Genomic DNA, 106,588 nt, shown 5'->3' with positions numbered 1-106,588 from the left:
AGTGCGGGTGGACACCTCTTACCATATCGAACAGAGCCGTTAAGCCCCGTAACGCCGATGGTACTGCCTTCACCGGTGGGAGAGTAGGTAGCTGCCACCTCAACTATCAAGCCAGACAAAGCCGACCCACAAGATCGGCTTTTGGCGTTTTTAGCCGCTTTGTGTTTGGAATTAATTTTAGGCGCTATTTTAGTACAAGATTCCTAAACGTTGAAAATTCCTTACCTCTATGGCTACTTCCCGCAGGCAGTTTTTACAGCAAACAACTCAATTAGCGACTGGAGCCGGTTTATCTACAGCTTTACCGGCTACCGTTTTATTTGCTACCGCACCTTCAATTCAATCTGCTGCCGATACAGTTTCCGTGGCCTTAATCGGCTGTAACAATATGGGTTGGCATAACCTCAATTCCATGCTCAGGCATTCGAATGTCCAGTGTTTGGCCTTGTGTGATATAGATAGCAATGTACTCAATAAGCGGGCTGCTGAGTTGGAGAAATCAACCGGTACTAAGCCGGTTCTCTATAGTGACTTCCGGAAGTTGCTGGAGAACAAAGATATAGATGCCGTTATAATTGGAACGCCGGATCATTGGCACTGTCTCATGACGGTTTATGCCTGTGAAGCGGGGAAAGATATTTATGTGGAAAAGCCCTTAGCCAACAAGATTGAGGAATGTAATCTGATGGTGGCGGCCGCCCAGAAACATAAACGAATTGTGCAGGTAGGGCAATGGCAACGCAGTGGTCCGCACTGGAAAGCAGCGCTGGATTATGTAAGGGAGGGTTATATTGGGAAGGTTCGGTCAACAAAAACCTGGGCTTTTATGCCGTACGGAAAGACGTTTCCGGTTCGTCCGGATGAGCCTGTGCCAGCGGGCGTTGATTATGATATGTGGCTGGGTCCGGCACCAAAGCGGCCATTTAACCGAAATCGTTTTCACGGAAGCTTTCGGTACTTCTGGGATTATGCTGGTGGCCTGATGACCGACTGGGGGGCCCACATGATCGATATGGTCCTGGCTGGTATGAATGTTTCTACGCCAAAATCAGTGATGGCAATGGGTGGAAAGCTCGGCTTTCCGGACCATGCCAGCGAAACGCCTGATACGATGCAGGCGGTCTATGACTTTGGTGACTTTACTATGCTGTGGGAGCAATCGTTAGGAACGGGCCGGGGACCCTACGATCGGGAACACGGCGTGGCGTTCATCGGTAATTTAGGCACGGTGGTAATAGACCGGAGTAAATGGGAAGTGCTACCGGAAACAGAAGGCGGCAAGTACCTGACCCAGGCAATACCGGTCCAGCGGAGTAATGGTCAGGACCTGGATAATCATACTCTGAACTTCCTGGAATGTGTTCGCTCCCGGCAGCGGCCAAACTGTCCGGTTGAGATTGGGCGGGATGTGGCCATCAACGCCCATTTGAGTAATATTTCCTACCGAACCGGACGTAAAGTTTTTTGGGATAAGGCAAAAGGGGCTATTGTTGATGACACGAAAGCAAATGAACTGGTACAGGCTAATTACTATGGCTCCTGGAAGCTGCCTAAGATTTAATATGAATACTTTGTAAAAAGCCCACCTCTGGTCTATAAAGAGGTGGGCTTTTGCTTTTATGAATGTCTGTTTACGTTGTTGATGCGTCGACAGGCTCCTCTGCCTCTACAGGCACTTTCCGTAGTTGCCGATACCGGGTTAAGTTCGTCAGCATCAGCGGCCGTATAAGCGGATAGGCGTGCTTAGTAAGCCAGGATAGTGCGTGGCTATAGAATGGCAGCAGGATCAATTCTTTATTCGCTGCTACCCCTTTCAGTAACATTTGTACGGCATCCTCTACCGCTACCAGCTTAAATGGATTTAGCTTCATTGCCTCATCTATGGTACTACCCGACATCAGCGAGGATTCGTAAATGTTGGTAGCGATAAAACCGGGGCAGAAAGCCGATACCTTTACACCTAATGCCTTGCCTTCGAGCCGGAGGCTGCGGGAGAAGGCTACCACCGCGTGCTTCGTAGTAACGTACGGAATCAGGGTCGGTTGGTAGACCAACCCCGCCAGTGAGGCTGTAGTGACTACATGGCCAAAGCCCTGCTTTACCATCACTTTGTAGGCTTCTGTTGCCGTATGAATAACGCCGTTCAGGTTTACCGCCAGCACTTTATGCCAGTCGGGCATAGGCACGTCACGCACTTCGCCCCCGACGCTGATACCTGCATTGCAGAAAGCATAATCCAACTGTCCGTAGCGGCTGATTATATAGCGAATCAGCGTCTTGACAGCCTGGTAATCGGTAACGTCGAGTTGGTATGAGACAACATTACCGCCTTGCTTTTGAATCTCATCGGCCACGGCCTCAACCGCTGCTCCGTTGATGTCCGTTGCCACCACAACCGCTCCCTTTTCCGCTAATTGACAGGCCAGTTCACGACCTATTCCCGATGCTGCCCCTGTAATGAAAATAATTTTTTCGGTATACGTCTCCATAGGCATACAGCATTTTAGTGAGTTATACACAAATTTAAACAAAACTAAGATTCGATAGACTCTTTTTGTGATTCTGTTATCATCCGGGCCAATTCTTTTTTATACGATCATAGGTGGTACCTGCGTTGCGGATACGACTTTGCGGTGGTTGCTCAATTACCTCTCTGAAATTAGTACTTTTGCAGTCCGCTACCACTTCATCTCATTGACACGCTGACTATTGTTTCAATTTTGCACAGAATCAGACAGTGATTATACCCCTTGCCCATCGCGCCGGACAGACGCAGGAGTACTATTTTTCGGTAAAGCTGGCCGAAGTGCGCAAACTCCAGGCCGCCGGTCATGACATTATCAATATCGGCATCGGTAACCCTGATATGATGCCCTCGGAGAATACCATTCAGGGGCTTATCGCATCGGCGCAGCAGCCCGGCTCGCATGGCTATCAGTCATATAAGGGTATTCCGGCGCTGCGGGCGGCTATTGCCCGCTTTTATGCCCATACCTACGGTGTACAGCTCAATCCGGAAGCAGAAATATTGCCTTTAATAGGCTCCAAAGAGGGGATAACGCATATCTCCCTAACGTTCCTGAATGAGGGCGACGGCGTGCTGGTGCCGGAACTGGGTTACCCGGCCTACCGGGCGGTGAGCCGCATGGTAGGTGCCAACGTGCAGGAATATACCTTGCTGGAACATCAGGGCTGGCAACCCGATTGGCAAATGATAGCCGATCAGGTAAACGACCGCACGAGAATCATCTGGCTGAATTATCCGCATATGCCGACGGGTGCCCCCGCAACGCGCAGCCTCTTTGAGCAGGCCGTTCGGTTTGCCCATGAACATAATGTGCTGCTTTGCCACGATAACCCGTACAGTCTGATACTGAACCAGCGGCCGCCAATCAGTTTGCTGTCTATTGATGGGGCTAAGGAGGTAGCTATTGAGATGAACTCCCTGAGCAAGTCGCACAATATGGCAGGCTGGCGCATTGGCTGGATGATGGCGGCAAAACCATATATCGATGCGGTACTGAGTATTAAGAGTAACGTCGATTCCGGTATGTTTTTGCCCCTGCAGCAGGCGGCTGCCGAGGCTCTGGGTAATCCGGACGAGTGGCACCGGCAGCGGAATGCGGTGTACCACGAGCGGCTGGATGCTGTGCATGCATTTCTGGATGCGTTAGGCTGCACGTACTCAACCGATCAGGAAGGTATGTTTATCTGGGCCAAACTGCCGGACTATATCGAATCAGCCGAAGCCCTGGTAGACGATCTGCTCTACAATAAGCACATCTTTATTGCCCCCGGCTTTATTTTTGGTCCCAAAGGAAACCGCTACATCCGTGTATCGCTCTGCATGCCTAAGGAGCGGATAGAAGCTGCTGTAGGACGTCTGACGTAAAAACCTTGGTTATGACAATCTCAATTATCGGTGTTGGTCTGCTGGGTGGCTCGTTTGCCCTGGCCGTGCGCGAAAAATACCCGAAAGTTACGTTTATTGGCGTTGATGCCTCCCGTGTTCATGGAGAGCTGGCATTGGCAAAAGGACTGGTTGATGAAATGCTGCCGCTGGAGGAGGCCGTTCCGGTTAGTACGCTGGTGGTGCTGGCCACGCCCGTTAACACAATCATAGATCTGCTGCCCAGGGTGCTTGAACTGCTGCCGGCCGGCGCAACGGTGATCGATCTGGGGTCGACCAAGGGGTTAATCTGCGAGGTAGCGGATCAACACCCCAAACGGGCGCAATTTGTGCCCGTGCATCCTATGGCCGGTACAGAAAACTCCGGTCCGGGAGCGGCCTTTAAAGAACTGCTGCCTGGCAAAAATCTGATTATCTGCGACCGGGAAAAGAGCAATCCCGATAGCCTGAAGCTGGTAGAAGCTCTGTTCCGCGACATTGGCATGAAGGTCTTTTATATGACACCCAAGGAACACGATCTGCATTTGGCGTATGTGTCGCACCTCAGCCACATTAGCGCGTTTGCGCTGGGCCTGACCGTTCTGGAAAAGGAAAAAGACGAAAAAGCTATTTTCGATATGGCCAGTACCGGCTTCAGTTCAACGGTACGGTTGGCGAAAAGCTCCCCGCAGATGTGGGCTCCTATTTTCAATCAGAACCGCACGAATGTTTCGCAGGCGCTGGCCGATTATATCGAGTTCTTACAGCGCTTTAAAGAAGTGATAGACCAGCAGGATATTACGACTTCGCTTGACTTTATGAACCGGGCCAATATCATCCGACGGGTGCTGGATGGGATCGAGAAAAAGTAGTTGATAGCCTTTAGGTAGTCAACACTAAAAATTTCATCGAAGTGCTGCGCTGATACGGAAGCTGGTACAGCCCGCATGGTCGCAAAGACCAGTGGCTTGAGCCAGCCCGGCAGGTTTACAGCCCGGCCAATGTTTCGTGAGGTGAGCACCACTTTGTCTGCTTTGACTTTGCAAAGGGCTTCGTAGCCCGGTATCGGTAACGCTGCTCAGGCGTTTATTCGTATGAATTTGCTCAGAAGGCAGGGTGTCCGGCAGTAGGTTCTGTAGTTTACCCCGATGAACAGAAACCATACCAAAGCCATAGGTTTTATGAAAAGCTGTTTCACCAACCCTACGGTTCGTAAACAACACCAGGAATTGATGCAGCGTCGACGGGAAATATTCCGGCAGCTATTGAAGCAGTTAAGAAAACAGGATGTGCTGCGACCTGAGTTATACCCTGGGCAGGATGGTCACTTTATTGAGCAGCTGCTGATTGTCGGTGATTTCTGGTTATCCAGTGCAGATGTCCTTTAGGAAGGACCTGATGAGGAGATACTAAGCGTATTATTCTGGGAATCTTTGAGGCCCTGCTGGTACCGATGCTAACCGAGCAGGGCCTGCTGCGCTGGCAGATGGATGGTAAATCCAATGGTTACACTAAAACCTGAACGACCGATTGGCAGTAGCCTCGGAATACGGCTCTGGTATTCGATACGGGCGTTTGTTTCTGGCCGCTTATTTACCGCAATCTATATAAGCCGAATGTTCTTTTGCCGCTTTTACAGTAAAGGTTCTGACGAAATCTCGTTTACAATCATTGTCGTAGTAAGGGACAATAACGCTTTCTGCTTCGATGTCGCCGTCTCGCCACGTATAGATATAAAAGTTTTCTCTACTCCTGTTGCCGCCGTTTGAGCACTCAATCTCCCGTTCTTCTTTTTTGCTTTCAGGCGTTCCATACCGGTTAGGCATAGCCTCCAGAATGTCGGCAGGAATCTTACATTCTATTGCCACCAGTACCTTTTTGTAAAAGGTAAGGTAAGCATCTTTAAGTTCTACACCTGAGAATGTGTAATCACCCAGCCGGTAAACCTCTGATTGAGTGCATTTACTGGCACGATTTGGCTTTTTTTCCTCATTCGGATCGTATAAAACTTTGTAAATTTTACCTTTCTCAAAATCTGATTCTTTGAGGTACTTTTTTTGTTCTACCACCTGAACATTTAACTCTCTGGCGAGGTCGTCGATAACGCCGACAGTAGTAATGCCGGGTCTAAACTTGCCTAAACCATCAACTTTGGGTGGGCGCTGGGCACTGAAGCAAAACGATGATAACAGAAGTACGTAAAGTAAAGCTTTCATAGGGTTAGCGGGATTTAGTTCTACATTAAAGGTTTTACATGTCTCAGTAGCAAGCGTTATATGTCCTATTTGCGATTATATGGTAACAATTAGTTGCAAACAAACGGAAATTATTCTAAAAAACTAATGGTTGAACCTATATATTTTATTGAATGGCGTTGAACAAAAAGAAGACGGGATCAAGCTAAACGAAAAAAGCTGAATTCATCATGAATTCAGCTAGGAAATGAGCCTCCTACGGGACTCGAACCTGCGACCTACGCATTACGAATGCGTCGCTCTACCAACTGAGCTAAGGAGGCTTGGTTAGTCGGCAGTGAGCAACTATACAGTAAGCATCATTTAAGCGTGCCAACTGGAGAGTGCCAACTGCTAACCGAGTAGCGGTTGCAAATATAAACTCTCAGCCCTAAAATGTGCAAGGATACAGACAGGATTTGGTAAATTTGTGGTATGATTTCCATTAATAACCTGTCGTATTACCTCGGCAGCCGGGCATTGTACGAAAATGCCTCCCTGCACATCAAACCGAATCAGAAAATTGGCCTTATCGGATTAAACGGTACCGGTAAGTCAACGCTGCTCCGACTCATCATTGGTGAATACCAGCCCGATGGCGGAAATATATCTAAAGCCGGGGATTGCTCCATCGGTTTCCTCAACCAGGACTTACTCTCGTACCAGACCGACGATTCTATTCTGTCGGTAGCCATGCAGGCCTTTGAGCGGCAGAATGTGCTGCAAAAGCGTATCGATGAGCTGCTGCACGAGATGGAAGTGAACTACCGCGACGAACTGGTCGACAAGCTGGGAAAGGTGCAGGACGAATTTGCGGCCCTCGACGGCTACAGCATTCAGTCCAGGGCGGAAGAGATACTGGAAGGTCTGGGCTTCTCGACCGACGACCTGCACAAACCCCTGCGGCAGTTCTCCGGGGGCTGGCGGATGCGCGTGATCCTGGCCAAACTGCTCCTGCAACGCCCGTCTCTCCTGATGCTCGATGAGCCGACCAACCACCTCGACTTACCGTCGATCCAGTGGGTGGAAAAATACATCCAGAACTACGAAGGAGCCGTGATTGTGGTTTCTCACGACCGAGAGTTCATCGATAACGTGGTGGATACCATTGTGGAGGTGTCCGGTGCAAAGCTGAACTACTATGCCGGTAACTACTCCTATTACGTCGAAGAAAAAGCCCTGCGTAACGAAATCCAGCAGGGGGCGTACGAAAACCAGCAGGCCAAAATCCGGCAAACCGAGCGTTTTATCGAACGATTTAAGGCCAAGGCTACGAAAGCCAAGCAGGCGCAGAGTCGGGTAAAAATGCTGGAGAAAATGGAACTGGTTGATGCCGTTATCGACGAAAATGCCCGCGTCAACTTCCGCTTCAACTTCTCCCAGCAGCCGGGCCGGCATATTCTGCACCTCGACCATATATCCAAGGCATATGGCGAGAAGGTAATTTTGAAGAATACCACCGCCCGGCTGGAGCGCGGTGATAAGGTAGCCCTGATTGGAGCCAACGGTCGTGGTAAGTCTACGCTGCTGCGCATCATTGCCGGTAACGAGCCAATTCAGGGCGAACGGCGGCTTGGGCATAATGTGCTGTTTAGCTTCTACGCGCAGCATCAGCTGGAGTCGCTGAACGTCGATGACACTATGCTCGAAGAACTTAAACACGCCAACCCAACCAAAACAGAAGGGGAGTTGCGGGGCGTGTTGGGTTGTTTCCTGTTCTCGGGCGATGACGTGTTCAAGAAAATTAAAGTGCTGTCGGGAGGGGAAAAGTCCCGCGTGGCCCTGGCGAAGGTACTGCTCTCACAGGCCAACTTCCTGCTGCTGGATGAACCCACCAACCACCTCGATATGCAGTCGGTCAACATCCTGATTCAGGCACTTGACCAGTATGAGGGTACCTACGTGGTGGTATCGCACGACCGGTATTTTGTGTCGCAGATTGCCAACAAGATCTGGTACATCGAAGACCATGAGATCAAGGAATACCCCGGTACCTATGATGAGTACGAATGGTGGATGCAGGAGCGTGCCGCAGAGATCAAGGGGGAGGGGCGGTCCGGCGAACCGGCAGAAGCTAAAGCTAAAAAAGCGGATAGTCCAAAGCCCCCAGTCTCGACTGTCACAGACAGCGAGCGCCGGGAGTGGCAGAAGGCCTTGAAAAAAGCCAACCAGCAGGCCGAAGAAGCTGAGCAGCAGATTACCAGTCTGGAGCGGCAGAAGAAGCAGCTTGAAGCCGAGCTGTCGAAGACGGATGTTATTGCCGATTCAAAGAAACTCCAGACCAAAAGCGACGAGTACAGCCGCGTGACCAAACAGTTGACCCAGCTTCAGGAAACCTGGGAAAATGCCATGCTGGAAGTGGAGGAGTGGGAGAAAAAACTGGCGTAAGCGTTTTGTCAGTCTTTCTCCCTGCTTATCACCAGCACTACGGAGGCTACAATGATACCCGATGCCAGCAGCGTCTGCCACGAGAGCCGCTCATCGGCAAACGCCCAGCCTAGTAGCACGGCAACCACGGGGTTAACATAGGCGTGCGTAGCCGCCAGCGAAGGTGATACCGACCGCAACAGCCAGTTGTAGGCCGTGTAAGCGACCAGTGTCCCGAAGAAAACCAGAAAGAGGTACGACAAAAACGATTTGGCCGATACCTGCTGGACATCAACGGCCGCCCAGTCGCCGGCCAGCGTTCCCATCATCAGGAGCATAACACCCCCCGCCAGCATTTGCAGGGCCAGATTCATGGCGGGGGTGTTGCGGCCGGGCGTATTGGCGACCAGCAGCGACCCCACCGCCCAGGCAACCGAGCTGAGCAGGATGACCAGCACCGCCGGCAAATTTGTCTCTCCCTGTACGGAAGCACCCCTCGCATAGATCAGGTAAATCATGCCCAGAAAACCGATAATCATACCGGCCAATACCATTGCGTTCGGTTTGTGGGCCTTGCCGTACCAAACCCAGGCCAGCAGCACCACCCAGAGGGGTTCGGTGGCAATCAGAATGGCCGTCAGCCCCGATGGTACATATTGCAGCGCCCAGGTAACCCCTCCATTGCCGATTAAAATCAATAGAAAACCCGTTGGAATTGCCGCCAGGATATCGTGCCGGGTGATGGGCCGGGCACCTTGCCGGATGGCGTAAACAAAGATCAGCGAGCCGGCAATCAGGTATCGGGTGCTTGCCAGCAGAAAAGGCGGCAGCGTTTCGGTAGCAAACCGCACAAACAGGTATGTTGAACCCCAGATGAGGTACACAGCGGCAAACGCCAGAAACAGCGACAGGGTAGAGGGGCCAACTGCCGGTTTCGGTATAGTTTTGGTAATAGACACGGACAAAACAGGTTAAGCGAAGCAAATAATGCTTCTGGTACCCTAAAATAAGCAATTTGCCGCTTAAGCTATAAGCGGAAGTTAGCCAGTCTTGACATTGACCGTCTGGATAGCCTGGCCAAATACCTGATACACGGTGTTGCGGATCACCACTGCTAGCTGATCGGTGGGCAGGTCGTTGGCGTCGGTGCCGAAGGGATCTTCAATTTCCTCTGCAATTACTTCCAGACTGGCTAGCACATAAAAGACAAACACCACAAAAGGTACTACCAGATAGTGCAGGTTAAAAACGTAGCCCAGCGGCAGGGTAAGGCAGTAGAGGGTAACAAATTTCTTCAAAAACGAGCTGTAAGAAAAAGGAATAGGCGTATTCCGAATGCGCTCGCAGGCTCCGCAGATGTCCATCAGCGACTGAATTTCCGGATTTACGACCAGCAGGTGTTCCGGCCGCAAAATCCCTTCGCGCTCCAGGGCGTAAGCTTTGCCGAATAGCGCCGACGCGATCTGCTGGGGCACATGTTCTTTCTGGTTAAGATGGGCAAGCTGGAATGTGGCGCATTCGATGAAGTCTTTCTCGATAAACTGGTTGCGAAGGTGGTTTTTGAGCGATGCGGAGAAATTAGGAATCATGATCTGAAAGAAATCGCGGGCTTCAGTATGATGACTGTCCAGCATCTGATGCATTTTCAAGGCCAGATTCCGGCTGTTGTTGACCAGTGACCCCCATTGTTTGCGGCCTTCGTACCAGCGGTCGTAAGCGGTATTGGTGCGGAAGACCAGCAATGTCGAAATCACAAAACCCAGTAGCGAGTGCATGATCGAAATGTTTCGCAGGTCGGAGCTGTCGTGCAGTTGCCAGACGTCAATAATAAAAACGGCAATTGCCAGCGAGTACACCGTCATGGCAACCAGCAGCGGAAATAATTTGCGAATGGTATCGGCCCGATGGAAATTGAAAATAAAATGGACCCAGTCTTTGGGGTTGTAGCGAACCATGGTAAACGAATGTTGAGAATGGTAATCTATGTTTTAACCATAAACCAAGTATATATAGACCAGGGTGCCTGAAAAACCTATCCAAAAGGCTAAAGCCAGAAGCGTAACAAAGCTGGTTTTGAGAAGGAAAAGGGGTCGGCGCGGACCCATAAACTGGAAGTAGCCAATGGCGATGTAGATAAACTGAAGCAGTAACTGCGCGGACGAGTGCCAGCGCCCCGGCGGCAGAAAAGCCGTGAGAGGAGTAATAACCAGAGCTGTGATCAGGAAGCAGAACCCCAGAAAAAACACGCTGGCTACCAGATGTTCGGCATAGGCGATGCCGGACCGGATAAAGCACAGCCAGAAAATAAAGGCAAATAGGGGTATTGCTACAAATGCGATAATATTGGCCCGCTTTTCTACAAAGCTCTGAAACATGCGCCGGCGTTGGCTCACGGCGTTTCGTTTTTGTTCCTGTGGAGACAGCGTTTGTTGTGTCGTGTTTGTCCTGGTTGGTTGAGTTGTTCGGGAGTAGGGGTGAAACAGAGAATTCATGATTATGCTCAATCCCAGGACCAGCACCAGGAACGTAAACGGATTAAAATACTGCTTCCGCTTGCCTTCAAGGATGTATTCACGGGCTACCAAACCCGGCCGGAGGGATAGTTCCTTAATCAGGTAGAGAACTCCTTTATCGGCATGCGTGAGGGCGTGAAACACCTCATGAAAGATGTGCGGCAGCGTAAAACGGTGGACGTGGGCGTTTTGTCCGCAGGTTGGGCAGTAGTGAAACGAGGGATCAAGTGATGCGGTACAATTTGAGCAAGTTTGCATGGCTGGTACAGGAAACTGCACCAATTTTACTAATTTTCATAACTCCCGATGAGTATCGTCGTTAAATAACTATGAAAATAAACCGCCGTATCCGGTGCAACTTCTAATGATTCTGTATCGAGCCCTTCCTCTTTTCGTCACGTTGTTGCTGTGCCAGTCGGTATCGGCCCAGGAAATCCGAACTATTGACTACATATATGACCCGCAGATCCGAACGGTGCTGTTGTATCCGGTGGTGGGGGGTAATCCGGATAATCCGGCCCAGATGCTGAACCCCTCGGTGATTCCGCAGGACGAAGGGGTGCCGCTGCTGCTGGAATTTGACGACCTGACGGCCAACTACCGTACGTTTCGCGCCAAATTCCTGCACTGTAACACCGATTGGCAGCGGTCGGCACTGAACGATATTGAGTTTACCTATGAGTACAATGACTATCCCATTACGGAATACCAGGTGTCGATCAATACCAAAGTGCCGTATTACCACTACCGGTTTCAGGTACCCAAAGTAAAGCTGCCGGGTAATTATCTGCTGGTAGTATACGATGAGCGTAACCCGCGTAACATCATCTTCACCCGGCGGTTCAGAACGTACGTCAGCCGGGTGGCTATCGCGGCCAACATCCGGTTTTCGACGGAGGTGGAGCGGCAGTTCAGCGATCAGCAGATTGAGTTTACCATTGATTACAAAGGCTATCAGGTCATCTCTCCCCAGGATGATTTCCGGGTGGTAATCCGGCAGAACTACCGCGACGACCGGGTGGTCCGGGGCCTGAAGCCGACTAACGTCCGCGTTTTCGACAACATCCTCGAGTACCGGCTGGTTGATTTGAGTAATACCTTTCCGGGTGGCAACGAGTACCGCTTCTTTGACATCCGTACAGTTTTGTCGCTGGCCAACTTTGTCGCCCACATTGAGCGCCGGCCCGATCACAACATTGCCTATATCATGGTCGACCAGCCGCGTAGCCGGGGCGTGTACCTCCAGAGCGATGATTTTAACGGGCAATACGTCATAGATCAGCGGGAAACGCGCAGTGGGGCTACGACAGCGGATTACATCGAAACTATTTTTACCCTGAAAATGGATGAGATACCTAATGCCGAGGTGTATGTCAACGGGGCCTTTAACCTCTGGCTGCTGAACGACCGCAACCGCATGACCTACAATGCTGCCCAGCGGGCCTATCAGGCGTCTGTTCTGCTGAAACAGGGGGTGTACAACTACAACTATTCGGTCACCGGTATTAAACCGCCCATTGCTCATACCGGTATGGCTCAGGCCGAGGGCAACGAAACCCTAATCGAAGGCAACTACTCCGCCACCGAAAACGACTACGAAATCTTTGTGTATAACCGGCCGCCCGGTGCCCGCGCCGACCAGTTGATAGGGTACCGCAAGATTGGCTACAACAAGCGGAAATAGTAGAATGCAGGTTCATGGGTGCTTTTGAGTACAGACTTTATGAAACCTTACCTTCTACTAACCTTAAGCCTTTCTTTCGGCACCGTGGCATATGCCCAGAATCGACAGTGGGAGACTGTTGAGCCGAAAACCTTACCCGAAAAACGGCACGAAAACGCCTTTGTCCGCGTGGGTGACCAGTTTTACCTCGTCGGTGGCCGGGGTGTCAAGCCCGTCGACGCCTACAACCCCAAAACGAATCAGTGGGAGAAGCGGGCCATGGGGCCGCTGGAGATGCACCATTTTCAGGCGGTGGAACACAACGGCGAAATCTACGTAGCCGGCGCGTTCACCGGCGGATATCCCCATGAAAAGCCCATCCCGACCATTTACATCTACAACCCCAAAAAAGACGAGTGGCGGCAGGGAGCCGAGATTCCGGCCGACCGGCGTCGCGGTTCGGCGGGAGTAGCCACATATAAGAATAAAATTTACCTGTTCTGCGGCATCATCGATGGGCATTTTGATGGTCATGTAAGCTGGGTAGACGAATACGATCCGGCCAAAAATACCTGGACCAACCTGCCCGACGCTCCGCACCCGCGCGATCACTTTCAGGCGGCTATTCAGGGCGACAAAGCGTACATTGCCGGTGGGCGGCTATCGTCTGCCAAAATCGGGCAGGTGCTGAACCTGACGGTCAGCGCCGTAGACGTGTATGATTTTAAAACCCGGAAGTGGATGACCCTGCCGGAAGACGAGAACATACCTACGCAGCGGGCGGGCAGCACGTCTATTCCCTACGAAAACAAGATTCTGGTGATCGGTGGCGAAAGCCCGCAGAAGAAGGCGCATAACCAGGTGGAAGCGCTGGATACCAAAACGCTGAAGTGGGAAAAGTGGGCGCCGTTGCAGATGGGCCGTCATGGCACGCAGGCCATCGTTTACAAAAACAACGTCTTTATCGCTGCCGGCTCCGAGAACCAGGGCGGTGGTCCCGAACTAAACACAATGGAGGTCTTGAAATAATGCCATCAATAAAACCAGTTACGCTGATTGCGGTATCAATCATTGCCGGGCATATTGTAGTGGCCCAGAATACCCCCGGTAACGGTAAACAATGGGAGGTAGTGCAGGCGCAGAATGAACCCCAGAAGCGCACCGAAAATGCCTTTGCCCGCGTGGGCGATCTGTTCTACCTGGTCGGTGGCCGCACCATCAAACCGGTGGAAGCCTACGACCCAAAAAAGAACCTGTGGGAGAAGCGGGCGGTGGTACCCGTAGAGATGCACCACTTTCAGGCGGTGGAACACAACGGCGAAATCTACGTAGCCGGTGCCTTCATGGGCAATTATCCCCACGAAATACCCATTCCGGCCCTTTACATCTATAATCCGAAAAAAGACGAATGGCGTAAGGGAGCGGATATTCCGGAAGACCGTCGCCGGGGCTCGGCGGGGGTGGCTGCGTACCGGAACAAAATTTACCTGTTCTGCGGCATCATCGACGGGCATTTTGATGGTCATGTAAGCTGGGTGGACGAGTACGACCCGGCCAAAAACTCCTGGACAAAGCTGCCCGATGCACCCCACGCCCGCGATCATTTTCAGGCGGCTGTGCACGGCGACAAAGCCTATATTGCCGGCGGTCGCCTGACTTCGGCCAAAACCGGCAAGGTAATCAACCAGACGGTGAGCGCGGTGGATGTGTACGACTTCAAGAACCAGACATGGATGACGCTTCCCGAAGCGGATACCATTCCTACCCGACGCGCCGGCAGTACCTCTATCCCTTACGGCAATAAAATTCTGGTAATCGGCGGAGAGAGCGACCGGCAAAAAAAGGCCCACAACCAGACCGAAGTGTTAGACACCAAAACGCTGAAGTGGGAGACCTGGGCACCGATGCAAATCGGCCGGCATGCCACGCAGGCAATCATTTACAAGAATAACGTCTATATCGTGGCTGGAACAGGCAACCAGGGCGGCAGTCCGGAGCTGAACTCCATGGAAGTGATGAAGTAGTGGCTTCATCACTTCCCAAGCCACTCCTTAAAATCCGTCACCTTATCCATACTTACAAAAACCTCCTCCGACGAAACCGGCTGGAGGTCTAGCTTGAGCTTGCCTTTGGAATAGGTATGAATGTTTTTGATGGCCGGCAGGCGAACCAGAAACTGGCGGTTCACCCGGAAGAAATCATCCGGGTTCATCATCGTCGTTAGCTTGTCGAGGCTGAAATCGATGGGCAGGCGCTGGTTGTCTTTGGTGACCAGAAACGTGATTTTTTCCTCCGAAAAGAAGTAGGCAATATCGGCTGCATCGACGGTGCGGATGCGGGTACCGACGGTGATCATAAACCGCGTTTTGTACTCCTGCTCCTTCTTGCCCAGCAGCGTCAGCAGCGTATCCATATCCACCTGGTTGTACTGGCTCTTCAGCGACTTGAACTTGTTGATGGCTGCCGAGAGTTCGTCGAAGTTGACTGGCTTTAGCAGATAATCGATGCTGTTGACCTTGAAGGCCTTAATCATATATTCGTCAAACGCCGTGGTGAAAATCACCGGGGTGGTCAGCGATACCTGCTCAAAAATCCGGAAAGCCAGGTCGTCTTCCAGGTGAATATCCATGAAGATCAGGTCGGGGGCGGTATGGGTTTTCAGCCACTGCACAGCCTCGCTCACCGACGAAATCTGCTCCAGCACCTGAATACTGGCGTCATAGCGTTTGATGAGGCTTTCGAGACGTTTGGCGGTGAGGTTTTCGTCTTCAATAATCAGTACGTTCATGGATGCCGTGTGTGTTTAGGTTAGGCTTCAATGGGTTTAAGGGCGGTTTCGGCCAGCAGCGGAATACGGACGACGTACTCATCGCCTTCAGTACCGGCGCTGATAGGCAGGCTGGTCAGGTAGCTGTAGCGGCTCCGGATATTCGGCAAACCGATACCCGTTGATTTCTCATCCAGTGTACGGGCGCGAATGGTATTGCTGACCACCAGATACTGGTCCGGCTGGGTATGTATGTCGATAATCAACGGCTTATCCACCGACATCTGGTTGTGCTTCACCGCATTCTCCACCAGCAGTTGCAGCGTCAGCGGAGGCAGATACGTATTCATCAGGTCGGCCGGGACGTTGAAGCGCACGTCGAACTTGTTCTCGAACCGGATCTTCAGCAGGAAAATATAGGATTTCACAAAATCCAGCTCCGTCCGAAGGGTAACCACTTCCTTGTCCTTCTGCTCCAGAATATAGCGGTACGCTTTGGATAGCTGCTCAATAAACTGCTCCGACAAATCGGCATCAATATGCACCAGCGACGACAGCACGCTCAGACTGTTAAACAGAAAATGGGGATTCACCTGATTTTTCAGCGCCTGCAGCCGCGTCTGGGCAAATTCCTTCTGAATACGTATGGCTTCATTTTGTGTCTCCTGCATCTGCTCGGTAAAGTTGACCGTCGCCAGAAAGGTGTAGACCAGGATACCGGCCAGCGTACTCATTATCTGGTATTGGCGGTAATGAAGGCTCTCAAAAAAAGGATTCGGGTTCGCCTGAAACGTGTAAATGCCAAACAGCCAGTTGTACTGGATGTAAAAGTTGCCAAGGATGATGACAGCCACAATAATGGTTTCCAATACGTACCGGTACCACCTATGTTTGTATCGGCCCATTAGGCGGTTCATGATGTGAATAAGGCTGTAGATGAGGAGCCCGGCAATAAAGATGTTCAGCATGGCTACCCCAATGTCTTTCAGCAGGCAGTCCGGACAGTTGAACGAGCCGTAGCTGGCATTCATGTAATACAGCAGTGTCGGAAACAGTAAGCCGAGCACCAGCGCCATATAGGCAAACAGCCGAAGATTCAGCCCCAGCGATTGTTTCAGATACTTCATGCCGATTGCAGTAATGGAAGTTGGGCCACGTACATATCGTTTACCAGGCCGATAAAAGGCGTGCGGTCGGTTAGGTACTGGTAGCGCTCCGACAGACTTTGCAGCGCTATATCCGACACCGGCATTTCGTTGGGCCGCGGCTGCCAGGGGTGTTCGATATGCAGCGTATGGTCTCCGTTTGTAAATAGCCGGATTTTCAGCGGCTTCTGGGCCGACATAACACTGTGCGTAATGGCGTGTTCGATGAGCAGAAAGGTAGCTAGCGGAGGAATGGTATCATTCGCCGTAATAGCTGGCTGCTCGATGTCGATAATCAGCTTTTTGGGGAAGCGGACCGTAAACAGAAATGCAATCGTTTCGGCAAAATCCAGTTCGGTCTGGAGCGGTACGGTTTCTTTTTCGCGCTGCTCCAGAAAATACCGGTAGGCCTTTGATAACTTCTCAATAAACTGCTCCGACAGGTCCGGGTCGATATGGACCAGCGATGACAGTACACTCAGGCTGTTGAACAGAAAATGCGGGTTAAGCTGATTTTTGAGCGTTTCGAATTGCACCTGCACAAACTCTTTTTGCAGCCGGATGGCCTTCTGCCTCGCCCGCTGCATCAGCCGGAAACTATTCAGTCCGCTCAGAAACGCGTAGGTAATCAGCAGGGTAGTCAAAATAATAACTTTCGATTGCCGAAGCTTCAACTGAAGGTAAGCCACATCCGCTTCGGGCACGACAATAAACGTTTCAAAAGCCCAATGCACGAAGTTGACCAGCGCCAAACCAGTTACCAGCAATACGGCAATTTCCTGAGCGTACCGTTTCCAGTGGTTGGGGTGTGGCGCAAAGCGCTTGTTGAAATAGGGGATTAGCGTATCAATGCCGACCAGAATGATATAGGACTCCAGCAGAAACATCCACACCTCTTCCCACAAGCGCCGGTTAACCACCAGCCCGAACCGCCAGTAACCGGTGTTCATGTAGATGGTCACGTACAACACCGCCATAAATAGGGGTGGTGTAATGAAGAGATAGCGGATGTAGTTGGGGAATTTCAGCGTCCTCATGTCAACATGACACGTCGTATCCTGTCCAGGCGGCACAACGGCATCTTAAAATTCGCCTTATTTCGCCAAGGCATCAAAAAAAGCTCACCGAATGACGGATTTCGGCCGATGAACGTGCTTTTGCGCTAATAACTGGTCTCATCCAGCTTCACCTTACCCTTACCCCGGAACGTCCAGAAGCGGAATATGGTGTAAAGAGCCTCCAGCGGTATGCCGATAAACGCGAACAGCAGCATAATACTGCCGTGATTTGGGCGTTGAGGCTGCCTCGTAAATGCTGATAGGCCCTTCCGGCCTAAGGTTGGAGAAAACCAGATCTGAATATAAGCCCAGCACCACTCGTACCGGTGCTGGTCCGCGCGTCGCGACTGTGACCAACCATCCAGACGGTAATTTCCTCATGGCGCTATAATCCGGTTAATCTGTCACTCAGTCGGCAACAGCACCCTGAAACAGGCACCTTCCTCTTCCTTGCCTTCCGCCCAGATCGTTCCTCCGTGATTCAGCACCACTTTTTTGGCCAGTGCCAGGCCGATGCCCGTGCCTGTATACGCTTTGCGGGTATGCAGCCGCTGGAAAAGCACAAAGATTTTTTCGGCATTCTCCTGGGAGAAGCCAATGCCGTTATCGGCTACCGTAATCTGCCAATACCGTCGGCGGCTATCCAGTCCATCCCGCTGATCTATCTGCTCCCAGGAAAGAAGCTGACTGGTCATGGTTACCACCGGTGGCAGTTGGGGTTTGGCAAATTTGAGCGCATTGTTGAGCAGGTTGTAAAATAACTGGTGCATCTGATGGGGGACAGCCTGAATCGTGGGCAACCAGCCGATGGATAGCGTAGCCTGCTTTTCGGCTATTACCAGCTCCAGATCCTGCTCGACGGCTTTCAGGACATCGTTGAGGTCTACCGGGGTAAACGATTCGGCTTTGGCCAGGCTGGCATAGTCCAGAATATCCTTCAGGGCTGTACTCATCCGCTGAGCCGCATCAATGACCCGGTCCAGTCGGTGCCGGGAGGCTTCTGTCAGGTACTGATAGCTATCGGCCTTTATCAGCTCACTAAACAGCATAATCTTGCGGATAGGCTCCTTCAGGTCATGGTGCGATACATAGGCAAACTGTTCGAGCTCTTTGTTTTTTTGTTCCAACTCCCGGGTGCGCTCACCTACTTTTTGCTCCAGCATGAGCAGGACCTGCTTTTCCTTGCTTCGCAACGCTTCTGCAATGCGTTTTTCTTCAGTTGTGTCCCTAACTTCAATCACGGTGCCAATGGGTACGCCATTTTCCACAATGGGGCTTGCGGTGAAGGCTACAGGATAGAAGTGGCCATCTTTATGAATGAAAACCTCCTCCCCTTTGGTTTGAGCTTTTGTGGGTAGGGCCCGGTCTATCAGGCAGTCTTCGATCGGAAAGTGACGTCCGTCCGGATGGGTGTGATGAATGTAATAGTGGAGCGGCTTTTCCCGCACTTCTTCCATCCTGAAACCGGTCATCTGTTCGGCCGCCGGGTTCATGTAGGTGCAAACCTGCTGGTCATTCATCAGAAATAAAGCCTGCTGGGCATTATTGGTGATGGTATTGATCAGCGTATTCTGGCTGGCCAGCTTTTGTTCGGCTGCTTTTCGTTCAGTGGTATCGGAAATGGAACCAACATAGCCCCCAAAGCTCCCATCCTGGTTATAGTAGGGACTGCCATGAGATAAACACCAGCGGATCTCCCCATTCTTGCGCCGGATGCGGAACTCGATTGCCAACAGCCTGCGGCTATGAAAGCCCTGGTCAAACGTCTTCCGCGTCCGGTCTCGGTCTTCAGGCAGAACAGCCGTCAACCACCCCTCTCCCAGATGTACTGTCAGGCTGCCCCCTACCCAGTCTAACCAGGTCTGATTGATGTAGATGATTTGCCCCTGGCGGTCCGTCATCCACAGCGTAACCGGCGACACACTGGTGATGATGTGGGCCAGCGATTCTTCGGTTTGCGTGGCTGCTTTGGTTCGTTCTTGTCGTGATGCTTCTCTGGAAACGGAAAGTACATGAGGCTTGTCTTTATAAATAAACCGTATGCCTTTAAACTCCACCCAGATCAGACGTCCATCCTGCCTTATCCGCTCATGTACCCCGTCGTATTCTCTGCCCGATAAAGCGATCTCCTTTAAAGCCAGGAAATCTTCCGGGGTTTTAAAAAACAGGCTGGCATTTAGCCCGATTAAGTCCTCGTGTTTGTAGCCGTAAAGCTGACTGGCCGTTGGGTTAGCCTCCACAATGGTGCCGTCTTCATCATAGATAATGGCCGAATCGGTGATGGCATTGAAGATGCTCTTGTACTGCTCCCGCTGTTCTTTCAGTCTTGCTTCACTATATCGTTTTTCCTCGAACAATCGGGCATTGGTAATCGCAATGGCCGCCTGCAGGGCAATGCCCTCCGCTAACTTCTCTGATTCTTCCGTAAACAGGCCGGGTTCGGGATGCCCAAAGAACAGGCCGCCAATGGCTTCTTTGGTAAAGGGCGAGACGACCGGCACGGCCAGATAGCTCCTTACAGGCAAATGTCCCCTGGGCATCCCCTGGTGCGGATGGTTCTGTCCGTAGTGGGGCTGTTGGGTAACATCATCGTACCGCACCGTGCCGGTGGCGCTAAACGTAGGCTCAAAAATCTTGGTGTTGCGGGGCATGGGAAACTTGGAAAAAGCTTCCTTGGCTACCCCCGAAATGGTGTAAAGTACGAAGGACTCCCCGTCCTGGTTGGTAACATTGTAGAAGAAGGCACCAAATTGGGCACCAGTCAGTTCGGTAGCAATATCGGTAACTTTTTGAACAACGCTTTGAAGCTCAATTTCAGAAGTAATTACTTTACTGGCTTCGTAAAGTAGTTCAAATACGGTTTTGGTGCGCAAAGCAAACTAATTTTCGTAGAGAGTATTATGCTCAAATCTACAATAACTATAGCACATCCAAATCAGCGCAGTTCGCATTTTAGGCTTCTTTTATCCAACGGACCGTGTGACGTTGCCGTGCGGTTCCCCAGTCCGACGTCGTGACCAGGACACCCTCCCATTAATGCATTTCGCTGGGCGACCGCGCATCACCGCGGAGTCTCCCGGCTAATCAACGCTTTGGGTAGTTGAACCAGATGTTGAGAAGTCATTGGCGTAATCAGTACGGAGGCAGCCGGCTCCGATCCGTACTAGTAGGTGGTTTCTGATTGGAGTTGTTAACCATACAGGGACTCGATGTAACCTGCCTGCGTACAAGTCGACGGTAGAAATATTCAGCGAAATCAGCAAAGGGTAATTGGCTAATCATCAGACATTTTGTAGCTTTAATTGAACTTAACCGTGCTCAACCCTTTTCGCCGTATGAACAACCGTATGCTTGGAACGCTAGGTATAGTCGGCGCTCCGTTTCTGCTGATTGACATCTACCTCCACAACCCCGACGGCAACCCCGAAAACTATGTACATTCGTCGTCGGGAGGTTTCTTCGGTCTAGTGTATATCTCCGCCTGGCTGTGCAGTGCCTATGGCTTGTACCGGCTCCGGGCGACTGGTACCTCTCGCTTCGGTAAAGCAATTTTGCTGGTGTTAATGAGCACCCTGGTGTTGGCTAACGGCTGGAATATATACGAAATTATTCAACCACATGCCCGTACTCCGCTCTACAATTTTCTGGATATGTTCTGGCCCGGTAGCAACCTGATGATGTTCTTTGTGGGCATGGCCACCTTAGCGGCCGGCCGTCTGTCCGGCTGGCGTCGCTATGTACCGTTACTGGTAGGTTTATGGTTGCCGTTTTCTGCGCTGGCCCTGTTCTACATCATCGGTAAGTCCATGCTGGTTATGTACGCGGTCGGTCTGTACTCCGCCATCATGTGGACTCTAATGGGGTATATGATACGCACCAGCCAACCGGCCCCGCGCGTAGCCGAGCAGAAAGTGCCGTTTGAAGTTTAAGGTTTGTAGTTCGTAGTTTGTAGTTTAAACTGGCGGAGCCAACTTCAAACTTTAAACTACAAACCTCAAACTACATATGCGCCCCTACATTCTTGCCGAAACCAACTGGAAACACATTCAGCAGTCCCCCATCGACCTGGTTATTCTGCCCTGGGGGGCCACCGAAGCCCATAATTACCACATGCCTTACGCCACCGACGTGATTGAGGCCGACCACATCGCGGCCGAAGCGGCCCGGCTGGCGTGGGAGCAGGGAGCTAAAGTGATGGTGCTGCCCACCATTCCGTTTGGGGTCAATACCGGCCAGACGGATATTCTGCTCGATATAAACCTGTACCCCAGTACCCAGCGAGCCATCCTGAACGATATTATTGAAGTTCTCGACCGGCAGGGCATTCGCAAACTGGTGATCCTCAACAGCCACGGTGGCAATGACTTCAAAACCATGATCCGGGAATTGGGCGTAAAGTATCCGAACATGCTGCTCAGTACCTGCTCCTGGTTCCAGACCCTGAACAAGGCCGAGTACTTCGACGAGTTCAAAGGCGACCATGCCGACGAAATGGAAACCAGCCTGCTCCTCCACCTCCGCCCCGATCTGGTGCTGCCTCTCGACGAAGCCGGTGACGGCAGCGCCAAAAAATGGAAAGTCACCGCTTTCCGCGAGGGCTGGGCCTGGGCCGAGCGTAAATGGTCGCAGGTAACGGCTGACACCGGTATCGGCAACCCCAAACAGGCCACCGCCGAAAAAGGCCGCCGGTACTTTAACGCCGTTACGCAGAAAATAGCCGGCTTTTTTGTGGAACTGGCAAAGGTGGATACCGGAGATTTGTATGAGTAGACCGGAATTATATTCTGGTCTACATGTCCGCCACAGGACAGACTTTATGTCCACTTGTCCGATTCTGGACATTAACCAAAAATAACCTGCTGATAATCAACGTATATTTGTTTTGGCATTGTCTGTGCGTTAGAATAGGCAGCCTGCTGTAGGGCACTATCCACATCATAGAACGAAGTATAGGTTAAGAAAACAATAGGAGAAGCCACCCCCATTTTGAGGAGTGGCTTTTTAGTTTTTACCGGCCAATGCGCAAAATCTGCTACCAGTTACTAAAAAGTTGTGAAAAGGGCTAGAGAGAAATCGTAAATTTCTACTAGTCAAGGTCTTGTTCAACCCTAAACCCCAAAGGCTATGCCCGTTCCTAATCAGGTTTTATCTCTGCATTTTTCGTTGTATGAAATGCTTGATAGCGAAACCGCTACCCGGTTTGGATTTGATGAACAATTTGAGCCTCCCATGGCGGTCATTGAAAACCTCAGGCAACTTTGCGTATTTGTACTGGAGCCACTTCGAATGACACTGGGGGTTCCTATACGGATTAACAGTGGGTATCGTTGTGAACGATTAAACAAGGAAATAAAAGGATCAAAGACCAGTCAGCATATGGTTGGGCAGGCCGCTGACATCCGGCTGCTACACGCCAATATGGCCGAGTCACTTAAGGATAGTACAGATAAGCTGTTCTTCCGGATTCGGGCGACTCAGTTGCCGTATGATCAGGTGATTCAGGAGTTTGATCGATGGGTACATGTTTCCTGGAGTCCCAGTCCACGCCATGAAGCGCTCTTAGCCAGAAGGCTGGGCAATGGACAGGTAAAATACACTCCGGCGGGCATGATGCCGGTTGTTATTTAAGAAGTTTTTTATGATCGCGCTCCATCCGGCGCTTCCTGCCAGATAGAGGGTTTTTACGTAACAGGTATAATCCTGGCCCTTTACCGCTTTGCCGTGTACATGACCCGGTATACCGTGCCTTTTACCGAATCAGTAATGTAAAGCGAGCCGTCCGGCCCCTGCGCCAAGCCCATGGGGCGGTGTTTGGCGTCGCCGGGGCCAGCCAGGTCGAGTTTGCCGGCGTTGGGGCCGCTTTGACCGGGTGCGGCCATCTCGGGCACACCGGCAAAGCCTTCGGCAAACACTTCGTACTTACCGGATGGGCGGCCGTCGTTGCCGAACGGAACAAAAGCCACAAAGTACCCACCCTGCTTCAGCGGGGCGCGGTTCCAGGAGCCGTGGAAGCAGATAAAGGCACCATTTTTGTACCGGGCCGGAAAGCCGTTCGCGGCCCCGGTGCTACCGGTGTAGAACAGCACATCGTTGGGTGCCCAGTGGCCGGGGAATGCCATAATGGGCTTTTCTTTGCCTTCGCAGCGGCCCTGGCTGGTGCCGTTGCCACCGTACTCCGGAGCCAGCACTTTTTTGCTCTGAAAATGATCGTAGTAGCAGTACGGCCAGCCAAAGTCAGCGCCTTCTTTCACCATCAGAAACTCCTCCGAAGGTAATTCTGCACTCTGCTCGGCAGTATACATCTCTCCCCAGTTCTGGAAGAGGTTATCCCGACCGTGCTGTAGGGCATACAGCGTATTATTGGTTGTGTTCCACCTCAGCGCTACGGCGTTGCGTATACCCGTAGCGTACCGTTTGCCGTCGGCCTTCCGTTGGTTCAGTTTGTTGGCGTCGAACTGCCAGATACCGGCGTATTCTTCCAGCAGCGGGCAGGGATCCTGCCCTTTGGAGCCGGGCGCACGGTCTTTTTCCTGACAGGCGTTGGACGGTGCGCCAAAGTTGACAAACAGCCGGCCATCGGGCGAGATGGCCAGGGATTTGGCCGAGTGACCACGCTGGAGGGCCAGACCCACCACAATAGGTTCGGGTTGCGTGCCTTCGGCTATCATCCCATTCGTTAACCGGTAGCGATACACTGATGTGTCGGACGATGCGTAAAGATAGCCGTTGTAAATGCCGATGCCCGTACCCGGAAAGTTGCCGAAGCCTTTAATATCGTCGGCTTTGCCGTCGTTATTGGTATCCCGGAGCTGCATAATGCCAATATTCTGGCTCCGGACCCGGCCGCCATCCTGTTTAACGAAAATGGTTCCGGTGTTATCGACCACAATATGACGGGCGCGGGCACCAAGCGAATCAACTACGGTTAAGGCTCCAAAACCGGCGGGGAGCTTAATACCCCCGTTGTTAGGGTCTGGTTTAGGAGCCGCGAGACTTATCGGGTGGTTGCCCGTTGGGCGGGGCTTGTTCGACAGCAGTGTGCCGGTTAGCACCAGGGTGGTTGCCGACAGCAAAAGTAGGGTTCTCATGGGGTAAATTGACGGGTTAGCGGACTTTACCCTAAAAGTATCTGTTACAGATGAAAGTTGAAAATCTCGCTGGTGAAGACAGAAATGCGTAATTTTGACAATTACTCCAGCGCGTGCAATTAAAGCATACGATTGCTGATGACCCTTTGTTAAATCCTGATACTATTTATGTCTAAATTCCCACGATTGCTTCGCTATAGCCTGGCGTTAGCCGGAGCCGGATGGATGATGAGTCCGGTGGCCTTAGCGCAGACGTCCGGCGAAGCGCTGCCCAAGATTGCGCTTGGCCAGATTGCGAATATACCCGGTAACTGGCAGCGGGCCGGTTCGCTCACTACCGGCCCCGATCAACCCAACCTGAAGATCCAGAGCGGTAGCAACCTGCTGGTTGGCACACCGGGGCAGCCGCTGATGCTGGTAAGCCCGGCCGGTGATTTTGCCATACAGATGGAGGTGCTGATGACCGCCGGGGCCGATGCCCAACTGACCTTATCCGATGGCTATTCTGTTAGCCTCAATGACTCGAAAACCAGCAAAGCGCCCGGCCTGTGGCAGACCGTGGAGCTGCGCTACCGGGCGCCGGTGGGCAACCGCCCAGCCATGCTCGAGAAACTGGCCCTGAACGGCGTGACCCTGCAGGAAGGGCTGGTGCTGCCCCGCAACAGCCGGGCGGTTGGCCCCGTGGCGCTGGCCGTGCAGAGCGGGTCGGCGGCTATCCGCAACCTGGGCTATCGGGCCTTGACCAATAAAGAAGTGGCTCGCTGGGTGGGTCCGATCAAGTACACCATTTACGAAGGAGAAATTTTTAGCCGCGATGAGCTGGCCCGCCGTAAAGTTCTGAAAGAAGATACGACCGCCATGCTGAGCTACGAAGTGGCATATGGCCTCCCCGGCAATCGCTACGTGGTTTTGTATACCGGTAAACTGAACGTTGCTGAGAATGAAACGTACCAGTTGGATCTGCAAGCCGGAGGAGTGGCTGGTCTGTGGATTGACGGTAAGCCGCTGATCCCGACCAGCGACGAGCGGCAGTACCTCGGCAGCAGCAAAACCGTACGAGTGCCGCTGACGGCCGGTACGCACGATGTGCAGGTGATGTTTACCCGCTCGTGGCCCCGGCCGGGTCTGGGTTTGTTTGTCTCTAAAGCCGACACGCGCCCGCAGCCGCTGCATACCCTCACGTCATTACCGGAGCCTGACCCCGTCGGAGCCATTACGGTGCAGGCGGCCGCTAAGCCGGAACTGATTCGCTCGTTTGTCCAACTGCCCGGCGAGAAGATGAAGCGGACGCATAGCCTGTCGGTGGGTACGCCCGCAGGTGTACATTATACCGTAGATCTCAACCAGATGGCTCTCATTCAGGCCTGGAAGGGCGACTTTGCCGATGTGACCGAAATGTGGTACGAACGCGGTGAGCCGCAACTGCTGGAGCCGATAGGCACCACGGTATACCTGCCTGGCCAATTGCCCCTGATGGTGCTGAACAACGAGCAGGCTGCCTGGCCCGACAGCCTCGGCGACAACGTGCTAAAATACCAGGGGCTAACTATTGACAAACAGGGTATGCCCACGATGGAATACTCGCTGGCAGGCCTAACCGTGACCGATGCCATTCGTCCCGAGGGTGGTGCGTTGACGCGGACGCTGAACCTGACGGGTAGTGCTACCGCACCGGTCTACTGCCGCATTGCGGCCGGATCTTCTGTTGAAGATCTTGGCAAAGGGGTGTACGCAATTAATGACCGCACCTATTATGTGCGTCTGGACCCGAAAGCGAAACCACGCGTTCGGCAAAGCGGAGGTAAGCAGGAACTGCTGCTGCCGGTGGCGATGAAGAATGGAGCCGGTTCGGTACAATACTCCATCCTGTTTTAACAATGAACGATCAGCCGATTGAGTGGGCAGACTTCGAGAGGGTTGAGATCCTGACGGGTACAATCCTGCAGGCGGAGGAATTTCCTCAGGCCCGGAAACCTGCTTATAAACTCACCATTGATTTTGGACCGAAAGGCATCCGGCGGTCATCGGCGCAACTAACCAGACTGTATCAACCTGAACAACTGATTGGCATGCAGATCGTAGCGGTGGTGAACTTCCCGCCCAAGCGCATCGCCGGGTTTCAAAGCGAATGCCTGGTACTGGGAGCGGTCGCCGAGGATGGCACCGTCACCTTGCTGCAAACCGAACGGCCTGCCGCCAACGGAATACGAATTGCCTAATTTGTAACGACAAATGAGCATGAAAAAATTATTTGGCATTTCTTTAACCTCCTTATTAGTAACCTCGCTGGCGCTGGCACAGACCAAACCGCTGACGGAAGAGGACTATTACCGGATCATTACCTTACCCGTGCCGGAGGGCGTTAGCCTCGAAGTTGGCGGTCTGGCCCCGCTGCCTGATGGCAGACTGGCTGCCTCTACACGTCGGGGCGAAGTCTGGCTGATCAGCAACCCGTATATGCTGGGCAGCCGGGTTCCGACATTCAAGCGCTTTGCCTATGGCCTGCACGAGCCACTGGGCCTGCTTTACCGAGCCAACAAAAATGCTACTCCCGGCAGCAAAGAGCCGGGGTGGTATTTCCTCTGCACGCAACGGGGCGAAGTAACTAAGCTGGTCGATACCGACGGGGATGATGAGGCCAATGAGTATCGGTCGTTCTATAAATGGCCGCTATCGGGTAACTACCACGAGTACTCCTACGGCCCGGTGCTGCTGCCGGATGGTGATATGGTGATTACGCTGAACCTCGGCTGGATAGGCCGCGGAGCCAGTCTGGCGAAATGGCGCGGCTGGATGCTGAAATTAAATGATAAAGGCGAAATGACACCCTGGGCGACCGGTTTACGGTCACCGGCGGGCTTCAATGTACTTCGTGATGGTACCATTTTCTATACCGAAAACCAGGGCGACTGGGTTGGCTCTGGCCGGATGACGCACCTGACTAAAGGTGCCTTTGCCGGTAACGTTGCTGGACTACGGTGGACTAGCGAGCCAAACTCGCCCCTGAAGCTGAAAGTAGACGATGTACCGAGTACCGGTAAGCCTATGCATGAGGTCGCCAAATCGATACCGGACCTGAAAGTGCCGTCCATCTGGTTTCCGCATACGCTGATGGGCATCTCTACGTCCGACATTCAGGAGGATACCACGAGCGGAAGGTTCGGCCCGTTTACCGGTCAACTTTTTGTGGGTGATCAGGGGCACAGCAAGATTATGCGGGTGGCGCTGGAGAAAGTAAATGGCGAGTATCAGGGGGCCTGCTTCCCTTTCCGCGAGGGTTTCCAGTCGGGTATCCTGCGGATGGTGTGGGGGATTGATGGCTCCATGTTTGTGGGCATGACCAGCCGCGGCTGGGCCTCTACCGGCAAAGCACCGTTTGGTATTCAGCGACTGGTGTGGACCGGCAAAACACCGTTTGAGATGAAGACGATCCGCTCCATGCCCGACGGCTTTGAAGTAGAGTTTACGATGCCCGTCGACCGCAAAACTGCCGAAAATCCCGGTTCGTACTCGCTGAACAGCTTCACCTACAAGTATCACCGCACCTACGGTAGTCCCATCGAAGACGCCAAGGTGGTACCTATCCGGGGCGTTGTTGTCTCGGCCGATGGCCTGAAAGCCCGTATTGTGGCGGATACTGTTTTGCGGGAAGGTTATATCCACGAAGTGAAAGCTGAAGGTGTGCGTTCGGCGGCTGGTTTGCCCGTGTTGCACCCGACCGGCTACTACACCCTCAATGCCATCGCCCCCGGCGAAAAGCTGACCATTGCCTCTGCCCGCCAGCACGACCACAGCGCTATGAACGCTATGGCTTCTGCCACTGCGAGTCCTGCCACCGGTAAAGGTAAAGCAACGGCATCTGGCCGGTCAACCGCAGCCGCAACCGGTAAGCCCCAGGCGGCAAAGCGAGTCACCGAGCAGCCTGCCGACTGGACGAACGGACCCGATCAGACAATAACACTGACCACAAAGCCGGGGCTGAAGTTTGACACCGAGAAGGTAGAGGTAAAAGCCGGCAGCCGGGTGAAGTGGGTGTTCAGCAACAATGATGACATGCTGCATAACTGCGTGATCGTAAAACCCGCAACAGCCAACAAAGTCGGCAACGACGCTATGAAGCTGAACCTGAATGGTCCTAAGATGCAGTATGTACCCAACGTATCGGAGGTATTGTACCATACCAACCTGCTCCAGCCCGAAACGGCCGAAGCGATCTATTTCGTAGCACCTACGGAGCCGGGCGAGTACCAGTACGTCTGCACCTTCCCCGGCCACCACACCCTGATGCAGGGTATTCTGAAAGTCGTAAAGTAGTATAGCGGATTTGCATCGCACCGGCGCCCCGGTCCGCCAGCCGCGCCGGCGACTAACCCGTACCACGGAATTGTATTCCGTGTAATTATATCAGGAACGGAATGGAATTCCGTTGTACATATAGGCCGGCTACCGAACCCCTGCGTCCGGTAGCCGGCTTTTTTGTTATTTGCATGAAAAAGCGAAATGATGCGTTATTAAGCCAATTATCCTTTAAACCAAAAGCCAAATCAAAGTGACAGACCGGCTTACTTATCCACTCCTGTTGATCTTATTCTCGTTGCTTCCTTTCGGCCGTGCTTACGCCCAGCGCGATACCTCCCATTACCGAACCGTACCCGTTCCGGCGCATTTGCGGCCAATCGAGCGGGCCGTCGGTTCATCGGCGCTGGGTAGCGTCTATTACTACGGCGGTAAGCGCCTGACCTCGCCCCATTCGCTGGAGGTGCCATTCTATGAACTGGATGATCCGATGGTTAACCGCCACTACCGCAATTACCGGACCTGGACAACTGTTAGCCGCCTAACAGCGGTGGTACCGCTGCTGTATGTTTTTACCCGCAATACCACGGCCCGGCTCAATAGCCGCGAGTATTGGGCAATCTACTTTGGATCATTGGGAGCGTCTCTCGGGTTTACCATTATCGGTAATACGCAGGTTAATAAGGCCGTGATGCGGTACAACCAGATGCTGCGCCAGTCAAGGCTGGGTGTCTCGGCTGTGCCCATACCGATGGGAGGGCAGGCGGTCGGGCTTGGCTATTCAAGAAGTTTTTAAGCGATTAGCCAGTTTAATTTGTAAGTTTATAGAGTGAAAAAGCAAAGCCACGCTGTTCTGGAAAGCTTATGTTCGAGGAGGGACCAAAACTGTTCAACGATGAGTTCGTCTACCGTGAATTATTTTCGGAAGACGAAGCCCGCTCGTTTGCCCGTCCCGAGCGCCAGGTACCTACTACGTTTGTGGCGTACGCGTCTGTCGTAACTTCTTTTATATTTGCCCTTGTTTTGTTTTTTTTTCACCGGCAGGAACGTGAAAAGAAAACCTCCTCCCCGGTCAGGCCGTCAGATTCGCTGATGCGCCTGCAGGAAAAGCCAGTCAAACCTAACCAACCCAGCGTATCCTTATATCAATGAAACATGTTTTTGCTTTGTTGCTGGCGGGCGGCCTCACGGCGACGGCTTCCGCCCAGACTACCGTTGTGCGTGACCCCCAGATCGAGCAGATGCTCCGTGAAGTATCGGCCGACAGCCTCCGGGCACATATCAATGCCCTGGTCAGTTTCGGCACCCGCCATACCCTTAGCACTACCACAGACCCGAAGCGGGGCATTGGCGCTTCCCGGCGCTGGGTGCTCAGCAAATTCCAGCAGTACGCCCGGCAGTCGGGTGGCCGGATGACCGCCATGATCGATAGCTGGACGCTCCAGCCCGATAACCGGCGGATTGATAAGGCTGCCGACATGGGCAATGTGATGGCAACCCTGAAAGGCACCGACCCTACCGACAACCGCATTTTCCTGGTTAGCGGCCATATCGACAGCCGCGTCACGAATGTCATGAACCGCGAAGCCGACGCCCCCGGTGCCAACGACGACGGCTCCGGTACGGCCGCCGTGATCGAACTGGCGCGGGTGATGAGCAAATACCAATTCCCGGCCACCATCATCTTTGTAGCCGTCAGCGGAGAAGAGCAGGGCCTGCTTGGGGCCGAATACCTGGCCGAAAAAGCCAAAACGGAGAACTGGAACCTGGAGGCCCTGCTGAACAACGACATTATGGGCTCCAACCACAGCAACGAAACCAACATCATTGAGAATACGAAGCTACGAATCTTCAGCGAAGGATTGCCGGCGCTTCAGACGGCCGAGCGGGCGGCTAATATCCGGCAGTACGGCAACGAAAACGACGGAAAATCGCGCCAACTGGCCCGGTACGTGAAAGAGGTGGGCGAGCGCTACGTCGATAATCTGGACATTGTGCTGATATACCGCAATGACCGCTACCTGCGCGGGGGCGACCATACGCCGTTTGTGACGCGGGGCTTCCCGGCCGTACGGATTACGGAGATGAACGAAAACTACAACAACCAGCACCAGGACCTGCGCGTAGAGAACGGCGTTGAATACGGCGATTACGCGAAGCATATGGATTTCGAGTATCTCCGCAAGAATACCTGTGTTAACCTGGCGTCGCTGGCCAATCTGGCAAAGGCCCCGGCGGTTCCGCAGACGGTGACGATCGATGTACGGAACCTGACCAACTCGACGGCGCTGTACTGGCAGGCTCCTAAAACGGGTAAAGTAAGGGGGTATTACGTTTTGATGCGGGAGACGCACTGGCCGTTCTGGCAGAAGAAGTTTTTCACGACCAAACTCGGTATGACGCTGCCCTATTCTAAGGACAATTACTTCTTTGCGGTGCAGGCCGTCAGCGAAGACGGCAACGAAAGTTTGCCGGTACTGCCACAACCGAACCTGCGATAGCGTATAGTAGCTTATTCGGTCAGAGTAGATTTACCATATCAAATTTTTTGTACCTTACGTTCGTTCACACATTATTCACTGCTGAAACAGCCTTTTGCTTATGAAACGTTTATTGCTATTATTGAGTCTGGTGGTTGTTGCCTTATTTGTACTGGACTCCTGTACCAAGAGTAATGATCCGGAACCGATGCCGGTGGTGGGGGCCTGGAAGTTAGATAGAATTCGGACCAGTGGGTTTACAGGTGGCTTTGCTTCGTTCAACGGAGACAATGATCCGGCTATTTTCGATTACCAGGATAGCTTTAATGTGAAAGCTGACAAAACCTTTACGGGTACTATTCGCACGAGCGGCCGGGTCATTGATTATAAAGGCAATTGGGAGTTTACCAACAATGAACTGTCGCTGAAAGACGAGAAGGGAAACGAAGATAAATACACGCTCGACAATACGGCAACGCCCGCTCAACTTCTCTCGAAGGCAGTAGCCCAGCGGGATTCGCTACGCAACCCCACTACCGGCCGGGTTGAACTTGTTAATTATAGTCTCCGACTGGTTTATACCAAGCAGTAGCAAGTACCCCGGAATTGTATTCCGGGAATTACAGACCGGAATACAATTCCGGGGTACTTGCTACTCCATCGTCTTCACATTATCATCTGATACCCGGTCAATGAGCTTGTTGTACGGGTCGATACCGGCTTTGGCGGGCTTACCGGCCACAACAAACTCCAGCGTGTGCTCGCCCGGTGCCAGCCAGTGTTTCTTCAGGTAAAGCGGCACCTTGCGGGTCATGCCTTTGTCGTTCTTTACGTCCGGGCCGAAGATGCCGATCTCGATCAGGTCCTTGTCCTTGCTTGCTCCTGTCTCCTTGCCGGCTTTATCGTAATACAGTTTCCTGGTCTGCACCGTCAGGGTTACCTTATACTGGTCGTTTTTCAGCGGCTGCGATTCGGCTTTGGTAACGCGGTTTTCGTACAGCGTGATCTTCTCGAAGCTGTCCTTCAGATAATACCGTAGTGAGTCGGGCGTGGCCGCCTGCATAAAGCTGTACCATTCGCGGGAGGTTGTAAACGGCGGCTGCCGGCGGAAAGCGGCTTTCTGGACGTAATCCCGGAACGCTTTGTTGAGCCGGTCTTCACCGATCAGGTCCTGCAAGCCGTACAGCACCAGCGAGCCTTTATCGTACCAGATATACGCACGGCTATCGTTGTCCAGCAGCGTCTCCTCAAACTTGTCTTCGTTGGAACGGCCGCGCAGGTAGCGGTCCAGCGAATACTTCAGCCGGTTTTGCATTACGTCTTCGCCGTAGGTCTTCTTGAGCACCATCAGCGACGAATACTCCGCCATCGACTCCGAGATCTGATTGGCACCCCGCGTATAGCTTGGCATGACCTGGTGGCCCCACCACTGGTGGGCAACCTCGTGCGCCGTTATGTAATACGCGTAGTCTGTCTTGTCGGGGTTGCTGAAATCAGCCATCCATCCAAAGCTTTCGGTATAAGGGACCGTGTTCGGAAACGACTGGGCAAAGCCGGCGTAGCGCGGAAACTCCAGAATCCGCATCTGCCGGTACTGGTACGGGCTGAAATGCTGGTTAAAATAGTCCATCGAAGCCTTTACCGACGCGATATACCGATCGAGGTTACGGTTGTGCGTCGGATGGTGGAAAATCTCAATGTTGACCGTCTGGCCATCCGGCCCTTTCCACTGATCGCGCTTCACCGCATACCGCGCCGAACTCACGTTCATGAACAGATCCATCGGCCCTTCCATTTTGTAGGCGTAGTATTTGCGGCCGTTCTCCGACCATTCGCGCTGCAGGTAGCCCGGCAGAACGGCAATTTGGTCGGGCGCGGTACTGACCGTGCCCTCAAACATAATCCAGTCGGCATCCTGCGTAAACAGGAAATTGTTTAGTCCCCAGGGGTCGGTTTGGGCAGGCGCTTGATACTGCTTTACCGGCAGGCCGTACTTCTTGCGGTATTTATCGCTGGTAAGTTCACCTCCGGTGTTGTAGCCGAAGTTGGGAAATACACCTGCATCGAAAAAGGTGCCGTTGTGAACGATCTCCCGGTTCAGGCCGCTGTTGGTAAAACCCTGCGGCTGGGCCGAGATGGTCATGACCATGTTCAGGCTATCGCCCGGCATCAGCGTTTTTGGGAGCTTGTAAATATAGTAACGGTGTTTATCATCACCCATCAGCAGTTTAGGGCTTTGCCCGTCGATGGTAAACTGCTCCGTTTGGGCATGCAGGTACTGCGGAGAACCGTAGTTCAGGTGCAGCGAATCGAGCGGCCGGCCGGTTTTGTTCACCATTGTAAAAAGCCCCTGCATTCGCATCCGGCGCTCTTCGGGCACCAGATCAATGGCTACTTTCAGGTCGGTGACCTTCGGCCGGGCTACCCGCTCATACTGGCTGTACTTCTTTTCGTAATCGGCCTGCTGCGCCCGCGACTCATCCACCGTCAGGTACGTGTTCAGGACACTGACGTTGTAGTAGATGTACGCGCCGGCCCCGATCCATACCAGCAGGCAAACCGCCAGCGCCGTTGTGGTGATACCGTTCAGTCGCGACTTGGCCAGTGTCCAGCGGGTTTTGGCGCTGCTCTCCGACCCCCGGTTCCAGAACAGATTGCCTAGCACCAGCAGCACCGCCCCGAACGCCAGCCAGTACAGGTTGAACCAGAACAAGGGTTGCCCGAAATGACCGAAACCGTTCATGTCGGAGATGCGGTAACCAGGCGAATAGCTGTAGAAAAACAGGTTGTAATCCAGTTCGGCAAAACTCCGCAGCCCGAATAGCAGTATCCAGATGCCGATGGTGATGATGTGCCCGGTAAACTTGCTGTTGACCAGAATATGCACAAAAAACGCCAGCATCAGCAGTTGCAGGTACTCCGGAAATTCGATCAGGTAGAGGTCGGTGAAATACGTTCCGAACTCGTAGTTGAAGTATCCTTTCAGCGTCTGGTTCAGCACCCCGCTTACAATCACCAGGTTCACCAGCAGAAAGCACACTCCCGCCAATGCCAGGAACTTGGAGCCATAACTGAGCCAGTTCGGTACCGGCAGCGCATCGGCAATGTTATCAAAGCGTACCGCTTTGTCGCGGTGGACCGATTCGCCGGTGTAGAAGATGATCAGAATAAAGACAAAAAGAATATAATTGAAATCTTTAGCCTCAATCATATAGTAAGTCAGGGGCAGCGACGGCGTTCCAAAGTTCTGGTCGGCAAACCAGCCGTCGAGGAAGAGAAACAGGCCTCCGCCCAGCATAATGGCCCAGAAATACACATCGCGGATAATGTTGGTAAACTCCAGCCGGGCCAGCCGCAGCATGTGGCCAATATATGCACCATTGCTGTAGATCTTTTCCACAACCGGTAGTGAAACCAGCGACTTGGGAGCCGGCAGTGTACCAGCCGTGTCGCCTTTGGACTTGCCCAGCCGTACGGCCAGAAAATCCTGAAAATTGAACCGGTACAGCGTAAACAGAAACACCAGCAGACCCAGCCCGCTCCAGATCAGCCGGTTTTTCAGGAGTTCGCCCGCCAGCGGCACCGTTAGGGTATTCTGCTCCACCGGCGTCCAGTACTTGGTGGCGTTCACAAAGGTGGTGAGCGCAAAAGGATCGAGCAGGCCAACCAGCTCTTTGTTATCCAGGTCCTGGGTCAGCGTATTAGCCACCAGATAGCTGATAAACAGTAGCAGACTACCCGCGTAGGTAACAAAGATGTTGCGGGTCAGCGCCACCAACCCGAAGAAAAGGCTGCCGGTAAAAAACATCGTTGGCACAACAAACACCAGCAGCGGCTGGACGTATTCCCAGAAATTGATGGGACCGAATCGTTCTACATTATCGGCCAGGTTAAACACCGGCCCCATCACCGAGCCGGCGGCAATGCCCAGGCAGGCAAAGGCCATAATAAAGACCAGCACCAGAAATGAGCCCAGATACCGGCCCAGCAGATAGCCCCGCTCCGAGATCGGATAGGTAAAGAAGTACGCGCGGGTATTATGCTCGATGTCGCGGTAGACCGGCACGCCCATCACCGCTGAACTGATCATGGTGGCAAAGATGCTGATGACCGCCAGCATGTAGGCGATGCCGTAGGGCGAGTTGACGTTGGTTTTTTCGGAAGCCGGGCCACTGCCGTAAATGATGTTGATGAACGTAAAAAGAAACAGAATGGCCCCGTAGAGGTAGGTAGCCGGGCGTTTCAAGCGGTATACAAGCTCGAAACGGAAGATTTCAGCAAACATAGAACAGCGTTTGGGTTAGGTGGGGTTAGCGCGTCAGGCGACAACGGCCGTTTTCTTAGTGGCCGTTATTTTAGAGAAGTACACATCTTCCAGATCAGCCTCGACCGGCTCAAAGTCCAGCGGCTGGGTTTCGCTATAGATGTGGATCTGCGTTTTGCCGGCTTTTAATTGGGTAGAAATCACCTGATAGTCATTGCGGAAGGCGTCAAGTTCTACTTTTTCGATGGTCTTTCGCCAGATTTTTCCCTGAATGTCGGCCACAAGGCCGGCGGGGTGGCCTTCGGCAATGACCTCTCCCAGGTTAATAATTGCCATCGCCGAGCAGAGGTTCGTAACGTCTTCCACAATATGGGTCGACAGGATCACGATGGTGTTCTCGCCGATTTCGCTGAGTAGGTTATGGAAACGGTTGCGCTCGGCAGGGTCGAGGCCGGCGGTTGGTTCATCCACAATAATCAGGCTGGGGTTGCCTATCAGCGCCTGGGCAATACCGAAACGCTGTTTCATACCGCCCGAGAAGGTGCCGAGGTTCTTTTTCCGGACGTGCGCCAGGTTCACTTTTTCGAGCAGGGCCTCCACCACCGTTTTCCGCTCTGCCCGGTTGGCAATGCCTTTCAGACTCGCAATATGGTCGAGCATAGTCTCGGCCGTCACTTTCGGATAAACCCCAAACTCCTGGGGCAGGTACCCTAACAGTTTACGGACGTCGTGTTTCTGTCGGAGCACGTCGATGGTACCGGCGGGGGTTTCTTCCAGTACAATCTGGCCGTGGTCGGCTTCCTGGAGGGTGGCAATGGTACGCATCAGCGATGACTTGCCCGCGCCGTTGGGGCCGAGCAGACCAAACATCCCTTGCGGAATGGTTAGGGATACATCATGCAGCGCCCGAACGCCGTTTGAATACGTCTTGCTTAAGTTGGTGATGGTTAGTTTCATGCAGGTAAGTAATTGGGAGGTATAGTGTTATGGCTTAAAGAACGAAAATTTTAGAGTAATACCAGCAGCGTTCCTATGTGAACGGCTCAAACAGGCAGACAAACGGCCAAGCAGAGGCAACCCGGAATGGTTACAGACGGAGGATCATATAATGTACAGGCAATTGTCTCTTGCCTTTTACTAAAAACATGTCTGGTTTAATATAGAACCTACTTTTTCGATTACTAGACGTGATTTCTCAATTTTAGTTCTTTTTCGAACTAAAATTTTGAATTTTTTAAGATTACTCAAAGAAACGCGTATGATTTGAATAGTGTTTTTTGAAAAATACTTATTTTCGGAGCTATTGAGTGTTGTCGATAGAGTAGTGGGAAATATTAAAAACCCATCGTAATATAGTACAATAATTAACCAAGACATGAACCACTCTATCAATCGTCGGGACTGGCTGCGCAACAGTGCACTCCTGGCTACGGGCTTAAGCGCCGGGCTTAGTCAATGGAACCCGTCACTTTCGGCGGCCGCTCGCCAGGAGCAGGCTTTTGTGAACGAGTTTGCCCGGCTTGGTGAAGACTTGCCGGTACTACGGGCGCGGCTGTTCGCCAATGAGAACCCGCATGGTATTTCGCCGAAAGCCCGCGAAGCCCTCATTAAGGCTATCGACGTGGGCAATCGGTATGCGTTCCGGGAAGGCGCTATGCTCCGGGAGATGATTGCGGGAAAAGAGGGTATCAAGCCGGAGAACATCCTGCTTTGTGCGGGATCGTCGGAGTTGCTAATGACGGCTGCGCTGTTCTTTACCGGCCGGGGGGGCAAAATTCTGACCAGCCGACCCACCTACGACGACCTGCTCGACTGCGCCAGTGCGTTTAAAGCTGAAATTGTATCGGTACCGCAGACCAAAGAGCACCGCTATGATCTGAACGCCATGAAAGCCAAACTGGCCTCAACGGAGGGCATAAAGCTGGTTTATATCTGTAATCCCAATAATCCTACCGGTACCATTCTGCCGCCCGATGAGCTGACAGCCTTCTGCAAAGAAGTATCTCAAACAGTGCCCGTGTTCGTAGACGAAGCCTATATCGACTTCCTGGCTCCCGCCGACCGCCCGAACCTGGCTAAACTGGTTACCGAAGGGTACAACGTCATACTGGCCCGTACCTTCTCCAAAATTCATGGCTTTGCCGGGCTGCGCCTGGGCTACGGCATGGCTCCGGCCAAACTGGTTAAAGAAATAAGCGCCTACAACCGGGGTGAATACGAGATTAGTGTGACCACCATTACCGCCGGCATGGCCAGCTATAACGATCAGGATTGGCAGAACTTCTGCCGGACCGAAAACGCCAAAGCCCGCGAGGTGCTGTACAAAGGCTTGCAGCAACTGGGCTACGAGTATGTGCCCTCCTACACCAACTTTGTGCTGTTCCCGATTCGGATGAAAACGAAGACGTTCGAAAATCAGATGTTCCGCAACGGCGTCGGTACCCAGACCCGAGACTTCGACAACCAGCCCTGGTGCCGGGTAAGCATCGGTACGGTCGATGAAATGAACATCTTCCTGGATGCATTTAAGAAAGTTACTTCTTAAGAGTTAAGAGTTAAGAATTACCAGTCACCAATAACTCATAACTCTTAACTCCCTTTCTCCTCCAACTATGACGCGACGCGACTTTATCCAATCAACGAGTACCGCTTATGCCAGTATGATGGCGTGGGGGCTATTGAAGCCCGCTCCGGCCGAAGCGTTTGCTTTGCCGCCCAACGGCACGCAGGACGGCAAAGCCCGCAAAGTGATTATCCTGGGTGCGGGTCTGGCGGGTCTGGCTACCGCCTATGAGCTTGGTAAGCTGGGCTATGACTGCACCCTGCTCGAAGCCCGCAGCCGTTCCGGTGGCCGGGTCTGGACGGTGCGGGGTGGCACCAAAGAAACCGAACTTGGCGGCACCGGGCAGACCTGCCGATTTGAGGACGGTTTGTACTTCAACGGTGGGGCGGCCCGCATACCGCACCACCATCAGCTTACCATGCATTACTGCCGGGAACTGGGCGTGCCGCTGGAGATCTTTAACGGGGCCAACGAAGCCGCCTGGCTGTACAACGACGGCGGCACCGGCCCGCTCGCCAACAAACGGATGCGCATCAAGGAGTACCATAACGATATGCGCGGCTATACGAGCGAACTGCTCGCCAAAGCTTTCGATCAGTCGGCGCTGGACCAGCAACTTACGAAGGAAGATGTCGAAAAATTAGTTGACTTCTTAAAGAACGAAGGAGACCTCAACACCGCCAAACTCTACAAAGGCACCAACCGCCGGGGCTACAAAATTGAGCCTGGTGCCGGCCCCGTCGCCGGTGAACTGACCGACCCTTACGGGCTGACCGATCTGCTGCATTCCGGCTTTATGCAGCCCGTATTTTATAACGTCGGTGAGTATACCTACGAGCAGCAGGCCACACTCCTGCAGCCGGTAGGTGGGATGGACGCCATTCCGAAGGCGTTTGAGAAAAAGCTGACCGGCAAGATTCTCTTTAATGCACCGGTGAAAGAGCTTCGTAAAACGGAAACCGGCGTACGGGTAGTGTATACCCAAAACGGTAAACCCGCCGAGATCACCGGCGAGTTCTGCGTCTGTACGCTGCCGCTACCGGTGCTGAAGAATTTGGAATCCGACCTGTCGGGTACGGTGAAGCGGGCGGCTGATTTTGTGCCCTACATGAAGACCGGTAAGATCGGCCTCCAATTCAAGCGCCGGTTCTGGGAAGAGGAAGAAGGCATATACGGCGGCATCTCCCGCACCAACATGGACATTAACCAGATCTGGTACCCGTCGTTCGGGTTTATGGGCAAAAAGGGCGTGCTGATCGGCTATTACAATTTCTACAGCCGTGCCGAAGCCGTGGCTAACCTGCCCATCAGCGGTCGGGAGAAGCTGGCATTGGAGCAGGGCGGCAAGATCCACCCGCAGTATACGCAGGCGTTCGACAACTCGTTCTCGCTGGCCTGGCACAAGATTCCCTACAACGAAGGTGGCTGGGCCTTGTACGACGACGCCATCCGGCGAAAGTACTACGCTGCCCTGACCGAACCCGACGGCAACATCTATTTTGCCGGAGAGCACACCACCTACCTCACGGCCTGGATGGCCGGAGCCCTGACCTCCGCCCGCCGGACCGTCGAAGCCATTCACGCCCGAGCAGGGCAGTACACGAAAAAGTAATCCGGTTTTTCAAACCGTTTGGTACGGTAGTACCTAAATAGAGGAGTACTTAAACTGCGCCGGCTAAATAGCATCGTGAGTGCGCTATGCTTATAACTGACCTGTTTTGACTATTTTGTAAATGAAACACAGGCGGATTTGGAATCCGCGATACTAACCAAAAGCGGATTGCAAATCCGCTGTACTAACTATGAGAAACATCAACCGCCAATTTCCCGCTATTCTGCTTTTGTTTTTTGCCGTAATGGTAATTCAGTCGTTAAGCCAGCACGTCTGGGCACAGACCGCGAGCGCGGGCATGACGCTCGACCAACTGAAGGCAATTAAAGAGATCAAAATTGGTAGTCTGGAGAAAGATACCTATTTCAAAGCCGGAGGCTTCATTCTGGATCGTTATGAAGAACGACCGGCCTACGTCTTTAACTACAGCGACGGTATTTCCCGGAAAATTTACCTCTATAAGGTCTTCAATGCCGCCGATACCAAAGAACTCGGCCTGCTGGCGCTGTACCAGAACGGTAAAACCAACCAGATTCTGCCCTTCGTTATCCCCGGTGCCACGGCCGACCGCAAGGCCTGGGATGCTTACATTGATGACCTGAAATACATAGGTGAGAAAGAAGCCGGCCTGATGTCGGCGCTTGGTTTTGTGCTTTCGCGGGAGATGGCCCTGCTGATGGCCGGTGGTGGTCCCAAAGAGGAAGGGGGCGACAAGAAAAAGGAAGAATACAACTTTTGTTTTCCCGCCAACGCTCAGGTAACGCTGGCTAACCGGGAGATTAAAGCCATTCAGGAGATCAAACCCGGTGATGCTGTTATGGCGTACGACAACGGCCGGATGGGGGCTACTACCGTGCGGGAGGTGCAGGTGCATGATGCACAGGATTTTGCCATTACCGCCGTCTGGCTAACGGTCGGCGACGAAGTTACCGCATCTACCCGTTCTGCACTTACTGCCCCTATGGTGCTGGAGGCCACAGCTAACCACCCGGTGCTGACGGCTACGGGTAAAAAGCGGATGGGCGATCTGAGGAACGGCGATGTGTTGTACCGCTTTGATGAGACATCGACCTCGGTTGTGGCCTGGAAAGTGGCTATGGTGCAGTCCCGTGCCCGGACGGTGAAAACGGTTTACAACCTGGTTACGGAAAAAGGCAGCTTTGTTATAAATGATTTTGTCGTGCACGATAAATAAGCCATCAAGAGTTTACACTTCGTCAATGGAGCAGGCCGGCCCGCAAGGGCCGGCTTTGCTTTTTGTTTAATGCTTAATAAACAATTCTGGTCCACATACCGTAGTTTATAAGATAATACTCAGAACACAGGTGGGGCTTCAGTCAGGATCTGAACAGAGCCTCATCATACTCAACGTTACGAAAAAGTATGAATGTTCGTTCGTCCGATACTTACTGGCTGTCCAGAGACCCGGTACCTACCCGTTACTCGTCTCTCCGAAGGGCAGTTGACTGCGATGTATTAATTATCGGTGGGGGCATTACCGGTGCCCTGGTCGCTTACGAACTGGTTGAAGCCGGCATCAACACCATACTGATTGATAAGCGGGAGGTGGCCCACGGGAGTACAGCCGCCAGTACTGCCATGATCCAGTACGAAATGGATGTGCCGCTGCATCAGCTCATCGACCAGATTGGCGAAACAGATGCCGTGCTAAGCTATACACTTTGTTTGCGGGCCCTGAATCGACTGGCGGAGGTGGCCAAAAAGATGGATGCTTCCGGTAGGTTCCACCGCCAGGAAAGTTTGTACTTTGCCGCTCAGTGTGAGGATATCGACGAATTAAAGGAGGAATGCATAACCAGGAGCCGGTACGGATTTCCCGTCAACTGGCTCGACCAGAAGGCGCTCTGGCAGCAGTTTGGTCTGGTGGCTGCGGGCGGTATCCTGTCGTCGGCCGGGGCTGAGCTCGATCCCTTTGCATTTACCCAGCGCTTACTGCTATACCTGACCCGGCAGGGCTTACAGGTGTTTGAGCATACAGCAGCCGAAGCGCTTACCTATCTGGAACAGGGCGTGCAGGTACAAACCAGCCAGGGCACTACAATTACGGCCAAAAAGGTGGTTTACGCCACGGGCTACGAAGTACCGGAGCGGCTGGTTGAGGCCAACGACATCACCATGCTCAGTACCTACGCGCTCGTTACTGCGCCCATTCCCCACCTGACCGAACGGGTGAAGAATACCCTGCTTTGGGATACCGCTCATCCGTACTTCTACGCCCGCAGCTCCGGCGGCAACCGGCTGCTGCTCGGTGGGGGCGACGAAGATCTGGTCGAAGCCGGGCAGCGGGACAAGCTCATTCCCCAAAAGCAGCAGCAACTCCTCGACCGCTTCAACGAGCTATTTCCGGACGTGCCCGCCACGGCCGAGCTGACCTGGGCGGGCACCTTTGCCGAAACTAAAGACGGCTTGCCCTACATTGGCGAACACCCGCGTTATCCGCACAGTTACTACGCGCTGGGATTCGGCGGCAACGGCATCACCTTCAGCCTGATAGCCGCTACCGTCATCCGCAACCTGTACCAGCACGGTCACTGCGACTATGCCCGGCTGTTTCGTTTTGGGAGATAAAGAGATAACGAGTGAAACGGCCACTCTTTCACTCGTTATCTCTTTCACTCTTTATCTCCAGCACCGGCGTTTCCTGAAAGCGGGAGGCAACCATCACTGTAGTGCTTCCGGTATGGGCTTTAAACAGGTCGATGGCTACCTGTGGATTGTTATTGTCTCTGGAGAGATGCGAGAGTAGGACGTGGCTCATATAGGCTGGCCGATGCGCTTTAAAGAGTTCCAGCGCCTGCTGGTTGGACAGGTGCCCCTGACCACCCCGGATACGTTGCTTCAGAAAATAGGGGTACCTGCCGTGCTCCAGCAGGTCCTCGTCATAATTGGCCTCCAGAAAAGCGGCATGGCACTGCCGGAAATGGTCAATAACGTTGTTGCAGGCTCGGCCGATATCGGTAAACACGCCGACGCGGGTACCCTGGCAGGTAATCAGAAAGCTGTGCGGGTCGGAGGCATCATGCTGTTTGGGAAAGGCTGTAATGCAGAGGTCGCCAATCCAGACCGGCACCGTGCTTCGTAGCGACCGGATGGGAAACCGGTTCTCCGGTAAGTAGCACTGCCGTAGCGTACGCGGGGTGATATACACTGGTAACTGATACTTCTTTGCTAACTGACCGATGCCGCGAATATGGTCGGTGTGCTCATGGGAAACAAAGATAGCTTTTACTGTTTCGAGCGATAAACTCAGTCGTTCCATGCGCCGTTCGGTTTCCCGGCAGGAAATTCCGGCATCAATCAGCACCGCTTCCTGCCCGTTGCCGATGTAGTAGCAATTGCCGTTGCTGCCCGAATTCAAAGAGGTTATATATAGTGGCATATTGGCAGAAATGAGCTAAATTTCAGCAGTGTAATAACTATTTTTATATAAAATAGACACATTTTTAGGTTATTGTCCGAAAGTTGAGAGAGAATGTCTGAAACTTAAGATTGTGTGTAACTACAGGTAATTACTTTTGCATACAGTTACAGATAAGAAAATATTTGTTTTCGATTCTTTCTCTATAGTAACTGTAACAATACCTAAACGCAACAAAATTGATCATGAAATTATCGTACACAGCTCAGGAATCTGCTCATCGATTAGTAAAGGAAACGGATGAGTTCGATCAATTGTATAAACAATACGTGGGCCGGGTTTATAAACAATGTCTTTCCTTTACAAAAGATTCCAATCAGGCAGAGGATTTCACCCACGATATTTTTATGAAAGTATACGCTCGCATTGCTGATTTCAAACAACAGTCGGCCGTGTCGACCTGGCTGTACTCCATTACCCGCAATCATTGTCTGGACCAGTTAAAGTCCCGGAAATATACCGCCGAAAGCCCATTGGCCGAGGATATGGACTACGCGGAAACGCCCACTGAAGACGACCGTATGACCCGGTTGCAGGCGTTTATCAACACCCTGCCGGCCGAAGAAGTGCAGTTATTACGGCTCAAATATGAGCAGCAGGTGACCTGTAAGGAACTGGCCAGGCAATTTAACCTGACCGAAAGCGCCGTGAAAATGCGGCTGAAGCGGCTGAAGGAAAAAGTTATGACTTTATACGAGCAGTCGGCCATGGAGTAGCCGGCCGCCAGGCTTCGGTGTTGGAGCTATTGTTTTAGTGCCGGGTGTCCCTGCATGTACTGCGTGGGGGTAAATCCGTAAAATTCTTTAAAACACTGACCAAAATAAGAAGGCGTATCAAACCCCACCCGGTCAGACGTTTCCCAGATGCCGAAGCCGGCTTTTAATAGCTCGGCGGCTTTCTTCAGCCGGTAATTCCGGATTACTTCCCGCGAGGTAATTCCCAGCAACGACGACAATTTCCGATTTAAACTTCGCGAGCTCATCGAGACGGCAGCGGCCAGATCTTCTACCCCAAACTGTTTATCTTCCAGGTGCTCCTCCAGAATGTGATAAAGCTTCTGGAGAAATGCGTTTTCAACCGCATTCGCTTGCTGAGCGGGGGCAACCTGAGCCAGTTGTTGGTTAAAGTAACTACGCAGTACCATCTGGTAATTGAGCAGGCTGCTTACCCGCAGTTGCAGTTCGTCATGACTGAACGGTTTGGCCAGAAAATCGTTGGCCCCGGCTGATAATCCTTCAATCCGGCTCTCCAGTGAAGCTCTGGCGCTGAGCAGAATTACCCCGATATGGTTGGTCAGACTGTTTTCTTTGATCGCTTTACAGAGGCTGTAGCCGTTCATGCGGGGCATCATAATGTCGCTGATAACCACGTCGGGTAACTCCTGTCGACATATGTCCCAGCCCTCTTGCCCGTCGGAAGCGGTTATGATCCGGCACAGATCCAATAGACCTTGAGCAATATAGTGGCGCAGTTCCGGATTATCCTCTACAATCAGGGCGAGCGGTTTAGCAATCGTACCGGGTTGCCCGTTTGCGCTGTTGGCCAGCAGGAGTTGCCCTTCGTAGGTAAGTTCAGGAATCGGATCGGGTCGGGTGGAGAACGAACAGTCTGGCACCAGGGGTACACCCGCTGCGGTACGCAACGGAATGTCGATCCGGAACGTAGTCCCCTGACCTACCGTGCTCGTTACCTGAATGGTGCCCGTCATCAAATCGGTTATTTCTTTAACGAGCGCCAGCCCAATGCCGGTTCCTCCAGAAAAGGAATTGGTTGGGTCTTCTACCTGGTAAAACCGTTCGAAAATTCGGGGCAGACTAGCGGCCGGTATACCTTTGCCAGTATCGGTAACCGTCAGAGTGGCTGTCCATACATCCTCGGCTGAGGGTGTAAAGGTCAGACTGATACGGATGGTGCCACCGGACGGGGTAAATTTGAGGGCGTTGGAAAGCAAGTTGTACACCATTTTCCCCATTTTATCCGCGTCGAACAAAACCTCTTCCGGAATGGTGTCGGATTGGAAAAACAGGCTTACGTTTCTGGTGTCGGCTGCTGGCCGGAACGACTCTACCACATCCCCGACAAAAAGCCGGAGGTCTCCCTTTGATTCGCTAATCGTCATTTTCCCGGCTTCCAGTTTAGCCAGATCCAGCATCTGATTGATGAGCTGAAGCAGATGCCGGGCGTTTCGCAGTACGGTCGACAGGGATTTGCTGAGCAAGGCGCTATCGGTGGTGCCGGTGTTCAGCAATTGCTCCACCGGCGCAATGATCAGTGTAAGGGGCGTACGAATCTCATGGCTGATCGACGCCAGAAATTCACTTTTGACCCGCAGACCTTCTTCCGCCTGTTCTTTGGCCTGCCGGAACGCAAATGCAAACCGGTATGATAAAATAAGGGATTGTAGAAAAAAGAAGCCAATGTAGCAACCCAGCAGCACGGCCCGTTCGGGCGACGCAACACCCAGGTATTTCAGGATCACGACCGTCACCACTAAACCAAAAAGCCCGGTACTGATGAGGGCATACTGGGCACCCGGGCGTTGGTTACGGGCGGCCGTCCAGTAAACATAAAGGGCATACGCAATATACAGGCTGACCAGACCCAGGAACGGGTTTATCAATAAAGTAAACAATGTAGAGGGTGCCAGAACGGTCACGGCCGCAAAGCCGAAACAAATACCGGCCATTACCTTTACCAGTTGCGGGTAGGTATCTCTGGGGTACATGGCACCGGTGTACAGCGCAAACATGGCTACACTCAGGTACAAAGTGAGGTATTCGAGGTAAATTGCCACATGCCAGTTCAGCCACGGCAGCAGTGTGTGCAGGGCGTACTGATCTGAACCGACCAGGCGATAGCTGTACAGCAGGCAGAACAGCGAGAAATAAAGAATAGAAACCTCTTGCCGGTTATACCGGTACAACGCCAGGAAGAAAAGCCCGCCCATGAACAGGCAGCCGGCGACCAGAAAATCAGTGGCGAGGTTAGCATGCTGTTTCCACTCAAGATTGGCCAAGGTCCCCAGCCGGATTCCGCGGTAAGGGCCACCTTTTGCATGACGAAAGTTGCTGATCTGTAGCAGCAGATGAAGCGTGTCGCCGGGTGGGAGGGCTCTGACTTGGGTAGACCAGAAGGGCGTGGAGGTTTCCAGGCTGGTACCCGGTATGCCACTGTGGGCGATTTCTTTGCCGTTGACCAGCAGGCGGTAGGCGCTGTAGCAATCCGGCAGCGCCAGGGCCAGCGGTTCTGTCTGAGGGGGCAGAAGAATGGTTAATTCGTACGTGGCATAGCCCAGGGCCGGAACCGGCTGACCGCGCCAGGTACTTTGGTTCCATGTTTTCGGAAAGTGCGTGTATTCGTACCCGGTCTGGGAATCGGCAGAGGTCCGCATCTGCTGCCAGTACCACTGCCATTCGCCCTGTAAGGGTATGTCTTTACCATCAATCTTGTACGCCCGGAGATCCAGCAGCCCTTTTCGGGCCACAGGAGACTGGGCATAAACACCGGTTTTCAGAATGAAGAAAGTACTAATCGCTATGAGTAGCGTACGGAGCCATATCCAGCCGGAAAAAAGCGCGAAGCTGTTCATAAGTCGGTCGTGGTAAATAGGCGGTGGGTAAGCTAATCAGGGAAACTATTACCGCTGCTGCTTCTGCCAAACCCGTCTGGTAGTAGTTTGTCTATACGTGGTTTTAATCGTTCAGTAATTATTACTAGGATTTATAACGAACAGGTATGGTGCTTTACATGAATTAAATGCTTTAGAATATGAATCCCGGTAGGTAAATGTATACCAAAAAATTAGTTAAGTCAATATATCGGTTGCATAATAATGAAATTGACTATTCCGGCCTTTCTGTTAAACCAGCAAAAGAGGCTATCCCTGCGGTAGCCTCTTTTGCTGGGTAAGCTATCTACCCATCGCGGCTTAGTCGACATCCCAGAACAGGCGGGTCGCCAGGGCGTCGATGTTGCCCTGCGCTTTTACGTTTTCGCCGTTGGAGCCGGATTCCGTGTTCGGGTAATAGAAGCGGAGCGGCCGCTTGTTGTCTACCACCTGAACGCTCTGTGGCGTAACGGGCAGGTCGGTACGCCGGTATTCCGACCAGGCCTCCAGCCCGCTGAAGTTGGTCAGCGCAATCCACTTCTGGTAGGCAATGGCCTCCAGTTTGTTGCTGGAAGCCGCCCAGTCGTAGTTCTTGATGCCGCTGCCCTTAAACTCGGTTCCGGTCGACCCTTTCACCCCCAGGGTGCGGAACGACTGTGTAATGCCGGCCTCGAAGTACGATTGCGCAGTACCCGGTAGCGTTACGTCGCTGTAACGTTGCTTAGCTTCGGCTAGCAGGAACTGCACTTCGGCCGCTGTCATCAGAATAAATGGCCGGTTAAACTCACCTTTCACCAGCAGACTTGGCCCCAGTGAGGTGGTGTTGGCCGGCAGGTAGCCCGAACTGGCTCCAAACGGCGTTCCGGCGTAATTGGCCGCAATCTCGGCCCGGGTACTCACGCCGGGGTTCGAGCCGTTTTCGCCTCCGTTGGCGTAGGCAATCCGCTTCATACGCAGGGTGTCGCCGTTAGCTTTCAGGTTGTCGATCAGAAACTTGGTTAACCGAGGGTAGTTGTTCAGGGCCCGCTTGGCACCGTTGGCGTCGTACCCCCAGCGGTCGTAGATCGGGTTTAGCTTGCCGGCCGTAGCCAGGTAAAAGGTAGAGCCACCCAGACCAACATCTTCGCCCGTGATAAAGCCGGAGCCTTCGGTGACAATCTTGTTGATCTCCGTTTTGATGTACGATTCTTTGCCGGTTACCCGCGACTGACGAATCAGAATCCGCATCTTGAGCGAGTTGGCAAACTGGGCCCATTTGGTGGTATTACCCCGGAAAATCAGATCGGAGCCGGTGAAGGCACTGGCAAACGGATTGGCTTTCAGGTCGGCAATGGCTTCGTCCAGCAGCGGGATCAGGGCTTCGTACACCGCTTTCTGATCGTCAAACTTCGGAGCCAGTACTTTGCTGCCTTTCAGCGCATCCGTAAACGGTATGTTGCCATACATATCCACCAACTGCTGAAACAGCATGGCTTTCATCACCTTCGACGGCCCTTTCAGGAATTTCTGGTTGTAGGAATCGGCATTATCGATCACGAACTGAAAATCCTGCAGGTTATCGTAATAATTATCCCAATAGTTAAAATCACCGTTGGTGAAGTTATAGGCAAACTGGGCCGTATTGATAATGTACCCGTTCGACTGGGTCCACTGGCCCGACCAGTACGAGCCGATTTCGTTGGCCCCCAGCATGTTGCTAACCGAGGTCGCCGTGTTTATAGCGTTGGTAAACACATAGTTGGGCGAGGCAGTCGGCAGGGTATTGGGGTTGGTATTGATGTCCAGGAACGACTTGTTACAAGCCACTCCGGCCAGCGCTACAAACGCTATTATAAACAATGATTTTACTTTCATGACAAATGAACTGTTAAAATATTAGAAACCGAGGTTGATGTTGACACCATACTGACGTACCGGCGGAGTCTGACCGGTGTTGTTGATTCCCTGGCCGTTACCGGTAGTAAAGCTGAATTCCGGGTCAGTGTAGTAGTTCATCTTATCCACAATCGTAATCAGGTTCCGGCCGTACAGAGCGATGCTGGCGGTGGAGAAGAGTCTGGTTTTGGTCAGCAGGTTCTGCGGCAGGCGGTACGACAGGTTGATGTCGCGCAGCTTGACAAACCAGGCCGGATTTACGAAGTTCTCCGAAATCAGGCGGTAGCTGTCTACCCACAGGGCATATTCAGCTTCGCGTACGTTTATGGTGGTGTTGGGCACCACTTTACCGTCGGAATCCAGGTAAGCCGAGTTCGGGAAGATATGCGGAGCCCGGTTTTCGGTCCACTTACCTGAGCCTGTAAACGTCATCTGCCGACCCAGGTCGCTGTACATCACGTTACCACCCCGATATTCAAAGTTAAACGTAAACCCGAAGTTGCCGTACTCCATCTTTGAGCCTAAACCAGCAATATGGCGGGGCAGGGTACCGCCACGGGGCGAGAGTGTAGTCTGGCGCAGCGGGTAGCCGGTGGTGGCATTCACCAGGCGGTAGCCGGAGCCGTCGGGTGCGTACTGGTAGCCGTCGGTCTTCAGCATCGGGAAACGCTCACCCACAATCACGTTGGTGTTGGCGTACGAGTAGCCGCCATACTGGAACTCGGTGATACCCGGATACAGGCTGATTACTTTGTTGTCGTTATACGAATAACGAACGCTGGCATCCCAGCTAAACTTACCGCCCCGGGCAATCAGGTACTTCAGTTCTGCTTCGTACCCCCAGTTTCTGGTTTCGCCTACGTTGATCAGCAGGTTGCTGAAACCGGTTGAGTTAGGCACCCGAACGGTAATCACCTGACCTTTTGAGGTCGACGTATAGGCCGATACATCCAGGTTGATGCGGTTGTTCAACAGCTGGAATTCACCGCCTACCTCAGCACTATATACAATCTCGGGTTTGAGGTTTGGATCGGGCAGCGTGTTGCCGACCGTCAGACCAACCGTGTTACCGTATGGGAAGTTGTTACCGTTGTTGTATACCAGATCCAGGCCATACAGCGGAATGTTGTCGTTGGCGTTCTTGTTGTAGCTGGCCCGCAGTTTGGCAAAGTTCAGGAATGAACTTTTGATCATCGGGAAGGCATCGGTCGGAATGAATGACAGGGCTACACCATAGTACGGATATGACCACATATTGGCGGGCCGGGTCGGCTTGTAAAAGCGCGAAGTAGCGTCGTACCGGAATGAGCCGTTCAGGATCAGCCAGTTCTTGTAATTGGTCGTCAAATCGGCATAATAGCCATACCGGCGCTCCATCGTATTGGATTCGCCCCCGGTCAGTTCGCCCTGGCGGTTGGCTACGTTGTACACGTCAGGCACCACAATAGAGCTTGATCCTACCGAGATTGATTTGGTATAGCGCTGGTACACGCTGTTACCCAGAATCAGCTTATTGGAGAACGGACCAAAATCCTTGGTCAGGTGAATCTGGAATTCGTTATTAATCACGTTCTCCGTTGCCGAATAATCACTAACGCTTCCCAGGTTGTCGGTAATGGCGCGGTAAATACCCGTACCGTCGCCGTCGAAATACCAGGGAGCGGGAATAAAGGACTTGGTTTTAGCCCAGTCGGAGTACAGGAACTTGCCGACCGTGTTCTTGCCGGTCCGCGAGTTGTTCATAATACCGAGCCGCTCCACAAACATCAGCCACGGTGTGGCGTCATAGTTCAGGTTCAGGTTCCCGCTGATGTTGGCATCCTTGTACTTCAGGCGGTTGTTATCGGCGTTGAAATACGGGTTGTTGTAGTAGTCGTTGTAGAAACCGTTGGGGTTGGCAAATTTGTTGTTCTGCCAGTCTCTCAGGTCGTTCAGCGGCAGGTTGGCCGGCTGGTTGATCACGTCGAAGTAAAAGTCAGATCCCGTGCGGTCGTAGGCGGCCTGGGTATAGCCTACGTTGAAACCCGTCCGTAGTTTGCCGGATTCTTTCGTGGCTGATAAGCGTACGCCGGTCCGGTCGCTCTTGTCGTGCGGTACAATTCCCTGGATCTTCTGATTTTCGGCCGAGAGGTAGAACGAACTAGTTTCGTCGCCACCCTGGAAGCTCACCTGATTGTTGACCGACACGCCGGTGTCAAACGCCTTGTACCGGCCGTTCTTTATGGCTGCGTAGGGGATAATGTACTGGCTACCGTCTTCGACCGTCCGGCCCATGATCCGCATGGAGCCGTCGAACGGATCGCCAAACTGCTGGTTTTCGTAGGAACGCCAGTTGGCCTTCATGCGCAGCAGGTAATCGTTGCTGTAACCGGCCGTACCGTACGACTGGTAGTAGTGGGAACCGGAGCCGAATTTGTCCTGGAACTGGGGCAGAAAGCTGATCTGGTCGAAATTGGTACTGTTGGATACCGATACTTTAAGCTTGCCTTTTACCCCTTTTTTGGTCGTGATAACCAGGGCACCGTTGATACCTGCCGAGCCATACAGTGTAGCTGCCTGGCCACCCTTCAGCACCGTAACCGATTCAATATCGTTCGGATTAAGCAGGGCCAGTACCGTAGAGGTCGTCTGCATACCATCCAGGACCACCAGCGCTTCGTTGTTACCGGTCAGCGAGCGATACCCCCGCAGGACGATTTTGACCGAGGGGTCAACGCTGTTGTTGATGTTATACACGGCCAGGCCCGTTACTTTACCAGAAAGGGCCTGGGCCAGTTGCGGAGAGCGGCCCACGGTTACGTCTTCTGTCTGCACTTTGGAAACGGCATAGCCGATTTCACGCTGACTCTTCCGTATACCCTGGGCCGTTACCACAATTTCCTGAAGCTGAGAGGCATCTGGTTTCAAGGTAAAGTTGACTGTCGTCTGATTTTCCAGCTTAACGCTTTCGGTGGCAAAACCAATAAAGCTAACCTGGAGGACATCGCCTTTAGCGGCCGAGAGCCGGTAATCGCCGTTCTGGTCGGTGGTGGTCCCTCGGGTGGTTCCTTTAATCAGGACACTTACACCGGGTAGGGCGGAGCCATCCTCTGCGGTTGTTACACGACCTGTAACGGTGATATTCTGTGCTAAGACCGGCAGACAGAATACTATGGCCAGTATCCAGCTACTGAGTATAAATTTTCTCATGTATTTTAGGGAAAATATGAATGTTTATTTTTGAAGCGGCACAAAAGTAAAGCTATAAATCACATTTGCAAATAGAAGGATTCTACTGGCAACAGGTACAATAATTTCTTTGAAGAGTTTAATTATTTCTGGATAAGTCTAAAATTTTGAGTAAATGTTGATATTTATCATACATTTTGTTTATGAACATCATCAATAATGTTTATTTATTACAACGAAATATGAAAAAATTCTTAATATTGGATTTAGGATTTTAAGAAGACAGAAGGGGGGCACCTGGTTACCCCCAAAGAGTATACGAAGGATGCTACTAGTTTTAATCACTTTTTAATAATTTATCCTTTTGACTAAATAGACTAGTAGCGCTGAGTCCACTCGCTGTATACCAGCTCTTCTTGCTACGATCTTATATCATACTTTAATCTATTTTTAATACAAAAGAAGTTTTATACGTACCGCGCCAGGCGCATGCTATTCGCCTGTTCTGCTACGCTTTACCTTTGAAAAAGTATATTTAATGATCTAAAAAAATGTTTCTACGTTAATTGTTCTGCAAAATTTTATATTAACCAAATTTTGTAGTATTTATCTTTTTTCACATTTTTGAAATTTAATTTTCTAATCATTTCTTAATCTCTACTAAACACTCATCATTTATGCAAAGACTTCTAATGGTGCAGCTTTTGCTGTGCATGTTGAGTCTGCCGTTGTTCGCCCAGGATCGGGCCATCAGCGGTAGGGTCACCTCGTCAGAAGACGGCTCAGCGTTACCAGGAGTAAACATCTCCGTAAAAGGTACCACTCGGGGTACCAGCACCGATGCCAATGGGCAGTACCGCTTAAACGTACCGGCCGGTGCCCGGTTAGTATTCAGCTTTATTGGTTTTACCACGCAGGAAGTAGCCGTAGGCAATCAGTCGGTGGTTGATGTCCGGCTGGTAAGCGATGCCTCACAACTGGAAGAAGTGGTGGTAACAGCCCTGAACATCGGCCGCGACAAGCGGTCGCTGGGGTCGTCAGTACAGGCCATCACTCCTGAGAAGCTAAACATTGCCCGCGACCCGAACGTTGCCAACGCGCTGGCCGGTAAAATTGCCGGGGTGCAGGTCCTGGGGCAGTCGGGCGCTAAATTTGGTAGCCCGAACATCCGGATTCGCGGGGTCAATACCCTGACCGGTGGCGATCCGCTCTATGTGGTTGATGGTACGCCGACCGACATCAACCAGGTAAACATGGATGATGTGGAGCAACTGACCGTGTTGAAAGGCCCTGCTGCTACGGCCCTCTATGGTAACCGCGCAGCCGGTGGCGTTATTGTCATTACCACCAAACGGGCCAAAGCGGGTGATACCCGGCTCGATATCAACCACAGCACCACGCTGGATGTGGTGGGTATGCTGCCGAAGTACCAGAACGAATACGGAGGAGGCTATTCGCAGGAGTGGGAGACGTTCCAGTTCAACCCAGCCATTCACCCGGCTTCGTGGGCGGCCTTCAATGGGCAGAAAATTCTGGACTACTCGGCCGACGAAAGCTGGGGGCCGCGCATGGATGGCTCTCCGCACCGCTCGGCTGCTTCCTGGCAGCAGGGTCCAGAGTTTGGGCAGTTGACACCCTTCTCTCCTCAGCCGAACAACGTCCGCGATTTCTTTGAAAAGCCGATCAGCAACAACACCAACGTGGCGTTCTCGCGCGGTACCGAAGATTTCCAGTCGCGCATTTCGTATACGCACATTATCAACAACGGGATCATTCCGAACAGCCGCCAGACCCGCGATTTCATCAGCGCCAAAAACTCACTGACCTTTGCCCGTAACCTGACCGCCAACCTGAACTTCAATTATACTGCAACCCGTGGGGTAAATGTGCCCGCCGACGATTACGGTTCATCGGGTGGTGTATTGAATGGTTTTAACCAGACGGTAGGTTCGTTTAACCAGTGGTTTCAGCGTCAGCTTCGCATCGAAGATCTGCGGAATTATAAGAACCCCGACGGAACCTTCCGGAGCTGGAACATCGGCGGTCCGCTGGACCCGCGCCCGAAATACTGGGATAGCCCGTATACGCAGGTGTACGAAAATACCAACGAGCGCCGGGACAACCGTTTGTTTGGCGACATGGGCCTGAATTATAAGTTTACCGACTACCTGTCGTTGAATTTGGTTGCCCGTCGCGATCAGCGTCAGTACGCCCAGGAAGGCCGCATTGCCTACGGTACCCTGAACGAAGGGGGCCGGGGTGGTTTTGCCAACTATGTGCAGAACGCGGTTGAAAACAACTACGAAGCCATCGCCAGCTTTAACCGGACCTTCGACAAGATTTCGGTGGTTGCCAACGGTGGCGGTAACATCCGCTATAACCGGGTCAATGTGTTCTCGCAACAGACCGTAGGTGGGCTCACTACACCTGGTTTTTATAACATCGCGGCTTCGAGAGACCGGCCAAACGTAAATAACCAGTTGTTTGAGCGCCGGGTAAACAGCTTGTTCGGTAACGTTAGCCTGGGTTATAACAACATCGCCTTTATTGAAGCCTCAATCCGGAATGACTGGTCGTCGACCCTGCCGAAAGCCAACAACTCATACCTGTATCCGGCACTTTCGGGTAGCCTGATCTTCTCCGACCTGTTGCCGCAGAACAACGTACTGTCGTATGGTAAGATTCGGGGTGGGTATGCCCAGGTAGGTACCGATGTAGGGCCGTACCAGACAGCCCTGACTTACCTCACCGGTAACCCGTACCAGAACAACCCGACGCAGTACCTGCCCACGTTGCTGCCAAACGAGAACCTGAAGCCGGGCCTGACGTCGTCGTACGAAGGGGGGATCGACCTGAAGTTCCTCAACAACCGCCTGGGTCTGGAGTTCACCGCGTACCGCAACGACAATAAGAACCAGATCATTCCGTTGCCGGTAGCGCCCACCAGCGGCTTCAGCAATGCTTACATCAACGCCGGTCTGATCCGGACTACTGGTCTGGAACTGCACCTGTACGCCAATCCGGTTCGGTCGGCGGGCGGCTTCAACTGGGAGCTTGACCTGAACGTCGACCGCAGTCGTTCAAAGGTGGTGGAGCTGTCGCCGGGTCTGACCAACTACCAACTGGGCTCTACCTGGCGGGGTCTGACCATCAACGCCCGCGAAGGGGAGGACTGGGGTCTGTTCGTCGGCCGGCGAATCCGGCGCAACGAAGCGGGTGTCCCCATTCTGCTGAAAGGCCAGTACCAGTATGATCTGAACCAGCCGCTGGGCTCCGTACTGCCTAAATTTAAAGGCGGTTTGCTGAATACGCTGACGTATAAGAATCTGACGATGCGGGTGAACACCGACTTTATTGTGGGCGGTAAGTTCTTCTCCGTTACGCGAATGTTTAATGCGTATTCAGGTCTGGGTGCCGAAACGGTGGGTAACAACGAACTGGGCAAACCAAAGCGTGATCCGGTGTCGGCCGGCGGTGGTCTGCTGATCGCGGGGGTCAATGCCGACGGTTCGCCGAATACCACCCGGGTAGAAACGCAGGATTTTTACGCCAATTTGTTTGCCCTGCACGAGTACTGGATGTACGATCAGACGTTTGTGAAGCTGCGCGAAGTGTATCTGGGCTATACCCTGCCCCGGCGCATTCTGGGGAACCGGGTGAAGACGGCAACGGTGGCTTTTATTGCCCGTAACCCGTTGCTGATCTACAATGCCGTTGGCGGTGGCGTCGACATCTCAGAAGCCGAATCGTTCTGGACCGAAGGCGGTCAGTTGCCGCCGGTGCGCTCGTTTGGTATCAATCTGAGATTTGGTTTCTAATTAATCTTTTCCAAAGACACATGAAAAAGTTAGTGTATAAATCACTGGTACTTGCCGGACTGTTGTTGGCCGCAACATCCTGCAATGATTTTGGGGATATGAATGTGAGCCCCAACAATCCGGCCAACCCAAACACCGCCAGTATTCTGACGGGTGCTATGCGGAGTGTCGGCCCGGCGGTGACTAATATCATACCGGCGCTGTATGTGCAGCAGTTTGGCGATGTAACGTATATTGAGGAATCGCGGTACCGGACGGTGAACTTCGATTACAATACCTGGTATACCGGCCCGCTGAATAACCTGCAGTACATTATCGAACTGAACACCAACCCGGCTACGAAGAACGCGGCTGCCGCCAATGGATCTAACAACAACCAGATTGCCATTGCCCGGATTCTGAAGGCATTCTATTTCCAGAGCCTGACCGACCGCTGGGGCGATATTCCGTATTCGGAAGCGCTGAAGGGTAGCCAGAACTTTACGCCGAAGTTTGACCGGCAGCAGGACATCTACAACGACCTGTTTAAGGAGTGGAAAGAAGCCGTAGCGCAGTTCGATAACGGCCCGACCGTGCAGGGCGATATTCTGCTGGGCGGGAACGTGACCCGCTGGAAGAAGTTTGCCAACTCGCTGCGGATGATTGCCGCCCTGCGGTTGTCGAAGGTAGACCCGGCTAAAGGCAAGGCCGAATTTGCGGCTGCCCTGGCCGATGGTGTGCTGACGTCCAATGCCGACAATGTGGTGTACCGTTACCTGGCCGAAGCCAACAACGAGCATCCCCTCTACAACAATTACATCACGCTGAACCGGAAGGATTATGCCGTGAGCAACACGTTTGTCGATTACCTGAAGAAGACCAATGATCCGCGTCTGTCGGCCCTGGCCGATAAGAACATCAACGGTGAATACGTAGGTGTTCCGTATGCGGTGTTCCCGGTTGCCTGGACGGCACAGGCGGTATCGCTGGCGGCTACGAGCCTGCGGCAGCAGAACTCGCCGGTCAACGTAGTAACGTACCCGCAGATCCTGCTGGCACGGGCCGAAGCCGCTAAACTGGGCTGGACCACTGAAGATCCGAAGAAGTTATACGAAGACGCTATTAAGGCCTCTATGGAAATGTATGGGGTGTACACCGAAGCGGCTTACAAAGCGTACCTGGCTCAGCCGGACATTGCCTACAGCGATGCCAGAGCCATTGAGCAGATTGCGATGCAGCGGTGGATCGTGCTGTTCTACAACGGCAACGAAGCCTGGGCCGAATGGCGCCGGACCGGTTTCCCGAAACTGACCCCGGCTCGCAATCCGTTTAACAATTTGACGGATGTACCACGTCGTCTGGCGTATCCGACCACGGAGGCTACGCTGAACCGGACCAACTACAACGAAGTCGTCTCCCGTCAGGGAGCCGATCTGCTGTCGACCCGCGTCTGGTGGGATAAGCAGTAAATAGGCGTTAATGGTAAACCTGCGTCAGCCCGACAAGATCGGGCTGACGCAGGTTTACGTTTTATGTATAGGGTTGATAGCTACTCGATTTATGCGCCGAAAGAAAGTTGTTGGTCTTTTGATAGGGCTTTGCATCCTAAGCTGTATAGTCTATAAGTTTAAACAACTGGAGGAGCAAGGGAAAGAAGATCATTTGTTTAAATCCTATTTCGTTGAAGATGCTTCCAAACCCTATGAGTTTGCTGTAACAGGAAAAGGCTTGGTTAACTTCCAGATTCTGCTGCAAGGCTTCGTGGATGACTCAGCCACCGTTGACCTACATACTCGGCTGGCAAAATACAAGCAATTCAGGATAATGGGCCGTGTAGATTTGAACCACATAGGTGATTTTTACGAAGGCCGGGAGCCGCTTATTATTACCTACACGCCAACGAAAGCAAGAAAAGGACGATTACGAATATTCGCCAGGACTTTGTAGATGCGGTTGTCTCACGCCAGGGAGCTGATGCGCTGTCAACCCGCGTCTGGTGGGATAAGCAGTAATCGGAAGCGCTCAGACAAAGAAAAAGCGGGTCAACAAAGTCGACCCGCTTTTTTATTACGCTTTATCCAACTATTTAGTCTTTTATGTCTGGCTCTCGTTTGATTCTCTGTTGCCAAAGTAAAAATTTTTGTTTAAAATGTACAACTATTTAGGCATAAATTTTTTTGCCGGCAATGAGTGCTTTTACCCATTACCAGGTGAATCGCAGCGTGGCGCTTAGATTCCGGCCCGGTCCACTGATGCCCGAGGCAAAAACGCGGTAGTTCCGGTCCAGCACATTCTCCAGATTCACCTGCACCTGCAATAGCCGGCTGACCTGGTAACTGCTCCGCAGATTGATCGTGTACCAGCCCGGCATTCCCTGCGGGGTGGCATACACGATGTTGTCTTCCCCAACCAGATTATAATCCTTCAGTTGTTTAGTCCCGTTGAAGAGCACGTTGGCTTCGGCCCGGAACTGTTTCTGCTGCCACCGCAAACCGGCCTGCCCGAATACCGGCGGAATATGGTCGAGCGGGTAATCGGTGGTGTCAGTTTTGATCCGGCCGTAGGTATAGCTGATGTTGCCGTAAGCGGATAGGGTGTTGGTGAACTGGGCCGTCAGCCGGGTGCTGAAGCCGTACAGGTACGCCCGTTGCGCGTTGGCCTGGCTCACTACCCGGCTGGTACGACCGTTGTACAGCACCGTAGGCTGTCCGTTCAGGGTGCCGGGCCGGGCGGTGATGGCCTGATTGTAGAGCGTATAAAAACCTTCGGTCTCCAGGGTGAACACATTCCCGAAACTCTTCTGAAGGCCCGCGTCGATGTTGTAGGTGCGCTCGGGTTTCAGGCCGGGGTTGGGCACAATCAGCGTGCCGGCAACCGATTCAAAGACCTTAGCCAGATCATCGACGTTGGGCACCCGGTACCCGGAGGCCACCGAAGCCGCCAGCCGCCAGTTGCCCGGCAGGCGCGTGACCCAGCCCAGGCTGCCGGTGAGGGCTCCGTTGCGCTGCGTTACGTCGTCGAAGGGGAAGGGAAAAAAGGTCTTATCGGTAAAGCGGGCAAACAGCCGGTTTTGACTATAGCGAGCACCGTAGCTGAACGACGAACGGGCGCTGACATCGACCGTACCGGAGAGGTAAGCCGCCAGGGATTGGGTGTTGGAGCCGCCATTTGGGTAGCGGGTATCCAGCGAGATGGTCATGCCGGAAAGGATGTTTTCACCGTAAGCCGTCGACCGCACATCGTTGTACGTGGCTTCCAGCCCGTACCGGAAATCGTGGGTCGGGCTAACTCTTTTTTGCAGGTCGGCGTTGAGGGTCCAGACACCCAACTGTTCAAGGCGGTGCTGGAGCGTATTGTTGCCGAAGCGCCGGTTGTGGCGGCTCTCTGCAATGGTTTGGTAGGCGGCAATGACCTGGAGGTTATCGGCAATACCCCGCTTCAGTTTACGCGTAAACGTGTAGGCAGTGAGCAGCCGGTCCTGCGGCCCGTAGTACCACTGGGCGTGGCGTAACTTACCCTGGTTATCGACTTCCGTCAGCCGGTCGTAGCGCGGAATATCCGTGGAGGTGGAGTACTGCACGTTGAGCAGGTGGCTGCTGCGGTCAGATGGCTGAAACAAGACTTTCTGCAACAGGTCGATCTGCTTATAGCCGGAGGGTGTCTGTTTATTAGGATCAGGGTTTGGTAGTTGTACATCCGTATTATTCTCCCGACCGGCGTAAAGCGGGCGCAGGCCCAGGCTGCCCATGCTCGCCGGACGATTGTTGCCCTGCCGCAGGTCACCGAAGTCGGAGCCGGTGATGCTGGTGGCAAACGCCCAGCGGCCGGTACCGAAGCTATGGTCGGCGTGAATCGTTTTCTCCTCCAGGGCGGTGCTGTACCGGGCAAAGGCATTCCCCTGCGGGGCCATGCCGGCTTTGGGGGTAAGCGTTTGCAGGTAAATGACCCCCCCCAGGGCATCGCTGCCGTACTGCACCGAGCCGGGGCCGAGGGCCACTTCGGCTTTTTCGAGCATGCTGTTATCAACCGTCAGGATGTTTTGCAGGTGACCACCCCGGTAAATGGCGTTGTTCATCCGCACGCCATCGACCACCAGCAGCACTTTGTTGGCCTCGAAGCCCCGCAGAATCGGGCTGCCCCCACCCAACTGGCTTTTCTGCACCAGTACCTGGCCACTTTGCTGCAATAGGTCGGCGGTAGTGGGCTGGTTCAGAAAGCGGATGTCGTTGCGACCGATGACCCGCACCGGCTGGGCCACCTGGCTCTGCGGCTGGGCAATGCGGCTGGCGGAGACCACTACTTCATCGATTTGCAGGCTTTTCTCCGTCAGCAGGACGGTATATCCCTGCCGGCGAAGGTGAGCCCAGGTGGTCTGAACCGGTTCATAGCCGGCCAGCCGGATGGTAAACGATTGGAGGGTATCCGTAATAGGTATCTGGCCGGCTTTGTTAGTTAGCAGCGCGGTACTTCGGGTGCGTACCTCGGCATTCTCCAGCGGCCGTCGGGTTTGCTGGTCCAGCACCGTCAGATTTTGCGACCGGCCGACCAAAGCAACAAGGCCGAAAAGCAGAGTAAACAGTTGTTTCATGTATGGTATAATCCAGGTTGTAAATCGGTCGTTGTGCAGAAGTATAGCCGACAAAATACAAACTTTTCGCTTGCAAAGCAGTTATAATTTAACCAAAAGGTCCATTGACGTTATGAAAAGCGACGAGAAAAAAGACGATACCTATACCCAGAAATCCACGCAGCGCGACGTTGGCAAACACGATCAGTTTGAAAACGTGGCGAACGCGATGGGACCGGGTGACGAGACAGAGGACGTAGCTCAGGACGGTCGCAATGATCGGTTTCTGGGTGGTATGGACATGGATAGCCAGAACGGTATCATTCGTATGGGTGACCAGGACAACAGCACCATGGAAATTACCGAGGAAGGTGAGAAAAGCGTGACCGGCCGGGGTGAGCAGTCGAAAACATCGACCGTTGACGTAACTACCCACGGCCCCGACGATTATGCCTCGGCCGAGGACGTACCGACGCCTGAAGCGCAGGAAGCGGCCAAAGCCCAGGATGACCAAACCACCGGCTGGAATGCCGGCGAAGGGGAGACCCCGGAGGATAAGGAAGAGGAAATCGCGCAAACCGGCACGTCAAAAACGCACCGACCTGTTTATTAGTCAACCGGTTGATTGGTTCACTGGTTCATTAGTCATCAACTCGACCAGTTAACAACTCAACCGATTAACCAATTAACCAATTAATCAACAACGTTATGAGCTTAACAAGCAAATCCCGCAAAGAAACAACCGAGTCACATGCGGCTCGGCGTAGCCATAATACAATGGGAATGGCTCCTGGTTTAATCCAGTTGAGCGATTTCGACATTCGCGATCAGCAGATGTCTAACCGGGTTGAGACCAATACACCCAATGTACCGGAGGATACCATGAATGCTGAAGCAGAAGCTTCGCTGTCGGACAACGATAATCCAACTGCACCTGACAAGGCCGAGATTGACGAAGCACGGCGGGCCTCGTGGGGACAGCCGTCTACGGCAGACGAGGAGATGATGACCGACGAAGACACCCCACGGGTATCGTACCGGAACCAGGATGCCAACATAGGTGAGACCCGTGTAGAGGATGCCGACTGGAATACCGACACAGATCGTGACGAGGATATGTCGAACACTCGGCCCCGTGGTATGGATCGCATGTAAGCAATTTGGCGATAAGCAGGAAGGCGGGCTATTGGGTCCGCCTTTTTGTTTGGCAGGCAAGGCTTCCGACCTGTGTACCGAAGAGGTGTGGTTATTTGCGGATTAGGGTATATCTTTCGGCCCAGACTGCTTCGCTATGTCCCTGCTTCTCTACGTGCTCCTGTTCATAGGAAGTTTTGTGTTTCTGGTTTTTTTCAACGACAGCACCATGCTCTATGGGCTCGACGAAACCAAAAACGCCCAGTGCGCCCGCGAAATGCTCGTCCGCCGGGACTGGATTGTGCCTACCTTCAACGGGGAGCTGCGCACCGATAAACCGCCCCTGCATTACTATGTTATGATGCTGGCTTATCGGCTCTTCGGGGTCAATGGCTTTGCCGCCCGGCTGGGTTCGGGCCTGATGGGAGCGCTGGTCATGCTGATGACGTTCCGGATGGCGGAGCGGCACCTGAGTCGGTTGGCTGCGCTCTGGTCGGTGACGGCGCTGCTGGCTTCGCTGCATGTCTCGGTGCAGTTTCGGATGTCGGTGCCCGACCCCTATCTGATTGCCAGCCTGACGCTGGCGTTCTGGAGCGGCTATGAAGCGCTGACTACCGGGAAAGCCCGCTGGGCCTACCTGGCCTGGCTGGGTATGGGGCTGGGTACGCTGGCTAAAGGGCCGGTGGCCCTGCTGCTGCCGTTGCTGACGGCGGTGGTGTTTCTGACGCTGATGCGGCAGTGGTCCTGGTCAGTACTACAGCGGTTATGGCCCTTGAGCGGGTTAGGGCTATTCGCGCTGGTAACAGTACCCTGGTACTGGGCGGTACATCAGCAAACGGGCGGAGCCTGGACTCAGGGCTTTTTTCTGAAACACAACCTGGGCCGGTATGCAGCCGCCATGGAAGGGCATGGCGGGTTTTGGGGCTTGCCTCTGCTGTATGTGCTGGTGGGCCTGCTGCCGTTTTCGGTTTTTCTGCCGCAGGCCATCCGGCGGGTGGTGCATCAGCGCCGGAGACATCCGTTTGGTTTATTTTGCCTCACAGTGGCGGGCGTAGTCGTCGGCTTTTTTATGTTCTCCGGCACCAAACTACCCAATTATACGGTTCCTGCCTACCCGTTTCTGGCCGTTATCCTGGGCGGTGAACTGGCCCGGCCGGCAGAAGGCCGGCAAAATACGCTTTCGACCCGGATCAGCCTGGGTGTACTGGCGGGTATCATGCTGCTGTTGCCCGTTGCTGTTGCCCTGGCGTTGTACCTCGATCCGCATCTGAGGCATATCGCCTGGGTAGGCGGGCTGTTTTTTTTATTGCCCCTCGGCATGGCAGGTATGCTGTATTACCTGCGGAAGCAGCAACGGCAGTTGGCTCTGCTGGCCGTAACGGGTGCGTTCACGGGGTCGGCCTGGGTGCTGTACGTCCTGGCGTATCCGGTGGTAGACCGCGAGAATCCGGTGCAGGCGACCCTGCCGACGCTGAAGGGCCGTGAGGCTGTGGTGGGCTACCGGCATTTCAACCCCGCTTTTGTTTTTTATCTGAACCGACGCATTCCCCTGCTGGATACGCCGGAACAGATGCACCGGCAGTTGCTCGCTCATCCGGAAACGACCGTAATTACCCGGACCGATTACCTGGAGGAACTTACCCGCTATCCGAACCTGTTTGTCATTCACCAGCGCCGGGATTTGTTTGAACGGCCGACTACCGTAATTTTAGAGAGACGCGAGAGCATCTCCCAACGCTAGCATGCACTTCCACACTACCTCCTCTGATGTAGCCACCAAATCGGCTGCTTTCTGGCAGCAGGCCCGGTTCTGGCAATGGCTGGCGGTGGCCTTGCTGATACCGGTCCTCTTTTTCAATCTGGGCTTTCTGCCGCTCGACCCCGACTCCGACGAGCCGCGCCGGGCGCTGGTTGCCCTTGAAATGATCCTCTCCGGCGATTACCTGACGCCCACCCTGAACGGCGAACTGTACCTGAACAAACCCCCCCTGTACAACTGGCTTATTGCTGCTTCGTTCAACCTGTTCGGTTCCTATTCGGCCTTTGCGCTGCGGTTTCCGATGGCGGTGTCGCTGCTGCTGTACGCCCTCACGGTCTATGCCTTTGTGCGCTGGTACGCCACCCGGCCGATGGCTTTTGCAGCCGCGCTGATGCTGATTACCAATACCCGCGTGCTGCTCTACGACTCTATGCTGGGGCTGATTGACATTACTTTTTCCTGGGTCACCTACACTGCTTTTCTGCTGGTGTACCATTTTGATGAACGGAAAAAGTACACGGCCCTGTTTGTGACTACGTACGTCCTCACGGCCGTCGGGTTTCTGATGAAGGGCTTGCCCTCGGTAGCCTTTCAGGGACTGACGCTACTGGCCTGGTTCGGCTACACCCGGCGCTGGAAACGGCTGTTGCATCCGGCACATTTTCTGGGTATTGCCGTTTTCGGGCTGATTACCGGCGCATATTACATAGCTTATTTTACGCGTAACCCTGTACCCGTTACCGATGTCTTTGGGGTTTTATTCTACGAAAGCAGCCGGCGAACGGTGGTGGAGTTTGGCCCTGGTGAGACGCTGCTGCACCTGCTGACGTTTCCGCTCGATATGCAGCACTACTACGCGCCCTGGATGCTGCTGATTGTGCTGCTGTTCCGACCGGGCATCCGGCGGCTACTCACCGAAAACCGGTTCGTGCTGTTCAACGCCTTGACGTTTCTGGTCAACTTCGTGGTGTATTGGTCATCGCCCCAGGTTTATGCCCGTTACCTGCTGATGCTGCTGCCGCCCCTGTTTACGGTACTGGTGTATATCTATTATGAGCGCAGCCCGGCAACTGCCTGGCAACGGCGGCTGGTAGAAAACGTCTGGCTGTTTGCTGCGGTTGTGGTGACAACAGGCACCTGGGTGGCCTTGTTCTTCCCGGATACACAGGCCATTGCCGGCCTGTTCTGGAAAGTATCGGTGCTGTTTGCCGCGCTGGGACTGATTACCTACCGATACTTCCGGCAGCCACCACTCCGGCTAACGCTGTTTATCGTCTTCATGCTGGTGGTACGCATCGGCTTCAACTGGCTGGTAATTCCGCCCCGGCTGGCGCACCGGCAACGGTACAAAGAGACCTCCGAACAGGCGGCCCGGCTGACGCTGGATGCCAACGGACGGCCGCTTCCCTTGTACGGCTACAGGAATACAATCGGGGATGACGGAGCTGCCGATGTCAATAGCTTCCATATTGAAGCTCTGCGAGGACAGATCCTTGGCATTACAGACCGTAAACTACCGGGTGCGTATTATATTGCTGATTCGATCAGTCTGGTGGGGGAGCAGTATGAGGTTGTAGGCGATATGCTGCTGTTCGATGAACACCCGGCCAAAATCGTTCGTTTTTCAAAATAGAGGATTCATGCCGGATTTTTGGCGACTTGTCACTTTTTTACCTGAACGGTCAACCAGGTTTACTACTTTTCATCTAATTTTAGGGGCAATACCACACTGAATTAACGATGAATGATGTATATGTTTCTGTGGTTGTCTGCGTTTACAACGAAGCCGGCAATATATATCCGATGGTCGAACAGGTATGCCGGGCACTGGATGGGTACAACTACGAACTGATTTACGTCAATGACGGCTCCACCGACCAGACCCTCGCCGAACTGCGTACCATTCTGCACGACCGTCTGGTCATCCTCGACTTACAAAAAAATTACGGGCAGAGCCTGGCGCTGGCCGCCGGCATAGAAGCGGCCAGGGGTGAATTTATTGTCACCCTCGACGGTGATCTGCAGAACGACCCCGCCGATATTCCCCGTATGCTCAAACTCGCCGAAGAAGGAGATTATGACCTGGTAGCCGGTATCCGGGCCAACCGGCAGGATGGTGCTTTGCTGCGCAAGCTGCCCAGCCGCCTGGCCAATGCCCTGATTCGCTGGGCTACGGATGTGCGGCTGAAAGATTACGGCTGCGCCCTGAAGGTGTTCCGCGCTGATCTGGCCAAAAATCTCGGTCTTTACGGCGAACTGCACCGGTTTATTCCCGTGCTGGCTCATCTGGAGGGGGCACGGGTTTCGCAGGTGGATGTGCAGCACCATCCGCGCCGGACCGGCCAGTCGAAATACGGCCTGGGGCGGACGCTAAAGGTGGTCAGTGATTTGATTCTGATGCTGTTTATGAAGAAGTACCTTTGCAAGCCCATGCACTTCTTTGGCAACTGGGGGCTGTTGTTGCTGCTGGTTGGGCTGGGCATCAATGCCTATCTGCTGGTGCTGAAGCTGGCGGGGCAGGACATCTGGGGTAAGCCCTTGCTGATTCTGGGCATGATGCTGGTGCTGGCGGGTATTCAGCTGATCTCCTTCGGGATCATGGCCGAACTCCAGATGCGAACCTACTACGAATCGCAGGCGAAAAAGCCTTACAGGGTAAGACGGGTATACCGGCCATCTATACCCGTTGCTGCCTGATATGCCGAACCTATCCGGGTATGTAAAAACTTTCCTGAAACTGGGCGTTACAGGGCTGGCATTCTGGCTGGTGTTTCGTAAGCTGGATGCCGGGCAGCTATGGGCCGTGCTGAGCCGTACGCACCTGGGTTGGCTGGTGGTGGCTACGGCGCTGTTTATAGCCTCTAAAGTGTTATCGGCCATGCGGCTCCGGATGTTGTTTGAGGCCGGGGGGCTGCGGTTGCCGGCCGGTTTTGCCCTGAGGCTATACTGGCTGGGGATGTTCTATAACCTGTTTCTGCCGGGCGGCATCGGGGGCGATGGGTATAAAGTGTACTACCTGAACCAACTGACCGGCGTGGGGATAAAGCCGCTGATTACCGCTACCCTGCTCGACCGGTTTATTGGCCTGCTACCGATTCTCTGGCTGACCCTGTTGCTGGCGTCTCTGGCTTTTTCAGGACATTTACCTGGTTTTACGCTGCCAACCTATACCCTGGGTGGCGTTTCGGTGCCGGCGCTGCTGGCGCTTACGGCCACAGCCTTTATTCGCCCGGTTGCCGCCTGGGCAATGCACAGGTTTTTTCCCCACTTCGCCCCTAAACTGAACCCGACTATGCTACAGTCGCTTGGCGTTCAGGCGGTACAATGCCTGTGCGTATGGGCAATTTACCGGGCTATCGCAACGAATGGGTCCCTTTTCGCGTATCAGTTCATATTTCTGGTCTCCTCGGTGGTGGCGGCTTTGCCGTTGACACTGGGCGGAGCGGGAGCGCGGGAGTTGACCTTTCTGGCTGGTGCCCGCTATGTTGGTTTACCGGCCGACGGGGCAGTGGCCATTAGTCTCCTGTTTTATGGGATTACAGCCCTGGTATCGCTGTCTGGTGGCTATTATAGTTGGAACAAATTACCTTTACACAACCACACGTATCATGAAAATTTTGCTCACCGGCGGGGCCGGTTTCATCGGGTCCCATCTGACGAAAAAACTGCTTGAGCAGGGCCACGCGGTCATCAGTCTCGATAATCTGGATACCTATTACGACCCGAAGATAAAGCGGCAGAACATCCGTCAGTTCTCGGCTCACCCCAACTACCTGTTCATCGAAGGCGATATCCGGGACCGGACGTTGCTGGATGCGTTATTCCGGCTTTATGGCTGCGATACGGTGGTGCACCTGGCAGCCCGGGCAGGTGTGCGTCCATCGGTGCAGAACCCCTCGCTATATTTTGATGTGAACGTCAACGGTACCCTGTCCGTTCTGGAAGCAATGCGGCAGGCGGGCCTCCGGCGGATGGTGATGGCGTCTTCCTCCTCGGTGTATGGTAATGCGCGGGTACCTTTTACGGAATCGGATGCCTGCGATCGGCCATTGTCGCCGTATGCAGCCTCTAAGCGCTCAGCCGAACTGTTGGCACATACCTACCATCACCTGCACGGGTTCGACATTTCGTGCCTGCGGTTCTTTACCGTGTATGGTCCCGGTCAGCGCCCCGAAATGGCCATCAGCCAATTTACCGAGCGCGTCCTGAACGGCCTGCCCATTACCCTCTTCGGCGACGGTACTACCGCCCGCGACTACACCTACATTGATGATATTATCCACGGTATACTAAACGCCATTGATCACCTGAACGGCTATAGCGTATTGAATATCGGGGGCTCCGACCCCATTTCCCTGCGCGATCTAGTCTCCTTTATAGAACAGGCGACGGGTGAGGCCGCCCTCATCAACTGGCAACCCATGCAACCAGGCGATGTCGAGCGCACCTATGCCGATGTAAGCCTGGCCCGTAAACGAATCGATTATTCACCGTCTGTCCGGATTGAGGAAGGTATTCAGAGATTTGTGGACTGGTACAAGGCGAAGCAGGAGGTTGTTGCGGTTTAGCTCGAACGTCGAACTTGACTTTGTTGGCTTTTTTTGTGAATGTATCGTTGAGGTTGTCTGTAGTTAGTTGACATGTCTGCCGCATTGGGATTATCTCCGGCTAAAGGCGTTCTGGTTAATGGCTCTAACATACCGATTTCTAACTACCCTGACTTTGCGTTACTTGTGCGCTTTACAATTTACGGACTGGATAGCTCCATGAATGGGTACAAGAACTCGTGAGTGCATTTATCATCACTGCGGTTTTTGCTTCAACTGGTTCAGGGTATAGTACAGCAGCCGGTTGCAAATCCGTTTGCCCGATGAGCGCAGGTCACCCAGTATCAGCTCATACACATAGTTCGGCTTTAGCTCACTCAAGGTCAGCGAAACCGTTTTGCGGTCGGGTGACAGCGTTACGGCGGTGACCGTTACCGGCCGGCTGTCTGTTTCGGGTGAGCCATAGCTGGCGTGGTACATATAATAAAAGCGCCGGCATGGGTAATTGGCTATCGCTCTGGCGGAAGCTTCATCCAGCGGCTGCGTAAAGGTGAGGTCAAAGCCGGTGGGGGTAAGGTGCATGGCCATGACGTCGAGCGGGGTGCCACCTTTGTACACCAGCCGCTGAATACCCCGATCGCCCACCCAGCCGTGGTCGGTCTGCCCAAGCCATAGGCTACCGTCGGGCGCAAAAGCCAGCCGGTTGTTGCCTTTGCGGAGACCGGCATTGTCGAAAAACGGAATGACAGCGCCCTGCAACTGACCGTTTACCTCATCGGGCAAGATCCGGAGCAGCCGGGGGAAATCCATTTCGCCCACCAGCATCTGCCCGGCAAACGGTCCGAAGCGACCGCCGGTATTATCGGCTACAATCTGCGTGGGCGAATGCGCCATCCGCTGGTGCGGAAAGGTAATCATCTCCCGTACCCGCATACTATCGAGCGTAGTTGGGGGGAGTGTCAGCGGGTCCACTGCGGGAAAGCTCTCGCGCCAGACCAGACTGGCCGGGTGGCCGTAAAACTTGCCCTGCTCCACGTGGTACAGCTTGCTGGTGCCGAGCCAGTCGCCCTGGTTATCGGTCACGAACAAACGACCTTTGGCATCGATAAACAGTCCGTTGGGTGAACGGAAGCCGCCGGCGAAGGGGAGCAGTTTACCGTCGGATGTCAGTTGCATGATCCAGCCCCGGTATGGTACGCAGGAATACATCCGGCCCTGCCTTCCCATCGGTTCGTATCGGCCGCGCAGTTCGTCGCGGATACCGGCCCCGCTGGAAGCTGCATTCAGGCCGATGTACAGATTACCCTGCTTGTCGCGCACCGGCCCGAAGGCAAACTCGTGGTAATTGCCCGACATACCAAACTGGTCGGTTACGGTTTCGTATACATCCGCTACGCCGTCGCCGTCGGTATCTTTCAGGCGGGTGAGTTCGGGGCGCTGCATAATGAGCAGCTCGCGGTTGTTGATCACCAGAATGCCCAGCGGGTCGTGCAGCCCTTCGGCAAAGAGTTTCCAGCTTTTTGTCGTTGGATTATAGGTCATGACTTCGCCCCGGTGAAAGCAGGCCACCAGCCGCCCGTCGGGCAGAAACGCCAGCCCACCTGTCTCGGCGGTCAGCCCAGCCGGCATGGGTATGGTCTGCACCTCGTAGTAGTTGGTGATGGTATCAGCAACCATCGGCCGCGCCAGACTCACTGTAGCCGACAGGCCGGCGAAAAGAGCAAGCAGGAGAAGAGGTATGCGCATAGCTAAAGAACATTAAAGGGCTTGCATGGTTACTGTAAACTGCCGGGTGCCGGGCGGGAGGGTAAGCTTGTTGCCGGCCAGTTTCCCGGCCGACGCTTTGTACCGTATCCCATCCTGGCTACCCACTAAAAAGATTAGAGCTTGCCGCGATGGGCTAACCGTAAACTGGCGGATCAGCCCCCGGCCACCGGCGAGGGGGCGAATCAGCTCCCGGACCTCCAGCTCTCCAATCGTATACCGGAACTCCGGATAGCGATTTACCAGCCGATAACCCTGAAAGCGGGGCTCCGGTGCCGTTTCGATGTTACCGATGCGCCAGGGGAAGCCGGTCTTTTCCCGGTAGAAAATCTCACCCACTACTTTGGTCAGCAGTTGCCCTTTGCCTTCCCACTGTTCATTATTATCGACAAACCCGCCCGACCAGGCATACCGAAGCCGGCAACTGCCCGCATCCCAGCAATACGACTGCTGCGGCCCGCCATTCAGGGCCGGTAAACCAACCGCAATAGCCGCCGGACCGCTGTCGGGCATAAACGTCCGGTACACCGCCGGTAGTTTGAGGTCGTAGGGATGCGAAGGCGCTACAGCATGTCCAGCATGGGCGTTAGGCGAGGCATTGGGTAGGTTGGGGTCACGGTCGGGCGGGGGGAGTCGTTTGGAGTCGCGGGTGACATACAGCATACCATACATTACGTAGCCGTGACCGGGGTAGGTGCAGACAAAGGGGTAGTCGCCTTCGGTCAGCCTGATGGTTAGGGTATCGGCATGGCCCGGCTCCACAATGCGGGTGTGGGCCAGTACTTCGTCCATCGTGGGTACATAGTGCTGCTGAGCCCCTTTGTTGCCGAGGGCCAGGGCAAACTCAACCACCCGCAGCCGGGAATTGGGTTTAGTCAGCACCAGGTTGTGGGCCATGTCATCGTCGTTCTTCAGGATCAGCCGCAGTTGTCGGCCCGGCCGGATCACCAGCCGGGGCGGGTCGTACTTCAGGCCGGTTACTGCCCGGATTACGACCGTGGTATCGGTTTGTGCCCATGCTGCCGTGGTGAGCAGCCCCATCAGCAGCAGGATCAGTTTTCGTGCCATATACCTAAAAGACATTTTCCTGAAAGATTTCCCTATGCCGGCCGAAACAGGATTTCGGCAGCCTGAATGGGCAGCAGCGTGCCGGTACGAACCTGCTCTTCCACCGAGGCCAGCCGCTCGCGCATACCCGGCTGGTTATAGAAGTGCATCTCCAGTTGCTGCCGGATATAGCTGTGCAGCCACTCTATATTCTGCGCCTGCCGTCGGCGGTCGCGCTGACCGTTCCGGGTGGTAAGCGTCTGATGCTCTTGAATGATGTTCCATACGGCTTCAATGCCGTCTCCGGTCTGGGCGGAGCAGGTCATCACCGGCGGGAACCAGCCGGTGCCCGTCGGCGGAAACAGGTGGAGCGCGTTCTGGTATTCGGCTTTGGCCCGTTTGGCGGCTGCCAGGTTGTCGCCGTCGGCTTTGGTAATGGCCAGCGCATCGGCCAGTTCCATAATGCCGCGTTTCATGCCTTGTAGTTCATCGCCGGCGCCGGCCAGCATCAGCAGCAGAAAGAAATCGACCATGCCGTGTACCAGCGTCTCCGACTGCCCCACGCCGACCGTCTCGACCAGAATTACGTCAAAGCCGGCCGCTTCACAAAGCAGCATGGTCTCGCGGGTGCGGTGCGCCACTCCGCCCAGCGAATTACCGGCGGGCGAGGGCCGGATATAGGCCAGTGGATCAACCGATAAGGTTTCCATCCGGGTTTTGTCGCCCAGCAAACTCCCCCCTGAGCGTTGGCTGGTTGGGTCAACTGCCAGTACCGCCAGCCGCTTGCCCTGCCTGGTCAACTGCTTCCCGAATGCTTCGATAAATGTACTTTTGCCGACGCCCGGCACGCCCGTAATACCCACCCGCACCGACTTGCCTGTATGCGGCAGCAACTGCTCCAGCACCTGCCGCGCCAGCGCCTGATCACTCTCCAATCGGCTTTCTACCAGGGTGATGGCCCGGCTCAGCACCAGCCGGTCGCGGGCCAGGATGCCTGAGACATAATCAGAAAGAGAAAGACGGGTGCGCATCTTGAACCAGGATTTTTACAAGATTAAACGGATTATCAGGATAAAAAAAAGATTTCAGAAATACGGCATTGTATGGTAGCTCCGCTCCAGGCGACCAACCAACATCCTGTAAATCCTTCTAATCCTGTAAAAAGCCTGGTTCAAGCCCCTTTTTTCAGATCTTCCGGCGTCGTAATCTTAATATTCTCGTAACTGCCCTCAATCAGGGTAATGGGGTAGCCGCCGGCCTCCAAAACGCTGGCGCAGTCGGTGTAGTAGGGCTGTTCGGGTTGGGAAAAGGCGTGACGCATCCAGTCGAGCCGGAACGTTTGGGGGGTCTGGATCAGGCGGAGCCGGCTTCGGTCTAAGGCCCGGTTGCTGCCGTCGGGCAGCACCTCCCGGACCGAGTCTTTGGCAGCCACGGCGGCTACAGCGGTGCCGGTTTCGGCGGCCGTAAAGAAGCCTCGTTCAATAAGGTCGGTGGTAATGAAGGGACGAACGCCATCGTGTACCGCAACCAAACCCTCGGCAGCTTTAATCGTTTGTAATCCGTTTAGCACCGACTGAAAGCGGGTGGCACCCCCAACGGTGATTTGAACAGGCGGGTAAAAGTCATGTTTTTCGCAGAGACTAGTCCACGTGTCTATATCCCGCGCCGGCAAGACTACGATAATGTGGAGCGACGACCTGGATTCTTCCTGATACGCAAGAAAGCGTTCAAGGGTGTGTTGGAGAATCGGTTTATCGCTGAGGAGCAGAAACTGTTTGGGAATGTCGGATTTCATCCGGCTGCCGCTGCCCCCGGCAACAATGATGGCGAAGTTAGTCAATAGTCAATAGGGGTTTGTCAATAGTCGTTAGTCAATAGGGATTTGAGCGAGCGTGACAGGCTCCCGGCAAAAATACTAATGACAAACTACTATTGACTAGCGACTATCTACTAATGACTAAATAATTAACATGGCATCGCCGTAGCTGAAGAAGCGGTATTTTTCTTTAATGGCCGATTCGTAGGCTTTCATTACCAGATCGTAGCCGCCAAAGGCACTGGTCATCATGATCAGGATCGACTCCGGCAGGTGGAAATTGGTCAGCAGAGCGTTGGCGATCTTGAACTCGTAGGGCGGAAAGATAAACTTATCTGTCCAGCCTTCCACCGGTTTCAGCCGGCTGTTGGCCGATACCGATGATTCAACCGCTTTCAGCGAGGTGGTACCGATGGCACAGACGCGTTTGTTATTATCCAGGGCGTCATTGACAATCCGGGCGGCATCGTCGGTAATCCGGTAGTTTTCCGAATCTGTTTTATGCTTGGTCAGGTCTTCTACATCAACCTGCCGGAAGGTACCTAATCCGACATGGAGGGTAACCGGTGCAAAGTGGACGCCCTTGATTTCCATTCGCTTCATCATGGCTTTGGTGAAATGCAGGCCGGCGGTTGGAGCGGCTACCGCGCCGACATGCTCGGCAAACACGGTTTGGTAGCGGTCCCGGTCGGCCTCTTCCGTCCGGCGTTTGATCTCGCGGGGCAGGGGCGTTTCGCCCAACTCATCAATAGCTTTCATAAACTCCTCGTGGGAGCCATCGAACAGAAAGCGGATGGTACGGCCGCGGGAGGTGGTGTTATCAATAACTTCTGCCACCAGATCGCTATCGCCAAAATACAGCTTGTTCCCTACACGAATCTTCCGGGCCGGGTCAACCAGTACATCCCAGAGTTTCATCTCGCGGTTAAGCTCACGCAGGAGGAAAACTTCAATCTTAGCCCCGGTTTTTTCTTTGTTGCCGTACAGGCGGGCCGGAAACACCTTGGTGTTGTTGATAACCATTACGTCGCCGTCGTCAAAATAATTGAGAATATCGGCGAACATCTTATGCTCTATCTGCTTCGTCTTGCGGTCGACAACCATCAGGCGGGATTCACCGCGTTCGGTTGGATATTTAGCAATGAGACTTTCTGGCAGGTCAAATTTAAATTCTGATAGCTTCATAGCGGATCAGATCGAAAGAACAATCCCGTTTTTTTAAAGACCGCAAACATACGCAAAAACCCGGAAGATTGGTCATGCTCCGGGTAAGTATTGTGTATATCAGGAAATTTACTATTGATTGGCGGCTGTTGTGTCAATAGGTTTTACCGCTCCGTCGGTGTTTACTTCTTTCCGATCAACAATGGTAAATTTATCCATCAGTTCCTTGGAGAATTCATTGGCGTAAGCACCCAGCGCCGACATAAATACACCCTTCAGGCCGTTGGCGGTGGTAATGCCGTAAACGGTCATTTCATCACCGGGATCGGAGGTGCCTTCAAACCGATGAAACTCATCGACATTAAACTCCTCACTTCGCACCTTCGTATGGGTCTGAACTTCTTCCAGGTGATTCTGTTTCGGCACAAATTCATACGTATAGCCCCGCTGCCTCAGGTCTTCCATGGCCTCGGTCACCGTTTCAAAATGTTTCATAGCGTTGTTGCGGATAATAGGCTTTACCCTAACAACTACACAAGACCTGAATAGTTTGAAGAGTTTGAGCATTAGGGGTGCCTGAGGGTTTCCCCCCCCCGGCTCAAACGTCTTCAAACAGGCCAAGGCTGGTTTAATCCGGCAATACGCGGATCATGATGTCTTTGTAGAGTACTTTGCTTTTAGGGTCGTGTCCCTGAAGTGCTACGGTGCCGCTGCTGAGCTTCTTCTGGGCATTACCGCCCGTAGGATTGTAATCGGCCGGTTCGGTAAATTCATTGATCACTTTATCGTTTACTTTAACGGTGACCTTTTTGCCCTGCACAATAATATGTTCGGTATACCATTCGTTGTCTTTCACAAACACATCGCGCACATCCTGTACGGCATACACGCTACCTGTTTTGCGCCAGTCGGTATGGGTCTGGTTCACCTGAATTTCGTATCCTTTGTTAGGCCAGCCGGAGGGTTGGTAAGTAGTATGGATAAACATACCGGAGTTGGCACCGGGCATAGTCATCACCTGAGCTTTCCACTCAAAATTCTTAAAGTTGTGATTACCCACTGGTCCTTCGTAGAACAGGTGTGCCCGCGGCCCGAACACCACAATGGCTCCATCCTGCACTGAAAATGTCGAAGGACTTTCTTCGGTGAGTTTCCAGCCGTTCAGGGTTTTTCCGTCGAAGATCCGTACCCAGCCATCGCCTTGTTTACCTTGTTTAGAACCCGCGCAGGCCATCATGAGCAGCAGTCCGGCGCATAAAGGAATAATTTTTTTCATAATTGGGGTTAGGAATTACATTTACGCGGTAATATTAACCAACAACCGGATCAATTGGTAGACTTTGGCTAATAATTCATCACAAAGCAGCGCTTTGCCGGCCATTTTATGAATAGAGTTAAGCTACTGGCCAGATGGGGCTTTATCCGGAGCCGGCAGTCCCGCTTTTTTCTGGCAGGACTACATGAAAGAATTCTGGAGATACTCAGTTTTGTAGTGCCGGGGCTGCTCACAATCGGTGTGGGCATCGTTATTTACGAGTTTGGTTTCAAATCGTTCTGGGGCAACCACTTCTTCATCGATTTCTGGCTGGAAATTATTCTTGGGCTGCTATCGGTAGCGATTGGCGTACGGCTGGTGCTGGAAAGTTTCATGCCCAAAAGCCGGTGGGCCCGGCTGTTCAACATTGCAGGCTGGGTTTTTCTGCTACTGCTGACCCTGTATGTGCTGCCGACAAAAGCGGTGCTGGTCAATGTAGATTCCAACCGGTTTCTGTTTTATAAACTGCTGCTGTATGCCGGCATACTGCTGGGCTTTGTAACCGAAGTATCGTATTCGCTGCACCGCATCTACTCCCGTTCCGTAAACCCGGGTCTCCTGTTTGTTGGCAGTTTTGTGCTCCTGATTTTGCTGGGGGCATTTCTGCTGAAGCTGCCCAACGCTACCACCCGGCCGATCTCAACCATTGATGCTGTCTTTACGGCTACCAGCGCGGTATGCGTTACCGGCCTGATTGTGGTGGATACCGCCACCCGGTTTACCGCCTTCGGGCACGCCATCCTGCTGATTTTAATTCAACTGGGTGGCCTGGGTTTTATGACGTTTGCCGGGCTGCTGGCCTATGCCGTAGCGGGCAATGCCTCGCTGAAAACCCAGCTTGCCTTCAAAGACATTATGAGTAGCCGACAGATCAGCAATATCATGGTATTTGTGTACCAGGTTGTGTTTGTAACGCTGCTGTTTGAAGGTGTCGGGACGGTTCTGATTTACATCTCGCTGGATGATGCGCTCTTTAGCCGGGATCTTGACAAGTTCTTCTTTTCGCTGTTCCATGCCGTGTCGGCTTTCTGTAATGCCGGATTCTCTATCTATACGAATGGCCTGTATGAACTCCCGGTCCGGTTCAATTACCTGTTCCAGTTTTTTGTTGCCGTTCTAATCGTGTTAGGGGGTATGGGGTTTCCGATTGTGTTTAACCTGTACCGGTACCTGAAAATAAAGGGACTGAATCTGTACCAGCGGGTTCGGGGAAATCCGGGTCGGGCGCATTTTCCGAGCCTGACGCTGCTGAATTCCCGGCTGGCGCTGGTGGTTAGCCTGGTGTTGCTGCTGATTGGTTTTGTGGCGTACCTGTTGTTTGAGCAGCAGGCGACCCTGCTCCAGCACCCGACCCTGACCGGTAAGCTGGTAACGAGCTTTTTTGGCAGTGTGACTCCGCGCACGGCCGGCTTCAATACGGTAGATCTGACGCAGATGAGCCTGCCGATGGTCATGTTTTACCTGCTGCTGATGTGGATTGGTGCTTCGCCCGGCTCAACCGGTGGGGGCATCAGAACCACCACCGCCGGCATTGCCGTGCTGAACATGGTGGCCGTGGTGCGGGGCAAAGACCGGATCGATTTTTACCGGTCCGAGATTTCCCACCAGTCGGTGCGCCGGGCGTTTGCCATCATCCTGCTATCGCTGTTGTTTATTGGCGTTGCGGTCTTTGTCATATCCATCAACGACAGCGAGAAGGGACTAAAGTTTATTGCGTTCGAGGTGTTCTCGGCGTTTAGTACCGTCGGACTATCGTTGGGGATAACGGCCGATTTGAGTTTTACCAGTAAGGTTATGGTTATGGTAACGATGTTTGTGGGGCGGGTAGGTATGCTCACGCTGTTGGTGGCGTTTATCCGGCAGAGTAAACAACTGTATTACCGCTACCCAAAAGAAGAGATTGCGTTTTAACCTGAGTTGCTATGAAATTTATCGTTTTTGGTCTGGGTAATTTTGGGGCTTCGCTGGCCGAACAACTCGTGAAGCTGGGGCATGAGGTGATCGGCGTCGACCAGAAAATGGAGACCGTAGACCGGTACAAACACAGTATTACCCACGCCATTGCGTTGGATTCTACTACCAAAGAAGCCGTTGAGCAACTGCCGGTAAAAGACGTGGATGCGGCCATAGTGGCGATTGGCGAGAACGAAGGGGCTACCATCATGACCACCGCCCTGCTCAAGCAGATGGGTGTCGGTCGGATTATTTGCCGGGTAACGTCTCCGCTCCAGAAAATCGTGCTGGAGGCCATGAACATTCAGGAGTTTGCCTATCCGGAAGCGTCGGCGGCCGAGCGGCTGGCCCTGAAGCTGGACCTGCCCGGTGTGGTCGACTCCTTCCAGATCAACACCGACTACCGGCTGCTGGAGGTAGGGGTGCCGCAGCGGTATGTGGGTAAGTCCATCACCCAACTGGATCTGGCCAACCGGTACCGGCTGGTGCTGGTGACCATTCTGAAGCGTATCAGCCGCCGGAGCATTTTTGGTAACGACAACAGTGATTTGCAGGTCATGGGCATTGTGCCGCCCGAAACTATTCTCCAGAGTGGCGACATTCTGCTGCTGTTTGGTGCCCCCCGCGATCTGGAAGATTTTATTGAGCGATAAATCAGAAGGGTAGGGCAGGAGTGCCGTTTTTCTGCTGCTTACCGCCTTAAGATCTTCTGCGCATTGAGCCTGTATAGCTTGCGGAGTACGATCTGGTCCAGGCCAAAGCCGTGCAGCGGCCAATGGTAACTGAACCGGTCGAAATCGTAGAAATGCTCGTCTGCAGTTTCCAGAATGCGAAACGTGGTGGCGTACATGCCGGGACTTGTACCCATATCAGTGCCGTAAACCAGCCGGTCCTGGTATTTTTTGAAAAAGGCATTCATAAAGCGGGGAATGGGCGCGGTTTCACCGTACCGGGCCGAAATATCGGCGTAGAGGTTCGGGTATTTGTCGAACAGGCTGCCCAGGATATTGAGGTTATGCTCGCAGTTGGCAAAGTGGCAGGCAATAAAGGTGGTTTTGGGGTTGTCGCGAACGGCGTTCTCCAGCGTCTTTATCAGTTCGGCATGCCCCAGCAGGCCGGCTTTGGTTTTGTCGATCCGCCATTTATAGGCGTTCATCAGGCCGTCGTTGGTGGAATCCATCGGCTCATACATCCAGTACGGTTCGGCTACGTGGATGCTGATGGGCATCCGGAGTTCGGCGCATTTTTGCAGCAGGGGCTTCAGGCGGGCATCGTCGATGTGGATGCCGTAGCCGGGCGTGGGCTTAGAGTAGAACTCCCCTAAACCTTTGTCGCCCAGTTCGCCCACGCCACGGGCTCCGGCGCGGTAGCAGCGCTCCAGTTCCTTCACTGCCTTTTCGCTCCAGCCGGGCTGGTCTTTGCCCGTGTAGTCAAAGCCGCACCATACCTCAAACCGACTGGGGTATTTACCGTACAGAGCGACCAGCGAATCGAAGCGTGCTCCGGTAGCGTATGACAGAATGATGGACCGCTCGATTCCGACCTGATCCATTGTTTTTACCCACTGCGCCAGTTGCTGCTCCGTTTGCGCATAGGGGTGGGTATGCATATCGATGACCGGATATTTCGCTTTCGGTACCGAGGAGACCGGTACGTTATAGATCGATTTCGGGCGGTAGTTTTTCAGCAGCAGCGTCTCGGGGTTCTGAGCGTGGCCGGTAACCACGAGCAGAAGCAGGCCACTAAGGGTAACGGTAAGTCGCAGGACCATAAATGGACGGTGGGTTGGGGTTCAGTAACAGATTTTCAGGTACAGCGCAGGCTGGAGTTGCGCTGCGCTGTACCGCTCGGCTTATTACAACTGATAGCCGCCGTTGTACTGGCGCTTTACAAACTGATTGGCGTAGTCGAAGTTGGTGATGCGCATGTTTTCGCCATCCCACAGTAGCTTTTTACGGCCGGGGAAGGTATAGCCGCCACCGGCTTTGGACTCCCGGTACATATAGCTGCGGGTGGCCAGGTTGCCCATCAATACGGTTTCGGTCAGCGGACCAGACTCCTCAAACGATGAACTGGTGTAAGCCCCGTAGCCCTGCTTGCAGGCTTTCACCCACTGCTGCTGATGCCCCTCCGTTTTGCCTTCGACCAGCGGCTTTTCGGGAGCAGGCAGGGCCTTACCCTCAAACTTATCGGCGGGCAGCAGGCGCGGATTGTCGCCGAACAACTCACCAACAACTATGCCTTTGGTGCCGATGAACATAACGCCCCCATTCTGATCGGTGAATACCTGATTGTAGTCGATACCGTCGGGGAGTTGAGGACGAATACCACCATCGTACCACGAAAATTTTATCTCTTTGATTTTCCGGTCGTCGGAAGGAAAGGTCAGGTGGATAGCCGAGGAGGGCGGACAAACATCATCAAAAAAGGCCTGTTTGAAGAAGTCGGCGTATACTGAACCGACACTACATTCAACCGAGGTAGGATATTTCAGTTTCAGCGCCCGGAAGGGCACATCCATAAAATGACAACCCATATCGCCCAGCGCCCCGGTGCCGAAATCCCAATACCCCCGCCAGCGGAACGGCATATAGGCTTCGTGGTAGTCGCGGTAGGGAGCAGTGCCCAGCCAGAGCTTCCAGTCTACTTCCGGCGGTATGGGCTGCGACTCACCCCGGTCTTTGGGCGAGCGAACGCCCTGCGGCCATACCGGGCGGTCGGTCCAGCAGTTGACGGTATGAACCTTGCCGATCAGCCCTTTCTGAATCCAGGTTTCAATTTGCCGGGTGGCATCCCCGCTGCTGCCCTGGTTACCCATCTGCGTCACCACGCGGTATTTGCGGGCGGCTTCGGTGAGCATCCGGGCCTCGTAAATGTCGTGCGTCAGCGGTTTCTCCACATATACGTGCTTGCCCAACTGCATGGCGGCCATGGCAATCGGCGCGTGCATATGGTCGGGCGTGGTCACAATGAGAGCATCGAAGGTCTTGCCGGCCTGGTCAAACATCTGTCGGTAGTCTCTGAAGTAGGGCGCACGGGGAAACTGCTCGCGGTATTTTTTCGATTGCCGGTCATCGACATCGCAGAGTGCCACCATATTGTCGGTGCCACCGTTATAGGCCTGCTTTATATTGAAATCAGCCTTGCCCCCGCAACCCACAGCCGCGATGTTGAGCTTATCACTGGGAGCAACGTAGCCTTTACCCAGCACATGGCGGGGCACAATAAAAAACGAACCGGCAGCAGCCAGAGCGCTTGCCTGAATAAAGTCTCGGCGGGAGGGCATAGGAGTTAAGAGTTAAGAATTAAGAGTGAAGAATATGACGGGGCAGCCCGGCAGTTAAAAATAAGACGGAGAAAGCATAATTCTTACTTCTTCACTCTTAATTCTTAACTCCTCAAGACATCACCTGCGCCATCTTCATTGCTACACCCATGTCGCCTTTAACTTTCAGCTTGCCCGACATAAAGGCCATCATGGGGTTTAGGTCGCCGGAGCCCATTTTGAGGAGGTCGCCAATGCTCACCTGAATCAGACAGTCGGCTTCTTTATCTTCGTTGGTGACGACGGCCGGCGACTGGTTGCCGTCGATATAAATAACGCCCTGGTCGGTAGCCAGTTTAGCGGTTGCATTCAGGTTATCGGCGTGGCCTACGCGGGACCGGATCTGCTCGGTCAGTTCCTGTAAAGTCATTATCTGTGGTTTTAATTTGTAAAAGGGTAAAACTATGGAGGAAAGCCGATGTTTTCAAAATATCGGTAGCTATTCCAGCCACCGACCGGGGGCTGGTGAGCCGTTCATCGTTTTCCTATTGCATTGACCGCCGGAACCGCTTAGATTACAGCTCTTAATTCTTAATTCATCCCATGGAACCAACACCTACCCCACCTCTCTACGAAGCTGCCCCGGCGCGTCCGCAGTTTCTGACCATCCTCTGCATTCTCACCTTCCTCAGTTGCGCCTGGGGGGTATACGACAGCATTGTTTCCTACGCCAGTGCCGACACGGTAGCGACTGTAGCCCAGGATGCCCTTGATGAAGCCTCCAGCCGGGTGCAAGGTCGGGAAGGAACCGATATTGCCGAGCGGATTATTGGTTCAGTGCAGGGAGGCCTGAGCGCCGACAATATTCGGAAACTGTCCATCTCCAAGCTGGTATATAACCTGCTAACCTTAATTGGAGCCATTCTGATGTTTAACCTGCGCCGGATTGGCTTTTACTCTTATCTGGGAGGTGTCCTTGCCGGCTTCCTGCTGCCCATTATCCTGATTGGCGGATTAGTGGGAGTTGCCTCTTCGCTTAGTGTGTTCTTCAGCATCATTTTCGCCGTTCTTTACGGTACGCAGTTGAAGTATATGAGGTGAAAGGAGAGAGGGAATAAAGGAGGGACCTATACTATTTTCTCCTTTATTCCCTCCGCTCTCCTTTACCAATAAAAAATTTTACACCAAAAAACTATGAAATTAGTTGTGAAACTAAAGCCTTAGTATTAACTTTGACTTATAACGATCATTACCACTTTACGTATGCAACTACGGGAACTAACGAAAGCAGAAGAAGAAATCATGCGGGTGCTCTGGCGTCTGGAAAAAGCCTTTGTCAAAGACGTATTAGCCGAACTGCCTGAGCCGAAACCCGCCTACAACACCGTCTCGACCATTATCCGGATTCTGGAGAAAAAGGGCTTAGTAGGCTATACAGCGTATGGAAAAACGCATGAATACTATCCATTAATTACGGAGGAACAGTACAAGCGCTTCGAGATGGACCAGTTGATGACGAACTACTTCGATAATTCGCTCCAGAAGCTGGTCTCCTTCTTCGTGAAGGACCGCAAGCTGAGCCTGAACGAAACCGACGAGATTATCAATCTCCTTAACCGGAAGGGCGACGACCCTCAGAAGCCATGACCATTATCGACTATTTCATTCGGGCCAATCTGTTTCTGCTCCTGTTTTATGCCTGCTACTGGCTGGGGCTGCGCCGGCATACGTTTTTCCGGTTGAACCGCTGGTATCTGCTGGCCACTATTGGCCTTTCGCTGGTGTTGCCGTGGGTGACCGTACCGGCGCAGACGGTGGAAGCACTGCGCGTACCCATGACCTCGGTTACATTACCGTCCATTACCGTCACCCAGCGTGCCCAGCCAACCGGCCCCGACTGGCAAACCATCCTGTTTGCTTTGTATGGGATAGTGGCGCTGGGATTGTTGTTCCGGCTAACCGTTCAGGTTCTCGGCCTGATGCGGATGATCAGCCGCTCGGCCAGGTACCCGCAGGGAGATCATACGCTGGTCATACCCGAAGCGGGTCAACTGCCTACGTTCTCGTTCTTCCGGTACCTGGTGCTGAACCCGGCCGATACCGATTCCGAGCTGATTCGCCGGCACGAACTGATCCACATCCGGCAGCGGCACAGCGCCGATATTCTCTTGATCGAAATAGTACAGGCTTTTTTCTGGATCAATCCGGTGCTGACGCTCTATAAACAGGCCATTCAGCAGGTCCACGAGTACCTGGCCGATCAGCAGGCGGTCGACAAAGACCAGTATGCTTCGTTTCTGGTCGACTATGCCTTTGGCGTGCATCCGGTCGGTATTACTAACCCTTTCTTCAATTCATCCCAACTTAAACAACGTATTCGTATGCTCAAATCCCGCTCCACCAGCCGCTGGGCGCTGGTCCGCTACGCCCTGGTCATACCAGCAGCCGCGCTCCTGGTCATGTGTACCCAAAAAGAAGGCGATGTGGCCAAGCTAATTGATAAAAAGTCGGACGAAAGAGCGGTATCAGAAGGACTATCTGCCCTGTCTAAACTAGGGCCAAAGGGTGAAATCTTCACCGTAGTTGAAGAGCCCCCGCAATTTCCTGGGGGTATGAAGAACTTAGCGACTTACCTGGGTCAAAACATCAGGTATCCTGAAAAAGCAGCTAAGGCCGGTGTACAGGGTAAAGTATTCGTCAGCTTTGTGGTGGCTACGGACGGTAGTATTCACGATGTACAAATTTTGAAAGGCCTAAGTGAAGAGATCAACGCCGAAGCTATGCGGGTTATGTATGACATGCCTCACTGGACAGCAGGCCGGCAGTCGGGCAAACCGGTCAATGTAAAATACAACCTGCCGATTTCGTTTCAACTGGACGGGAATACCTCCCTGAATGATCAGCGAACCAAGAGCTTAGACGTACCGGCTCCACCGGCCGTAGGTGTGGTAGCTCCGCCACCTCCGCCCCCGATTCCGGCATTGTTTATTGTTGATGGCAAAGAACTACCAAAAGGAACTGACCTAAAAGACAAGCTTGACCCGAATAAAATTGAGTCGATTAACGTGCTGAAGGGTGAACAGGCCAAAGCCCTGTATGGTGCGAAGGGGCAGGGTGGGGTGATTATTATTACGACGAAGAAGTAAAGTATGAGTTCGCGTCCCGATGGCCCAGCCACCAAGCAGCTGAAAAAGCTGGCGCAACCTGGTTGGCCGGGGGCACCTAGCCGCAACTTGGCTTGGCCGGCGGGATGCAGACCCCTACTTTACTACGCGCCTGCTTACACTACCAGTTGGCGTTTGTATATTTAGAATATAGATGCCTTTAGGCAGGCTGCTTACATCTATAACAGCTTTTGCCGTGCCGGGGCGCTGCTGCGCAATAGTTCCACCCGTGATGCTTGTCAAGGTGAGTTCGCTGATGGTTTCGCCGGCGGGTACTTCAACATTGACTATGGCGGTAGCCGGGACCGGATAAACTTTCACGGCATCGGTCCAGGCGGGCTCAGTGCCCGTTACGGTCATGATGGCGAAGGTGCGGTCGACGGGAGTGGCAGAATAGTACTTTGTGTTGCCTTCCTGGTAGGCGCGTATGGTGACGCTGCCCTGCCCGGTAACTTTCACCTTGTTGCCCGTAATGGTAGCCGGGCCGGATACGACCGCAAAACTCACCGGCAACCCGGACGTGGCCGACGCACTTAATGCAAACTCCGCCCCCGCCGGTTTATCCGAAATAGTATTGAAGGTAATTGTCTGCTTGTCTTTTGTGGGCAGCGTACGCGTGCCCTGCGTGTACCAGACCGGCCATTTGGCATTGGTGTACAAAGTGGCAGCATTGCCGGATGGCTTGATCTTGTCGGCGGCCAGATTGATAGCCGCTATGTCTTCCCGGCCGCTGCCGTTTTCGGTGCTAAATACCAGCCGGTTGTCCTGCCTGGAGTAGCTCGGGAAGCCCAGGGTGTTGTTCTGGTACACCACATTCACATTCCCTTTGTTCAGGTCGGCGGCCAGCAGATAGTAGCTGTTGTCGAACGAGTTGTAATAGTCGAACGCAATAATATCGGGCGAGTTTTTGGAGAACGACGGATTGCCGACACTTTCGCCTTCCTCCAGATTCGTAAACAGCTTGTCAATTTCTCCTTCGGCAAAATCATCTTTACTACCGTCCCAGACATGGATGAAGCCAACGTCCCAGTACCCGATAGCCTTTCCATCGGCGTTAACCAGTTCGTTGTAGGCATCATAGACGATGTATTCCCCCGAAAAATCCCACTCAAACGAATCGGCATACTTCACGTTACCAGTAGCGACCCCGTCACTATACGTTGGGTTGTAAAGCTGAAATTTTTTCCACTTCTTTTTGGTGTAGCTGTACACCCAGATAGCGCCATCTTTTTCGGCGGTCAGCGCAGCCAGTTTGGTGCCGTCTTTTGAGATAGCGGCATTATCCCAGATCGTTTCGCTGGAAATAATCGTTTCGGCGGGTATTCCGGTCAGGTTTACGGCCCGGATCTTTTTATCAGGCGTAACGTAGTAGGCATACTTCCCATCGTCGCTCACGCTCGGGCGGTGCTTCAGGCCCGATGCTGTTTTGAGGTCAAATTTAGGCGTACCGGTTGTAATGGTAGTCGAGTATAGTTTGTTATCCTGGGAGCCGTAGAGCAGCAGCAGATCGGCCCCCTGGGCCACGGGCACATCCGGTGTTTTTTCGGTAGGCGTTCCGGAGCTTTCCAGAATACCCACGGCATCAAACGCACCCTTAGCCGCGTTGGCTTCGGCGCTGCTAGCCCCATACAGGTCAGTAGCCGCCCGGACGACCGCCAGCCGCAGGTCAATAAATTTAGACGTACGGGTCAGGTAGGTGCTCAAGGCCCGGTAGTACACTTTCTCGGCTTTGTCTTTGCCGATGTTCGACGCAAACAGGTAGAAGGCATAGTTGGGAATACCGCTGTTGGTATGCACACCGCCATTATCGTCGGTGGTGCTGACATACTCCGACATGGTTTTGGGCTGATACCCCCGTGTACCTTTTCCCCCCTGGTTGGGGTTCGACATACTCCGAAGCGCTCCGGACGGGAACACACTCGTCTTGACTACATCTTCGCCAATCGTCCAGTCGTCGCGGTCGATCAGTACCCCAAACACATCAGCCATCGACTCATTGATGGCCCCCGACTGGCCTTTGTACTCCAGATTAGCGGTGTTTTCCACCACGCCATGCGTCATTTCGTGTCCGGCTACGTCGAGGCTCCCGGCCAGCGGCTTAAAACCAACGCGGCCGTTGCCGTAAGCCATAAATTTACCGTTCCAATAAGCATTGTCCATCCCTTTCCCATCGTCATCGGCCATGTTAATGACGGAAATGATGTTGCCACCCTTGCCGTTCAGCGAATTCCGGTTGAACGTCTTCCGATAGTACTCATAAGCCAGTCCGGCATTGTAATGAGCCGATACAGCGGTAGCGTTCCAGTTGGTATTATTGGCCGACATCACGTGCCGAATCTTTACATTATCACCAAACGTATTGGCGGCATCAATGGTCCAGATTGCTCCGACCGGCTCATTCGGCATCACCGATGTCTTATTGTTGAACATGGTCTGCGTGGCGTCGATCAGGTAATACGAGCCGTTATGCTGGTACGTGCTGAACGACTGCATCACTCCGTTGAGATCTCGTCCGGAGGCCCTTACAGTCCTTTCAACCCCGCAGGTATGGTTGTGTTTGTCCAGCACCTCCCCCGTCTGCGCATCAATAATATACTGCCAGCGCTCCAGCATATTGGGCCGGACCGTTATCTGCCAGGCCAGCGTCGTCTTTGTTTCACTAACCGGATACACAAACAGCTCACCCTCCGACGGCTTCATCTGCAGGATATTATCGCCAAACGACCGTACTACCGACTGTTTGCGTACATCGCGGAAAGCATAATCGGCCGCTTCGCTTACTTTCAGGCGGGGGCGTGTGGCAATGTTCTGTACGGCATGGTAGCGGCCGTTGAGGAGCGTTACGGCCCCGTTGGTCAGGTGGAGCATGATTTCACCGCCGTAGACCGGCACACCCGCGTAGGTCTGCTTCATTCGGATGTGGGTCTGCCCAACTTCATCGGTTTCGGTATGCGCTATCTGGAAATTATCTTCAGGACGCTCCATCTTCAGGATTCCGCCGACCTGGCTCAGAAACTGATAAGCAGCGGCCGCAGCACTCTGCCGGCCACGTGAACTGGTCGGGGTTGCGGCAGGCTGACGGTTTTCGATGTACACCGGCAGTCCGGTAGCCGTGTCGCGAACTATGCGCAGGCGGAGTGGCTCCACTGAAAGGCGGGAAGTGCCGGTAGCTGCCAGCGATGGACGTCCCGCCCGGCGAACCGGTATGGGGGATTCGTCGGCCCCCAGCCGTTGGGCCAGGTTGGGCGTCGGTGGTACTGTTTTTTGCTTCCGGGCGAAGCCGTTGGGCGTTTGGGCCAATGCCGGCAGCGCCAGCAAAGCCAGGGCGAAGGAGTAAACAATTTTCATAGTGTGGTGTATGGTTGGGCAATAGCCTATAGCTGAAGAAAGCGTGGCTTGTTACAACCGCGCCGAAGCGGGAATCAGGGCTATAAAGGACTTGTAGAACTGGTTGTAACTGGCCGGGACGGTATGTTGTGGGTCACCCCATTTCACCGCATGTTCCTGTTTGCCTTTTTTCCAGGAGACAAAATAGTAGCGATTACCGGGGTGGTCGAATTGGGTAGATTTGATCTTACAACCGGTCTCCAGTAGCCGGAAGGTCCGTTGGGTATTGGCAGACGTCTGCTTCCCTAAAGAGCGGAATGTAGAATCGGTGCTGCGTTTGGCGAATAGCGTGCCATTGTCGAGCAGGTAATAGGATACGGATTCGCCGGTGAAACCACCACCGGAGCCGACCACAATTTGCCGTCCTTTGTAAAGCAGAGGTGTATTGGTCTGTTTCTCGTTAAGCGCTCCGGAAACTGTTTTTGAGCCTTGAGCCAGCGTTTGGCCAATGATCAGAAGTAGGGTCAGTAACGTAAAAAAGCTTCGTTTCATAGACGGGTTACGTTTATGAAACGAAGCTATACCCGGATTCCGGCGAATCAAACTATTGGGTGGGTGAAGCGCCGTAAGTCAGCGCTGAAACGTCAGCCGACTTAGCGAACGGTCGCCGGCGAAGGGTTACTACAAACAGGTTATTATACTCGTTGTGCTCTATTTTCGTTTTGGACGGACGGGCACCCAGGCCACGCACAATTTCCAGCACAGTGTTGCTGTGTCCCACTACCAGCACCTCTTTCGAGCGGATGCGCTTGAGCCGATCCACCACCGTTTGGGTCGGCTGGGTGGGGTACGTTACCGGCTGTATGTTCAACCGTTGCGCCAGCGGAGCGGCTGTTTGGCGCGTACGGAGGTACGGCGTAGTAAAAATGCTGTCAATTCCAGTGCCGGCCAGCCGGTCGGCCAGGGCCTGCGCACGTTGGTGGCCGGCGGCCGATATACTGGTAGTGTCGGAGTCGTTGGCCCGCTCGGCATGGCGAACAATGTACACGGTGGTGGTGGAACAGCCGGTCAGGCTCAGACAACCGCCGAGCCAGACCAGCCAGATTACCTGTTTGAGCATGATGGAGTTATTTGGTCCATTCGCCATTGACCAGCCGCCAGATGTTCAGCGGATTGCCGTCTTTCAGTTCGTCGGGCAGCAAGGCAGGCGGGAAGCCCTGGTAGCAGACCGGCCGGGCAAAGCGCAGAATGGCGTTGGTGCCCACGGAAGTAGACCGCGCATCGGTGGTAGCCGGATAAGGCCCACCATGTTGCATGGCGTGGCCCACCTCTACACCCGTCGGGAAGCCGTTGATGAGCAGCCGGCCTACTTTCTGCTCCAGAATGTCGATCAGGTCGGCGTAATCGGGCAGTTCGTCGTCGGTGCCGTGGATGGTGGCCGTCAGGTGACCATGCAGGCTGCGGGCGATAGTCAACATCTGCTCGCGGCTATCGGCTTCCACCAGTACACTGCCGGGGCCAAATACCTCTTCGGCCAGTTCGGGGTATTGCAGCAGCGTACCGGCTTTGGCGGTGAGCAGCGCAGCCGTGCCGTGGGCGTAGGTTTCTCCGCCCTGCATACCAATCACCTCCACACCCGGCAAACCGGCCAGTTGCGTAATGCCTTTGACGTACGTCTGCTGGATGGCCTGGGTTAGCATGGGGGCCGGAGCCACCTCGCCGATGGCCTGCCGGGCCGCCTGGGTAAAGGCCTCGGCTTCGTCGCAGGGAGCCATAATGGCCACCCCCGGATTGGTACAGAACTGCCCAACCCCCAGGGTAATGGAACCGACATACGCCTGCGCCAGTTTGGTGCTGTTCTTCAGCGCTCCCGGCAGAAAAAACACCGGGTTGGTACTGCCCATTTCGGCGTACACGGGGATGGGTTCCGGCCGCCGGGCAGCCGCGTCGTAGATCGCCTTGCCGCCCCGGAACGAGCCGGTAAACCCAATGGCTTTAATTTCCGGGTGCTGTACCATCGCCATGCCAACGGCGGTACCCCGGCCGTGCACCATCGAGAAGACCCCCTCGGGTAACCCGCAGGCGGCTACCGCCTGCCGGATCGCCTGCCCTACCAGGTCAGACGTGCCAGGGTGCGCCGGGTGCGCTTTCACCACAATGGTGCAGCCGGCCGCCAGTGCCGAAGCCGTGTCGCCCCCCGCCACCGAAAACGCCAGCGGGAAATTACTGGCTCCGAAAATACCCACCGGTCCCAGCGGACGCAGCATCTGCCGCAGGTCCGGGCGGGGCAGCGGCTGCCGGTCGGGTAGGGCGGTGTCGATGCGGGCGTTTACCCAGGAACCTTCGCGGAGGTACTCGGCAAAAAGCCGGAGTTGCCCGGTAGTGCGGCCCCGCTCACCGGTTAGTCGGGCCAGAGGGAGCCCGGTTTCGGCGTTGGCGCGTTGCAGCAGGTCGTCGCCCAGCGCGTCGATCTCAGTGGCGATGCGCTCCAGGAAAGCGGCTTTTTCGGGACCGGATTTTTTGCGATACACCTGAAAAGCCTCGGCAGCCCGTTCGCAGGCTTCATTGACCTGATCGTCGGTGGCTTCGTAAAAATCGCCCGGCAGTGATTCGCCGGTGGCCGGGTTCACGGCCTGGAAAGATTGTGTGTTGGTCATAATCATGCACAAAAGTAACGCCTGAGGTTTATAATTGCCGTTGCCGTATGCTTTCGGTATCTACTACAGTAAATTTATTGACGATTTCAAAACGTTCATCCTTAAGAAGTTTCAGAAGTAAGGAGGCAGCATCATACGGCGTTTGCCCTTTCGTTCGAAAATAAACTACCGCCGGTGACCACTCAAGACGGTACCGAAACAGCAGTTCGCCATAACCTCTGTCGAACGTAAGAATGATAAGTTGCTCTTCGACCGCTTTGCTTAAAACGGCCGTATCGCTAACGCCACTGTTTGTTTCGGCAATACTAACAACCTCATGGCCTGCTTTACGCAATAAATCTACACTTGGTTTTGGAAAATTCTCATTCGCTAAAAAGCGCATCAGGCACTTGCTTTAAAGGAAAAATATAATTCCTGCCGTAAACATTCTGATAAGTAATTGAAAACGGCTCTTAAACTGTCTTGGGTAAGCCTGGGGTAACTCTCCAGAATCATCTGCTCCGTCCAACCCTGACCGTATAATTCAAGTATAAGCTCAACAGAAATTCGTGTCCCTTTTATTATTGGCTTTCCCAATAAGACGTCTGGGTCTGAATGTATATGATCACGCCAGTTCATAATTACGCTATTTTATCCAAAGATAAGCCGAATACCATAAAGGATGTTTTCGTACGGCAGTATTTACCGGGTACGTTTAGCCATGTTTCTTTTGTATATGCCAAGGCTACTGCATTACCTCAATAAAATTTACCCCTTTTCCCGCTCAACTCTGCCCGAAACTCCGTTATTTCGCACAACAAGGTTTTGTTTCGCTGAATGGTAGGTATTATTATGGGCAGCCTCTCCGACCGCAAGGTGATGCAGGAGGCCGCCGACATCCTGACAGAATTAGGTGTAGCGTACGAAATGGACATCGTATCGGCCCACCGCACACCCGAGAAAATGGTGGAATACGCCAAAACGGCCCGCGACCGGGGGCTGAAAGTCATTGTGGCCGGGGCCGGCGGAGCCGCTCACCTGCCCGGCATGGTAGCCTCGCTGACCACCCTGCCCGTGATTGGGGTGCCGGTTAAGTCTTCCAACTCCATTGATGGCTGGGACTCTGTATTGTCTATCCTGCAAATGCCTTCCGGAGTACCCGTAGCTACGGTAGCCCTCAACGGAGCCCGCAACGCCGGCATTCTGGCTGCGCAGATTATCGGTGCGTTTGATGGGGCGGTGGGCAACCGGCTGGCAGCGTACAAAGAAGAACTGAAAGCAAAAGTGGAGGAGATGAGCCGGGATCTGCACCAATCCTCCGGGGCCCAGCACTAATTTCTTGTGTGATATTGCAATAGTGCTTACTTAGTGCTCCATTCTCAACGTTTTATAAGCAGCATACCGTTAACCGTGCTTTTATGAATACCGAACAGTCAAAAGGCAATAGCCGCTCCCCCCAAACGTCTAACCTGCCGGCGATCACCCTGGCTGTGCTGGTACTGATGATCCTGGCCTTATTGTACATTGGGTACGAATACATAAAAGATGATACCGGCGGCTCAGAAGCGTTCACGAATGTGCAGATCGACTCCACCAGCCGGCAATCGCTGGCCATGCAGACTGAGCCGGAGGTACTGACCCCGGAAGAAGTCACGCCGACCTCCTCCGACCCCGCCCCTGTCGATCTGTCGCAGGCCACCCCACCGGCCGATGCGGTAGCGCCCACGCCTGAAAAAAGTGAGCCTGGGCCGACAAACACCGAAGTGGCTAAGCCAGCCGCCGAGAAGCCGAAAGAGGTAGCTAAGCCCAAAGAAGAGCCAAAACCGGAAGCAGCCGCCCCGGCTGCCGTAAAACCTGGTGGAACTTCATATACCCATACGGTTGCGGCCGGCGAAACCCTGTTCAGCGTGGCTACCCGCTATAATATGTCGGTTAATACCCTGAAAGCCCTGAACCCGGGTATAACGGAGAGCGATGTTAAAGCCGGAATGACCAGGTTAAACGTAAAGATAAAGGCCGTTCATACCGTTGGTCCCGGTGATGTGCTCCGGGTAGTGGCGCAAAAATACGGCGTAACGGTTGACCAGCTGATGAAAGCGAACAAAAAGGACCGCAACTACGCCCAGCGCGGAGAGAAGCTGATTATCCCGTTTCCGAATAAGCAGTAGGGCATCAGTGCCTGGTTATTTCTTCTCGGCCTGCTGTAACCCGGTTGAGGTAATTTCCGGACTTGGGCTATACCCGATGCGCATGGCAATGGCCGTTACCGTTTTCCCGGTGGCTACCGCAACCGGTTTCTGGTAGACCCGCCAGTGCGTATCTTCTCCCGACACTTTGTAGCCGATAGATGCCCCTTCGGTTGGGCAGCTAATAGTCACCCGCTCGCCGGAGCGACTAATCCGGGGCGTTTCCGTCAGCGGAGGGGTGTCCTGCCCGTTCCACATCCGGCGAACCAGTTCTTTCTCGGGTACTCCGCCCAGGTCTCTGGTGTCTGTCAGCCAGTTATCCATTGTGCTTCGCAAGCGCTTCAGGTGCCCGGCCTGCGCTGGTTGATTGGTTAGATTCGTTAACTGGTAGGGGTCAGACTGGAGGTCGTACAGCTCTTCGGCGGGCTTGGTTTTGCGGAACCAGTTCATCTGTACGGCATTTAGTTGGCCGGCATCGCGCAACTGAAGCATTTCGGCCATCATGGGTTGCTGCCGGCGGTAGGCAATATCCATGTAGAGCGGACGCTCCGGGTAAAAATTGCGGATGTACTGGTAACGGCCATCATGTACGGTCCGGACGCGGTCGTATTCCGAATCGAGTCGGTCGCGGGCGGCAAAGATGTACCGGCGCGGCTGGATGCGCTGGGGCCGGTTACCGGTCTGAGGGTCCAGAAAAGCCTGCCCCTGCATATACGCTGGTGGCTTCACCCCGGCTAGCGTCAGCACCGTGGGGGCCAGGTCGATCATGGAAATAAGCTCATTACGGGTTGTGCCGGCAAATTGGCGATTCGGAAAACGGACAATCAGCGGCACCCGCAGCCCCCGGTCGTAAATCTCGCGCTTCACAAAGGGCAGGCCATCGCCGTGGTCCGACCAGAAAAAGATAATGGTATTGTCGAGCAGACCATCGTCGTCAAGCTGTTTCAGCAGATCACCCACCCAGTCGTCCATCTCCCGAATATTGCTGTAGAACCGGGCCATGTCCTGCCGCACGGTTTTGGTGTCGGGGTAATAGGGTGGCACCTTAATGTTGGCCGGGTCGGCCCGCAAGGGCTTGTCTTTGCGGACCCAAACCTGCGATTCGTGGGTGACCACGTTGTTAAAGATCGCGAAGAACGGCCGTTTGGCTGCTTCGCCGGTGCGGTTGCGCCAGTGGGCTTTGTTGCCGACTTCGTCCCAAACGGTGGGCGGTTCCTCAAACTGGTAATCCGTTTTGGCATTGTTGGTGGTGTAGTAATCAGCCGCCCGCAGGTATTCGGGAAAGGCTTTTACCGCCGGCGGCATCACCACCGAATAGGTTTTGGGTAGCCCGGTCTGCTGCGGATACGTATCGTACAGGGTCCGCATGTTGTGGCCACCGGTGCTGGTCTGGTACATGCCCGTAATGATGGCGTTGCGGCTCGGGGCACACACCCCCGCCGTGCAGAACACATTGGTGTACCGAACGCCCTCCCGCGCCAGCCGGTCGATATTGGGTGTAAGAACGGTTGAGTCGCCGTAACAGCTCAGCCGGGGCGACATATCCTCGCAGGACAGCCAGAGGATATTGGGCCGCTGCGGGAGTGGCGCTTCTGCCGGCGGGTTGGGTACAGATACCCAGCCCGACGCCAGCCAGGCAGCCGCAACCAGCAGGACGAACAAGGCGGAACGGACGTTCATAAGCAGGTCAGAATTGGTTATTGGGTGAACGGAAACTCCTCCGATGGTACACGAGCCTCCGTCATTATGCTTTTCAGACGGCTCACAACTGCGGGATGTTGGGCGGCTATATTCTGCTGCTCGGCGGGGTCGCGGCTCAGATCGTACAGTTCCCATTGGTTGTCTTTCAGCAGGGAGATGAGCTTATAATTCCCCTGCCGAACGGCCTGCTTGCGGCCCTGTTCGTGAAACTCCCAGTACAGGTACGGATGCTGTTTCTGGGTTCCCTTGCCCAGAAGTGTAGGCAGGTACGAAATACCGTCGATCTGGGTCGACGGCTGAATTCCGGCCAGGGCGCAGGCCGTGGGCAGAAAGTCCCAGAAGGCAGAGGGGTGGCTGGTTACCGCACCCGCTTTAATTTTTCCGGGCCAGCGGGTAATCATCGGCACCCGGATACCGCCCTCGTACAGATCGCGTTTGATGCCGCGCAGGCCACCACTGCTGTTGAAATACGCGGGGTCATTACCGCCCTCGGCATGGGGGCCATTGTCGCTGGTGAAAATGACCAGGGTATTTTCGTCCAGCTTCAATTCGTTCAGTTTAGCCAGCAGGCTGCCCACATCGGCATCCAGTTTGGTGATACTGGCGGCTAAGCCTTTCTGCACATCCGAAAAATCACGGTTGGCGTAGGGGCCGTAGTCGGGCACTTCCATCCCATGCGGGCTCGCCAGCCGGTGTTCATTGTTGGCATGGGGCGCTACATAGCTCAGGTACAGGAAAAAAGGCGATTGTTTCGATTGCTCGATAAACTGCAAAGCCTCTTTGGTAAACAGATCCTGCGTCCACTCCACCCGTTTGGTAGCCGCCGAACCAATGCCCTTGACCCCGCCACTCTCTGCATAAACAACCTCATTGGCCAGCCGGACCTTTTCTTCGTTCCGCCAGAGAAAATCCGGAAAATGATTATGGGCGTGGGTCTGATTGAGGTATCCGTAGAAATAATCGAATCCCTGTTTGCGGGGTACTCCCGACGAGCCGTCTTCGCCAAGGCCCCACTTCCCGATGAGGGCGGTGGTATAGCCGGCTTCTTTCAGGTACTCCGCTACCGTTTTGTCCTCCGGCAGCAGCGGAAACCGGGCATTACCCCGGATGCGGGTATGGCCGGTATGCAGCCCCGTCATCAGGGCAGAGCGCGAAGGAGCACAGACCGTACTGCCGGCGTAATGTTGCGTAAAGCGCATGCCTTCCCGTGCCATCCGGTCCAGATTAGGGGTTTGAATCACTTTCTGCCCGTAGCAGGCCAGATCGCCATACCCCAGATCATCGGCTAAAATATAGATGATGTTGGGTTTACGCCTTGGGCCTGATTGGGCCGATGCAGCATATAGCCCACCAATGGTAAGTACCAGGTAGATACCGATTTTTAGCAATGCCTTCATGGAATAAAAAGGGTTCCCTGTATAAAGACGGAGGGGCTGCTTTCTTACCGTCCCAGCTTACAACAGCACCAGCAAGCTGTTCGGCAGGACCCGAACCTGGCAGGTATCCGAGGGTACAATAATGGGTTCGCCATCGGCGTGAATGAGCAGTGGTTTTCTCCCCTGTATAGTGGCCGTTCGGATGGCTTCAGAGCGGTAATACGCTGATTCGTGCAGGGTGCGGTGGAAGAGCTGCCAGAAGAGTGTTACCACTGATTGCAGCGAAAACGGCTGGAGTTCGCACTGCTCCAGCAGGCCATCGGCAATATTTGCTTTCGGGGCAATCCAGGCGTTGTTGCCGAACTGAGCTGCATTGGCAAAGGTCAGCGTAAAGAGTTTTTTCTCCTGCCCATTCACCAGCAGCGGCTCCGGCTGGTACTGCCAGAATAGCTGATAGGCGGTACGGGCGTAGGTGGTCAGGCCCCGTACCGGCTGGCGGGCAAACTCATGCGCCACTACGGCTTCAAAGCCAAAGCCGGCCGTGCAGAAAAAAGGGTGTCCGTTTATCTCCCCGCTATCGATCACCACCGGGCGGCCGTGCAGGGCTTTCAGAACAGCCTCTTTAGGTACTAACGGTATGCCTAAATGTCGGGCCAGCCCATTGCCGGAGCCGATTGGGACAATGCCCAGAGCGGTAGCGGTATGGCGGAGCGCGCGGGCGATTTCGTTGACCGTACCATCGCCCCCAATAGCAATTATCCGGCGGATACCACGTTGCACCGCATGCGTAGCCAGTTCGGTGGCGTGGCCGGGGTATTTTGTGATGACAACCTCCGGTATATAGCCCATTTCATCTGCCTGCTGCACCAGATACTCAATCAGAACGTCTTTCTGTTCCGGCGATAAGGTTCCCGACAGAGGGTTTACAAGGGTCAGTAAGTCTGGAGATGCGGCCAATCAGGAAAAAAAGATAAATAGAAAGATGATGAACACTAGGATAAAGATGTAGTACCAACCGTCGGCAAAGACGTATGGTTTATATTTTTCGTAAAAGTCCCGAATCTGTTTCATAGCTTTAGCGGATTAGACAAAGTTCGCGAAAAATGAGCATAGTACGACTGACCCTGCTACTCTGGGGGGTATTTAGCCTGACTGCCTATGGCCAGAGCGCAGCCGACCGCAAAGCCATTCTGGCCATTCTGGACCGGCAGACCAGCGACTGGAACGCCGGTAACGTCGATAAGTTTATGGAAGGTTACTGGAAATCCGATTCGCTAACCTTCATCGGCAAGGTGGGAGTTACCTACGGCTACGAAGCCACCTTGTCCAATTACCGCAAACGGTATCCCGACCGGGCCTCGATGGGAACGCTGAAATTTGATATTGTCCGACTAACCTTTCCGGCACCCAATGTGGCGTATGTTATTGGGCGCTGGCACCTGACACGGCCGGAGATTGGCGATGCCGGTGGGTCGTTTACGCTGCTCTGGCAGAAGCGGGGTGGCCGCTGGGTGATTGTCAGCGACCATTCCAGTTAACCGGTAATTGCGCTAACTTGCGGCTATCAACAAAAGAATCCCTGCTATACTATGCCCCCATTTGCGTTAAATGCCGAGTACCGGCACGCCTTCCGGTTCTCCCAGGCCGATGTGGAAAACTTTGCGCGGGTGACCGGCGACAACAACCCGCTGCACCTCGACGCTGATTTTGCCGCTCAGACTCCGTTCAAACGTCCAATTATTCACGGAATGCTTGGGGCCAGTATCTTTACTAAAGTGCTGGGTACCGAGTTTCCCGGTTACGGCTCGGTCTACCTGGGTCAGACGCTGGAGTTTCTCCGACCGATGTTTGTAGACACAGATTACGAAGCCGTATTTACGGTGAAGTCGGTCAATCCGGAAAAACATATCGCCGAAGTATCTACCGACATACGCGATGCGCAGACGGGTAAAGTAACTACCCGCGGCTTGGCAACGCTAATGCACCGGGAGAAGCTCTAAAAACAGAAAGCCCGCCGGAGGAGATCCGGCGGGCCAGTAAATGGGCAGGTGTTACGCCTTAGCGGCTTCGTTCTTCTTATCCTGAACTTCTGACCGGATCGTTTGGGCCAGAGTCTTCAGGTCTTGCATGCCCTTGCGTACTCTGGTGCCGGCGGCCTGGTTGTTCTTTTCGTAGAACTTCTCGAAATCACCTTCCAGTGACATCACCAGATTTTTTACTTCCTCAAAACGTGTCATAGCGATACGAATGGGGTTTAGATTGTGAAAAAATGCCCTAATTCCGCTAAAAACGCGGTTTTCTGCGGAAATATAAGCATTCCGACATTCACCGCAATAGACAAGCCAAAAAAATAGGCAAAAAATCCAACCCCACGTATCTTCATTTATTCAGCGGCCGTTCCGGCATGTACGGATGTTACCTCTGGTGCTATGGCAAGCCCAACATTTTCTCGGTAGTAGCCTTTTTGTAGCTTTTCGGCAACTTCAGTAAAAGCTTCCAACGTATACTGTACATCGTCGAGCGAATGAGCCGCTGTTGGGATGATTCGCAGCATGATTACATCCTTCGGAACAACCGGGTAGACGACAATGGAGCAGAAAACGCCTTTATTTTCGCGCAGGTCCCGAACCATAGCCGAGGCTTCCGGCACGCCACCTTCGCTGTGCAGCAGCACCGGCGTTACCGGCGAGGCCGTATCCCCAATATTGAAACCCCGCTCGCGCAGACCATTCTGCAACGCCCGGACGTTCTCCCACAGCTTCTCCCGCAGCTCGGGATGGTTGCGAATCAGTTCCAGCCGCTTCAGGGCACCCACTACATACGGCATGGGCAGCGCCTTGGCGTAGGTCTGTGAGCGCATGTTGTACTTCAGGTACATGATGACGTCGTGATCGGCGGCAATGAAAGCCCCGATGGCTGCCATCGACTTGGCAAACGTGGAGAAGTACAGGTCGATACCGTCCTGACAACCCAGCAGTTCGCCGACACCCGCCCCGGTTTCGCCCATCGTACCAAAGCCATGGGCATCGTCGACCAGCAGGCGGAATTTATAGGTTTCTTTCAGCTTAACAATCTTATCCAGGCTACCGATTTTCCCCGACATACCAAATACGCCCTCGGTAATCACCAGGATACCACCGCCTTTTTCGGCGGCTTTTTTGGTGGCCCGCTGCAGGTTTTTCTCCAGGCTGACCATATCGTTGTGATTGAACTTGTAGTACTCGCCCATCTTGGCTTTATGCAGGCGAATCCCGTCAATCAGGCATGCGTGGCACTCGGCATCGTAGACGATCACATCGCGGTGGTCGACGATGGCTTCGATGGCCGACATCACACCCTGATAGCCGTAGTTCAGCAGGAAGGCATCTTCTTTACCGACAAACGTGGCTAACTCGTGCTCCAGCTGCTCGTGCAGATTACTGTTGCCCGACATCATGCGGGCACCCATCGGGTACGCCAGCCCCCATTGGGCGGTGGCTTCGGCATCGGCTTTCCGAACCTCCGGATGATTGGCCAGCCCCAGGTAGTTGTTCAGACTCCAGTTCAGCATCTCTTTCCCCCGGAATCGCATATGCGGTCCGATTTCGCCTTCCAGCTTCGGAAAGGCAAAATAATGGTGTCCCTTCAGTTCCCTGGCAAACGACCCGATCGGTCCCAGGTTATCGCGCAGTTTCTCAAATAAATCCACTTTTATAGCCTTGTTTACAGGTTAAATACCTTGTTCTGATGCCAATTAGTGCAAAAATAAAGTAATTATTAATACCCACAAAAACACGCCGATAAATTCAATTTCGTAATCTTTATATACTATTTGCCGTTAGGCCCGTATTTTTGGCTTTTCCTGCATTCTGTACGCCATTCCATGACGAATATAAAAAAACTTTTGGTTGCTAACCGGGGCGAAATTGCCCTGCGCATCATGCGCACCGCCCGTGAAATGGGTATCCGGACCGTTGCCATCTACAGCGAAGCCGACCGCAACGCGCTGCACGTCCGCTACGCCGACGAGGCTGTGTGCGTTGGCCCGGCGGCTTCGTCGGAGTCCTACCTGCGGGGCGATGCCATTATTGATGTCTGCAAAAATCTGAATGTCGATGCCATTCATCCGGGCTACGGCTTTTTGTCGGAGAATGCCAACTTCGCCCGCATGGTGCGTGAGGCCGGCCTGATCTTTGTCGGCCCTTCGCCCGAGGCCATCGAGATCATGGGTAGTAAACTGGCCGCCAAAGCTGCTGTATCGGCTTACAACATCCCGATGGTGCCCGGTACGCCCAGTGCCATTACCGACCGCACCGAAGCCAAACGATTATCGGCGCAGATCGGCTATCCCATTCTGATCAAGGCCAGTGCCGGGGGCGGGGGCAAAGGGATGCGGATTGTAGAGCAGGAGTCCGATTTCGATGAGCAGATGGACCGGGCCGTCAGCGAAGCCCTGTCGGCATTTGGCGATGGGTCGGTATTCATCGAAAAATACGTTACCTCGCCCCGGCACGTGGAAATTCAGGTGCTGGGCGATCAGCACGGCAACATCATCCACCTGTTTGAGCGGGAGTGTTCGGTGCAGCGCCGTCACCAGAAAGTAGTTGAAGAAGCCCCCTCGGCCGTACTGACACCGGAGATCCGGGCCGAGATGGGCCGCTCCGCCGTGGATGTGGCCCGCGCCTGCGGCTACTACGGAGCCGGCACGGTGGAGTTTATTGTGGACGATCAGTTGAACTTCTATTTCCTGGAAATGAACACGCGGCTTCAGGTAGAGCACCCCGTCACGGAGCAGATTACGGGCGTCGACCTGGTGAAGCAGATGATCTATATCGCCGAGGGCAAGCCGCTGGCGATCCAACAGGACGATTTGCAGATCAAGGGTCATGCCGTTGAGGTGCGCGTGTACGCCGAAGACCCCGCCAACAATTTCCTGCCCGATGTGGGTACGCTGCAAACCTATGTGCGGCCGCAAGGCAATGGCGTTCGCGTGGACGACGGCTTTGAGCAGGGCATGGATATTCCCATCTATTACGACCCGATGATTGCCAAGCTCATCACCTACGGCAACACCCGTGAGGAGGCCATCGAAAAAATGATCCGCGCCATCGACGAATACCAAATCACAGGCGTACAGACCACGCTGCCGTTCTGCCGTTTCGTAATGGAACACGACGCCTTCCGCTCCGGCCGGTTCGATACTCATTTTGTGAACCGCTACTTTACCCCTGACGTACTACAGGCACCGGAAAACCCGGCAGAAGCCGAACTGGCTGCGGTGCTGGCCGCTTACCTGATGCAGCAGCAAAAACCCAAAACCAACGGTGCCGTTACTACCGTTGCCCAGCCGCGCAGTAAATGGAAAGAGAACCGGTTGCGGTAGAGACTTCACAAAGTCCATAAAACAAACGCCGGCAAACTCCCGGCGTTTGTTTTATGGACTTTGTGAAGTCTACAACTGCGCCAACATGCCTAGCTGCCGGGCTTCTTTCCAGCGCCCACGGGTAAAGTCCGGGAATTTGACCGGTGCACTGCCGCCTTTGATCGACATTTCCGACAAGGGTGTGACGGCCGACCAGGAGGCCGCATCGTAGACGTCCATATCCAGCGGCATACCGCGGTTCAGGCAATCGATCAGGCGGTAGAGCATCACAAAGTCCATGCCGCCGTGGCCACCGTTGCGCTCGATTTCGTCCTTCATTTTAGCCCAGATCGGGTGCTTATACTGCTCTTTCAGGGCTTTGTATTCCTCGTCTTTCAGGAATTTATGGCTGTCTTTGCCTTTGATGGTCATCCGGCTGGGATAACCCACATGGAACGCTTTGGTGCCCGCCAGCATATTAATCCGGTTGTAGGGCCGCGCCGTAACCACATCGTGTTGCAGCAGAATGGTGCGGCCAAGCTGGGTTTTTATCAGCGTATTGTTCATATCGCCGTGTTTAAACCCTTTTTTGTTGTGGAACTCATTGGAAGGATCGGTCATAACGCCAGAATCTTCGCTCAGGCTGGCTTCGGGTGAGCTCATCGACACCAGGTAGTTGAACCGGTCGCCCCGGTCAATGTCCATGTACTGGGCAACGGGACCGAGGCCGTGGGTCGGGTACAGGTTACCGTCGCGTTTCTGGTTGTGCCGGATGCGCCACATATTATAATATGCGTCCTTGCTGAACAGCAGCTCGCGCAGGTCGTGTATGTAGCCGCACTCGGCGTAAGTCAGCGTACCGAATACGCCCTGGTGCGCCATATTCAGCATCCAGAGTTCTTCGTCGCCGTAGCAGACGTTCTCCAGCATGATGCAGTTGCGCTGGGTCTGCTCGGCGGTGTTGACCAGTTTCCAGCAGTCTTCCAGGGTATAGGCCGCCGGTACTTCTACGGCCGCGTGTTTGCCTTGCTGCATGGTATAAACCGCCATGGGCACATGGTCTTCCCAAGGAGTAGCAATGATGACAAGGTCAAGATCATCGCGCTTCACCATCTCCTTCCAGGCATCGGCCTTGCCCGAATAGTAGGCAACATCCTTTACGCCCTTGCTCTCCAGCCACTCCTTCGTTTTGTTGGTAACCGTTTCGCGAATGTCGGACACCGCCACTATTTTGGCTTTGCTGCCGCAGGCATGCACCAGTTTGACGTGCCCGCTGCCCCGGTTACCTACGCCGATAAAGCCAATCCGTACCTGCTGAATCGGCTCGGAACGCAGCCCGATAACGGATTTGCCCTGTGCTTTCGGTACGTTAGCCGCCCGTTCAATTTGTTCGTCGATGGTAGTTTTGGCATGGGAGATAGCGGGTATGCCGAGGGCCGAGCCCAGCAGGGCAGACACTTTCAGGAAGGACCGGCGTTGCAGGAAGTCTTTCATAGTAAGGGGTAGATCAGGTCAGGTTTGTAATCAAAAATAGAGAAACCTGGTCGGAATATAAAAGCAACGTATTGGGAAAATCTCCTTAACCGGATGTTTTTCTGGTTGTTGACCGGCGTTAATACTTCCTGGATAGTGGCTGTATGGTGATAACACGATCTTCGACAAACTGCTTTTTAAGCTGCTCCAGCTACTCTGGTGTCAGGTCCTCTCGCTTTACTAAAAATGTCGCTTCCATGCTTGCTGGAAACCATGCGGGCATTGGCTAGTTATAAAATACTGATTTTCAAATTCGTAAGCGGTTGGATACGGCTGAAGTCTTTCCGGTTGTAAGTGAATAATTCTGAGCAGTTGTGGGCTTCGGCAAAGGCAGTATGGAGGCAGTCGTTAATATTTCTGAAGCCAATCTGCCGGGCCAGGAAGTATAGCATCAGGCTATTGGTCTACGTCATTTACTTCATCAATAATATCGTTTATGTCCATTCCTGGTGGTAGTGATACCGGTACAACCTCAGTCCGCTTCCGAATGGCTTCCATCACTAAGTAAATGGTTCGCTGGTCGGGCGATGGGGTAACTTCCGCTTGTTTAATAGTTATTGTCACGGGTGCATCGCTGTCGGCGAACAACGATTCAATTTTCTCAAGAAGCTGCGCTTTCAATTCGCTTGGCTTAGCTACAAATGTCGCTTCCATAAATCGGTTTGTTAACGAACAACAAGATAACAGAATTTCGCTCAACTTTGTGCTCAATACCCAAACCTGGGCCTGACCTGATCCTGGCTGGTACCCGGTAAAACAATGAGCAACCAATGTAGGGCTTAGCGCAGCAATGCTTACTTTTGAATTATGATCTACCTCGACAACAACGCTACGACCCGCCTTGATCCCCGCGTGCTGGAGGCTATGATGCCGTTCCTGACCGACCAGTTTGCCAATGCCGCCAGTACCCATCCGTTTGGTGTTACAGCGCACGAAGCAGTTAAGAACGCCCGGCAGCAGGTAGCCAATACGCTGAATTGTGAGGTTCACGAGATCGTCTTTGCCTCCGGTGCTACAGAAGCCATTAATCTGGCCATAAAAGGTGTTGCTGAAAGCTACGCCCATAAGGGCAGGCATATCGTTACGGTGCAAACTGAACACAAAGCTGTGCTGGATGTTTGCCACTACCTGGAAACTCGTGGCTTTGAGGTGACATACCTGCCTGTACAACCAGACGGTTTGCTGGATCTGGAGACGGTAAGAGCCGCCATCCGGCCCGATACCATTCTGGTGTCGGTGATGCTGGTGAATAACGAAACCGGGGTAATCCAGCCTGTCCAGGCCATTGCGGCTCTGGCCCATACCGCCGGTGCCCTGTTCATGACCGATGCCACACAGGCGGTTGGCAAGATGCCGATAGATGTTGATACGCTTGGCGTAGACCTGCTGACGTTTTCGGCCCATAAGTTTTGTGGCCCTAAAGGCATCGGTGGTTTGTTTGTTCGTCAGCGCCGTCCCAACAAAGTGAAGTTGGAAGCCCTGCTGCACGGCGGAGGCCATGAACGCGGTTTACGGAGCGGCACCCTTAATGTACCGGGAATCGTTGGGTTAGGTAAAGCGCTGGACCTGTGCCGGCAGGAGATGCCTGTAGAGACGCAACATATTGCGTCTCTACGCGACCACCTCGAAACCGCCCTGCTGACGATCCCCGGCACACGGGTTAACGGCAACCGGGAGCACCGGCTTTACAACACCACCAATATCTACTTTGAGCACTGTGATTCCGACGCCATGATTATGGGGCTGGAAGGAATGGCCGTATCCAACGGATCGGCCTGTACCGCAGCCTCAATTGACCCCTCGCACGTATTACTGGCGCTGGCCCTGAACGAGACCGAAGCTTTCTCCTGCCTGCGCTTCAGCTTAGGCCGCTTCAATAACGAAGCTGATGTGCAGAGGGCAATTGATGGGGTGAAAAATGCAGTGGAAGGGCTGCGGGCGCTCGTTTGATAAAAGTGAAGGGTTCATTATCTTGTTTTTAAGCTGTCTATGTATGCCTAAACTGATTGAATACTTTGGATTGATATTTTACTTCTATAGCAATGAACACCTGCCTGTGCATGTTCATGTCAGTCATGCAGAGTATGAAACTATCTTTGAGTTGTTTTTTGAAGACGGAAAGCTAACTGAAGTCCAATTGAGAAAAGCGGATGGCGTAGAAATGCTACCGGCTAAGGATCAAAAAGAGGCAATGAAAGTTATAGAAGCATATGCAGATGAGATTGCCCAGAAATGGCTTGAATTTTTTGTCCTGAAGAAGAAACCTAAAATTCGCAAAATTACCAAGAGGCTATGAGAACGCTGGCAGTAACAGGGGCAGAGTATGTAGACGAATATCGGTTACAGCTAAGTTTTTCAGATGGTACAACACAGGTTGTGGATTTTGAACCATTTCTGACAAACCATCCGCACCCTCAACATAACAAATACCGGAAGCTAACCAATTTTAAGCGGTTCAGAATTGAGCGTGGCAATGTTGTCTGGGGCCGTGACTGGGACATGATCTTTCCGGTGGCACAACTGCATCAGGGGTATGTGGCTCCGGCAGTGTGATAATTTGCAAAGCTTATGTGAATTAGCTCTTCAATTTAAAGCTTAAATATGTGTTTGCGATGCCAGGCGAAATTTTCAATCAAGGGATAATGTCGTTGGTCAGAAGGTAAAATGATAGATATGCCTGCTAATTTTTTGATTGAATAGAGAGCATTGGGGGGCTCTATAAAGTGTTGGCTTAGTATTACTTTGTAGTTGTCGTCCACAGCTATCAACCCACGATCAAAAGCACGGTGTAAGTTTGGGCATAAAGCTATGCCGTTTGTGATAGTATCATTATAGCTTTTGGCAAATGGTACTATATGGCAAGCGTCGATCATAGAAATGTTGAACGTTGCATCTATTTTCAAGCCAGATATACAACAGGTATAACCATAATGTTTAGGAACTTCTCGTTTAAATGCACCCCCTCTTACCAAAAGTTCCTGTTGATATAGCTCTCGTTGTATGTTGGGAGCTGTACCAGAGAACTTGTCCTTTAAATGCCTTACGGTAGCTATATACGTTTCCGGGTCTTCACTGATGATCTGCTGGCCAATTTCATCAATGTGATTTCCAGCGGAACTTAAATCAATAGTAGCTTGGCTGGGAAAATATTTTTGTAGTACTGTATGTTGTAAAAGTTGACGATTTTGCCTTTCAGTTAAAAGAATAGCTAGTTCAATATCTATTTCAGCATGATCAACTGCGCTGGTCAAGTTACTTAACGAATGCATTGAGCCAGCATTCATGAGCCAAATTTCACAGCCAGGCTTGGCCACCAAGCGCCACCAAATGGGGAAGTTCCCTTTGCTTTTTAGATGATAAAATGGTTGGGCAATAATTGGGTGGTAATTACCACTTTTAATCAATAAAGCCCAGTTAGAGGTAAATAGGTCAATTAGTTCAGGAGTGAGGTAAATTCGTTCATCTGTAAATATTCCACGTTCAAATCCCTGAATCAAACTTAATACAAGAATTGGCATGTGAGGAGCTGCGAAACCGTTCTTCTTGACACCAGCTGAGTCTTGTTTAAGACTGGTAAATGCCTCTAGATAGAATCCTAAATTCTTTTCAGGCATAAACAATGGTTCCACGGTGTTTTTTAGCAATGAAGTTTTCCAGCCGCTTCTCCAAGTCTTGTTGCAGGCCGCGTTTCCGCATCAGCAAGGCTTTGTTTTTCTGAAGGGTCAGCATTTCCTGAATTAACTCGACATGCTCCGGATTCTCCGCACAGGCCTGTTGCAGCAATTCTTCCTCCTGACGTAACTTTTCCACGTGTTTAGTCATATCAATGTTTGTATTATAGATACGGTTGTAGATGTCGGCTACTTTCGGCTGGAAGATACTGTCCCGGAACCAGGTTAGCTGAATAGCCACCAGCTCCTGATGCGTTATCAATTCCATTAGCTCTCCCTGCGTTTCCTGAATCTCTTTCTGCGCCTGTAGCAGCATCTCCAGAAACTCAGCTCGGATTTTTGGAGTATACGGCCCCCAGGTATTTTCGTCCTCCTCTTTAAACGGACTGTCGGTACGCCTGCGTTTCTCCCGTGATTCGCGGTTCGACCGCTCTTCGAGCAGGCGATTGCGAAGTTCCATTAACGGCTCCATCCAGTCGTCGCCGTTGCCAATAAGCCCTTCCATGCTCTTATCGCGGCTGACAACGGTACAGACCCAACAGCCAAAGCGGCTATTGCCGCAAGAGGGCGTAGATTCATCAATGACCAACGGGCAGTCGCCGGAATTGGCGTTACGGTACAGGGTTACCAGTTCCTTGTGGGTGCCACCCCATGGGGGCGATACCTGCATGAGGTACTGCCAGAGTTCATTGGTTTCAATGTCCTTGATTGGCGCATACACAAAGGCGTTAGGCAGGAGGTGTTTACGCAGCCGCTGGCCTTTTCGTTCATGACGCTTCATCGAACGCGCCCGAGTCTGGCTTTCGTCGGAACGGGTGCCGAGCAGAATAATGGCTTCGCCGGCCTCACTGATTTTTTCCTGAATAAAGCGGGTAGTCGGATTGATTTTAAGCCGTTCGGTACACCAGCGGAACGAGTTTACCGGAGCCGGATAGCCTTTGCCGATCAGGTTGACCCAGAATGTATCCTCCAGGCGCGGGGTAGTTCGGTGAACACTTATAGGCATTCCCTGTTCGGTGGCAGCTTTTTGCAGGAGATCCAGCGTTCGGTTTATAAATGCTACAATTTTGGGGTTTTCCACCAATGTGTCGTTACAGACGACATAAACATGGCGGTCACGGGTTTCGGCTGGAATCTTCATCAAAGCCCGCCAGACTACCTGCAACAGCATGGTCGAATCTTTACCACCACTGAAGCCAATAATCCACGGACGACGGTTCTCGTCGTAGAGGTACTGGTCAATAATTTCAGCTTCAATGAAGGGAAGTTTAATAGACATGTGGTATGGTTGCAGTTAATATTGGCTTAAAACTAACGAACCTTTGCCGCTTTGCCAATAGCGGTCCGGCTAAAGAATTGTTGCTTCCAGCTTACGCCCTGAGGTATAAGGCCGTGTGCCGGACAGGCGGATTATCGGCGCTGGCTCGGCAGACACGGGCGATGTGGCTAACTTGCTTCCGACCAAACTGGAACGATACTATGGCGCTCTCATCGGTT

General features: G+C 53.4%; 89 protein-coding genes, 1 tRNA gene and 1 rRNA gene (1 of these 91 running past the window's edge). 48 read left to right on the top strand and 43 right to left on the bottom strand.

The features are described from left to right. Window positions 1–100: ribosomal RNA gene (gene rrf / locus ABD931_RS29390) — 5S ribosomal RNA — on the top strand; the annotation flags it as partial. Between the two features lie 129 nt (window positions 101–229). Beyond that, window positions 230–1,561 (top strand): Gfo/Idh/MocA family oxidoreductase, encoded by a 1,332-nt coding sequence (locus ABD931_RS21365; RefSeq protein ID WP_345269987.1) that lies wholly within the window; start codon window positions 230–232, stop codon window positions 1,559–1,561. Between the two features lie 70 nt (window positions 1,562–1,631). Here the strand turns inward: ABD931_RS21365 and ABD931_RS21360 are convergent, their stop codons facing one another. Beyond that, on the bottom strand, window positions 1,632–2,489 hold the full coding sequence (locus tag ABD931_RS21360; RefSeq protein ID WP_345269986.1) for an SDR family NAD(P)-dependent oxidoreductase: 858 nt from the start codon (window positions 2,487–2,489) through the stop codon (window positions 1,632–1,634). Window positions 2,490–2,737: 248 nt separating this feature from the next. Between ABD931_RS21360 and ABD931_RS21355 the strand changes: the two genes are divergently transcribed. The 3 genes from ABD931_RS21355 (at window position 2,738) to ABD931_RS21345 (ending at window position 5,277) form a co-directional block, all read left to right on the top strand. Further along, on the top strand, window positions 2,738–3,892 hold the full coding sequence (locus ABD931_RS21355; protein ID WP_345269985.1) for a pyridoxal phosphate-dependent aminotransferase: 1,155 nt from the start codon (window positions 2,738–2,740) through the stop codon (window positions 3,890–3,892). Between the two features lie 11 nt (window positions 3,893–3,903). Next, complete coding sequence (locus ABD931_RS21350; RefSeq protein WP_345269983.1) at window positions 3,904–4,761, top strand: prephenate dehydrogenase; 858 nt, start codon at window positions 3,904–3,906, stop codon at window positions 4,759–4,761. Between the two features lie 309 nt (window positions 4,762–5,070). After that, a complete protein-coding gene (locus tag ABD931_RS21345; RefSeq protein WP_345269982.1) occupies window positions 5,071–5,277 on the top strand; it encodes a TetR/AcrR family transcriptional regulator in 207 nt (68 codons plus the stop codon). Window positions 5,278–5,478: 201 nt separating this feature from the next. On the opposite strand, the gene ABD931_RS21340 is transcribed toward ABD931_RS21345, so the two are convergent. After that, the gene (locus ABD931_RS21340) at window positions 5,479–6,105 is read right to left on the bottom strand and encodes a hypothetical protein (protein ID WP_345269981.1); all 627 of its coding nucleotides are present in this window, start codon (window positions 6,103–6,105) and stop codon (window positions 5,479–5,481) included. 229 nt (window positions 6,106–6,334) lie between these two features. Further along, window positions 6,335–6,407 (bottom strand) — tRNA-Thr (locus ABD931_RS21335). Between the two features lie 151 nt (window positions 6,408–6,558). Between ABD931_RS21335 and ABD931_RS21330 the strand changes: the two genes are divergently transcribed. After that, window positions 6,559–8,511 (top strand): ABC-F family ATP-binding cassette domain-containing protein, encoded by a 1,953-nt coding sequence (locus ABD931_RS21330; protein ID WP_345269980.1) that lies wholly within the window; start codon window positions 6,559–6,561, stop codon window positions 8,509–8,511. An 8-nt stretch (window positions 8,512–8,519) separates the two neighbouring features. On the opposite strand, the gene ABD931_RS21325 is transcribed toward ABD931_RS21330, so the two are convergent. The 3 genes from ABD931_RS21325 to ABD931_RS21315 all read right to left on the bottom strand — a co-directional run bounded on the left by ABD931_RS21325 (window position 8,520) and on the right by ABD931_RS21315 (window position 11,261). Continuing rightward, window positions 8,520–9,449 (bottom strand): EamA family transporter, encoded by a 930-nt coding sequence (locus ABD931_RS21325; protein WP_345269979.1) that lies wholly within the window; start codon window positions 9,447–9,449, stop codon window positions 8,520–8,522. 81 nt (window positions 9,450–9,530) lie between these two features. Further along, complete coding sequence (locus ABD931_RS21320; RefSeq protein ID WP_345269978.1) at window positions 9,531–10,445, bottom strand: bestrophin family protein; 915 nt, start codon at window positions 10,443–10,445, stop codon at window positions 9,531–9,533. Between the two features lie 33 nt (window positions 10,446–10,478). After that, a complete protein-coding gene (locus ABD931_RS21315; RefSeq protein ID WP_345269977.1) occupies window positions 10,479–11,261 on the bottom strand; it encodes a DUF3667 domain-containing protein in 783 nt (260 codons plus the stop codon). Window positions 11,262–11,367: 106 nt separating this feature from the next. On the opposite strand from ABD931_RS21315, the gene ABD931_RS21310 reads away from it, so the two are divergent. From ABD931_RS21310 to ABD931_RS21300, 3 genes are read left to right on the top strand one after another with little or no spacing between them, the layout of a single operon-like run. Continuing rightward, window positions 11,368–12,687, top strand: a complete 1,320-nt coding sequence (locus ABD931_RS21310) for a type IX secretion system plug protein (RefSeq protein WP_345269976.1) — start codon at window positions 11,368–11,370, stop codon at window positions 12,685–12,687. Window positions 12,688–12,726: 39 nt separating this feature from the next. Next, the gene (locus ABD931_RS21305) at window positions 12,727–13,695 is read left to right on the top strand and encodes a Kelch repeat-containing protein (RefSeq protein ID WP_345269974.1); all 969 of its coding nucleotides are present in this window, start codon (window positions 12,727–12,729) and stop codon (window positions 13,693–13,695) included. Further along, the gene (locus tag ABD931_RS21300) at window positions 13,695–14,690 is read left to right on the top strand and encodes a Kelch repeat-containing protein (RefSeq protein WP_345269973.1); all 996 of its coding nucleotides are present in this window, start codon (window positions 13,695–13,697) and stop codon (window positions 14,688–14,690) included. Before ABD931_RS21305 ends, ABD931_RS21300 begins: the two co-directional genes overlap by 1 nt. 8 nt (window positions 14,691–14,698) lie before the next feature. Here ABD931_RS21300 and ABD931_RS21295 read toward each other — a convergent pair whose 3' ends face one another. The 4 genes from ABD931_RS21295 to ABD931_RS21280 form a co-directional block, all read right to left on the bottom strand. Beyond that, window positions 14,699–15,454, bottom strand: coding sequence for a LytR/AlgR family response regulator transcription factor (locus tag ABD931_RS21295; RefSeq protein ID WP_345269972.1), 756 nt, complete (start codon window positions 15,452–15,454; stop codon window positions 14,699–14,701). 20 nt (window positions 15,455–15,474) lie between these two features. Further along, window positions 15,475–16,560: a sensor histidine kinase gene (locus tag ABD931_RS21290; RefSeq protein ID WP_345269971.1), complete on the bottom strand. Its 1,086-nt coding sequence runs from the start codon at window positions 16,558–16,560 to the stop codon at window positions 15,475–15,477. Continuing rightward, the gene (locus ABD931_RS21285) at window positions 16,557–17,615 is read right to left on the bottom strand and encodes a sensor histidine kinase (protein WP_345269970.1); all 1,059 of its coding nucleotides are present in this window, start codon (window positions 17,613–17,615) and stop codon (window positions 16,557–16,559) included. Before ABD931_RS21285 ends, ABD931_RS21290 begins: the two co-directional genes overlap by 4 nt. A gap of 425 nt (window positions 17,616–18,040) precedes the next feature. Continuing rightward, window positions 18,041–20,509 carry a PAS domain S-box protein gene (locus ABD931_RS21280; RefSeq protein ID WP_345269969.1) on the bottom strand — a complete coding sequence of 823 codons (2,469 nt, stop codon included), beginning with the start codon at window positions 20,507–20,509 and terminating at the stop codon, window positions 18,041–18,043. A 474-nt stretch (window positions 20,510–20,983) separates the two neighbouring features. Here ABD931_RS21280 and ABD931_RS21275 point away from each other — a divergent pair, with 474 nt between their 5' ends. The 3 genes from ABD931_RS21275 (at window position 20,984) to ABD931_RS21265 (ending at window position 23,264) form a co-directional block, all read left to right on the top strand. Further along, window positions 20,984–21,565 carry a hypothetical protein gene (locus tag ABD931_RS21275; RefSeq protein WP_345269967.1) on the top strand — a complete coding sequence of 194 codons (582 nt, stop codon included), beginning with the start codon at window positions 20,984–20,986 and terminating at the stop codon, window positions 21,563–21,565. Window positions 21,566–21,641: 76 nt separating this feature from the next. Beyond that, window positions 21,642–22,406, top strand: a complete 765-nt coding sequence (locus tag ABD931_RS21270; protein WP_345269966.1) for a creatininase family protein — start codon at window positions 21,642–21,644, stop codon at window positions 22,404–22,406. Window positions 22,407–22,760: 354 nt separating this feature from the next. Next, the gene (locus ABD931_RS21265) at window positions 22,761–23,264 is read left to right on the top strand and encodes a D-Ala-D-Ala carboxypeptidase family metallohydrolase (RefSeq protein WP_345269965.1); all 504 of its coding nucleotides are present in this window, start codon (window positions 22,761–22,763) and stop codon (window positions 23,262–23,264) included. Window positions 23,265–23,344: 80 nt separating this feature from the next. Here ABD931_RS21265 and ABD931_RS21260 read toward each other — a convergent pair whose 3' ends face one another. After that, window positions 23,345–24,724, bottom strand: coding sequence for a PQQ-dependent sugar dehydrogenase (locus tag ABD931_RS21260; RefSeq protein WP_345269964.1), 1,380 nt, complete (start codon window positions 24,722–24,724; stop codon window positions 23,345–23,347). A 168-nt stretch (window positions 24,725–24,892) separates the two neighbouring features. On the opposite strand from ABD931_RS21260, the gene ABD931_RS21255 reads away from it, so the two are divergent. The 7 genes from ABD931_RS21255 to ABD931_RS21225 all read left to right on the top strand — a co-directional run bounded on the left by ABD931_RS21255 (window position 24,893) and on the right by ABD931_RS21225 (window position 32,092). Then, window positions 24,893–26,599 (top strand): PA14 domain-containing protein, encoded by a 1,707-nt coding sequence (locus tag ABD931_RS21255; protein ID WP_345269963.1) that lies wholly within the window; start codon window positions 24,893–24,895, stop codon window positions 26,597–26,599. Window positions 26,600–26,601: 2 nt separating this feature from the next. Beyond that, the gene (locus ABD931_RS21250) at window positions 26,602–26,943 is read left to right on the top strand and encodes a tRNA-binding protein (RefSeq protein ID WP_345269962.1); all 342 of its coding nucleotides are present in this window, start codon (window positions 26,602–26,604) and stop codon (window positions 26,941–26,943) included. Between the two features lie 19 nt (window positions 26,944–26,962). Beyond that, window positions 26,963–29,038 carry a plastocyanin/azurin family copper-binding protein gene (locus ABD931_RS21245; RefSeq protein ID WP_345269961.1) on the top strand — a complete coding sequence of 692 codons (2,076 nt, stop codon included), beginning with the start codon at window positions 26,963–26,965 and terminating at the stop codon, window positions 29,036–29,038. A 265-nt stretch (window positions 29,039–29,303) separates the two neighbouring features. After that, complete coding sequence (locus ABD931_RS21240; protein WP_345269960.1) at window positions 29,304–29,816, top strand: hypothetical protein; 513 nt, start codon at window positions 29,304–29,306, stop codon at window positions 29,814–29,816. A gap of 68 nt (window positions 29,817–29,884) precedes the next feature. Next, on the top strand, window positions 29,885–30,172 hold the full coding sequence (locus ABD931_RS21235; protein ID WP_345269959.1) for a hypothetical protein: 288 nt from the start codon (window positions 29,885–29,887) through the stop codon (window positions 30,170–30,172). Further along, window positions 30,169–31,521, top strand: a complete 1,353-nt coding sequence (locus tag ABD931_RS21230; protein ID WP_345269958.1) for a M20/M25/M40 family metallo-hydrolase — start codon at window positions 30,169–30,171, stop codon at window positions 31,519–31,521. Before ABD931_RS21235 ends, ABD931_RS21230 begins: the two co-directional genes overlap by 4 nt. Window positions 31,522–31,621: 100 nt before the next feature. Beyond that, on the top strand, window positions 31,622–32,092 hold the full coding sequence (locus tag ABD931_RS21225) for a lipocalin family protein (RefSeq protein ID WP_345269957.1): 471 nt from the start codon (window positions 31,622–31,624) through the stop codon (window positions 32,090–32,092). 60 nt (window positions 32,093–32,152) lie between these two features. Here the strand turns inward: ABD931_RS21225 and ABD931_RS21220 are convergent, their stop codons facing one another. Beyond that, window positions 32,153–35,785 (bottom strand): ABC transporter permease/M1 family aminopeptidase, encoded by a 3,633-nt coding sequence (locus ABD931_RS21220; protein WP_345269956.1) that lies wholly within the window; start codon window positions 35,783–35,785, stop codon window positions 32,153–32,155. A 33-nt stretch (window positions 35,786–35,818) separates the two neighbouring features. Continuing rightward, window positions 35,819–36,721 carry an ABC transporter ATP-binding protein gene (locus tag ABD931_RS21215; protein ID WP_345269954.1) on the bottom strand — a complete coding sequence of 301 codons (903 nt, stop codon included), beginning with the start codon at window positions 36,719–36,721 and terminating at the stop codon, window positions 35,819–35,821. A gap of 418 nt (window positions 36,722–37,139) precedes the next feature. On the opposite strand from ABD931_RS21215, the gene ABD931_RS21210 reads away from it, so the two are divergent. From ABD931_RS21210 to ABD931_RS21195, 4 genes are all read left to right on the top strand, one after another. Further along, entirely contained in the window at window positions 37,140–38,309 is a 1,170-nt protein-coding gene (locus tag ABD931_RS21210; protein WP_345269953.1) for a pyridoxal phosphate-dependent aminotransferase, read from the top strand. Between the two features lie 67 nt (window positions 38,310–38,376). Then, the gene (locus ABD931_RS21205) at window positions 38,377–39,939 is read left to right on the top strand and encodes a flavin monoamine oxidase family protein (RefSeq protein ID WP_345269952.1); all 1,563 of its coding nucleotides are present in this window, start codon (window positions 38,377–38,379) and stop codon (window positions 39,937–39,939) included. 190 nt (window positions 39,940–40,129) lie between these two features. Next, window positions 40,130–41,134, top strand: a complete 1,005-nt coding sequence (locus tag ABD931_RS21200) for a Hint domain-containing protein (protein ID WP_345269951.1) — start codon at window positions 40,130–40,132, stop codon at window positions 41,132–41,134. Between the two features lie 188 nt (window positions 41,135–41,322). Continuing rightward, the gene (locus ABD931_RS21195; RefSeq protein WP_345269950.1) at window positions 41,323–42,528 is read left to right on the top strand and encodes an NAD(P)/FAD-dependent oxidoreductase; all 1,206 of its coding nucleotides are present in this window, start codon (window positions 41,323–41,325) and stop codon (window positions 42,526–42,528) included. A gap of 28 nt (window positions 42,529–42,556) precedes the next feature. Here ABD931_RS21195 and ABD931_RS21190 read toward each other — a convergent pair whose 3' ends face one another. Next, the gene (locus tag ABD931_RS21190; RefSeq protein ID WP_345269949.1) at window positions 42,557–43,339 is read right to left on the bottom strand and encodes an MBL fold metallo-hydrolase; all 783 of its coding nucleotides are present in this window, start codon (window positions 43,337–43,339) and stop codon (window positions 42,557–42,559) included. Between the two features lie 224 nt (window positions 43,340–43,563). On the opposite strand from ABD931_RS21190, the gene ABD931_RS21185 reads away from it, so the two are divergent. Continuing rightward, a complete protein-coding gene (locus tag ABD931_RS21185) occupies window positions 43,564–44,094 on the top strand; it encodes an RNA polymerase sigma factor (RefSeq protein WP_345269948.1) in 531 nt (176 codons plus the stop codon). Between the two features lie 26 nt (window positions 44,095–44,120). On the opposite strand, the gene ABD931_RS21180 is transcribed toward ABD931_RS21185, so the two are convergent. The 3 genes from ABD931_RS21180 to ABD931_RS21170 form a co-directional block, all read right to left on the bottom strand. Continuing rightward, complete coding sequence (locus tag ABD931_RS21180; RefSeq protein WP_345269947.1) at window positions 44,121–46,967, bottom strand: ATP-binding protein; 2,847 nt, start codon at window positions 46,965–46,967, stop codon at window positions 44,121–44,123. A gap of 339 nt (window positions 46,968–47,306) precedes the next feature. After that, window positions 47,307–48,839: a SusD/RagB family nutrient-binding outer membrane lipoprotein gene (locus ABD931_RS21175; protein ID WP_345269946.1), complete on the bottom strand. Its 1,533-nt coding sequence runs from the start codon at window positions 48,837–48,839 to the stop codon at window positions 47,307–47,309. 21 nt (window positions 48,840–48,860) lie between these two features. Then, a complete protein-coding gene (locus tag ABD931_RS21170; RefSeq protein ID WP_345269945.1) occupies window positions 48,861–52,049 on the bottom strand; it encodes a SusC/RagA family TonB-linked outer membrane protein in 3,189 nt (1,062 codons plus the stop codon). A gap of 656 nt (window positions 52,050–52,705) precedes the next feature. Between ABD931_RS21170 and ABD931_RS21165 the strand changes: the two genes are divergently transcribed. From ABD931_RS21165 to ABD931_RS21155, 3 genes are all read left to right on the top strand, one after another. Next, a complete protein-coding gene (locus ABD931_RS21165) occupies window positions 52,706–55,846 on the top strand; it encodes a SusC/RagA family TonB-linked outer membrane protein (RefSeq protein ID WP_345269944.1) in 3,141 nt (1,046 codons plus the stop codon). Window positions 55,847–55,866: 20 nt separating this feature from the next. Beyond that, on the top strand, window positions 55,867–57,294 hold the full coding sequence (locus ABD931_RS21160; RefSeq protein ID WP_345269942.1) for a SusD/RagB family nutrient-binding outer membrane lipoprotein: 1,428 nt from the start codon (window positions 55,867–55,869) through the stop codon (window positions 57,292–57,294). Window positions 57,295–57,385: 91 nt separating this feature from the next. Then, complete coding sequence (locus ABD931_RS21155; RefSeq protein ID WP_345269941.1) at window positions 57,386–57,772, top strand: hypothetical protein; 387 nt, start codon at window positions 57,386–57,388, stop codon at window positions 57,770–57,772. Window positions 57,773–58,028: 256 nt separating this feature from the next. Here ABD931_RS21155 and ABD931_RS21150 read toward each other — a convergent pair whose 3' ends face one another. Further along, window positions 58,029–60,413: a TonB-dependent receptor plug domain-containing protein gene (locus ABD931_RS21150; RefSeq protein WP_345269940.1), complete on the bottom strand. Its 2,385-nt coding sequence runs from the start codon at window positions 60,411–60,413 to the stop codon at window positions 58,029–58,031. A gap of 112 nt (window positions 60,414–60,525) precedes the next feature. On the opposite strand from ABD931_RS21150, the gene ABD931_RS21145 reads away from it, so the two are divergent. From ABD931_RS21145 to ABD931_RS21115, 7 genes are all read left to right on the top strand, one after another. Continuing rightward, window positions 60,526–61,005, top strand: coding sequence for a hypothetical protein (locus tag ABD931_RS21145; RefSeq protein ID WP_345269939.1), 480 nt, complete (start codon window positions 60,526–60,528; stop codon window positions 61,003–61,005). A gap of 95 nt (window positions 61,006–61,100) precedes the next feature. After that, a complete protein-coding gene (locus ABD931_RS21140; protein ID WP_345269937.1) occupies window positions 61,101–61,547 on the top strand; it encodes a hypothetical protein in 447 nt (148 codons plus the stop codon). A gap of 136 nt (window positions 61,548–61,683) precedes the next feature. Next, on the top strand, window positions 61,684–63,267 hold the full coding sequence (locus tag ABD931_RS21135) for an ArnT family glycosyltransferase (RefSeq protein WP_345269936.1): 1,584 nt from the start codon (window positions 61,684–61,686) through the stop codon (window positions 63,265–63,267). A 1-nt stretch (window position 63,268) separates the two neighbouring features. Beyond that, window positions 63,269–64,918 carry an ArnT family glycosyltransferase gene (locus tag ABD931_RS21130; RefSeq protein WP_345269935.1) on the top strand — a complete coding sequence of 550 codons (1,650 nt, stop codon included), beginning with the start codon at window positions 63,269–63,271 and terminating at the stop codon, window positions 64,916–64,918. Between the two features lie 107 nt (window positions 64,919–65,025). Then, window positions 65,026–65,982, top strand: a complete 957-nt coding sequence (locus ABD931_RS21125) for a glycosyltransferase family 2 protein (protein ID WP_345269934.1) — start codon at window positions 65,026–65,028, stop codon at window positions 65,980–65,982. 1 nt (window position 65,983) lies between these two features. Continuing rightward, complete coding sequence (locus ABD931_RS21120) at window positions 65,984–66,958, top strand: lysylphosphatidylglycerol synthase transmembrane domain-containing protein (RefSeq protein ID WP_345269932.1); 975 nt, start codon at window positions 65,984–65,986, stop codon at window positions 66,956–66,958. Further along, a complete protein-coding gene (locus ABD931_RS21115; RefSeq protein WP_345269931.1) occupies window positions 66,894–67,853 on the top strand; it encodes an NAD-dependent epimerase/dehydratase family protein in 960 nt (319 codons plus the stop codon). The genes ABD931_RS21120 and ABD931_RS21115 overlap by 65 nt, the downstream gene beginning before the upstream one ends. Before the next feature lie 234 nt (window positions 67,854–68,087). On the opposite strand, the gene ABD931_RS21110 is transcribed toward ABD931_RS21115, so the two are convergent. From ABD931_RS21110 to ABD931_RS21080, 7 genes are all read right to left on the bottom strand, one after another. Beyond that, window positions 68,088–69,578, bottom strand: a complete 1,491-nt coding sequence (locus ABD931_RS21110; RefSeq protein ID WP_345269930.1) for a PQQ-dependent sugar dehydrogenase — start codon at window positions 69,576–69,578, stop codon at window positions 68,088–68,090. 12 nt (window positions 69,579–69,590) lie between these two features. Beyond that, window positions 69,591–70,664, bottom strand: coding sequence for a plastocyanin/azurin family copper-binding protein (locus ABD931_RS21105; RefSeq protein WP_345269929.1), 1,074 nt, complete (start codon window positions 70,662–70,664; stop codon window positions 69,591–69,593). A 32-nt stretch (window positions 70,665–70,696) separates the two neighbouring features. Next, complete coding sequence (gene meaB, locus ABD931_RS21100) at window positions 70,697–71,674, bottom strand: methylmalonyl Co-A mutase-associated GTPase MeaB (protein WP_345269927.1); 978 nt, start codon at window positions 71,672–71,674, stop codon at window positions 70,697–70,699. Between the two features lie 140 nt (window positions 71,675–71,814). Next, window positions 71,815–72,483 (bottom strand): 2-C-methyl-D-erythritol 4-phosphate cytidylyltransferase, encoded by a 669-nt coding sequence (locus tag ABD931_RS21095; protein ID WP_345269926.1) that lies wholly within the window; start codon window positions 72,481–72,483, stop codon window positions 71,815–71,817. Between the two features lie 117 nt (window positions 72,484–72,600). Beyond that, entirely contained in the window at window positions 72,601–73,644 is a 1,044-nt protein-coding gene (gene queA, locus ABD931_RS21090) for a tRNA preQ1(34) S-adenosylmethionine ribosyltransferase-isomerase QueA (protein WP_345269925.1), read from the bottom strand. A 111-nt stretch (window positions 73,645–73,755) separates the two neighbouring features. After that, window positions 73,756–74,118, bottom strand: a complete 363-nt coding sequence (locus tag ABD931_RS21085; RefSeq protein ID WP_345269924.1) for a hypothetical protein — start codon at window positions 74,116–74,118, stop codon at window positions 73,756–73,758. A 133-nt stretch (window positions 74,119–74,251) separates the two neighbouring features. Continuing rightward, on the bottom strand, window positions 74,252–74,899 hold the full coding sequence (locus ABD931_RS21080; RefSeq protein WP_345269923.1) for a 3-keto-disaccharide hydrolase: 648 nt from the start codon (window positions 74,897–74,899) through the stop codon (window positions 74,252–74,254). A gap of 108 nt (window positions 74,900–75,007) precedes the next feature. Between ABD931_RS21080 and ABD931_RS21075 the strand changes: the two genes are divergently transcribed. Continuing rightward, entirely contained in the window at window positions 75,008–76,849 is a 1,842-nt protein-coding gene (locus tag ABD931_RS21075; RefSeq protein ID WP_345269922.1) for a TrkH family potassium uptake protein, read from the top strand. Window positions 76,850–76,860: 11 nt separating this feature from the next. Then, complete coding sequence (locus tag ABD931_RS21070) at window positions 76,861–77,544, top strand: potassium channel family protein (protein WP_345269921.1); 684 nt, start codon at window positions 76,861–76,863, stop codon at window positions 77,542–77,544. A gap of 38 nt (window positions 77,545–77,582) precedes the next feature. Here ABD931_RS21070 and ABD931_RS21065 read toward each other — a convergent pair whose 3' ends face one another. From ABD931_RS21065 to ABD931_RS21055, 3 genes are all read right to left on the bottom strand, one after another. Next, window positions 77,583–78,662, bottom strand: a complete 1,080-nt coding sequence (locus tag ABD931_RS21065; RefSeq protein WP_345269920.1) for an amidohydrolase family protein — start codon at window positions 78,660–78,662, stop codon at window positions 77,583–77,585. Between the two features lie 84 nt (window positions 78,663–78,746). Next, complete coding sequence (locus ABD931_RS21060; protein WP_345269919.1) at window positions 78,747–80,177, bottom strand: Gfo/Idh/MocA family oxidoreductase; 1,431 nt, start codon at window positions 80,175–80,177, stop codon at window positions 78,747–78,749. A gap of 112 nt (window positions 80,178–80,289) precedes the next feature. Next, window positions 80,290–80,586, bottom strand: a complete 297-nt coding sequence (locus ABD931_RS21055; RefSeq protein ID WP_345269918.1) for an SCP2 sterol-binding domain-containing protein — start codon at window positions 80,584–80,586, stop codon at window positions 80,290–80,292. A 173-nt stretch (window positions 80,587–80,759) separates the two neighbouring features. Here ABD931_RS21055 and ABD931_RS21050 point away from each other — a divergent pair, with 173 nt between their 5' ends. The 3 genes from ABD931_RS21050 to ABD931_RS21040 all read left to right on the top strand — a co-directional run bounded on the left by ABD931_RS21050 (window position 80,760) and on the right by ABD931_RS21040 (window position 83,302). Beyond that, window positions 80,760–81,257: a hypothetical protein gene (locus ABD931_RS21050; protein ID WP_345269917.1), complete on the top strand. Its 498-nt coding sequence runs from the start codon at window positions 80,760–80,762 to the stop codon at window positions 81,255–81,257. Window positions 81,258–81,419: 162 nt separating this feature from the next. Continuing rightward, window positions 81,420–81,803: a BlaI/MecI/CopY family transcriptional regulator gene (locus ABD931_RS21045; protein ID WP_345269916.1), complete on the top strand. Its 384-nt coding sequence runs from the start codon at window positions 81,420–81,422 to the stop codon at window positions 81,801–81,803. Next, on the top strand, window positions 81,800–83,302 hold the full coding sequence (locus ABD931_RS21040) for a M56 family metallopeptidase (protein ID WP_345269914.1): 1,503 nt from the start codon (window positions 81,800–81,802) through the stop codon (window positions 83,300–83,302). The genes ABD931_RS21045 and ABD931_RS21040 overlap by 4 nt, the downstream gene beginning before the upstream one ends. 114 nt (window positions 83,303–83,416) lie before the next feature. Here the strand turns inward: ABD931_RS21040 and ABD931_RS21035 are convergent, their stop codons facing one another. Genes ABD931_RS21035 through ABD931_RS21010 form a run of 6 tightly spaced genes read right to left on the bottom strand, consistent with a single transcriptional unit; the run spans window position 83,417 to window position 89,922 of the window. Next, entirely contained in the window at window positions 83,417–86,668 is a 3,252-nt protein-coding gene (locus ABD931_RS21035) for a M4 family metallopeptidase (protein WP_345269913.1), read from the bottom strand. A 51-nt stretch (window positions 86,669–86,719) separates the two neighbouring features. Next, on the bottom strand, window positions 86,720–87,199 hold the full coding sequence (locus ABD931_RS21030) for an FAD-binding oxidoreductase (protein WP_345269912.1): 480 nt from the start codon (window positions 87,197–87,199) through the stop codon (window positions 86,720–86,722). A 52-nt stretch (window positions 87,200–87,251) separates the two neighbouring features. Further along, a complete protein-coding gene (locus ABD931_RS21025; protein ID WP_345269911.1) occupies window positions 87,252–87,767 on the bottom strand; it encodes a SixA phosphatase family protein in 516 nt (171 codons plus the stop codon). A gap of 7 nt (window positions 87,768–87,774) precedes the next feature. Next, window positions 87,775–89,304, bottom strand: coding sequence for an aldehyde dehydrogenase (NADP(+)) (locus ABD931_RS21020; RefSeq protein WP_345269910.1), 1,530 nt, complete (start codon window positions 89,302–89,304; stop codon window positions 87,775–87,777). A gap of 28 nt (window positions 89,305–89,332) precedes the next feature. Further along, window positions 89,333–89,686, bottom strand: a complete 354-nt coding sequence (locus tag ABD931_RS21015; RefSeq protein WP_345269909.1) for a DUF5615 family PIN-like protein — start codon at window positions 89,684–89,686, stop codon at window positions 89,333–89,335. Then, window positions 89,686–89,922 carry a DUF433 domain-containing protein gene (locus ABD931_RS21010; protein ID WP_345269908.1) on the bottom strand — a complete coding sequence of 79 codons (237 nt, stop codon included), beginning with the start codon at window positions 89,920–89,922 and terminating at the stop codon, window positions 89,686–89,688. Before ABD931_RS21010 ends, ABD931_RS21015 begins: the two co-directional genes overlap by 1 nt. 198 nt (window positions 89,923–90,120) lie before the next feature. Here ABD931_RS21010 and purE point away from each other — a divergent pair, with 198 nt between their 5' ends. Further along, window positions 90,121–90,618, top strand: a complete 498-nt coding sequence (gene purE, locus ABD931_RS21005) for a 5-(carboxyamino)imidazole ribonucleotide mutase (RefSeq protein ID WP_345269907.1) — start codon at window positions 90,121–90,123, stop codon at window positions 90,616–90,618. Between the two features lie 83 nt (window positions 90,619–90,701). After that, window positions 90,702–91,451, top strand: coding sequence for a LysM peptidoglycan-binding domain-containing protein (locus tag ABD931_RS21000; protein WP_345269906.1), 750 nt, complete (start codon window positions 90,702–90,704; stop codon window positions 91,449–91,451). Between the two features lie 15 nt (window positions 91,452–91,466). On the opposite strand, the gene ABD931_RS20995 is transcribed toward ABD931_RS21000, so the two are convergent. From ABD931_RS20995 to ABD931_RS20985, 3 genes are read right to left on the bottom strand one after another with little or no spacing between them, the layout of a single operon-like run. Further along, the gene (locus tag ABD931_RS20995) at window positions 91,467–93,149 is read right to left on the bottom strand and encodes a sulfatase family protein (protein WP_345269905.1); all 1,683 of its coding nucleotides are present in this window, start codon (window positions 93,147–93,149) and stop codon (window positions 91,467–91,469) included. Window positions 93,150–93,166: 17 nt separating this feature from the next. Further along, on the bottom strand, window positions 93,167–94,567 hold the full coding sequence (locus ABD931_RS20990; protein WP_345269903.1) for an arylsulfatase: 1,401 nt from the start codon (window positions 94,565–94,567) through the stop codon (window positions 93,167–93,169). A gap of 57 nt (window positions 94,568–94,624) precedes the next feature. Then, the gene (locus ABD931_RS20985) at window positions 94,625–95,503 is read right to left on the bottom strand and encodes a diacylglycerol/lipid kinase family protein (RefSeq protein WP_345269902.1); all 879 of its coding nucleotides are present in this window, start codon (window positions 95,501–95,503) and stop codon (window positions 94,625–94,627) included. 146 nt (window positions 95,504–95,649) lie between these two features. Between ABD931_RS20985 and ABD931_RS20980 the strand changes: the two genes are divergently transcribed. Next, a complete protein-coding gene (locus tag ABD931_RS20980) occupies window positions 95,650–96,084 on the top strand; it encodes a YybH family protein (protein WP_345269901.1) in 435 nt (144 codons plus the stop codon). Window positions 96,085–96,135: 51 nt separating this feature from the next. Then, window positions 96,136–96,546 (top strand): MaoC family dehydratase, encoded by a 411-nt coding sequence (locus tag ABD931_RS20975; protein ID WP_345269900.1) that lies wholly within the window; start codon window positions 96,136–96,138, stop codon window positions 96,544–96,546. Window positions 96,547–96,597: 51 nt separating this feature from the next. Here ABD931_RS20975 and ABD931_RS20970 read toward each other — a convergent pair whose 3' ends face one another. Together ABD931_RS20970 and ABD931_RS20965 are read right to left on the bottom strand one after the other, a co-directional pair. Continuing rightward, complete coding sequence (locus tag ABD931_RS20970) at window positions 96,598–96,783, bottom strand: BF3379 family histone-like protein (protein WP_345269899.1); 186 nt, start codon at window positions 96,781–96,783, stop codon at window positions 96,598–96,600. 146 nt (window positions 96,784–96,929) lie between these two features. Next, a complete protein-coding gene (locus ABD931_RS20965) occupies window positions 96,930–98,234 on the bottom strand; it encodes an aminotransferase class I/II-fold pyridoxal phosphate-dependent enzyme (RefSeq protein ID WP_345269898.1) in 1,305 nt (434 codons plus the stop codon). A 174-nt stretch (window positions 98,235–98,408) separates the two neighbouring features. On the opposite strand from ABD931_RS20965, the gene accC reads away from it, so the two are divergent. After that, entirely contained in the window at window positions 98,409–99,908 is a 1,500-nt protein-coding gene (gene accC / locus ABD931_RS20960) for an acetyl-CoA carboxylase biotin carboxylase subunit (RefSeq protein ID WP_345269897.1), read from the top strand. 69 nt (window positions 99,909–99,977) lie between these two features. On the opposite strand, the gene ABD931_RS20955 is transcribed toward accC, so the two are convergent. Together ABD931_RS20955 and ABD931_RS20950 are read right to left on the bottom strand one after the other, a co-directional pair. Continuing rightward, on the bottom strand, window positions 99,978–101,381 hold the full coding sequence (locus ABD931_RS20955) for a Gfo/Idh/MocA family protein (RefSeq protein ID WP_345269896.1): 1,404 nt from the start codon (window positions 101,379–101,381) through the stop codon (window positions 99,978–99,980). A gap of 435 nt (window positions 101,382–101,816) precedes the next feature. Next, entirely contained in the window at window positions 101,817–102,074 is a 258-nt protein-coding gene (locus ABD931_RS20950; RefSeq protein ID WP_345269895.1) for a hypothetical protein, read from the bottom strand. Between the two features lie 153 nt (window positions 102,075–102,227). On the opposite strand from ABD931_RS20950, the gene ABD931_RS20945 reads away from it, so the two are divergent. From ABD931_RS20945 to ABD931_RS20935, 3 genes are read left to right on the top strand one after another with little or no spacing between them, the layout of a single operon-like run. Continuing rightward, window positions 102,228–103,370, top strand: coding sequence for a cysteine desulfurase family protein (locus tag ABD931_RS20945; protein ID WP_345269894.1), 1,143 nt, complete (start codon window positions 102,228–102,230; stop codon window positions 103,368–103,370). A 43-nt stretch (window positions 103,371–103,413) separates the two neighbouring features. Further along, a complete protein-coding gene (locus tag ABD931_RS20940; RefSeq protein WP_345269893.1) occupies window positions 103,414–103,716 on the top strand; it encodes a DUF4160 domain-containing protein in 303 nt (100 codons plus the stop codon). After that, window positions 103,713–103,973, top strand: coding sequence for a DUF2442 domain-containing protein (locus ABD931_RS20935; RefSeq protein ID WP_345269892.1), 261 nt, complete (start codon window positions 103,713–103,715; stop codon window positions 103,971–103,973). Before ABD931_RS20940 ends, ABD931_RS20935 begins: the two co-directional genes overlap by 4 nt. Window positions 103,974–104,008: 35 nt before the next feature. On the opposite strand, the gene ABD931_RS20930 is transcribed toward ABD931_RS20935, so the two are convergent. Both ABD931_RS20930 and dndC read right to left on the bottom strand, forming a co-directional pair. Continuing rightward, a complete protein-coding gene (locus ABD931_RS20930) occupies window positions 104,009–105,049 on the bottom strand; it encodes an HNH endonuclease (RefSeq protein WP_345269891.1) in 1,041 nt (346 codons plus the stop codon). Continuing rightward, window positions 105,027–106,370: a DNA phosphorothioation system sulfurtransferase DndC gene (dndC, locus tag ABD931_RS20925; protein WP_345269890.1), complete on the bottom strand. Its 1,344-nt coding sequence runs from the start codon at window positions 106,368–106,370 to the stop codon at window positions 105,027–105,029. Before dndC ends, ABD931_RS20930 begins: the two co-directional genes overlap by 23 nt. A gap of 200 nt (window positions 106,371–106,570) precedes the next feature. Here dndC and ABD931_RS20920 point away from each other — a divergent pair, with 200 nt between their 5' ends. Then, on the top strand, window positions 106,571–106,588 hold the beginning of the coding sequence (locus ABD931_RS20920) for a YihY/virulence factor BrkB family protein (protein ID WP_345269889.1). Its footprint extends 969 nt past the window's final position; only the first 18 of its 987 coding nucleotides appear in the window; the start codon lies at window positions 106,571–106,573; the stop codon falls past the right edge of the window.

Origin of the sequence: Nibrella viscosa (genome assembly GCF_039541875.1) — a bacterium.
Classification (GTDB): domain Bacteria; phylum Bacteroidota; class Bacteroidia; order Cytophagales; family Spirosomataceae; genus Nibrella; species Nibrella viscosa.
The sequence above is the reverse complement of the archived record's forward strand: the minus strand, read 5'-3'. Positions and strand labels throughout refer to the sequence as shown.

What these genes read in the sequence shown, in the direction of transcription:
- ABD931_RS21365 (WP_345269987.1), top strand. Translation starts at nt 230, where the DNA reads ATGGCTACTTCCCGCAGGCAGTTTTTACAGCAAACAACTCAATTAGCG.
- ABD931_RS21360 (WP_345269986.1), bottom strand. Translation starts at nt 2,489, where the DNA reads ATGGAGACGTATACCGAAAAAATTATTTTCATTACAGGGGCAGCATCG.
- ABD931_RS21350 (WP_345269983.1), top strand. Translation starts at nt 3,904, where the DNA reads ATGACAATCTCAATTATCGGTGTTGGTCTGCTGGGTGGCTCGTTTGCC.
- ABD931_RS21345 (WP_345269982.1), top strand. Translation starts at nt 5,071, where the DNA reads ATGAAAAGCTGTTTCACCAACCCTACGGTTCGTAAACAACACCAGGAA.
- ABD931_RS21340 (WP_345269981.1), bottom strand. Translation starts at nt 6,105, where the DNA reads ATGAAAGCTTTACTTTACGTACTTCTGTTATCATCGTTTTGCTTCAGT.
- ABD931_RS21330 (WP_345269980.1), top strand. Translation starts at nt 6,559, where the DNA reads ATGATTTCCATTAATAACCTGTCGTATTACCTCGGCAGCCGGGCATTG.
- ABD931_RS21320 (WP_345269978.1), bottom strand. Translation starts at nt 10,445, where the DNA reads ATGGTTCGCTACAACCCCAAAGACTGGGTCCATTTTATTTTCAATTTC.
- ABD931_RS21315 (WP_345269977.1), bottom strand. Translation starts at nt 11,261, where the DNA reads ATGCAAACTTGCTCAAATTGTACCGCATCACTTGATCCCTCGTTTCAC.
- ABD931_RS21310 (WP_345269976.1), top strand. Translation starts at nt 11,368, where the DNA reads ATGATTCTGTATCGAGCCCTTCCTCTTTTCGTCACGTTGTTGCTGTGC.
- ABD931_RS21305 (WP_345269974.1), top strand. Translation starts at nt 12,727, where the DNA reads ATGAAACCTTACCTTCTACTAACCTTAAGCCTTTCTTTCGGCACCGTG.
- ABD931_RS21300 (WP_345269973.1), top strand. Translation starts at nt 13,695, where the DNA reads ATGCCATCAATAAAACCAGTTACGCTGATTGCGGTATCAATCATTGCC.
- ABD931_RS21295 (WP_345269972.1), bottom strand. Translation starts at nt 15,454, where the DNA reads ATGAACGTACTGATTATTGAAGACGAAAACCTCACCGCCAAACGTCTC.
- ABD931_RS21290 (WP_345269971.1), bottom strand. Translation starts at nt 16,560, where the DNA reads ATGAAGTATCTGAAACAATCGCTGGGGCTGAATCTTCGGCTGTTTGCC.
- ABD931_RS21285 (WP_345269970.1), bottom strand. Translation starts at nt 17,615, where the DNA reads ATGAGGACGCTGAAATTCCCCAACTACATCCGCTATCTCTTCATTACA.
- ABD931_RS21275 (WP_345269967.1), top strand. Translation starts at nt 20,984, where the DNA reads ATGCTTGGAACGCTAGGTATAGTCGGCGCTCCGTTTCTGCTGATTGAC.
- ABD931_RS21270 (WP_345269966.1), top strand. Translation starts at nt 21,642, where the DNA reads ATGCGCCCCTACATTCTTGCCGAAACCAACTGGAAACACATTCAGCAG.
- ABD931_RS21265 (WP_345269965.1), top strand. Translation starts at nt 22,761, where the DNA reads ATGCCCGTTCCTAATCAGGTTTTATCTCTGCATTTTTCGTTGTATGAA.
- ABD931_RS21260 (WP_345269964.1), bottom strand. Translation starts at nt 24,724, where the DNA reads ATGAGAACCCTACTTTTGCTGTCGGCAACCACCCTGGTGCTAACCGGC.
- ABD931_RS21255 (WP_345269963.1), top strand. Translation starts at nt 24,893, where the DNA reads ATGTCTAAATTCCCACGATTGCTTCGCTATAGCCTGGCGTTAGCCGGA.
- ABD931_RS21250 (WP_345269962.1), top strand. Translation starts at nt 26,602, where the DNA reads ATGAACGATCAGCCGATTGAGTGGGCAGACTTCGAGAGGGTTGAGATC.
- ABD931_RS21245 (WP_345269961.1), top strand. Translation starts at nt 26,963, where the DNA reads ATGAAAAAATTATTTGGCATTTCTTTAACCTCCTTATTAGTAACCTCG.
- ABD931_RS21235 (WP_345269959.1), top strand. Translation starts at nt 29,885, where the DNA reads ATGTTCGAGGAGGGACCAAAACTGTTCAACGATGAGTTCGTCTACCGT.
- ABD931_RS21230 (WP_345269958.1), top strand. Translation starts at nt 30,169, where the DNA reads ATGAAACATGTTTTTGCTTTGTTGCTGGCGGGCGGCCTCACGGCGACG.
- ABD931_RS21225 (WP_345269957.1), top strand. Translation starts at nt 31,622, where the DNA reads ATGAAACGTTTATTGCTATTATTGAGTCTGGTGGTTGTTGCCTTATTT.
- ABD931_RS21220 (WP_345269956.1), bottom strand. Translation starts at nt 35,785, where the DNA reads ATGTTTGCTGAAATCTTCCGTTTCGAGCTTGTATACCGCTTGAAACGC.
- ABD931_RS21215 (WP_345269954.1), bottom strand. Translation starts at nt 36,721, where the DNA reads ATGAAACTAACCATCACCAACTTAAGCAAGACGTATTCAAACGGCGTT.
- ABD931_RS21210 (WP_345269953.1), top strand. Translation starts at nt 37,140, where the DNA reads ATGAACCACTCTATCAATCGTCGGGACTGGCTGCGCAACAGTGCACTC.
- ABD931_RS21205 (WP_345269952.1), top strand. Translation starts at nt 38,377, where the DNA reads ATGACGCGACGCGACTTTATCCAATCAACGAGTACCGCTTATGCCAGT.
- ABD931_RS21200 (WP_345269951.1), top strand. Translation starts at nt 40,130, where the DNA reads ATGAGAAACATCAACCGCCAATTTCCCGCTATTCTGCTTTTGTTTTTT.
- ABD931_RS21195 (WP_345269950.1), top strand. Translation starts at nt 41,323, where the DNA reads ATGAATGTTCGTTCGTCCGATACTTACTGGCTGTCCAGAGACCCGGTA.
- ABD931_RS21190 (WP_345269949.1), bottom strand. Translation starts at nt 43,339, where the DNA reads ATGCCACTATATATAACCTCTTTGAATTCGGGCAGCAACGGCAATTGC.
- ABD931_RS21185 (WP_345269948.1), top strand. Translation starts at nt 43,564, where the DNA reads ATGAAATTATCGTACACAGCTCAGGAATCTGCTCATCGATTAGTAAAG.
- ABD931_RS21180 (WP_345269947.1), bottom strand. Translation starts at nt 46,967, where the DNA reads ATGAACAGCTTCGCGCTTTTTTCCGGCTGGATATGGCTCCGTACGCTA.
- ABD931_RS21175 (WP_345269946.1), bottom strand. Translation starts at nt 48,839, where the DNA reads ATGAAAGTAAAATCATTGTTTATAATAGCGTTTGTAGCGCTGGCCGGA.
- ABD931_RS21170 (WP_345269945.1), bottom strand. Translation starts at nt 52,049, where the DNA reads ATGAGAAAATTTATACTCAGTAGCTGGATACTGGCCATAGTATTCTGT.
- ABD931_RS21165 (WP_345269944.1), top strand. Translation starts at nt 52,706, where the DNA reads ATGCAAAGACTTCTAATGGTGCAGCTTTTGCTGTGCATGTTGAGTCTG.
- ABD931_RS21160 (WP_345269942.1), top strand. Translation starts at nt 55,867, where the DNA reads ATGAAAAAGTTAGTGTATAAATCACTGGTACTTGCCGGACTGTTGTTG.
- ABD931_RS21155 (WP_345269941.1), top strand. Translation starts at nt 57,386, where the DNA reads ATGCGCCGAAAGAAAGTTGTTGGTCTTTTGATAGGGCTTTGCATCCTA.
- ABD931_RS21150 (WP_345269940.1), bottom strand. Translation starts at nt 60,413, where the DNA reads ATGAAACAACTGTTTACTCTGCTTTTCGGCCTTGTTGCTTTGGTCGGC.
- ABD931_RS21145 (WP_345269939.1), top strand. Translation starts at nt 60,526, where the DNA reads ATGAAAAGCGACGAGAAAAAAGACGATACCTATACCCAGAAATCCACG.
- ABD931_RS21140 (WP_345269937.1), top strand. Translation starts at nt 61,101, where the DNA reads ATGAGCTTAACAAGCAAATCCCGCAAAGAAACAACCGAGTCACATGCG.
- ABD931_RS21135 (WP_345269936.1), top strand. Translation starts at nt 61,684, where the DNA reads ATGTCCCTGCTTCTCTACGTGCTCCTGTTCATAGGAAGTTTTGTGTTT.
- ABD931_RS21130 (WP_345269935.1), top strand. Translation starts at nt 63,269, where the DNA reads ATGCACTTCCACACTACCTCCTCTGATGTAGCCACCAAATCGGCTGCT.
- ABD931_RS21125 (WP_345269934.1), top strand. Translation starts at nt 65,026, where the DNA reads ATGAATGATGTATATGTTTCTGTGGTTGTCTGCGTTTACAACGAAGCC.
- ABD931_RS21120 (WP_345269932.1), top strand. Translation starts at nt 65,984, where the DNA reads ATGCCGAACCTATCCGGGTATGTAAAAACTTTCCTGAAACTGGGCGTT.
- ABD931_RS21115 (WP_345269931.1), top strand. Translation starts at nt 66,894, where the DNA reads ATGAAAATTTTGCTCACCGGCGGGGCCGGTTTCATCGGGTCCCATCTG.
- ABD931_RS21110 (WP_345269930.1), bottom strand. Translation starts at nt 69,578, where the DNA reads ATGCGCATACCTCTTCTCCTGCTTGCTCTTTTCGCCGGCCTGTCGGCT.
- ABD931_RS21105 (WP_345269929.1), bottom strand. Translation starts at nt 70,664, where the DNA reads ATGGCACGAAAACTGATCCTGCTGCTGATGGGGCTGCTCACCACGGCA.
- meaB (WP_345269927.1), bottom strand. Translation starts at nt 71,674, where the DNA reads ATGCGCACCCGTCTTTCTCTTTCTGATTATGTCTCAGGCATCCTGGCC.
- queA (WP_345269925.1), bottom strand. Translation starts at nt 73,644, where the DNA reads ATGAAGCTATCAGAATTTAAATTTGACCTGCCAGAAAGTCTCATTGCT.
- ABD931_RS21085 (WP_345269924.1), bottom strand. Translation starts at nt 74,118, where the DNA reads ATGAAACATTTTGAAACGGTGACCGAGGCCATGGAAGACCTGAGGCAG.
- ABD931_RS21080 (WP_345269923.1), bottom strand. Translation starts at nt 74,899, where the DNA reads ATGAAAAAAATTATTCCTTTATGCGCCGGACTGCTGCTCATGATGGCC.
- ABD931_RS21075 (WP_345269922.1), top strand. Translation starts at nt 75,008, where the DNA reads ATGAATAGAGTTAAGCTACTGGCCAGATGGGGCTTTATCCGGAGCCGG.
- ABD931_RS21070 (WP_345269921.1), top strand. Translation starts at nt 76,861, where the DNA reads ATGAAATTTATCGTTTTTGGTCTGGGTAATTTTGGGGCTTCGCTGGCC.
- ABD931_RS21065 (WP_345269920.1), bottom strand. Translation starts at nt 78,662, where the DNA reads ATGGTCCTGCGACTTACCGTTACCCTTAGTGGCCTGCTTCTGCTCGTG.
- ABD931_RS21060 (WP_345269919.1), bottom strand. Translation starts at nt 80,177, where the DNA reads ATGCCCTCCCGCCGAGACTTTATTCAGGCAAGCGCTCTGGCTGCTGCC.
- ABD931_RS21055 (WP_345269918.1), bottom strand. Translation starts at nt 80,586, where the DNA reads ATGACTTTACAGGAACTGACCGAGCAGATCCGGTCCCGCGTAGGCCAC.
- ABD931_RS21050 (WP_345269917.1), top strand. Translation starts at nt 80,760, where the DNA reads ATGGAACCAACACCTACCCCACCTCTCTACGAAGCTGCCCCGGCGCGT.
- ABD931_RS21045 (WP_345269916.1), top strand. Translation starts at nt 81,420, where the DNA reads ATGCAACTACGGGAACTAACGAAAGCAGAAGAAGAAATCATGCGGGTG.
- ABD931_RS21040 (WP_345269914.1), top strand. Translation starts at nt 81,800, where the DNA reads ATGACCATTATCGACTATTTCATTCGGGCCAATCTGTTTCTGCTCCTG.
- ABD931_RS21035 (WP_345269913.1), bottom strand. Translation starts at nt 86,668, where the DNA reads ATGAAAATTGTTTACTCCTTCGCCCTGGCTTTGCTGGCGCTGCCGGCA.
- ABD931_RS21030 (WP_345269912.1), bottom strand. Translation starts at nt 87,199, where the DNA reads ATGAAACGAAGCTTTTTTACGTTACTGACCCTACTTCTGATCATTGGC.
- ABD931_RS21025 (WP_345269911.1), bottom strand. Translation starts at nt 87,767, where the DNA reads ATGCTCAAACAGGTAATCTGGCTGGTCTGGCTCGGCGGTTGTCTGAGC.
- ABD931_RS21020 (WP_345269910.1), bottom strand. Translation starts at nt 89,304, where the DNA reads ATGACCAACACACAATCTTTCCAGGCCGTGAACCCGGCCACCGGCGAA.
- ABD931_RS21015 (WP_345269909.1), bottom strand. Translation starts at nt 89,686, where the DNA reads ATGCGCTTTTTAGCGAATGAGAATTTTCCAAAACCAAGTGTAGATTTA.
- ABD931_RS21010 (WP_345269908.1), bottom strand. Translation starts at nt 89,922, where the DNA reads ATGAACTGGCGTGATCATATACATTCAGACCCAGACGTCTTATTGGGA.
- purE (WP_345269907.1), top strand. Translation starts at nt 90,121, where the DNA reads ATGGTAGGTATTATTATGGGCAGCCTCTCCGACCGCAAGGTGATGCAG.
- ABD931_RS21000 (WP_345269906.1), top strand. Translation starts at nt 90,702, where the DNA reads ATGAATACCGAACAGTCAAAAGGCAATAGCCGCTCCCCCCAAACGTCT.
- ABD931_RS20995 (WP_345269905.1), bottom strand. Translation starts at nt 93,149, where the DNA reads ATGAACGTCCGTTCCGCCTTGTTCGTCCTGCTGGTTGCGGCTGCCTGG.
- ABD931_RS20990 (WP_345269903.1), bottom strand. Translation starts at nt 94,567, where the DNA reads ATGAAGGCATTGCTAAAAATCGGTATCTACCTGGTACTTACCATTGGT.
- ABD931_RS20980 (WP_345269901.1), top strand. Translation starts at nt 95,650, where the DNA reads ATGAGCATAGTACGACTGACCCTGCTACTCTGGGGGGTATTTAGCCTG.
- ABD931_RS20975 (WP_345269900.1), top strand. Translation starts at nt 96,136, where the DNA reads ATGCCCCCATTTGCGTTAAATGCCGAGTACCGGCACGCCTTCCGGTTC.
- ABD931_RS20970 (WP_345269899.1), bottom strand. Translation starts at nt 96,783, where the DNA reads ATGACACGTTTTGAGGAAGTAAAAAATCTGGTGATGTCACTGGAAGGT.
- accC (WP_345269897.1), top strand. Translation starts at nt 98,409, where the DNA reads ATGACGAATATAAAAAAACTTTTGGTTGCTAACCGGGGCGAAATTGCC.
- ABD931_RS20955 (WP_345269896.1), bottom strand. Translation starts at nt 101,381, where the DNA reads ATGAAAGACTTCCTGCAACGCCGGTCCTTCCTGAAAGTGTCTGCCCTG.
- ABD931_RS20950 (WP_345269895.1), bottom strand. Translation starts at nt 102,074, where the DNA reads ATGGAAGCGACATTTGTAGCTAAGCCAAGCGAATTGAAAGCGCAGCTT.
- ABD931_RS20945 (WP_345269894.1), top strand. Translation starts at nt 102,228, where the DNA reads ATGATCTACCTCGACAACAACGCTACGACCCGCCTTGATCCCCGCGTG.
- ABD931_RS20940 (WP_345269893.1), top strand. Translation starts at nt 103,414, where the DNA reads ATGCCTAAACTGATTGAATACTTTGGATTGATATTTTACTTCTATAGC.
- ABD931_RS20935 (WP_345269892.1), top strand. Translation starts at nt 103,713, where the DNA reads ATGAGAACGCTGGCAGTAACAGGGGCAGAGTATGTAGACGAATATCGG.
- dndC (WP_345269890.1), bottom strand. Translation starts at nt 106,370, where the DNA reads ATGTCTATTAAACTTCCCTTCATTGAAGCTGAAATTATTGACCAGTAC.